The sequence below is a fragment of the Paenibacillus riograndensis SBR5 genome (genome assembly GCF_000981585.1).
Classification (GTDB): domain Bacteria; phylum Bacillota; class Bacilli; order Paenibacillales; family Paenibacillaceae; genus Paenibacillus_AQ; species Paenibacillus_AQ riograndensis.
The window spans coordinates 2,955,110-3,070,452 of record NZ_LN831776.1 but is presented as its reverse complement, the minus strand read 5'-3'; the positions used below and the strand labels follow the sequence as shown (position 1 = coordinate 3,070,452).

Below are 115,343 nucleotides of genomic sequence, written 5' to 3'. Positions count from 1 at the left end.
GACAAGCGAAGAATCCCATGCTGCGCCCTGCCACACAAATGTGGGGATCTGGCCCTGTGTCTGATAATATCCAAAGCTTCCGCCCCCCTCAAGGCTGGAGAGGGCAGGATAATGCTCCGCTGCACTGTGGGCCATTGTATTCAGGATGCCGCTCACGCCGAACAGATCCCACCAATCGCTTGGTGCCGCTATGGACACCACCCCGACGGCGATCCACAGGCAGAAAAACAGCACATTCCCCAAAACCCCCTTCAAACCGGGAAATACATCAAACAGTACAGTTAAGGAACCGAGCAGAAACAGGGATGGAAAAGTTACAAAGAAAAAGGGAGCCATGTAATCCGTTAACCGGAGCTGGGAACTTTCTCCCCGCAGCAGCTGCATGGCCATAAAGGCCACCAGCAAAACAGCTCCAATCACCAGCAGAACCACAAAATTTGCCGCTGCCTTGGCGGTGATGTACCTGATTTTCCGGACAGGGGCTGAGGCGATCAACGGCCCAAGCTTCAGGCGTGCATCTCCGGATATTTGGCTTCGGAGCATGAAAAAACCGAACAGCCAGAGCAGCATTGTGGTCAACATCGCCGCAAGTCCCCCCAGCCACGCCGAGTTATAGATGCCTCTAACCCCGCCGATATAAAAGATTTCATATCCGGCAGCGGCATCCGGCACGCAGGCATAACCGGCGAATACGCTGATCCCTATGACGAACAGGAAGGAATAGCTGCGCATCTGACTGACCAAATTGCTTTTGATTAAATAAAAGTAGGCAGAAAGGCTGCGCATCATGGCTGGACCCCTAACGAGGACACTGTATACAGGTACGCATCCTCCAGTGAAGCGGGCAGCAGAGTGGCATTTGCACTGGGACGCAGGTCGGAAACGATCCGGGTGTGGATGCCGTCGCTGCGCTGAATAGCGCTGCTGACCGTGTATTTAGCCTGCATTTCCGGCAGTGAGGCGGTAGGCAGGATACAGTTCCAGACCTTCTGCTCCACACTCTGGATCAGGTTCTCCGGTGCCGCATACTTGACCAGCCGGCCCTTCGCCATCAGCGCGATGGTGGGGGCGATGGATTCAATATCGGTCACGATATGCGTTGATAAAATAATGATCCTGTCCCCGGACAAGCTGGATAATAAATTGCGGAAACCGATTCTTTCTCCGGGGTCCAGCCCGACTGTGGGTTCGTCGACAATAAGCAGCGACGGATCATTAAGCAGGGATTGGGCAATGCCCACCCGCTGTCTCATGCCGCCCGAGAATCCGCCAAGCAGCCGCTTCCGGTCATTCGCGAGATTTAAAATTTCCAGCAGCTCATTGATCCGGGTCCGCGCAGACCGGGCGGACAGTCCTTTCATCGCCGCTATATATTCCAGGAATTCAAGCGGAGTCAGATTTGGATACACACCGAAGTCCTGCGGCAAATAGCCGAGTTCCTTCCGCAAAACCTGCGGTTGCCCGGCAATATCCACACCATTCCATGCAATCCTTCCTTGCGTTGGCTTCTCGATAGTCGCGAGCATCCGCATCAGCGTGGATTTCCCGGCACCATTGGGGCCGAGCAGACCGGTCACCCCTGGTTTGAGCTTCAAGGTGATGCCGCTGAGGGCATGCTTTGCACCATAGCTTTTCGATACCTGTTCAATTTGCAATTCCATGTCTATTCCTCCGTCACAACCAATTGCCGAACCATTCCCTGGCGGCGCAACGTTAGAATAGTCCCCGAAAGTAAAATCAAAGCAAACTCACGGTTAAAAGGAAACAGGAGGCAAGAAAAATTGCAAAATGAATGCTAAACTTAGAGGGAACTTATGCACTCAGGGGAGGAACACCGTTGCTGAACGACCATACGAATGCCGAGAAAATTTTGCTGGTTGACGATGAGAAGGGAATTTTGACTTTGCTGGAGATTACGTTGAAGAAGGAGCGCTACCACAACATCTCCAGCTGTACGACCGGGGAACAAGCGTTATTTTTCATAAAAAATCATACCTATGACCTGATCCTGCTGGATGTGATGCTGGGGGATGCCAACGGCTTTGAGCTGTGCCGCGAGATCCGCAAGCATACGGATACGCCTATATTTTTTATTACGTCGTGCGCAAGCGATTTCGATAAATTGACGGGGCTCGGGATTGGCGGGGACGATTATATCACGAAGCCTTTTAATCCGCTTGAGGTCATTGCCCGGATCAAAGCCTTGTTCAGAAGGCAGAGCCTCACCCAAGCCTCGTCTAGCGGAAATCCGGAAGGTGCAGGAAACAAGGAATATAATTATGGGCGTTTTATTCTAAGGCCTGCAGACGCCTCATTGATCGTGAATGGGGAAAGTGTGGAATGTACGGCCAAGGAATTGGAGCTGCTGAGCTTCTTTTGCCGGAATCCGAACCGGATCTATACAACTTCGCAAATCTATGAACTGGTGTGGGGCAGCCCGGGGTACGGATACGAGAAAACGGTCACCATCCATATTTCAAAAATCAGAAAAAAGCTGGACGACAATCCGAAAGCGCCTGAGCTGATCATTAACCTGAGAGGGATCGGCTACAAATTTGTGCCGCCAGTCAAGGAAGCCTGATGAAGACGGGACTAAGGTTCAGTGTCCATTTTGTCATCGGATTAATCGCCTGGATGCTGGGACTCGGCATCACCATGATGATTAGCGTGGAGGTGCTGTTTCCGCAGCTGGGCCTTCTGGAAGGTCAGGAGCATTATGATCTGTACATTCTGGCGGTATTCGGGCTTAATATTACGGCCTGCAGCGTGCTGTTCGGCTGGTATTTCGGGAGTCCGTTAAGATTCATGATGTCGTGGATCGCTTCCTTGTCGGGCAGGAATTTCGAACCTCCGCCTGCGCTTCAGGGCATCTTCAAGCGGAACGGGAAGCTCAAATTCAGATACCGGCTGTACGGCGAATTGATTGTGCACATCGAGTCGCTGTCCGCTGGCCTGAAGCAGGCCGAACTGGAACGCCGCAAGCTGGAAGACAACAAAAAGGATTGGGTGGCCGGCATCTCGCATGACCTTAAAACACCCCTAACGTACGTCACGGGATATTCAGCTCTGCTGCTGAACGAGGAGTACAGTTGGAATGCGGATGAACAGCGGACGTTCCTGCAAGAAATTCATGCCAAAGGAAGGCATATTGAGGAATTGATCAGCGACATTAACCTCTCTTTTCAAATGAATGAGGATCATGCTTCCCTGCCCATGCAGCTTGGCACGGTGGAGCTGATCGGATTCCTGCAGCGGCTGACGGCCGATGTCGGCAACGATCCGAGAGCGGTGTCCCACCTGTTGAGCCTGGATGCGGAGACCGGGCCGCTGGAGCTTGTTGCCGATGAGAAGCTGCTCTACCGGGCGCTGCAAAATGTGCTGATGAATGCGGTGCTTCACACTCCGGCAGGAACCGCCATTCATGTGACTGTCCGGCGGGAGGGGGATGAAAGTGTGAACATCACGGTTTCGGACAATGGTACCGGAATGGATGAAGATACGCTGAACAATCTGTTCCAAAAATATTACCGCGGAGCAAAAAACGGCTCCCCGAACCTCGGGACAGGACTCGGCATGGCCATTGTAAAAAGCCTGATCCTCGCGCACGGCGGCTTCCTGACCGTAGAAAGCGAAGTATCCAAAGGCACTGCCTTTCATATCTCTTTGCCTGTCCGGCAGCACAAGTAGAAACGGGTGCCGTCCTTATTAGGACGGCACCCGTTTCAGCGAGAAATAGAAGGATAATTTATAGCCTGAAACATTTAAATTCTTATATTTTGAAAAGTCTCCCTGAGCGTGAGCATTCAGGGAGACTGTGTGGAAAAAGCTGAGTGTATTGGACTAGAACAATAACTTGTCCGGATCAGAGCCAATCCGCTCACCGGCATCCAGGCCGCTGATGGCAGACAGTTCTTCCGCCGACAGCTCGAAATCGAAGATTTCGCTGTTTTCCTTAATTCTTGAGGCGGTTACAGATTTCGGGATGATCACAATCCCGTTCTGCAGCCCCCAACGTAAAATCACCTGGGAAACCGTCTTGCCGTGTTTGCCTGCAATCCCATGCAGCAGCTCGTTGTCCTGCAGTCTGCCCTTCATCAGCGGTGCCCAGGCTTCGATCTGAATCTGGCGGCTGGCGCAGTAGTCATGCAGCTCTTTCTGGATAAAACGCGGATGCAGCTCCACCTGATTCACGGCAGGCACAGTTTCGCTGTCCTTCCGCAATTCCTCCAGATGGTGAATCTGAAAATTGCTGACACCAATAGCGCGTACGCGTCCTTCAGCATAGAGCCGTTCCAGTGCGCGCCAGGTAGCTTTATATTTATCCATACCCGGCCAGTGGATGAGATAAAGGTCAATAACGTCCAGGCCCAGCTTCTTGCTGCTGGTTTCGAAGGCTCTCAGTGTCTCATCGTAGCCCTGATCCGAGTTCCATACCTTTGTTGTCACGAACAGGCTGTCCCTTGGTACGCCGCTGGCGGCAATCGAGCGTCCCACCTCTTCCTCGTTGCCATATACCGCTGCGGTATCAATACTCCGGTAACCCAGTTCCAGTGCAGTTGCTACGGCACGCGCTACCTCTTCCCCCTCGGCTTTGTAAGTGCCCAGTCCAAACCGGGGCATGGCTATTCCGTTATTCAGAATCGTTACATCTGCAATATGCTTCATTGTGCTCCATTCCCTCCTATGTATCTTCTGATGTTGAGAACTTTTCTATTATACCATGGGTCTCCGCGCAGCCCCAACTTTCAGGCGCACCCGGATAAACAAAGAAATCTGCAGATGGGCAGGGGCCGGAAAGGCAAACTATATGATTGCACTTTGTGCAGCAGAATTTCAATAAAAGCGCCTTAAATCCCCTTCTATTGTATTTCATACAATTGATTTCTGGGATTTCTGGTCCACACTGCTTTTCCCGCATTTTCTGATGCACAGAATACAGCAGATTCAATTTTTCGGCGGATATGGAGACAATCAACTGCAGAAAGTGCAATTGATCCATGCCGCCGCGCGGCCCCCTAGAGATAAACAAAATCACCCTGGCGGGTAAATAACAGCACGGGGCCTATGGCCGTTGGGATTCTCCACCGCTCCAAAATCAACGGGGGCATGCTGAAGACGGATCGCCATATTCCTTCGCGATCGATCCGCAGCCGTTACGGACAGAAAGCCCTTATTGAGAGAAGATTAGTCTATTTCGCAGGACAACGGACAGAGATGCCCTTATTTGTCCCTTTTCTCTTTATTCCAGGCTCCATCAACGATATAACGGCTCCTGAGTCCGTATCCGCTGAAAAAGTAAGGTTTTTGGCAAAATAAGGGCTCCTCGGTCCGCTTCAGTCTGCGGATGGAGCCCAATCCTTCTGCATCACTTATATCCTCTGAGGCTTCCAGGTTATCTCCCCCAAAGCATAGAAATTCTTATCTTGAACCAAAACGGCTGTGCCGTCCTCCACGGCCAGCAGTTTTGGTTCTAGCGTTACCTGGAGCCCCCCCGTGAATCCTACGACAACTCTTTAAGTGGAAAAAGGGACACTAATTTGCCGGAGTACCCTATCCTCGGGCAGATGAAGTGGAAAAAGGGACACTAATTCAGCCCATTTCGCCATTATTCAAGGAAAGTGGCCCAATTAGATTTACTTTTTCCACTTAACTCTCAGGATTTCTTGATTTTCGGAAAAATAAGCTCCCTTTTTCCAACTAGCACCTGCAAAGAAACCGGTAAGTAATAGCTATATAGAGTGAACTTAAGATATTTACACTAGGGACTTCGTCGGGACTACGGAGAAGGTTTAGACTTCCGGCCGCTGCCCATCTGCAGATTTCTTGATTGTTATCGCTGTTCGCGGTGGAAATCCGCAGACTGCCTATGCTGAAGATAGCGAGCTTTCCTACGGAAAGCTTTTAGGCGGACGCATTCACTCCTACAGTTCCAAACTTCCCCTCCATCCTTTTTCCCTTTTGTTAGTTTTTCAAGTTCACTCTATTGCTCGTTACAAATTCGTCCAAAGTATTTATTCTATAACTTTAAGCATATTTTTATCCACATCTGGAAGTAATCATAGTTTCCTATATAATTAAATAAGGGGTAAGCTTCGCTTCCCCCAAAACATATAAATTCTTATCTTTACAAAAAACCTCCGCTTCATCAGCGGAGGTCATGCTAAACCCTATTCCTTAGCAACCGGCCGTTTGACAAACGCCTCGGCCTTAGCCAGCACCTCGTCTTCCGTCGGGCCGCTGACATAACGGCCATTGATGTAGACAAACGGCCGTTTGCCGCAAGGTCCGCAATAGGAGATACAGCCGGTCTTAATCTCGGCGTCAGGCGCCATCTTGCGCAGCTTGGGGAGGATACTTTTCATCTTGATATGATTGCACTCGTCGCAAATGCGTATATCGTTAGCCATGGAGCAACCCTTCTTTATGTCCGTAAAATACGGGCGAACACTTAGTGATCGCCGTGATTTCCTTTAGACGGATTAGTAATGACAAAACCTTCTTCCGGGAAATACAAATAGTCAATTTTCACACCATCCAGCAGCGGCTGGTTAGGATCAAGAATGACATCAATCTCTTTATCAGTGGATACAACGATGTCATTTTCTTTGGGCGTGTCCAGGTCAAGGCCGTAGTGGGCATGATCGCCGTGGGCATGCGTAATGGCTACGCGCAGCTTCAGCTCGCTGTTGCCTTCAAGTTCCATCGTTTTCTTTATCACTTTAGCCGCATTGCGGGTAATTTTGACGTTCATCCTTATCCATCTCCCAGGCATCTATAGTTTAAATACTCAATAATTTATTTTAAGGAAATCAGGCTGTAAAAGCAACTATATTGCCGAAATACATCAGGCAGCAACCCGTAAAATTCGCGAAACATTCATCTTCCGGTCCGCAGGGCCGGGTATTTACGTTCCATCCGCGAGACGAACCAGCCCGTCAGCAGCATCGTCACTCCAATATCATCAATCGGCAGAAACGGCATGAAATCGGGGAGCACCCAGTATAAAATCACCGGAATGGTGAACAGGAGCTTGTCCGCCATGGCTACTTGCGGCGAGATGACAAACTGCCAGGAATTGCGGAAAATATGGGACCATTGCTTCAGCGACAGCAGTTTTTTCAGTTTCATAACGGTCCTCCTAAAAGTTTTGTGGAGCCACAAAAAAAGGATCCAGCCGCGAAGCGCATCTAGGAATGACTGCGGCCGTACCCTTTGCTGTTATATTACGCAAATTTGCAGGAATTGTTTCATTTTTATTTGAAATTTGAAAGGATCGCGGCCAAAATAAGACCGGTTTCCAGCGCCATATCCTCAAAATCAGCCAGCGGCAGCGGATTTTTGCCAACTCCCAGCTCCACAGTGAAGCCGGGCTTGCGGAAGCGCTGGATGAACCAGTCCTTGTACCCCGCATCGCTGCCGGTCAGCTCAACCGCCCGGTAGCCGCTCGCCGCCGCTAGCTGTGCTGCAAGTGCGCGGCTCTCCGGCGGCTCATACCCCCGGTAGTTCCAGTAAATCTCTCCTCCCTGGCTATGCAGCGATACAGCGGCATCGCCGGGGACCCTCTCTGCCAGCTGCGCCAGGGCAGCGGCTTCCGGCTCGCTAAGCGCAGCCGTCCCGCTGTAATCACGCGGCCCGGGTCCAGGCACTCCCCGCCGCGCCTGCTCCTCTTCCCAATGGGCCGGGAACTGGTCGCCCAGGTCCACCCCGCGGATGTTGGCCTTCCAGTGCCGGAAGCTGCGCCGTCCACCGTTCCATGCCATCAGCTCATCATAGTACGGGTCGCCGGGCAGTGTTCCTTCCTGCACCAGCTCCACCCCATCGGGATTGGCCATGGGCACAGCCCATACCGTCCAGTTGCTATACCATTTATTGGGGTTGTGACCGTTCCAGCCTTTACCCTCAGCATATGCTGCCGCATACTGCTCCACAAAAGACAGGAGGCAGGGCGAGGTCAGCCATTCATTCGCATGCAGCGCAGCATTGACATGAAGCTGGTGCGGCCCGCTGCCGATCCGCAGCAGATGCAGCGGCTTGCCCAGAACGCTTGAGCCAATGGTTTCATGCTGAAGGAAAGGATACTGGTCCAGCAGCCTGACAATATCCTCCTCCACCTCGGCAGGACCATATTCACCGCGCAAATGCACCACTTTGTGCGGTGCCGCCGGAGGAATAACCAGCATCTTGCCGGGTGTACACCCGTATGCCGAGCCAACGCCCGGATTCAGCTTTTCAAGCTCATTCACATCCACTCCGAACAAGGCGGCAATGCTCCAGGCATCGTCACCCGGCTGTACAGCATAACGTTTGCGCGGAGCGGAAGGCAGAAACAGAATCTGCCCCGGAACTAAATACGGCTGCCTCCCTGCCCACGGGTTTCCCTGTATCACATGCTCCGGTGTGAGTCCATGCCTCGCGGCTATCCGGCTAACCGTATCTCCCCTGCGGGCAATATATTGCTGCATATGCCTCATCCTCTCAGCCCTCTAGTTGGCGTCATCCAATGCCGTCAGCCGGAGCGTTCACGGGAGACATTCGGACACAGCCCTCTTTTCCATTGTATGCAGACCGTGCTGTCCACCATGAAAAAATTGATTAGGTCCACAACAAAGACCGGAACATTGCTGTCCCGGCCTCAAGTTTTGGTTCTAAAACTGCCCCTGAATCAGGGGTTTGTCCCTATTCAACTCACCGCTGCGGCGCTTACAGCGAAGAGACCTGCCACACAACGGGCGTGCGCTTAATCTGCTCCCCAAGCCAGTCACGGGCGATCCGCTGGAACATCTCGGCATCTCCGCTGCAGAAAAACTGGTGGATCGGGCTTTCGTCTCCGCTGGCAAGTTTGCCTTTGTCATAGAGAATCGTGCTGATTTCTCTGGCTGTCTCATCTGCTGAGCTGATGAGCTTCACCCCTGGCCCCATTACCTTGCCGATGGGCTCCACCAGGAACGGATAATGGGTACAGCCCAGGATCAGGGTGTCGATCGGCTCATACTTGATGCCATTCAGCGATTCCGCCACTGCGATATGGCTCTCCTCCGAGCGGAACATCCCTTGTTCCACAAAAGGAACAAGCGCCGGGCAGGCCTGGCTGACGACCTGGACGAATGGGGACAGCTGCTTCAGCGCAGCGGTGTAGGCACCGCTTTTGATGGTGCCGATGGTGCCGATGACGCCGACCTGACCGGTTTTGGTCGCACTTATGGCAGCACGTGCGCCCGGATGAATGACGCCGATGACGGGAATGGATACTTTGGCTGAGATATAGTCAAGTGCGGCCGCAGTTGCTGTGTTGCAGGCGATAACAATCATTTTGGGATTAAATTGAATTAAATAGTCCACAATCTGTTCGGTGAACATTTTCACTTCTTCTGTCGAACGGGGTCCGTACGGGGCCCTTGCGGTGTCACCGAAATAAATGATTTTCTCCCGTGGGAGCTGTCTCATCACTTCCTTGACAACCGTGAGTCCCCCCACACCTGAATCTAGTATTGCGATAGCTTGCTGCACGAACACACCGCTTCCTTTTACTTGTTTTGTGTAGCTTATGTAAGGCCAAAACAAAATGTACCTGGGCTTAAGCCCCAATTGCAGATGATACTCCAAAACCCTGGACAGTTCAAGAGCCGCCTTCCGCCAGAATGCGAAAAGCGGCTCTAGGCCGAAAATAATTCACCTTACCTCTCCGCCAAGGAGAAACGGGCTCGTCGTGCTCTGCTCTTGGCGGATTCACTTTATTTCCGCCAGCTTAAGCGATTCCACTGCCGGCTTTGCCGTTTGCCGTGTCCTCTTCTGCAACAGTGTCAGCACCTGTTACAGCACCGCTCCGGGCTTCCGCTTCATCCGGCACTGCTTCAGCAGCTTCTTCAACGGCGGTTTCAGCGGTTTCATTGGCTTCAGTGGCTTCAGCGGTATCACCTCCGGCAGCAATTCCGCTCACCTCAACCGCTTTTTTTTCATCAGTCCCGGTGTATTGTCTGCCCCATTCCTTGACTTCAATGACGACAGACTCAACCGCATCTTTGGCTTTGCTGTACAGCTCTGTGCCTTTGTCGCTTGCTGCTCCGGCAATCTCCTGCACTTTGTGGGCGGCTTCTGCGGTTCCTTCCGCAATGTCTTTGCGCAGCTCCTTGCCGGCTTTAGGGGCGAACAGCAGAGCCGTTACCGAACCCACCACACTGCCGGCCAGAATACCCCACAGCAAGCTTTTAGTGTCTTTTTTCATGTCTCATCTCTCCCTTGGATTCTCATTGAGCCTCTGCCCGGCCATCCGGGCGATCGCCTAGTTCTGCTATATCATAAGCAAAGAGAGTTTGTCCTGTGACTGCTATACGCTCAATTCCGGAGATTTGTCTTTCTTGCGGGGAGTAATGGCGTACCGGCAGCTCTGTCCGCCTTCAGCCATACATTCCGTGCGTGTAACCTTCGCCCCCAGCAGCTCCTCGAACAGCGCTTGTTCACACTGGCAGGCCTTACGGTATTGGGTCGCAACCTGGCGGATCGGACAGTTGTACTCCTGCATTACATAAGAGCCGTCCTCTTCCTGGTTCCACTCGGCCATATAGCCGCCCGCATTCTGGATGGAGGACAGCTCGGCGACACGCTCCTCCAGATTACGCTTCTCCATCATGGGTGCATATTGGGCCAGCATACGCTTCCTGCGGCCTTCAAACAGAACATTAACCGCCTCCTGTCCGCTGCCGTGGTCCAGCTCGCGCAGCAGCTCCAGCGCCAGATTATGATAGCTTTTGGGAAAATGGTCTTCAGCCCGCTCTGTCAGTGAATACACATGAAGCGGACGGCCCATAGCCTGGCGGACGACTTTGGTTTTGGCCAGCGCTTCCTGTTCCAGCTGAAGCACGTGACGCCGGACCCCCATTTCCGTGATCCCCAGCTCCTCTGCGAGCGCACCGATCGTCAGCGGCCCTTTCATCTTCAGGAGCGTCATAATCATCCGCCTTGTTGATCCGCTTTCCTGCCCCTTCTTCATCCTCAAGGACCTCCTTCCTTTCACGGCAGACGCTTGTGTTCACTCCTGTATCTGTCCTTTATATTCAGTAAATCCCGGCTGCAGCCTAAAAGTTACACTGAAGCTTGTGTGCCCAGCTCCTGATCCAGATAGCTCTGCACTGCAGCTGCGAATTGCTCCAGTGCTTCCGGCAGCTTCGCTGTAAGCGGGTGAAGCGATGTCCGGTCCCAGGCGTAGTAGTCCTGAACGAGAGGCTTCCGGAGTGCCACAAGCTGGATCAGCAAACCGTACAGGCTGCTGCCTTCAAAAACCTTTTCCTCATGGATGATAGAAATGATGTCCTCATAGCTTCCGGCATCCCGCATAATAAATCCGTCAATCAAGGAGCTGCCCACATCGGTAACGACTTCAATTGCCAAATGCAGGCATCTTTCCTGAACCAGTCCCGTGAATGTACCGCCATCCCACGAGGCAGCTGCAGCCCGGAGCCCTTTATTAATATCTGGAATCTGTCCCAGTATAATTTCGATCTGTTTCCGGTTGACATAGTACACAGTAGACCCTCCAAGTAAGGTAATATGGGGCAAGAGCAGTGACCGGTCCGGATTATTTTCCCCGTTTGCCACGGCGTTTCAGCCAGAACAGCATGATGATGCATGCGGCCAGAAATACGACTAAATAGGTTAACGCTTCCATCGGGTACTCAAGCTCTCGCATAACGTCCCACCTTCCGGTTGTTGATGGCGGTTAGCAGCCGCGCTCAGCGTGTATCTCTAGATTTCGTAATCTACAGCATATGAAACCTCTTTGACCTCATTGATGTGCGCGATAACTTTTTTATGCTCCGGGTGCACCTGATAGGCCTGTAAATCATCCAGCGAAGCGACCACCGTCACCAGCGCAATATCAAAAGAACGCTCCGAGCGAATGATATCGGCCCCCACCTCGATGGAGAGCAGCTGCGGAATCTTGCCTTCCATGTTCCGGAGCACCGCTACGGTTTCCTGTACTTTTTCCGGAGCCCGGTCCTTTAGTTTGAAGAATACAATGTGCTTAATCATCTATATCGCTCCCTGCGTCCTGAATTATAAAATTGATTACTAAAAATATATCATACCAGCATCACTTCTGAAAGAAACTTAAGCGCCGGCGGACCGCCAAGCATTTCATCTGGACGAAAGCATAACCGAAATGTTAAAGTCATATCAAGCCAAACCAGAACATTTAACAAATTATCAATTCAGTATATCGGAGGAATTATGCCTAATAACCAGCAAGAACCACATAAAATTCAGGCCTGGTCTCTGATCAACCGCAAATATCTTGGACAAGGCGTACGGGTCAAAAGATTCCGCCGGCCGAAGCGCAGCCAGATCCGCAACCGTGTGCTGCTAGCCGTCCTGATGGCCAAAGACATCAAGCTGTCACGGCTGGCCGAAGAACTCTCCGTCTCTTCACGCAGCGTCAGCGCGTGGGTATATGAAGGCCGGATTCCTTCCAGAACCAATCTGGACAAGGTCTGCCGCACCCTGGGGTACCCGTCCCATATCTTGTTCAATGAGGCTCTCCTGCGGCAAAGTCCGATTGTGTGCCAGCCTACACCTTCAAGATTCATGAAAAGAGCAAATGCCCGCTCCCCGCACAGCAATGTGATTCTTACAGGACTGTGCATGGTCTATGATTTCTCTGTCACGGATGTCAGCATCTGGATTGGGGTCCATCCCGGAACCTTCCGCAAATGGCTGCATCAATGCCACCTCCCGACGCTGGCGCTGCAGGAAAAGGCCGAGAATTTCTTCCATATTCCGCGCCATATTCTGTTCGCTGATTGTGAACTGCACTAGCCATGAAGCCGCAAGCTACATACAGCTACTTTAACTGCTTGTCATAACTACGCCAGGCCCTTCTTCCTTTTGGAGAGGGTTTTTTGGCCGTTCAGCATCCTCACCTTTGTTTTTTCCTCCCGGCCTATTTGTATTTTGTAAAAAAGGCCATACTAAACATTGAATCTAAAAACAATACAGGAGGTACGAGGGTGGAACTGAACGGGATATTAACTTCCGGCTTGACGGATACATGGGAGGCAGCAGAAGGTGTGGCCGGCCTTCGGACTTTGTTTGTCAACGTCGCCTTTGTAGGCCATTCGGCAACGGGCTATATTCTGGTCGATACCGGGCTTGGCAATTTCGCGGGGAGCATTTTGCAGACCAGCCGGGAGTGGTTTGGCAGACCGCCGGCGGCCATTGTGCTGACTCACGGCCATTTTGATCATGTCGGCAACCTGAAGGAGCTTATGGAGGAATGGCAGGAAGTTCCGGTATATGCACATCCTCTGGAGCTGCCTTATCTCACGGGCTTGCAGGATTACCCTCCGGCAGACCCCGCTGTAGGCGGGGGCCTCATGGCCACCGTGTCACCGCTGTATCCGCACAGGGGCCTCCATCTCGGGGAAGGTGTACATCCCCTTCCGGAGGATGGCAGTGTCCCTGGAGCAAAGGGATGGACCTGGGTGCATACCCCTGGGCACAGCCCGGGCCACATCTCTCTTTTCCGCCCTGCCGACAAGGTCCTCATCTCCGGGGATGCCGTGATTACCGTCAAGCAGGAGTCGGCTTTTGCAGTAATTACACAGCATAAGGAACTGCACGGACCTCCGGCCTATTTCACAACAGACTGGATAGAAGCAGAGAAGTCCGTACGCAAGCTTGCTTTACTGGACCCTCAGATGGTGATTCCCGGACACGGGCTGCCTATGGCTGCTCCAGAGCTGTCGGCGCAATTTGCCCATTTATGCAAAACGTTTAAGGAGCTGTCTGTCCCTTCCCAGGGAAAGTTCGTATAAGTCTTACCTATATAAACTGATCTTGTGATTTTTCTATTTGGGATTGGCCGTGACTCCAGAGAATGTTTGGACTTCCGGCCGCTGTTGTCTGCAGATTTCTTGAATGTATATCGCTGTTCGCGGTTGAAATCCGCAGACAAAGGCGGACGCTACCGCTCCTACAGTTCCAAACTTCTCCTCCGCCACTTTCCCCTAATTGTAATATTTCAAGTTCAATTTATATAGGCCTCTCTTCTCTTGCGGGCGAAGATCTCCCGGAGCAGATACTCATGTGTCCCGCCTCCGGGGCTCTGCAATGATTCCTGAAACGTTCCAGTCTCCACTACCTCTGCCGCAGAAAAATGCTCCCGCAGGTCAGCATCGCTGAAAAAGTGGGCGTACTTCCCTTCTTTGTATTCATATGTACCCGGCTCCAGCATTCTCCCATGGCCGTTGTTGGAATCCTCATCGGAGAAACTGGTGAAATACAGCAGGCCTCCGGGGCGGAGCTGTGCAAGACATGCCGCAATGAGCTGACGGCGTTCTCCGGCAAGAAATAAATGCAGCACATCATAGCAATAGACTGCATCTACAAGGATGTCCAATTGAGGCTCCAGTGCTGATCCTTCAATAAACCGGGTTTGGCTGTCCCGCCCGGCGGCAAGCTCCAGCGCTTCCCCGCTTAATTCGACGCCATAGGTTTCCAAATCGGAGGAGAACACCTTGGTGTTCCGGCCATAACCCGCTCCGGGAACGAGGACAGATTTCACTCCCTGCTCAAGGAACCATGCTTTTGCCCGCAAGGCTGACGGACTGGGCTGATCTCCCCAGATCATGCCTTCGCGGGCAAATCTTGTGCTCCAATATTGTGACATTTAATCGGCTCCTTTCTATACCCGGCTTTTCACTCTGTACCAATATTGATAAATCTCTTTAAAGCCCAGCTTGTCATATAGGGCGGAAGCCCCGCTGTTCGCCAGCACCACCTGAAGAAAGGAATGTGCCGCTCCCCGGTTTCTGGCCCAGTGCAGCAGGCTGAGCAGTATTTCCTCCGCCATCCCCTGCCGCCGGAACACCGCCGCAGTGCATATATCGTATAGACCTATGTATCCATGCTGAAGGACACCGAGTCCGCACGCAGCAGGAATTCCATCCTTCAGCAGAAGAGCGTACCCCTGCTTCAACATGGACGAAGCCAGCATTCTGCGCAGAGTGTCCTGATCCGCAACGGGCAGCCCTGACAACCCGGCGAATGCTTCCAGCCACGCTCCGGCCAGTTCTTCCTGGATTAGAACCTCGTAGCGTCCGGACGGAGCCGGCAGCTCCTGCAGATCCAGCGTCCGGACGGAGGAAGGTTCTACTTTCTCATAGCCCTGCCCGGCTAATCGCCCGTCGAGGTCTGCGGGCTGGGTAAATGGCGTGATTTTGAACACGGAACTCAACCCGGCAGCGGCATAATACTGCTCAGCAAGGCGGATTTTCTCCTGGACCTCAAGTTCGCCCTGTTGCCCTGTTGACCCATACAGCGGATTAACCGAATTTGCCCGTTTGGTATAACCTGACGAGGAGCGGAGTATCCAGCCCTCCAGCAGCACACTTTGCTCTGCAGGCCAGGTGTTCAGCGTGAGTTCTTCTATACCTTTATGCAAGGTTCGCCTTCCCTCCCTGTCATTTTTTATTGCGCATAGCATTCAGCAGCTTAACGCCATCCGCGCTCCCGGATGTGTAATGATCGTATTCAGGGGACTCCTTGCCATATATGGCGATTTTACCCTCAGAGTTATAATGAATTCCCCAACCGTACTTTTTGGGCAGCATGGAGGCGCGCAGGCAGGGGTGGCTTTTGGAGAACAGTGCTGTCCAGATTTCCTTCCTGCGTTCCGCTCTCTCCTGTTCAGAAATCCCCTTATGGCGCACATGCACCTCATACAGCAGCTCTTCATGGGTATAGGCATACGGCGCTCCTGAGAGCAGCTCATACTGAATGACATGGACCGGCGGATGCGGCCGGGCGGACACAGGAACAACACCAGTCTCGGCCGGACAATCGACAGCGACGCGGATGAACGTATCGGTATAGCTCATGTTCTGGCCTCCTTCATAGTTGGTCAAGATTGGTCATCATTGGTTACACTTGTCTACTATCATAATTCACCCCGCCTCATCAGGCAAAGCCTTATACGCCCGGTATAATGATAAACTCTGGTGTAATATACATCAAAACGGCTGTCCCTCTGCTTAAGCAGAGAAACAGCCGTTCTATGTGAAGCTGGTATGCAGCCGGACCGTTTACCAGCTTGATTTGGTGATGCCGGGAATCTGCCCTTTGAGCGCAAGCTCGCGGAACACGATTCGTGAGACATGAAACTTGCTTAAGTAGCCGCGCGGTCTGCCGGAAACGGCGCACCGGTTCTTTTGGCGGGTGGGCGATGAATCGCGCGGCAGCTTCTGGAGGGCCATATAGTCCCCCTTTGCCTTCAGCTCTCTGCGTTTGTCAGCGAATTCCGCCACCAGTTCCTGCCTCTTCAGTTCTTTGACGATCTTTGATTTTTTAGCCATGCTGCTGCTCCTTTCGTATATTGGGTAGGTTCCTATCGCTCTCTATTCATTCAAAGCAGTCTTCAGCGCTTCAAGATTCTGGCGCATAATGCCAAGGTAATCAAGATTGCTGCTGCGGTCCGCTTCGGTCAAGCCTTCGATGGGGTTCAGCACCGCTGACTTGGCGCCGATTTCCCCGGCAATGGTATCCGCGACACTGGATGATACCAGGGTTTCGAAAAAGATCGTCTTCACCTTATGCGCCTTCGCGAATTCCACAATTTTGGCCATTTGAGCGGCGGAAGGCTCCTGCTCCGGCGACAGTCCGGCGATCGGCACTTGAGTCAGGCCGTACTCTTTGGCCAGATAGCCAAATGCGGCATGCTGGGTAATAAAATCTTTACGCTTCGTATCTTTCAGACCAGCCTTGAAATCCTGGTCAAGCTGCTCCAGCTTGGCGATATAAGCATCGCTGTTAGTCTGGAAGGCAGCGGCATTCTCAGGAGAGGCAGCAGCCAAAGCGGCTTCGATCGTCCGAACCTCCTTGATGGCAAGAGAGGGGGCAAGCCAGACATGCGGATCCAGGCCGCCGTGGTCGTGGTCGTGGCCGTGATCATGACCTTCTTCGGCTGTCCCGTCTGCCTCATGATTATGCTCCGCTTCTTCGGCATGCTCGCCTGCCTCGTGATCATGATCCGCTTCGTCGGCATGATGCTCTTCTTCCTCTTCCACGCCTTCCATAATATCCAGCCCCTTACTGGCCTCTACGGCCACCAGTTGGGTCCCCTTGGCACTGTCGATCACCTGCTGCGCCCAGCCCTCCATACCTGCACCGTTATAGACGAGCACATCGGCGGCGGAAATCTCCGCCATATCCTGTGCCGTAGGCTCCCAGTCATGCGGCTCGATTCCGGCCGGAATCAGCGTTTCCACATCGGCCAGGTCGCCGACAATATTTTTGGTGAACTCGTACATAGGGTAAAAGCTGACCTTGATATCCAGCTTGTCTGTCTTGACTGCAGGCTCTGCGGCGGACGGATCTGCGGTTGCGGATGAAGCCGGGGCAGCTTCTTCCGCATTGCTTGCGGTGTTTTTGTTGCCGCAGCCGGAGGCCATCAGCATGGCGGCAAGGGAAAGGACGGCAAGGTGACGGATTTTAACATTCAGCATAGTTCGGTTCAAGCTCCTTTTTCTAATATGGATTTACGGACGCTGCGGCGTTTTTGGAAAGCCAGCAGCTTCTGTACAGCAATAGCGCACAGCAGAAAACACAATAAAATGAGGGCTATCGTGCCTCCGGGAGGCGTGTTGATATAGTAGGATGCGGTCAGGCCGCTGAAAACTCCCGTGAGGCCAACACCGATTGAAATCAGAATAGCGGCACTAAAGCCGGATGCAACCCTCAGGGCAATGGATGCCGGCAGGACCATCAGCGCCGACACCAGCAGAACGCCGACAACAGGCATCGCAGCCGCAACTGTCATACCCGTCAGCACCGCAAACGAAAAGGACAACAAGCCTGTACGGACACCGCCGATAGAGGCGGTCTCTTCATCAAAGGTCAGGCTGTACAGCGGGCGGCGCAGAAGGATGAAATATGACAGTCCAACGGCGGCAACTATGGCAATCAGCCCCAGCTGGGTATCGCTGACAGCAACGATGGAGCCGAACAGATAGGAGCTGAAGCTGCGGCTCAGATTCTGCTTCAGGCTCATCAGCACTACGGCCAGCGCCAGGCCGGAGGTCATAATGATCGCCACCGGCAGCTCGCTGTATGTACGGTAAGAACGGCGGAGCTGCTCGATGACCAGGCCGCCCGCTATGGCCACCGCAAATCCGCTGAGTGCCGGACTCAGCTGCAGCACCGAGCCGAGCGCCACTCCGGCCAGCGACACGTGGGACAAGGTATCGGCCATCAACACCTGCCTGCGCAGCATCAGATACACGCCCAGCAGCGGACCGATGATGCCGATCAGGCCCCCGGCCCAAAATGCGCGCTGCATGAATTCGTAACCAAGCATTTCCAGCCCTCCTGCTCTTCTCGTTCCAGGCTGATCACCGTGTCCAGATAGGGACGGGTCTCTTCCAGACCGTGTGTGACCATGATGACGGTCCGCCCGTGATTGCTGACATAATGCCGCATCAGCTTGTAAAATCCGCTCCGGCTCCCGATATCCATACCCGTTGCCGGCTCATCCAGCACCAGCACCTGCGGCTGCTGCGCCAGTGCCCGGGCGATGCAGATCCGCTGCTTCTGCCCGCCGGACAGCTCACCGATCCTGCGGTTGCGGTATTCCCACATGTCCACCTGCCGCAAGCTCCGCTCCACAAGCTCCTCCTGCTCCTTCGTGAAACGTCCAAACCACCCCAGCCGCGGGTAGCAGCCGGACCGGACCAGCTCGATCACCTTGCTCGGAAATCCGGCGTTAAAGGATGCCACCTGCTGCGGCACATAACCAATTGCCAGCTTTTCTCCCTCCGTAATCTCCTTGTTCAGCGTGACGGTTCCGCTCCAAGGCCGGAGCAGGCCCAGCAGAAGCTTGAGCAGGGTCGTTTTGGCTGCCCCGTTCGGGCCGGTGATCCCGATAAACTGCCCGGCTTCAATCTCAAGTGAGAGGTTGTCAATGACCGGCTCACTTCCATAACCGAACACCACATCCTTCATGGACGATAAAATCATGGCGTGTGCCCTCCTATTCTAGTTCTATCCTGTCCGGAACATCACCCAGGAGGTTTTCTTATATCTGTTTTCATCTTCAGTATTTTATTCGTAAACATTACGTATTAACTCTAATGATATTATCGTAATCATTACGATTTGTAAACACAAAACCAATAATTAATTGTAATTATTATTATTAAAAGCAGAATTCGTCTTAAAACAAACCCATGAACTGAACGAACCTGTGCGCTCATTAAAATTAGGATTGAATGACACACAGAATGTTGAACAACAAACTAGATGTCTCCAGTTTCACAAACTAAAGGGGGACCACCATTGTAACCTGCATACTTCTTCTACCCGGACTATTATCTCATTTGCCCGAGCACGGCCAAATCAAAAGCACTTTTACCTCTCATTCCATCCTCTTCCCCACACGTAACGAATTCAAAAGCACTTTTACCCTTCATTCCGCCCTTTTGCCCACATTCAGCCAAATCAAAAGCACTTTTACCTCTCATTCCACCCTTTTGCCCATCTATGCAGCCAAATCAAAAGCACTTTTACCTCTCATTCCGCCCTTTTTGCTCATATGCAGCCAAATCAAAAGCACTTTTACCTTTCATCCCACCTTTTTTCCCACACGCAGCCAAATCTTCAACAGTACTTTATTGTCCGCCCCCAGCACGTGAACGCGGCTAGTCTGATCCCGCACATGGCGCATACGTATCATCAAATATCCGGGTGACCCGCAAGGTCTGGTAACAATAGCGGGCTGTACAGCCAAAAAAGCCGGGATCACAAGACTCCTGATCCCGGCCCGAACCAAATCGGTCCTGCTCCGCCTTGCAATCAACCCCGTGATCCCGGTGTTGACCTGCGTTAGTCTCAAGCTTCTAACTCAGGAGAAGCCTCCAAAAACTCTTCCGCCGGCCAAGGGAGCGGGTTGTTGAAGCGGCTCCAATCCTGCTGCATCTCTTCTTCGTTCAGCAGGCATCTGTCCAGCCGGGCTTCAATGCCGGCCCGGTTGATGCCGACGCCGATGAATACGACCTCATTCATGCGGTCGCCCCAAGTCTCGTCCCATCTGGCCTTCATATCCGGCTCTGTGGCGAGCACCTCAAGCTGCTGTTCCTCAGGCAGTGATGCCAGCCAGTAGCCGGCAGGACCGAACTGGATGGACGGCCCCGCCTGGCTGAGGCTGGCGGCAAGGTCACCCTTCGCTGCCAGCCAGACCAGACCCTTGGCCCGTACCACTTCCTCCGGCCAATTGCTGAAGAAGAAGCTTAGCCGTTGCGGATGAAAGGGCACTTTCCGGCGGTAGACGAAAGAGCTGATGCCGTATTCTTCGGTCTCCGGTGTATGCTCCTCCTTGTTCAGCTCGGCAATCCAGCCGGAGGACATGCTTGTTCGTTCAAAATCGAACCGCCCTGTATTCAGGACCTCCTTGGGATCAACGATCCCCTTGACGGTCCGGATGATTTTGGCAGAGGGCTGCAGCTTGCGCAATACGGCTTCAAGCTTGTTCAGCTCCTGCTCCTCCACCAGGTCGCATTTATTCAACAGCAGCACATCGCAGGTTTCAATCTGATCAATCAGCAGGTCAACGATATCCCGGGAATCTCCTTCACCAGCAGTGGTGCCACGGTCAACCAGACTGTCGCCGGAGCCGAAGTCATGCCAGAAACGGTTGGCATCGACTACTGTAACCATGGTGTCGAGCCGGGCCAACGCGGTAAGATCGATATCCAGCTCAGGATTGGCATAGGTAAACGTCTGGGCGACCGGTACCGGCTCGCTGATGCCGGAGGACTCGATCAGAATATAATCGAACCGCCCTTCTGCCGCCAGCGTATGCACTTCACGCAGCAGGTCATCGCGCAGGGTGCAGCAAATGCAGCCGTTCGACATTTCAACCAGCTTCTCCTCTGTCCGGGAAAGCGTGTTGCCGGATTTCACCAGCCCCGCATCCACATTCACTTCGCTCATGTCATTGACAATCACGGCCACCTTCAGGCCGTCGCGGTTGTGCAGAATGTGATTGAGCAGTGTGGTTTTGCCGGAGCCCAGATATCCGCTGAGCACAGTAACAGGAATGGGTTTCATAGGTTCTCCTTCACTTCAGTTCTTATAGTTGGCATTGTAATTTCCGCCGGATCAACGGGTCTCACGGTGCAGCGTAACCCGTTTCAGGCGGGGACTGTATTTTTTCATCTCGAGGCGTCCCGGCTGGTTTTTCTTATTCTTGGTGGTGGTGTAATTGCGGTCGCCGGTTTCTGTACAGGCAAGGGTCACGATAACTCTCAAAAAGATCAGCTCCTTATTGTTTAATCGTAATTATTACGATTTACACATTCTACATGTTTTATCCGCCAGGTGTCAACCATAGATGCGTAAAATTACAACTCTCTTTAATTTGTGGTCTTTCCGGGAAAGCAAGTACGTATAGATAGATTATGAAAATATGATTCTTGCAATTGCAGGAACAAAAGCGGGAGGGAGAACAATGAAGATACCGGTAATTATCCTTGGAGGTTTTCTGGGGAGCGGGAAAACAACACTGCTGCTGTCGCTGCTCAAGGAGAGCAAGGCCAGGGGGCTTACTCCCGGCATTGTGATGAATGAACTCGGCAAAAAGGATGTGGATGGCTACATTCTGGAGGAACATGCCGGTGCAAATGTGGAAAAGCTGCTGGACGGCTGCGTCTGCTGCAGCCGCAAGGATGAACTGCCAAGGACTCTGGAGCTGCTGCTCGCCCGGCGGCCGGATGTCATCTATATTGAGCTTACCGGGGTTGCCGATCCCGAGGAAATCGCGAAATCCCTTCTGGTGCCTGCGCTGAGCGGGCGGCTCGTGCTGCACTATTCCATTACCGTGCTGGATGCGGAAAACGCGCTGGAATACGGCAGCCGCTTCTCCGCCGACAAGCAGCTCGTGCGGACGCTGCGCCGGCAGCTTTCCAGCGCCGATCTGATCATCGTTAACAAAAGCGATCTGGTCGAGCCGGAAACCTTATGGCGCATTGAAAAAATGGCCAGCCGCCACAATACGGACGCCGAGATCGTATTCACACATTACAGTAAAATCAACCTCGACCCGCTGCTGGCGGGAATTTCGCCCCAAGAGCAGCGCACTCCGGCTGCGCAGCGCGGCAGCCGGGAATTAAACGGTATGGCGCTTAAGCGAATCAACAGTGCGGCTGGCGGACACGGGGCAACCGCGGTGCAGGAGCCGGAATCCGCGCAGCAGACCTCTTATTCGCAGGTGGCGGCTGTAACGCTGACGTTTCCGCCGGGAGCGGCAGACGGAATACGGCAGGAGCTGCTGGAGGGCTTTTTCAGGGAGTGGGGGGACAGCCTGGTAAGGGCCAAGGGGCATGTCCGGCTTGCGGGGCGGGACGGGGTCCAGCTGGTGCAATATGCCGGAAACCGCTGCAACTGGGAGTTTTCACGGTATCCCGGCCAGCCGTATGTGGTGTTCATCGGACTCAATCTGGATGAGAAGCAGCTGACCGACCGCTGGTCCGCCTTGTTCTATCAGCCTTGACCCTCTTTTCACCGCTCAAAACACTGCCGCTGCTGATCCCTGCCGCTTTTCTGATTACCGCCTGCACCCTCTGGCTTCCCGGTCACCCGCAGGTGCTGAACAATGCCTTCACCGAGGCCTTTAAAACCGGCTTCATCGGCATTCTGCTGGAGGCTTTGCCGTTTGTGCTTCTAGGCGCATTGCTCTCTTCGCTGCTTCGCGTATTCGTGCCGGATGAGATGATCTCCCGCTGGATTCCGCGGCGGCCGCTCCCGGCCATCCTGTGCGGCTGTCTGCTCGGCATCCTCTTCCCCGTATGTGAATGCGGGATGATTCCGCTGGTCCGCCGCCTGATGCACAAAGGCATGCCGCTGTATGTGGCAATCGTCTTCATACTCTCCGGTCCGATTCTGAATCCGGTCGTGTACGGGGCCACACTGACGGCCTTCCGCGCCCATCCGGAGCTGGCGTATGCCCGGATGGGACTTGCTTTTATTGTAGCTGCAGCTATCGGGTTTATCGTCTATGCCACCGTCCGCAAAACACCGCTCCGGCTCTCCATCGCCCGGGAAAGCGGGGAACCCCATGAACAGAATACGCGCGGGGGCAAGCTGGCGGCCGTTTTCGTGCATACATCGGACGAGTTTTTTGAAATGGGCAAATACCTGATTATCGGCTGTCTGCTTACCTCAGGCATCCAGACCTTTATGGACCAGGGCAGTCTGGCCGCCATTGGCGGGAAGCCGCTCGGCTCCTACCTGTTCATGATGGGACTTTCCTATGTACTCTCGCTTTGCTCCACCTCGGATGCTTTTGTAGCTTCTACTTTTCTGCATACTTTTCCCAGCGGCTCCCTGCTCGCCTTCATGGTGCTCGGACCGATGCTTGATTTCAAAAACTCGCTGATGCTGCTTTCTCTCTTCAAGACCAGATTTGCGCTTTATTTGTTTTTTCTGATTATCTCCGCCGTATTTACCGGTTCCGTTCTAGCCTCATTATTGCTATAAAACGGTCATGACGTTCAGGAGGTTCCCCGTATGAATGATTCCCGGAGCATCCGGATTCACTATGGATTCAGGGCGCTGCTCCTGCTGCTCTTTGCGCTCTATATCGGGCACCTGGTCCAGCAGGATGCGCTGCATTATTATGTCGCCCCCAAGCTGGCCCGCTGGATTCGCCTCTGCCCGGTTCCGCTCTCGCTGATGGCGCTGAGTCTGGGAATTCAGGCTTTATTCGGCAAAAGCGCACGGCTCTGCGACTGCGAGCACCGCCTGCCGCGTTCCGGGCTGAACAGCGTTATGCTGTACGGCCTGTTTCTTTTCCCGCTGCTGCTCGGCTTCCTGCTCCCTGACCGTTCACTCGGCAGTGCGGCAGCCGCCAAAAAAGGCATCTCCCTATCCTACATTGCCGATGAAGCCGCTGAACATGTGAAGTTCAACGCCGCCAGCCCCTACCTTGAGGAGTTCGCTGAGCTGGCCGGGAAGCTGCATGCCCAGCCCGTCATCGAAGTGTATCCGGAGATTTTCTCCGAAACCTTGGGAGCCATCGACTTGTACAAACAGCAATTCGAGGGCAAATCCATTACGGTAACCGGCTTCCTGTACCGGGAGAGCGGAAAAAGCATTAAGCCTGTATATGCGGTTAGCCGCTTTCTGGTTCAATGCTGCACAGCGGACGCGACTCCGTTGGGCATTCTCCTGGACCCCCGAACGCAAATAAGCCTGCCCGCCGACACCTGGATTGAGGTGCGGGGCAAGCTTCAGCTGTCGTCTTATATGGGCAAACAAGTGATGGAAATTACGCCAGAAAGCATTAATCCTGTGCCACAGCCTTCCACCCCATACGTTTATACGAATGCCGACTCAGTGGCCGCCTGGGCTGAAATCCGGCAATCCGGGATCAAGGCTGAATAACCGCATCCAGCTCATTATCGTCATTGATAGACCGGTGGGGATTAATGACTTCCACCATCAGCCGCGCCGGAACACAGAGGATCTGCTGCTTGGGTCTGGAGATAAACCCCATATCGAGGGCAATCGGGAGCGGGGCATCCGAGTAGGTCATACGAATTCCGTAGTCATATACTTTTAGGATGTTGTGGCCAAATTTTGTCTGGATATCGATCGTTTGCTCTTCCTTGGTCAAGGATACCGTCTTGTACTCCTTGCCGTCCACTGTAATAACTGCTTGCAATTCACCTTGTGCATAATGTTCATTATGGTCCTTGTAAGCCTTGATTCCGTAAAGGGAACCTGCCACCAGCAGCACCACAAGAATAAGAATCATATCACCGCGTTTCATATTCCGATAATCCGCTGCCTTCCTACTGGCTGAATTGTATTCGTAAAAATTACGATTAATTCAACTATAGCCAGACCGCAGAGGTTTGTCAACGCCTGCGCATCCGCTTCAAGATGAGCCGGAACGCCAGTATGACCGCCGTGTAAATCAGGAGCACCACAATTAGTGTAAGCACCCGCTCTCTCGCTGAACCGTCGGCGAACAGCACCGGACCGAGGCCAAAAAATGTTATCAGCATAAACTGGGGGTTATTAACTATTAGGAGGAATTCGAAATAACAAGGTTTGAGCAGCAATATGCTGAATGGATGGAGGTAAATGTGGAGGCGGAAACAGTCCGGTTAGCCCGGCGGCTGCTAAGGCCGCTGACACCGCTTGAGCTGGCCCAGCATCTCAGAGTGAGTGACCGCCAAGCCAGGCGGATCCTCCACGATGGTGCTGGACCCCTCAGAGACTTCTGCTCTTCGCAGCATCTATGATTGCAGCTAATTATCATAATCCGTCTGTTTCTTATCTGAGGATATGGGCCGACCACTCTCTTAGCACCCGGTCCACCTCAGCTGGTGAAATCGGCTTGGAGATGAAGTCCTGCATGCCTGCTCTGAGACACAGCTCCTTGTCCTCCTTGCGCGCAAAAGCCGTTGCTGCAACAATAACAGGCGACAGCCCCATCTCGTGGCGTATTATACTTGTCGCTTCGATCCCGTCCATCTGCGGCATTTGGATATCCATGAACACCAGATCATATGGACGCGAGCGCACCATTTCTACGGCCATTTCCCCGTTTAAGGCCACATCAGCATAGTAGCCGCGCTTTTTGAGATACGCCTGAAGCAATTGGAGATTCACCGGATGATCTTCGGCAACCAGAATGGACAGCGGGCCGTATTCGCCTTCGGAAGACGTTCTGTCCGGCGCCTCTTTTCCATTTCCGTTCTCCATGCCGGCAATAGGAATTTGCTGATAGGCAGGTTCCGACAAAGGCAGAAAAACATGGATGGTGAAGAAAAACTCTGCCCCTTCCCCTTCATTGCTTTCCACACCAATCATCCCGCCCAGCAGTTCAACCAGCTTTTTGCTGATCGCCAGCCCCAGGCCCGTACCGCCATACTTGCGGTTAATTGAAGGATGCAGCTGGGAAAAGGACTGAAACAGCAGTCCCTGGCTTCCCTGGGGAATGCCGATTCCGGTATCTTTTACCGTAAATCTTATAACCAGATCTCCGGTCTCGTCGATCGATTGCAGCCCCGCTGTAACGTGAATTTCACCTTCCTCGGTGAATTTCACCGCATTGCCGATGAGATTCACCAGAATCTGCCGCAGGCGGATCTCATCCGTCACCACAAGCAGCGGCAGATCAGGGTCCAGCTTGCTATCCAGAAGCAGACCTTTCTCCAGCGCTTTCGGATAAAACAGCTCCATGACATTCCGGATCACCTGGGACAGGTCCACCGTCTGCAGCTCCAGCGTCATCATGCCGGCTTCAATCTTGCTGAAGTCCAGCACCTCGTTCAGAATATGCAGCAGGGACTCACTGCTTTTGTTGATGATTTCTGTGTAGTATTGCTGTTCTTCATCAAGCTCGGTTCCGGCCAAAAGATCCGCCATGCCCATAATCCCGTTCATCGGCGTGCGCAGCTCATGGCTCATAATTGCCAGGAATTCAGACTTGGCCCGGTCCGCCTGCTCCGCAGACTCTTTTGCCCGCACAATGGCCTTCTCTTCGGTAATGTCCCGGAAGACGACAACCGCCCCCTTCCGCTCACCATTATCAAATAATGGAGACATCCGGTATTTAACCAGAAAGCTGGAGCCGTCCTGTCTCCAGAATACGCCTTCCTTGTCCTCGGAAGAAAGCTGGCCCGACAAGGAATCCGGCTGCGCCCACCGCCCGCCGGCATACGGCTCGGCGTCCAGCCATCTTTGTTCCACGGTATGCAGCTTAATGTTCCCGGCCAGTTCACCGGGCTCATATCCCAGCATCGTCGATGCAGCCGGATTAATAAACATCGTTTCCCCCTGCAGATTCATGCCAAAGATGCCTTCTGAGACTGAATTCAGAATCAGGGCATGCTCATAACTGAGTTTCTCTATCTGCTGGAGATGACGTTTGTGTTCCGTAATGTTACTGGTAATACTGAATACACCGACGACTTGGCTGTTCACCATAATCGGCACATAGATCACGCTGACTTCAACGGAATAGCCCTCCCGGTGGATCAGCCTGCTTTCAAAGATCTGGGGGAGCCCCTTCGCAGCCAGCTCAAAACGCTGCTCAGCCATTCCCAGTTCATCCGGATCAATAATCTCAGTGTGGCTGGCATGCAGCAGGCTATCATACGAATAACCCGTTAATTGCTGCAGACTGGCATTCAGCGATTGGATATGCCCGTTCAAATCCATGGCGCTGATCGCCGAAGGATTATATTCGAACAGGGATTTATAGAGGTTCTCGCTCTCCAGCTGCTTCAACTCATATTGCTTGCGCTCAGAGATATTGCGGGTGACACAGACCATTTCCGCCGTTCCTCCCGGCCCTGAGCTGATATGGCGGAGCGTCGTTTCTGTCCAGAGGTAAGAGCCATCCTTGCACAAAAACCGGAACATAATCGGCTCCAGCTTTTTGCCCTCCATGGTTTCCTGCAAATACGCACGTACTTTATCCATATCCTCCGGATGAACATACCGCATGCCGCTTGAGCCTTCCATTTCTTCCGGGGTATAGCCGAGCATCGGCAGGCAGACCGGAGATGCATACAAGTAAGTAGCTTCGTTGTCTGTCGCATTCCGGGAGATAAAATCCAGGGAATTCTCCGAGATTAGCCGGTAATTCCGCTCGCTCTCGCGCAGCTGCTCCTCCATCCGGTAACGTTCGGTGATATCCTGCACTATGCCGTTGATTTGCAGGGTTTTTCCGGCTGTATCCAGCACTACTTCCCAATGGGTATAGATGAACTTGCGCTCACCTTTGTCATTTTCAATTCTGAATACCGATTGGCCGTTGACCCCGGACTTCAAGGTTTTGCTCAGTTCGGCCTGAAGCGGAGCCATATCCTCGGGAACCACGCGGGCCAGCAGCTGCACATAATCGATCTGGCTGTGGGTGGCCGTACCGCTGTCCTGACACAGATCAAAAATGGAGCGCAGCTGCTTCGAGACGGTCATTCGCTCATTCAGGGAATCCCATTCCCATGAACCGATGTTCCCCAATTCCTGCGCAGTTGCAAGTAAATTCTCATATTTCTTGCGTTCCGTAATGTCGCGGGCAATGGTCAGAACCTTCTCCACGCCGCCCTTGCTGTTACGCATAACCTGAAACGAATTTTCGAGCCAGAGATAATGTCCGTCTCTATGCCGGGCCCGCTGGGTAAAGACATCACTGTCGGAATACATCTTCCCGTGCTGTTTCATTTCTATCGCATCTTCTTCATGGTAGAAATCAGGCCTTTTCCTGCCGATTACCTCATCCATGGAGTAACCCAGCAGCTTCTCAACAGACGGAGATACATACCGTACTGTTCCGTCTGCATCGGCAAAGGAGATCATATCCGGCGTATTTTGCGTAATCAGATTATAGAGCAGACGGTCCTCTTCTATCTTGTTCTCGGCTAACTTGCGGCTGGTAATTTCCGTCATCTCGGCAATCAGATGAACAGGGGCGCCAGTAGCTTCATCGAATGTTAAAAAAATATGTAGTGCAATCCAGATGATACTGCCGTCCTTGCGCACGAATCGTTTCTCTTTATCTACAGCCGCTCCGGGGCTTTGCAGTAAATATTTCATAATAAGCTCATGATCGGCAGTAGGCTCATCCTCCGGCAATGCGATATCCAGGTAACGGAGCTTCATCATTTCCTCTTCCGTATAGCCGAACATGCTGCAAAGAGCAGGATTCGCCATAATCATGGTACCGTCTTTTGTGGAGACTACTGCGAACCCTATAGAGGACCGCAAATACAGATGCTTAAAGAGTGTCTCGGTCAAGTGATAGAGCCTCCTCTGTGAAAGTGGGGACTGAAACTAATCATAGTATACCTTTTTTTCGGAAAAGTTGCTTCTGATATGAAGGGACGGGGGGTGATTACGAATGGAATTTCTGGGGAAAATGTAAAAAGGGAGTAGACTGTTCAGTCATACTCCCCCGCTATTTTTCAGGCCTCGGCACTTAATCCAGTCTCCGGCGCGGAAGCAGACAGGCACAGATCAGGGCCAGGACCAGGGATAGCCCGGCAAGCAGCCATTTGTCGTTATCCCACTCGTGCTCCAGCAGGCCAAACAGATAGAAATGTCCGGTCATCCGGCCTTTAGTCATGAAGTCGAGCAGATACCAGGCGAAGCCTGCTATGTACCCGGCCGATACGTTGCCAACCAGCAGCGCAGCTGTCATCCCCGCAGTTCCGATTGCCACTGCGGTAAAGGTCACCCCGCCGGTCATGGGCCATAAGTTAAAGTCAGCACCACTCCAATTCAGCCAGGTAAAAAAAGCTGCGTTCACCAAAAAGACATAAAATGTAGTCAGCAGCCACCGGAAAAGAAAGATCGGAGGATGACGCACCTGCTTGGCGTAGAGCGGCTCACCGATCCCCCCGTTCTCCAGCAGAGCAAGATGAGGGTAAATAATCAGGCCCAGGAAGCTGATCAGCCTTTCTCCAAGCCGGGCAACCTCGTTCTGGCCCATCAGACCGGGATCCATGAAAAAAGGGATCACCGCGAGGAGGGCTGCCGACAGGCACCAGGAGTAGTGGACGGTCAGTTTGAGGTTATACCAGATCAACGGAGCAATCATTTGCCTTTTCATCAGGCAGCCTCCGTTGCGGTCTTGATTTTCTTTTTGGAGCGTTTCCTGCTAAGAGCTCCCGCTGAATCCAACCGGCTGCGGTGCCTCTCCCAGAGCCAGGCGGCACCTGCTGCCAGCGCTACAGCGAGTATAAGATAAAAGCTGCGGTTCAACGCAATTTCATCCGCCCAATCCTTGTATAAAACATAATCGTCTGGTGAATTAAAGCGGATCAGCAGCCGGTACAACCCGTAAGAACCCATAAGCGGCAGCACAGAAATAAACCACCAGATGACTTGAAGGGCAATAGGCACAATCCCCAGGCGGAACAACATGGAGCCAAACATGCCGAAGGCAACGGAAGCCCATATCGTCGGCAGAAGCCACCAGGCCGTATAGCCTAGAAAGATTGCAGCCGCCTCTCCAGTCTGTCCGTCCAATCCTAATATCTCTACTGTTTTCCAGCCGCCAACGACAGACAGAACGAGGAAGACAAGGGAAAGCATCACACCCAGTGCGATAAACTTCGAGAAGACATAAGCCCAGGGGGAAACCCGGCGGCTGTAGATTAGCTCGCTCATTCGGCTGGAACGGTCGCGCAGCAGCAGAAAGGCCGACAGAAATACCGGGAAGATACCTGCGGGCAGCGACAGATAATCACAGAAATACCTTGCCGCCCCGGGCAGAAGTTCTCCCGCCTCCACCTTGTCACGATAAAGATCAAGCGTCACTTTCTGCGCTTTTACAGCCTCATCATAGGACTCAATAGGAAATCCGAAATCTCCAACTCCCCGCTTGTACATGGTGTTGCCGCCCAACTGGGTATTCAATTCATCGGAAATCTTATATACATCATCGAGGGTATATTTGTCCGGGTCCTGCAGGATCACATCCAATTTAGCTATGGCGTCGGAAAGGACCCCCTTCTCTTCCCCGTCAAGTTTGTTTTCCACTAAAAAGCCGATTTTGTACTTGGTTGTTGTCCCGCTATTAAGATCCCAGCCTATCTCCGTCCGCATCCGTTTTGCCAGTTCAAAGGCATTCCCCGGCTGCTTCCAGCCGTACATCGGATGTTCTGCCGTTCCCATATTTTGCGGTGTACCAGCGGCGGGAGGTCCAAGCTCTCCCCAGGTTTCGCTGGTGGCATAAGAAGTGAAATAAAAAAAACAGGCCACGATGATAAATATATAAAAAACGAGGCTGCGCAGTGTCATGCGCATTTCTTTGCCTATGAGTGATATCATACGAAGGCTTCCTCCCTGCGCATCAGGTACAGGTAAGCATCCTCAATCGACGGCACGGCCTGCTGCGCTCCCGGATAAGGCTGCTCATCAGACAATACGCGGACACGCATGCCGGCCCCTTCCGGCACAGCAGACAGCACCGGGAACCTTTCGCTGTCCCGGCTCCACTCGGCACGGTCAAGCTCCGCCGTCCAGACGCGTCCGGCAGCGGCGGCCGTCAAGTCACCGATTCTGCCGTGATAGCGCAGGCTCCCTTTATGCAGCACTGTCATCTGTTCGCAGGTCGATTCCACATCCTCAACAACATGCGTGGACAACAGGACGATTCTGCCCTCGGCGAATTTGCTGAGCAGCCGCCGGAACCGTATCCGCTCCTCCGGATCAAGCCCGGCCGTCGGCTCATCAACAATCAGCAGCTTTGGCTCATGAATCATCGCCTGGGCAACGCCAAGCCGGCGCTTCATTCCGCCGGACAGCGCCTTTACCCTGGTACGGCGCTGTTCAGTCAGATTGACAAGCTCCAGCAAATGGTCTATTCTCCGCTTGCGCTCGGCACGGCCTTTCACACCGGACAAAAGAGCCAGATAATCCATCGCCTCCAGCACCGACATCCCCGGATAAAAAGCAAATTCCTGCGGCAAATATCCGACAATCCGTCTAATCTGAGACTTGTCCGTCAGAGAGATGCCGCCAATCTCCACTTGGCCGGAGGTCGGCTCAAGCAAGGTTGCAAGAAGACGCATCAGCGTGGTTTTTCCTGCTCCGTTCGGACCCAGCAGTCCATGTATCCCTTCACCTACCCGGAAGCTGACATTATTCAATGCCTGCTTGCCTCCGTAGGTTTTCGTCAAATGATCAATGATTAATTCCATTCCATTCTCTCCTTCACTTACTCCTGTCTTTCCCCTAATCCTCAATTTCTGTACTCCGGGACAGCTCCATGGATTCAACCGCTATGCCTGCGGCGATTAAGAGGAGTGACAGACACAGGCGCAGTCCTTGTTCGATCCCGCCGTGCCGGATAATTAGAGCCAAAACAACTGTACTGACGATAACATACGTAAACTTCACCATCTTCTGTCTGGCCAGTATTTTGCGGTTGCGGAGCACCTTTGCGGCTTCACGCTTGTCATATTCAAGCAGACGGGCTTTCCGGTACACTTCATCGAGAAATGCTTGCTCCTGTTCGCTGGATTTCACAATCCCACTCCTCTCCTTCATAAATCTGCCTGAGTTTCTTACGGGCACGGTGCAGCAGAACTCTAAAGCTCACCGTACTTCGCTGCATAATAGAAGATGCTTCCTCATAAGACAGCTGCGCAATATCCACAAGATAAACGGCCAGCCGGTAATCCGGCTTCAGCATCCGCATGCGGCGGTGCCATTCCCGGTCCTCCTCGCGCACGATGGCCAGCCGCGCGGGATCATCCAAAGCGTAAGGCGATATGTATCTTCCGCTCATTTGTCCATCATCCGGGTGATCTTCCGGAGACATCCGCCCGGATTCGTTCCGGCCCCCTGCTTCGCCCGGCAGGGTCCGCCTGCTTTTGCGCCAAGCGTCAATGCACTTATGCCGGAGGAGCGTATACAGATAGGTCTTAAATGATGCGCGAAAATCGTACTTTTCCGGATAGACAAGCAGATGAGCGAAGCAATCCTGTGCCAGGTCTTCAGCCAGATGATAATCCCCGGTCAGATGGTGCGCAAAATGCACGGCAGGCTGGCGGTATTTCCGGACCAGCCATTCAAATGCCTCCCGCTCTCCCTGCCTGAAACGGAGCAGCATTGCCGCTTCCTCATCCGGCGGGCCCTTGTCTTTGCTGTTAGGTCTGGGGCTACTGCTGTCCGTACCCACGTTCCTGTCCGTCACAGACTCCCTCCTCTCCCATGTCATACTCCTTATTCGTTGAACGCCCCACAAAAGTTACAGTAGACCGCCGCCCAAAAAAACCAAGTAGAAACGGCTACGCCGTCCTTATTAGGACGGCACCCGTTTCAGCGAGAAATAGAAGGAACATTTATAGCGTGAAACATATAAATTCTATATTTGAACAAAAACGGCTGTACCGTCCTCCACGGGACAGCGCAGCCGTCTTGGTTCTAGCGTTACCTGGAGAACGACTCCCATGAATCCTACGGCAACTCTTTAAGTGGAAAAAGGTACACTAATTTGCCGAAGTACCCTACCCTTAGATGGCGTAAAGTAAGTTGTGTACCAAGATTTGGAGCCTAGCAGGCAACAAAAAAGTAGGGTATTCTCGGGATTGCGAAACCACCAAGAAAGGAACCCTACTCGATGACTATTGTACCCGAAAATATGCTGAATAATCTATTTGAAAATCTTGTCACTACGTTTGTCAAAGACCACCTGGAATCCATCATGAGGGCTGAGATTCAGTACTTCATGGAGAATGAGCAAGTGGGTGTACGTAACAGCCGCAATGGATATTACAAGCGGGATCTGCATACCAAATACGGTCATTTGGAGGATCTGGAGGTGCCTAGAGACCGTAAAGGGTACTACCAGACCCAAGTGTTCGAGCCCTACCAACGCAGAGACGGCTGGCTGGAAGAGGCGGTCATCCAGATGTACAAAAGCGGCATGGGTACACGGGACGTGGCCCGTTTCATTGAAAGTATGTTCGGCAGTCATTATTCCGCAGCGACCGTGAGCAACATTACGGCTACGGTGCTGGAGGATATTCAGAACTGGCAGTCCCGTCCGCTCGCCAAACGCTACGCTGTGATTTACCTGGACGGGCTGTACGTGAAGCTCAGACGCGGGACCGTCAGTGGGGAAGTCATCTATTTTGCGATGGGCATCGACGAAGAGGGACATCGTCAAATCCTTGGGTTCTACGTCGGTGGTCAAGAGAGTTCAAACGGCTGGCGGGAGGTCCTCAAAGATCTGTACAACCGCGGAGCGCAGGAAGTGCTTCTGGGTGTATTTGACGGACTCCCGGGCCTGGATGCCGCCTTTAAAGAAATGTACCCCAAAGCGGATGTGCAGCATTGCGTGGTGCACAAGGTACGGGCCACGTTTCCCAAAATCCGGGTCGAACACAAGACTGACGTCATTGAAGCCCTGAAGACGGTATACACCGCGCCGGATGAGGAGGTAGCCCGGGCCGCATTCGATACCGTGAAAGCCAAGTGGAGCAAGCTGTACCCGAAGGAAATAGCCTCATGGGAAGAACAGTTGTCCACGCTGCTGACATTCTACAAGTACCCTGTGGAAATCCACAAAGCGATCTACACGTCGAACCCGATCGAGCGAATGAACAAGGAAATTCGGAAGCGACTCAAGCCCATGAACAGTCTCACGAACATGGATGCAGCTGAGAAAATCGTATATTTGGAAGCAACGGCCTACAATGAACGGTTTGCGGACCGAGTGGTGCCTGGGTTTGGGATGGATACGGTGAAAAAGGAACTCAGCAAGTTATTTGACGAACGCTATTCGATGGCCGAACCACAGGCCGCAGAGTAGAGCGTTTGCAGGGTTGTGGGTGCGGGGGTACCCCCGCACCCACAACCCCCCTACACCCTAAAAAGATACAATCCAAAGAGATACTCTACTCTTACACAAACTTCTTGACACTACCTACCCTTAGGCAGATGAAGTGGAAAAAGGGACACTAATTCAGCCCATTTCGCCATTGGACCGGAAAAGTGGCCCATTAGGTTTACTTTTTCCACTTCAATCTCAGGATTTCTTAATTTCCGGAAAAATAAGTTCCCTTTTTCCAACTATATAAATTGAACTTGTGATTTTTCTATTTGGGATTGGTCGAGGCTCCAGAGAATGTTTGGACTTCCGGTCGCTGTTGTCTGCAGATTTCTTGATTGTATACCACTGTTCGCGGTTGAAATCCGCAGACAAAGGCGGACGCTACCGCTCCTACAGTTCCAAACTTCTCCTCCGCCACTTTTCCCTTATTTGTAATATTTTCAAGTTCAATTTATATAGCACCTGCGAAGAAGCCGGTAAAAACGGATCGCCCTATTCCTTCGCGATCGATCCGCAGCCCGTTACGGACAGGAGAGCCGTTATGGATAGAAGATTCGGCTATTCCGCAGGACTACGGACTCAGATGCCCTTATTTCTCCCTTTCCCTTTTATTCCAGGCTCATTCGAACGTGATAACGGCTCCTGAGTCCGTAACTGTAAATAAAGTAAGATTTTTGGCAAAATAAGGGTTACTCGGTCCGCTTCAGTCCGCGGATAAAGCCCTATCCTCCTGCATCGCATATATTCCTGTGAGGCTTCCATGATATCCACATTTTTTAACACTGTATTACAGTTAAATAAGGGGGAAGTCAGTTCCCCCAAAACATATTATCATTCGAAAAAGGCCTCGATTCCTCAAGGCCCTTTCCGGATTATTCGTGTCCTGCTGCCGGCTCTCCGGTCCCGGATTTCTTGCGGACCACAAGCTCAAATACAGTCAGTCCGTTCCGGTTATCCAGCTTCAGCTTCCCTCTATGCAGCTCCAGGATTTGCTTGGAGATTGCCAGTCCCAGCCCGGTGCCCCCATCTCCCGGCCGGGCCGCATCCCCGCGCACAAAGGGATCAAAAATCACTTCCTTCAATTCATCGGATATTCCGCCCCCGTTATCCTGAACTCTAATCCTCACGTCCTCAGCCAATTCCTCCAGAGCGATCAGAACCACCGTCCCCCCGCTGTTATGCTGTACTGCGTTGGACAGCAGATTGGCTATGGCTCTGCGCATAAGGCCCGGGTCATAATCCGCCATAACCTCTCCCGAAGGTATATCCAGTTCCATGACCATTCCTTTGTCCTCCATGGCATCGTAATAATCGGCGGCAATTTCTCTCAGCAATTCAGCCAAATCTCCCCGCTCAACCGATATAGGATGGTCCGGACGCTCCAGCTTGGACAGTCTGAACAGATCATCGATCAGTGCAGTGACCACGGTAGCTTTGTTATAGATGAGCTGCAGGTACCGTTCCTTTTTCTCCTCACTATCCACGAGCCCCAGCTGCAGTGCCTTGGCATAGCCTTGGATCGTTGTAACCGGTGTTTTTAGATCGTGGGACAGATCAGCGAGCATCCGCTGCTTGCTATCCTGCAGTCTGCGGTTCTCCCGCTCGGCCTGTTCCAGCGACTCTGCCATCTCATTAAAACGGTGCTGAATCACCGAGAACTCATAGTCTGCTGTAATAGAGAGACGCTCTTTATACTCTCCTTTGCCCATTCGCTCTATAGCCTCCGCAATCTGCTCCAGCGGCCTGGTAATGCGTTTGACCATCAACTGGCTGAATATATAAATACTCATGCCAAACAGCCCCAGCACCAGCAGCAAAGTGGGCAGTCTAAGTTCTATGGTTTGAGTATTGATATCGAGAGCGATCATCAGAAAAACCACAACAACCAGCCCCAGCGTAAGGGCAAAATAAATATAGGATCGGATCAGCTTGGAGAAAAGCTTCGTTTTTTTCAGCGGAAATCATCCTTTTTGGCAAACTTATAACCCAGTCCCCGGATCGTCCGGATATACTCAGGCTGCTTCGGGGTTTCCTCCACCTTGTCCCGCAATCTGGAGATATGCACCATAATGGTATTGGCATCCTCATAATAATGCTCTGACCAGACCTGCTCGAACAATTGCTTTTTGGTAAAAATGCGCCCAGGCGCATTCATCAGCGTGGACAGCAGCTTATATTCGATTGCGGTTAATGGAATCTCCCGCCCGGCCTTATACAACATGCAGTCTGTATGGTCAAGCATCAGCTCCCCGATACTGGTATGACCCAGGGTATCCTGGACGGGTTCTGCCGGTTCATTGAAATCATAAGTACGCCTTAGCATGGCATGAATCCGGGCCACAACCTCCAGCGGATTAAACGGTTTGGAGATGAAATCGTCGGCGCCCAGGCGCAGGCCCAGAATTTTGTCACTGTCCTGATTTTTGGCAGACAGCAGAATTACCGGCAGCTTGTATTCCGCGCGGAGCAGCTGCAGCAATTGAACACCGTTAAGCTCAGGCATCATAATATCAAGCACGGCCAGATCAATGGATTCCTGCTGAATGCATGTCCATGCCTGAGCACCATTATAAGCTTCTAAGATACGCAGTCCTTCCTTCTCCAGAAAAAGTTTCAAAAGCTCTATAATTTCCCGGTTGTCGTCGACGAGCAGTACCGTTCGCTGCACATCCAAGCCTCCTCATTCATTCCCGCTTTCATGTTCATTAGTCTATCATATTCCGGGCCTATTTTAAGCGATTTAAGGTTATTGTAAGATTGGCGACATAGCTGTGAAAGAATTCTCCCTTATGCTAAACACAGAAGATTTACACAGCACTAGTTTTGGAGGTTCTGATGATGAAGTTGAAATCTGTATTTATCATTTCTGTTATTCTCTGGATGGGTACCTTCGGAATCGTCCCTGCTGCTCAAGCAGCCGGCACGGATGATGCCATTACGCAGGAACGGCTTGAGGAAACCCTGACTCCACTCCTTAATAAAATCATGGAGGCAGATCACATTCCGGGCACGGCTGTTGTCGTAACAGAGGGGGACCGCATTGTATTCAGCAAGGGATACGGCTATGCCGATATCGGGAAACAGCTTCCTGTCGATCCCGGACATACCGTAATGCGGGTCGGATCGCTTACCAAGTCCATGACTGCAACAGCGGTCATGCAATTGCAGGAGCAAGGCAAGGTAGCGATGGACCAGGATATTAACACTTATTTGCCAGGCTTCAAGGTTCCCCTATTCCACGGCCATCCCATTACCCTGCACCATCTGCTGACGCATACGGCCGGATTGGATGAAGGTGTCTACAACCTGTCGGCGCAGTCAGCGGACAAGGCTTTGTCAGCAGAGACTTTTCTGCGGCAGTATCTGGACACGCAGCCCCCCGTCCGTGAGCCGGGGACAGAATATGCTTACAGCAATCCCGGAGCGGGCCTTGCCGGCTTCCTCGTTGAACAAGTAACGGGAAGCACGCTTGAGGCTTACATGCAGCACAATCTGTTCGGGCCCCTGCAAATGCCGAGTGCCAGCCTGGCTCATCAGGAAAGCGACCCGGACATGGCTAAATCCTATCAATATCAGGAGGGAAGCTTCCAGGAAATCCCCTACTCTTACCCGAATCTGCCAGGGGCAGGCGCCCTCAGTGTGATACCTGATGAATTGGCTCACTACATGATCGCTTTGTTGAATGAAGGCAGCTATCAGGGACAGCATATCCTTAAACAATCTACCGTAGAAGAAATGCAGGCCCGGCAGTTTACAGAGCATCCGGATGTGGAAGGCGTAGGTTATGGCTTGTTCCGGAATCGTACGGACAACGGGATTCTCACCCTGTCCCACACCGGAGACATCGACGGCTTCGCTGCCAAAATGCAGCTGATTCCTGAGCATAAGCTTGGCATATTAGTTGTGAGCAATGCAGAGTCACCCGGAAAACCGCTGCGCGATCAAGTGACAGATGCTATTGTGCGCCTCCTGCCTGAACCACTGATTCAGGACCCGTCAGTAGCTCCCCCTTCCTCTCCCGACTTGGAGCAATATGTGCGTACCTATACCATGGGTCTGGGGCCGCAGCATGGCTGGGGCAAATGGTTCAGATGGCTGGGCGGGAAAAACTTTGATGTGAAAAATGCAGGGGAAACGCTGCGGATTACAGGGGTCTTTCCGGAGGGAACGGGATCGAAGGAGTCCAAAACCTATATTCCTGTCCGGGAAGGGTTATTCCGGGACAAAGAGAGCGGGGAGTTCATCTCGTTCCACCAGCAAGAGGGCGTCTGGAAGCTAACCTTTATCCAAGGGGTTACTATAGAGGAAAAACCTCCGTTTTTACAGCAGCCTTCTACTCTTCTGGCCATCTATGCCGGTATTGGATTGGCGTGGCCCGTTATCGTTCTCACTGTGCTGATTCGAAGCTTGCTGAAATTAATCCGGCGCAAAAAGCAGCAGAAGCTCGGACATGCGGCATTGATTGCCGTCATTTTTTCCATTTACCTGATCGGCCAACTCCTGTATGGCAACTCGCAGGTTCTCTTCGGCTATCCGGCATGGTACGCCTGGGGCTTCTCATCTCTGCCTCTGCTCGCTGCCGCTGCGGCAATCCACCTGGGCATTAAGACAGTAAGGCAGCAGCAGAATACGGATGAAAAGCGGATGGTCCGGTACGGACGCTACCTGCTGGTAGTCATGAGTTTGGGCTATACTTTCTTCTTGTTCTATTGGAATATGCTCTCTGTTCACTTCTCTTGAACATTCAGAGCTAAAAGAGCCGCTTCACGATTCTTCCGCTAGGGATGCGGACAGGAAATCTGCTATTGCCAAATAGCGCCTTCTCTGTCCGCTTCATGCTGCTGATGGACGGGGGGTGCTACCGCAACCGCATGATTCTTCTAATGCTTCCAGCTCCCCATGAATCCTAAGGCAACTCTTTAGTGGAAAAAGGTTAACTAATTTGTCCATAGCATCCTGCCCACGACAGATGAGGTGGAAAAAGGGACACTAATTCAGCTCTTTTCGCCATTGTTCAAGAAAAGTGGACCAATTTATACGAAAATCACTTTGTCGCTTCACAGCTCGAAAGTGATTTTTGCTTTAAAGATCCCCTATATCGGAACTTCATTTTTTTATAAAGTGGATATCATGTGGTAGGCGTCAGTTCCACTTGGTAGCCTAGCTTTTGAAGTTTTTTAATCAGGTAATTTGCGGTCTGCTCGGGGGTGTTCAGATATTCCGTCCCCAGCTCGGTATAGGGGACTTTATCCCGAAGCATCACATACATGATTCGGATCATTGCATGGGCTAAAGCGACGATGGCTTTCTGTTTTCCTGCCCGTTTCACGATCCGACTGTACATAGCGGAAAGCCGATTATTCTTGGACTTGCTCGCTGCCCAAGCGCACTGGACGAGTACGGCTTTCAGACCTCGGTTCCCGCGTTGGTTCTTTTTACTTTTTTTTTACCGGCGCTCTCATGGTTGGCTGGACACACCCCGACCCAAGAGGCCAGATGAGCTTCACTTGGAAAAGGAGACACGTCGGTACCCAGTTCCGCCACGATGCTCGCCGCGGCATCCGTGCTCACGCCTGGAATGGTATCCAGCAGTTCAATTTCCTTCATGTATGGTTGCACCAGTTCCTCAATTTCAGCTTCCAACGTCTGCATTTCACTCTCCAGATACTGCAAATGATCCCAATGACGCCGGATCATCTTCCGGTGATGCAGACGTAGTCGGCCGTTCATCGCTTCGACCAGTGAAGGCACCTTCATCTTCAGCCGGGTATGCACCAGCTTGCGGACCTCATGCACCTCCAGCACTTCGCCATTCACAATCGAGTCCAGTAGCGCACGACCGGAAACGCCAAAAAGATCGGAGACATACGTGGTCAGTTTAATGTTGGCATCTTGTAGAATTTTGTGAATCCGGTTCTTTTCTTGCGTCGCGTTTTGCTTAAGCTTGCGCAGATACCGGGTAAGGTCACGCAAATCGCGGATGGGCTCGTCCGGGACAAAGCTTCCCTCAATCAAGCCGCAGCGGTGGAGCTTGGCGATCCACTCGGCATCCTTGACGTCGGTCTTCTTCCCGGGCATATTGCGGATGCGTTGCGGGTTGGCCAGCGTGATCGTACAGGTGCTTTCTAGAATGTTCCACACGGGTTTCCAAAAGACCCCTGTACTTTCCATGGCAATCTCGGTACATCCCTGCTGCTCCAGCCACTCCTGTAATCTCAAAAGCTCGCGGGTCGTGGTTCCAAACGTCTCGATCACGGACTTGGGTTTCTTCTCCAGGGGGCCACTCAGTAGACAAACCACCACCGTCTCCTGATGAATATCCAACCCAGCACAACGTTCACGAATGGCATCCATATTCCCTACCTCCAAGCCAAAAGTATGCGTGGATCATGCAACCTTAAGAGATAAAATTTTATACACGTGCTCGTGGCAACACTCGGCGATCCTCGTCGTTGCAGTTGGTCAGATTAAGTTTCGGGATGTTTCACCAATATTGAATCGACCTCTGATCCACAGCACGATTTTACCAAATATACACTCTGACTTCACCTGATTTTCATGACCGACGGTGGCCGCCAGGCCATGGGTGATTAAGTTTACTTTTTCCACTTAACTCTCAGGATTTCTTAATTTTCGGAAAAATAAGTTCCCTTTTTCCAACTAGCACCTGCGAAGAAGCCGGTAAGCAAGTGCTAGTTGGAATTAGGATATCTAGACCAACGAATCCTCTTTAAGCATATTTTTATCCACATGCGGAAGTAATCATAGTTTCCTAAACAACAAAAAACCGTTCCCCTGGTTAATGGATGGTACTCCATTTCACCAAGGGAACGGTTTTTTGTGTGATGCGGTCAAGAGGACTCGAACCTCCACGATATTGCTACCACTGGCACCTGAAGCCAGCGCGTCTGCCAATTCCGCCATGACCGCATATTATGTATTTAGCGTTTTGATCGCTGTAAGTAAGACTATACTCTCTTTTCGAATAAAAGGCAAGAGATTTTAATTGCAGCATACACAAAAAAACAAATCCCTTTAAAATAAAAAAGTAAAACATGCATTTCACCTTTCATTACAAGAAAAACATCTTGATTAAATTAATTATATAAGGTAATTTGTAGTAAATACACAATAATGAAAGGCAGGACTCCTATGGATGCCATTGATTACAAAATCATCAGGGCAGTAATGGACAATGGAAGGATCACCTGGGCTGAGCTGGCCGGACTGCTGGGCCTCTCCTCACCGGCGGCGGCGGACAGGGTGCGGAAGCTGGAGGAACAAGGAATGATTAAAGGGTACACGGCGCTGATCGATGCCGAATCCGCCGGATACGGGCTGGGAGCGCTGATTGCGGTCTCGCTGGAGCGTCCGGTGCACCGGCAGGCTTTTTTGGAGCTGGTGCAGAAGCTGCCGGAGATTCAGGAATGCCATCATACAGCCGGGGATGACGATTATGTGCTTAAGGTGCGCTGCCGGGGGACACGTGATCTCGACCGGATCATCAGCGGGGAGCTGAAAAGCCTGCCCGGCATTGTCCGCACCCGTACTACCATTATCTTGGGAACGGTCAAAGAAACTCCGAATGCCCCGCTGCCCCCTTCGGAACATGCTCCATGATCTTCTGGGCTCCCCTTCTCAGCGGCATCGGCTTTGGCTTCGTCGTAGCCGCTCCTGTCGGTCCCATGTCGCTGCTCTGCATGAACCGGACCCTGCAGCAGGGCTTCCGTGCAGGCTTAGCCACCGGCTTCGGCATTGCTCTGGCCGATGCCGGATATGCTCTCGTTACTGTCACCAGCTTCAGAGTTGTGAATGATTTCACTTCCGCCTATGCCCTGCCGCTCCGGCTGTCCGGCAGCCTGCTGCTTGGGCTTTTGGGTGCAAAAAGCCTGCTGCGGGGTGAGTCCGGTTCCAAGCCCGACTCACCCCGCAGCAGCGGCATCCCCTACTGTTTATTGTCATCTTTTCTGCTGACCTTGGCGAATCCGGCCACCCTTCTGAGCTTTGCGGCGCTTTCGGCTTCACTTGGGACTGCAGCCGGGAGCTCCTGGTTTCTGCCTGCGGGGATCGCGGCCGGCTCTGGCTGCTGGTGGCTGCTGTTCGTCTCCATACTCAAATGGATCAGCGGCAAACTTCCTGCGTCCTTCACCCAGCTGGCTGAACCTCTCTTCAGCGGTTATTCTGATCCTGTTCAGCTTGTACGGCATCCTCACTGCGCTTAACGGGATGGATGGTACGAGATGAAACCGGACACAGAACATTTCCAGCCAGCCGCATCAACACAAACAACACTGTCTCTGGGCTTATGCGCCAAGCTTATGCTTATAGAGGTGGGCATAGCTGTTGCCTCACCAATCCGCAGGTTATAGGCTGAGACAATTACCTTTATTCGTATTATATATTTCACTTATAAGCGCACACCATGATACAACAGTAGTAATTCCTGCTTCACCCGAAAGGAGCATACTAATGAACCAGCAGTGGAATACCGGGACCTATGATAAGGATATGGCTTTTGTTTCCCGTTTTGGAGAGTCGCTGATTGAACTGCTGCAGCCTCAGCCCGGTGAAAGGGTTATCGATTGGGGCTGCGGCACCGGTGATTTGGCTGCGGCAATTGCCGGACATGGCGCCTCTGTCACCGGAATCGATGCATCGCCGGAGATGATCGCCGCCGCCCGCAGCAAACATCCGCAGCTGGAATTCGTGCTCGCCGATGGCCAGGCCTACCGCTCGGAGCCTGCTGCGGATGCCATATTCAGCAATGCCGCACTCCATTGGCTGCTGGATGCAGAGGGAGCTGTATCCAGCATGGCCGCCAGCCTGCGTCCCGGAGGCCGCCTCATCGCCGAATTCGGCGGGCAGGGCAACATCGCCTCTGTGGCAGCCGGGCTGCCGCGGGCCTTCGAGGCTATCGGGTGCAGCGGCAAGCTGAAGCTGCCCTGGTATTTCCCCAGCATCGGAGAATACGCTGCCTTGCTGGAGCAGAACGGCTTCACCGTCGGGCTGGCCCTGTGCTTCGACCGCCCTACTCCGCTTCAAGGCGGAGCGCAAGGTTTGGTGCGCTGGCTGAATACCTTCGCAGATGGAATTCTAAGCGTATTGTCCCCTGGGCAGCGTACTGAAGTTCTCACTTATCTCGAACAGGAGCTGAAGCCGCAATTATTCCAGGGCGATCAATGGGTCATGGACTACAGGCGAATCCGTGTAGCCGCCAGAAAAAATTTCTGATTCACATTTTCAGGCGGAGGCGGCTCTGCCGGCCTTATTTGGGGTCGCCTACAAACCGGCTGCTGCCCGCACCAAGCCCTGCCACGAATAACAAAACGCTCGCCACAGCCAGTAAGGCCAGCGGCACGTTCCAGCTATGATTCACGTCATGCAGCAGCCCAAACAGTGCCGGCCCCATTGCCGCCAGCAGATACCCGACAGATTGGGCCATGCCCGACAGCTCGCTGGCCTCCTGTGTGCTGCGGGTCCTCAGACTGAAAAACATCATCGCAAGTCCAAAGGCAAAGCCCCCGGCGATTCCGATCCCAATAGCCCAAACAGCCATCCAGGCAGTGCTGCCCAGCCAGACACCGAGAATACCAATCATAAAAAGAATGGATGTTATGACCACCAGGCTGCGCTGGTTTTTCATCCGGCCCGCCCAGAGCGGCACGAAAAAGGTAAACGGCAGCTGGGCCAGCTGCATGAGGGACAGAATCCAGCCTGCATGGCTGGAGGACATCCCCCGCTCACTCAAAATCACGGAAAACCAGGCGATCAGCACGTAATACAGCAGCGATTGCAGACCCATGAACAGGGTAACCTGCCACGCGAGCGGGGACCGCCAGATCCGGATGGAGGATTGTTTGTGATCTGCAGTATTTCCCTTCGTCATATTCCGCATCTGGGGAATCCAGAATATTGTTGCTAACGAGGCCACGGCAAACCACAGCGCCAATGTGCCCCGCCAGCCGAATCCGGCATGCTGCGCCAGTGGAACGCTGATGCCTGAGGCGGCAGCTGCACAGATATTCATGGAAACGGTATACACGCCGGTCATCAGTCCAATACGCTCTGGAAACTTCCCCTTGATTAATCCCGGCAGCAGCACATTGCAGACCGCGATGGACAACCCGATCATCGCGGTGCCTGCGAACAGCATAACCGTGCCCGAACCCGAACGGATCAGAATGCCCATGGAAAGGGCTAGCAGAGCCAGCATCAGAACATTGGCGGTGCCAAACCGGCGGGCAAGCTGCGGCGCAAAAGGCGACAACAGGGCAAATGCCAGCAGCGGCAATGTCGTAATCGCTCCCGCCAGCGTGTTGGACAACCCCAAATCATCGCGGATCATGCCCAGCAAAGGCCCAACGGATGTAAAGGGGGCACGGAGAGCTGCTGCAACAAAAATAATGCCCACCACCAGCAGAAAGCGGTTTGCTCCGGTGTCCGGCCGGGTCTTGTCCAATTCTAGCGTAACAGCGGTTTGTTGTTTGGATTTCATGATGTCCTCCCGGTTGCAGCACATTTTCTGAACAACATCACAGGCTTGTCCGAGGGAATGCGCTATTCTATGTAATAATCACATTGTTCCATTATATTCTTTTACCGCTAACCATGCATAGGTTTTTGGCATATCGGCCGCTCCATGCAGTAAAAAAAGCCAGTTCCTGGAACTGGCTTAAGAAACCTATTAAGAAGCATTGCAATTATACCCAGAGAGATTTGGTAATGATTACGAGCAGGATGAACAGAACCAGAATGGCACCTGTAGACGTAAAAGCGCCGCCGTACCCTCCAACATTTTCGCCCATGATTACTCCTCCTTCTTCCTGGAATACATTTAAATTATGTAGAAAGAGTTGATTAGGATTGGGTAACGCGGTAAAAAACGCCGGCACTGTCCATTATAATTATCTTTTCCGTTGACAAATCACTCCAGCCTCTTTAGTATCCTTAACATGAGGTTCTTACTGAGAATGACTCTCAATAGAGATATAATATACAGAAATGAGTGAGCAAGAGATGCTGCGTCGTTTTTTTTCCTATTACCGTCCTTACAAAAAATTGTTTGTTCTCGACTTCACCTGTGCGGTGGGAGCCGGCCTGCTGGAGCTGGCCTTTCCAGTGGCGGTTAATAAATTCATCGATGACCTGCTGCCGGGTCAGAACTGGCCGCTGATTCTGATCGCCTGCATAGCGCTGATGGCCATTTACGCCTTGAATACCGCGATGCAATATATCGTCACCTACTGGGGCCATATGCTGGGAATCAACATCGAAACGGATATGCGCAAAAAGATGTTCGATCATATCCAGAAGTTATCCTTCCGTTTTTTTGACAACAATAAAACCGGGCATCTGATCGGCCGGATCACAAATGACCTGAACGATATCGGCGAGGTGGCGCATCATGGGCCGGAGGATGTGTTCATCGCCGTAATGACGCTTGTAGGCGCATTTGTCCTGATGGCCGATATTAATCTCAAGCTGGCGGTTATCACCTTTATTGTAGTTCCGCTCATGGCCTGGATCATCATCCACTTCGGCCGCAACATGACCAGCACCTATCATCAGCTTTTCGGCAATGTGGGCAGCTTCAATGCCCGGATCGAGGATAATGTCGGAGGCATCCGTGTGGTTCAGTCTTTTGCCAATGAAGAACATGAGAAGCGGCTTTTTGCCGCCGACAACCAGATGTTCCGCTCCACCAAGCTGATGGCATACAAGCTGATGGCCAAAAGCTCGTCGGTCAGCTATATGATGACCCGTCTGATTACGATCGTTGTGATGATCTGCGGTGCCTGGTTCTTCATTCAGGGAGAGCTGGAGATCGGTGAATTCGTGGCTTTTATTCTGCTGTCCAATATCTTTTTCCGCCCGATTGACAAAATCAACGCCGTTATCGAGAGCTATCCGAAGGGCATTGCCGGGTTCAAACGCTACCTTGAGGTCATCGATACAGAGCCTGACATCGCTGACAAGCCCGGGGCTGTGGATACCGGTCCGCTGCGAGGGGATATCGTTTTTGACCAGGTCAGCTTTGGTTATGATCCGGGCCGGCCGGTACTGGATGGCATCAGCCTGAGGGTGAACGCCGGGGAAACCATTGCTTTTGTAGGTCCTTCAGGGGCCGGAAAAACGACCATTTGCAGCCTGCTGCCCCGCTTCTATGATGTCACCGGCGGCTCTATCTCCATTGATGGAACCGACATCCGCGACATGAAGCTGAACGCGCTGCGGAAGCAAATCGGGATTGTGCAGCAGGATGTCTTCCTCTTCTCCGGCACCATCCGCGAGAACATTGCCTACGGCAAGCTGGATGCCGGACTGCCGGAAATCTGGGAGGCGGCCAGACGCGCCCATCTGGAGGAGCTGATTAACGGCCTCCCGGCCGGAATGGATACCGTGATCGGGGAACGCGGCGTGAAGCTCTCCGGCGGACAAAAGCAGCGGCTGGCCATCGCCCGGATGTTCCTGAAGAATCCGCCGATTCTGATTCTGGATGAAGCGACCTCGGCACTGGACACCGAGACGGAAGCGGCAATCCAGCAGTCGCTGGCGGATCTGTCGGTAGGACGGACGACACTTGTTATCGCCCACCGTCTCACCACGATCAAAAATGCCGACCGGATCATCGTCGTCAACGAAGACGGCATCTCCGAGGAGGGCCGCCACGAGGAGCTGGTCAACGCCGGAGGCGCCTACAGCCGCCTGTATCAGGCGCAGTATCATGCGTAGACGGCTTGGCTCAGCACTGCGATGATTAGAATAGTAGCATAAACAAGTTGAAACGGTACCGTTCTTTCACAGGACGGTACTGTTTTACGAGAAATATAAGATAATGTATTGCGTAAAGCCTATAAATTATATTTGAACAAAAGGTTTCACAGTTTGAATGATAAGACTTAATTCACCTGAAGCCCCGGATGATCCCATCTTCGCGAGACCACATACAGCCCGTAGCCAAGCACATTTGTTAACAGGAAAAGCAGCACCCACGCCACATTGCCGCGGCGCTCATAATAGGCGTTCATACTGGCCCATACGGTAAAGAGCAGAGCGTATCCCCCAAGCAGGAATAAGCCCAGACTGTAAAAGAAAGTGTAGTTAAAATAAGTCATTGCCACATGAACAACAAACGGATACTGCGTCTGGTCAAGATCAAAATCTGCAGGGTTATATCCTACTTCGCTGAACGCATTGGTTTTGACCAAAAATCCCTCTTGCTCAGGTGGGGGAGCATCCTCAAAGGCATTCACAAATCTTAGCATTCCTTCGGCAAGCGGGTTCTCGGCATACATGAACAGGTTCACTCTATGATCCACGCCTCTATAATCCACGCTCCCGTAAGTCGGCTCAACGCTCACCCCTTTGACGCCCCAGGTACGGTCCACCCAGTTCTGCAATTTCTGCTGCAGAGGCTCAGACAATGGCTCAGTTCCACGGACATTGGCTTCCCCCTGTACCATAGCATAGGCCTCTTTAGGATACTTGGACACAGCCCATTCATTCCATACTCCGATGATCAGCCCGAGTACAACGGCACTTAGTAAAAGCAGGGATAAGGCGCCTTTAAGGACAATGCCTGCAAAAGTTCTTTTAATGTTGTAGATGCGCACCAGTTCTTTCTTCACTTCACCCAGTTCTCCAAACCGTGCAAGCGCTTCGGTCACTGCCTCCTCCTCCGGCAAGCCCTGATGCATCTGTTCAAGTACAGATGAGGTAAGATTGGCTGTCATTTCCTCGCGGAAATCATTCACCTGTTCGCTTGGCTCCTTCATATGCCGGCACAGATTCTCTACATATGCTGCAATGCGCCCGGCAGATTTACCGTTCAGCTTATAATCAGTCATGATCTATTCCCTCCCCATTAATGAATCCATAAAATTCCGGAAGATCGTCCAGCCTTGCCTGCTTCCGCGCAGCCGTTCTTCACCCGCAGCAAGCAGACGATAATATTTTCTTCTGCCGCCGCCACTCGCTTCGTGTTCCCCGCCCCAAAAAGCTTCCACGACTCCCTGCTTCTCCAGCCGCTTCAGCGCCATATACAAGGTAGCCTCTTTGAGGTCAAAAGCTCCGCTGCTGATGTCGCGGACTTTTTTGGCAATCTCATACCCGTACATCGGTTTCTCTTTTACAATGCTGATCAAAATAATATCGATGTAGCCCTTGAGCAGCTCTTTTTCAAATTCCAATCCCGTCCCTCCCTAAGTACCTCGCGTTATTAAGTACATCGTAATATAATATTCTACGTAGCGCAAGTATGGATGCCAAGTGGAAACGATACCGTCCTTTTTAAGAATGGTATCGTTTCAGCGAGAAATATAAGGAACATTTATTGCGTGAAGCATTAAATTCTTTTATCAAGTAGAAACGGCTACGCCGTCCTTATAATGACGGTACCCGTTTCAGCGAGAAATAGAAGGACAATTTATAGCGTGAAGCATATAAATTCTTATATTTTAAAATCAGAACCACCCGTCCAACGGGTGGTTTGCTCTTGGGGTATAACCCCTTGTTGCCAAACTGCGCCTAAAGACGCTAGCCTGACAATAAATCGTTCAGGCTCAGTGTTGTTGTCCCTTTCACTTACCAGTTAAACTGGTTTACTTCTTCTTGCTACTGTTTCTACTGAACGGGTCTTCGTATTCTTTCACACTCAATTTATCAATCGCTTGGTCATGTGCTTCTTGTTCACGTATATATTTTGCTACTGTGGCTTCATTTAGGCCTACCGTGCTGACGTAGTATCCCTCCGCCCAAAATTTGCGATTGCCATACTTATACTTTAAGCTGGCATGCTTCTCAAATATCATCAGGGAGCTCTTCCCCTTCAGATAGCCCATAAACGAGGATACTGAGATTTTGGGTGGGATCACTACGAGCATATGTACATGATCTGGCATCATGTGACCTTCGATAATATCRACTCCCTTGTATTTACATAAACGTTTGAAGATTTCGATCAAGTCTTTTCTCACTTGATTATAGATCTCTTTCCGTCTATACTTCGGGGTGAATACAATGTGGTATTTGCACATCCACTTTGTGTGAGCCAAACTGTAGCTCTTGTTTGCCATCTAAGACCATTCCTTTCCAATTGAGCCTGAACATCTCAATTTTATCGGAATGGTCTTGGTGGTCAAACCCTACATCCCTCCACCCGCATAGCGGGTGGTTTTTTGTTTCGCGCGTTTCACGCACTCAACTGGCTAAAGCCTAAAAAAAAGCCGGAGATCTGTGATCCCCGGCCTCTGTGACCCGCGTGCTATCCTTACACCCGGCTCCGTCTGCGGTATTCTGAGGGGCTGACGCCCATGGCTTTGGTGAAGACTCTGCTCAGATAAAAGCCGTTCTCATAGCCGCAGCGCTCGGCAATCTGTGCAAGGGTGAGCGTGCTTTCGGCCAGCAGGCTGCGCGCTTTTTTGAGCCGGATTGCTCTGAGATAATCGGAAGGCGTCACCTGAAAAGCCTCGCGGAACCGTCTGGTAAGCTGCACCGGACTTAATGCCAGCCGGCGGGCCAGCTCCTGAAGGCTGACCGCCTTCCCGGCCTGTTCTTCCAGCAGCCCTGCTGCTTCCGCCATTAAAGCATCCTCGGTGAATGTCCGCTCCTTCAGCCGGCTCTGTCTGCGCTCCCATTGAAACAGCTGCCAAAGATCCAGAAGAAGATGATTCTTCCAGAGCCCGGAAGGCAAGTCATTCTCCTCGCCCGCCTGACGCAAACAAGCATAGGTCGAAGCGAGCCGCTTGGTATCGTTGAAGAACGATCTGCCGGCAGGCGGAAGAAGCTCTGCCGCCTCCTCTCTGCTGGCGCTGAACTGCAAATAGTGAAAGGTCAGCGGAGTGATGGCCGCCCGGCGGAAGGGAACCCCCGGCGGACACAGCACCACATCGGCAAAGCCCGCTTCTCCCGAATCGGCCCCGATTTCATAACGGAATATGCCTTCTTCCACAGCAAAAGCCACCCAAGTATCGTAGAGATCTTCTGCCAGGTCGAAAGCTCTTTTCTGCCGCCAGTAAATATGGTTCAAAAGCTCCATGAAACATCCATCCCCAGTGAAATAAAGTATATGTTAGATGATAATATAGTGCATTTAAAAAGTAAATTGCAGCGTCTATGATGAAATTATAGATATGAATTAATCATTCAGGTTCATCTAAATGAGGTTACGGGAGTGAATAGCTATGAAGCAGGAGCTAGTGAACAATGACATTACTGTAATCGGCGGCGGGCTGGCGGGAGTGTGTGCGGCCATTGCTGCGGCCAGACTGGGGCAAAAGGTGGCGCTGGTGCAGAACCGTCCCGTCCTCGGCGGCAACTCCAGCAGCGAGGTGCGCGTCTGGGTCTGCGGGGCAACCGCGCATGGAACGAACCGTTATGCCCGGGAAACAGGCATTATGGGCGAGCTGTTCCTGGAGAACCAGTACCGCAACCCCGAGGGCAATCCTTATCTTTGGGATCTGGTGGTTCTGGAGGCTGTAAAAGCCGAGGCGAATATTACCCTTTATCTAAATACCGATGTCCACGAGGTACAGGCTGAAGGCCCGGACGATGACCGGACGATCACTGCCGTGGTAGGCTGGATGATGGCCTCGGAGCGGCGGATCACATTCAAGAGCAGCATGTACCTGGACTGCACTGGCGATGGCCTGATCGGCTTCCTGGCCGGGGCCAAATTCTCTCTGGGGCGGGAAGCCCGCAGTGAATACAACGAAGAGTGGGCTCCGGAGGCAGCTGACGGCATCACACTAGGCAGCACTATTCTGTTTTATACCAAAGATGCGGGGGTACCGGTGAACTTTGTCCCGCCTTCTTTTGCCAAGGATATTTCGGAAACGACGATTCCGCTCCGGCGGGTGATCCGAAGCGGCGATTCCGGCTGCCACTACTGGTGGATTGAATGGGGCGGCGAGCATGACACGGTGCATGATAATGAAATGATCCGCGATGAGCTGTGGTCGGTCATTTACGGCATTTGGGACTATATCAAAAACTCCGGCAAATTCGGCGCCGAAAACATGACGCTGGAATGGGTCGGCGCGCTGCCCGGCAAACGGGAATACCGGCGGTTCATCGGCGACTACGTGCTGAACCAGAATGACATTATCGCCCAGCGCGAGTTCGCGGACGCAGTGGCTTTTGGCGGCTGGTCGATCGATCTCCATCCCCCGCAGGGGATGTACGCCGAAGCCAGCGGCTCGAAGCATATGCATGCGGACGGGGTGTATCACATCCCCTTCCGCTCCCTGTATTCCGCCAATGTGCGGAATATGCTGATGGCCGGGCGCGATATCAGCGCCTCCCATGTCGCCTTCGGCACGACGCGGGTGATGGCGACCTGCGCCGTCATCGGCGAAGCCGCCGGCACCGGGGCGGCGCTCAGCAGCCGCCTGGGCATTACGCCGCGCGGGCTGCACGCGCGGCACCTTACGGAGCTGCGGCAGACGCTGCTGCGGCAGGACGCTTCAATCATCGGCTTGCGCAGCACCGATGAAGCGGATCTTGCACGCCGGGCGCGGGTCAGCGCCTCCAGCGTGCAGTCCGCACTTGAACTGGCACAGCCGGGCGAAGCCTACCGGCTGCGGCAGGACGTGGCCGTGCTGTTCCCGGCGGACCCGGGAATCAGCGGCTTTGAGCTGCTGCTGGACGCGGAGCAGGCAGCGGAAGTGACGGCCGAGCTGTGGGACACCGGCCGCGGGGAGAATTACGTGCCGCATACTTTGCAGGCACGGGCAGCCGCACATGCCGAAGCCGGGCAGCGGCAGTGGGTGGCCTTTGATCTGCAGTGGCAGCCGGAGCAGCCGCAGAACGCCTTTGTAATCATCAAGGCGAATCCTGCGGTCAGCCTTCATCATTCGCTGGAGCCGCACAGCGGGGTGCTGGTCTTCTTCAAGGATGAGCAGCCGCAGGTTTCCAGGGATCTGGAGGACCACTCCACGGATCAGCTCGTCGTCCTCTGGAAGATGAAGGGCCAGGCCCGCCGGCCGTTCTGCTTCCGTTTGAGTTCGCCCACCGCAGCGTTCGCGGCGGACAAAGCGGTGAACGGTTACCACCGCCCGTACGGCGGACCGCAGCAGTGGATGTCGGAGCCGATGGAGGACGGCAAACCGGAGTGGCTGCAGCTCGATTGGGATTCGGAGCAGACGCTTGGCGAGATTCATCTGACCTTCAACGATGATGTCAATGAGGACCTGGTGAATCTGCACCATCACCGCACGCCGTTTGCCATCATCCCCGAGCTGGTCCGCGATTACCGGGTGGAAGCCTTTGGCGCTGGCGGAGAGTGGACGGAAATTGCCGCCGGAACCGGCAACCGCAGGCGCAAAGTCATTCACCGGCTGCCGGAGCCTGTACAGGCGCGGAGCCTCCGGGTTGTGATTGAATCCACGAACGGAAGCCCCCACGCGGAGCTGATCGAGATCCGGGCATATGGGGGCGCGCCGCAATAAGCGGCCCGCCATATTGCCCGCAATGCAAAAGGGACAGTCCAGGAGCCTCGAATGGCTGCTTGGACTGTCCCTTGTTTGTGGAGCCGGATCAGTGTGAGCACCAGGTGCAGACACTCTGCGGACGGAGGCGCTATTGTGGCCAAAAGCGCACGCTGCCGCTTAGGGGACGACCCCTTTGCCGCTTATCTTCATCTTCTGCTGCCCGATTACTCCAGAACCTCCCCATTGCTTGCGATGACCTTCTTATACCAGGAAAAGCTCTTCTTGCGGGAGCGTGCAAGGGTCCCTTGCCCGTCATTGTCTTTGTCCACGTAGATGAAGCCGTAGCGCTTCTTCATTTCGCCGGTCCCTGCACTCACAAGATCGATGCAGCCCCATGGCGTATAGCCGATCAGTTCAACGCCATCAGCCACAGCTTCCTTCATTTCCGCAATATGCCGTCTGAGATAATCGATCCGGTAATCATCGTTAATAGAACCATCTGCTTCTACCGTATCCACTGCGCCAAGACCGTTCTCAACCACCATGAGCGGAATTTCATACCGGTTGTAAATATTGTTCAAGGACCATCTGAGGCCCTTCGGGTCAATCTGCCACTCCCAGGCGCTGGCTTCCAGATAGGGATTCTTCAAGCCCATGGACAAATTCCCGCCCACCTTCTCCCGGTCCGGATCAGCACTCACACAAGTAGAGGAATAGTAGCTGCAGCTGTAGAAATCCACACGGCCCTCCCGCAGAATCTCGTCATCGCCCTCTTCTATGACCAGCTCAATGCCTTTTTCCTTAAAATAACGTTTGGCGAATCCCGGATAAGCCCCCCGCACCTGAACATCGGAGCACAGGAAGTTGGTCAGGTTATCCTTTTGCTGGGCGAGTGTGACATCCTCGGGGCTGCAGGTCAGCGGGTAGGAGCACATATAAGCGATCATACAACCGATTTTAAAATCTTTATTGATGCTATGCCCAAGCTTCACTGCCCGCGCACTTGCGATGAACTGGTGGTGCAGGGCCTGATACCGCAGCTGCTCATTGTCCCCCGCCGTATTGCCAAACTCCGCACTGCCCTCCGGCAGGATCGCCCCCGCCATGAAGGACCCGAAAGGCATCGTAAGAATATTGATCTCGTTGAAGGTCAGCCAATATTTGACCACATCCTTATACCGGTTAAAAATCACATCGCAATAGTTTACATAAAAGTCCACCACCCGGCGGTCGGACCAGCCATTGTATTGCTGTGCCAGACGGAAAGGAGCTTCGTAGTGCGAAATGGTTACGAGCGGCTCGATATTATGCTTCTTCAGCTCGGCAAACACACGGTCATAGAACCTCAAGCCTTCTTCATTAGGCTGCGCATCGTCCCCGTTCGGAAAGATTCTGGACCAGGCTATGGACATCCGGAAGACCTTGAAGCCCATCTCGGCAAATAATTGAATGTCCTCCTTATAGTGATGATAAAAGTCAATGGCTTCGTGGCTCGGGTAGTTCATCCCCTGCTCCAGTACCGGTGTAATTCTCCGTGGAGTGGTATGCGTTCCCGCCGTTATTACATCCGCAGTGCTAAGACCTTTGCCGCCTTCCTTATAGCCGCCTTCGAATTGGTTTGCAGCCGTTGCCCCTCCCCATAAAAATCCTTGCGGGAAATTCTTCGTCAGCTCATTCATTGATTATTCCTCCTTAATATTGGGTTGACTAGATCATTACGGTCAGCAAGTCTTCCTTGTACCCGATGTTTTTCTTGCCGGTTTCAATGACATCCAGATAGTTGCCGGAATTCGAGACGATTACAGGTGTCGTTAAGATATAGCCTGCCGCCCTGATCGCTTCCATATCAAATTCCATCAGCAGATCGCCTTTTTTGACCGTATCCCCTTGCTTGACTTTTGGCGTAAAATGTTTGCCCTTTAATTTGACGGTATCCTTACCGACGTGGATCAGAATGTCCACACCATGCTCACTGGTGATCCCGATGGCATGGCCGGAAGCAAACAGCGAGGTCAACACCCCGTCTACCGGCGAATACACTTTGCCCTCCGCAGGTTCAATGGCGATGCCTTTGCCTAATGCGCCTGTAGAGAAGGCTTCATCCTTCACATCGGACAATGCAATCACTTCGCCCTTCAGCGGACTGCTAACCGTTTCCTGCTTGATTAATGGGTCTCCAGAACGGGGTTCCTTGTTGTCCTGCTTCACTTCGTCATCCTTAAAGCCGCCAAAGTACATCAGCAGGAAGCCCAACACGAAGCTGACCGAAATCCCGATTACTGCACCCATAAAACCTCTATCCATTCCTTCCGGACTGATGTAGCTTGGAATTCCGAATATGCCCAATCCGCCCATGATATAGCCTTTGGTTCCCATGATTCCAATAATCCCTCCACCGACTCCGCCAGCTATGCAGCTCAGAATAAAGGGTTTCTTGCGCGGGAGGGTAATCCCATAGATGGCGGGCTCTGTAACCCCGAAGATTCCAGAGATCACGGCCGGTACAGAAAGCGATTTCAATTTTATGTTTTTCGTCCGCAGCAGAATCGCCAGTACGACACCCGTCTGGGCAAAGGAAGCCCCGAATACCCCCGCCAGAATCGTATCATAGCCAAACACGGTCATGTTGTTGATGGCAATCGGCACAAATCCCCAGTGCAAGCCGAAAATAACAAATACCTGCCAAAACCCGCCAAGCAGAACTCCGGCAATCACCGGACTCAGGTTATATATAAACAGCGTGCCTGCACCCAGGAGCTGACCTGCCCAGGTGGCAACAGGTCCAATAAAAATCAGGGCAAGCGGGACAATGACGAGCAGTGTGCAGAAGGGAACCAGGAAGGTCCGCACTACGCTGGGAATGATCTTTTTAAAGAAGCCTTCGATCTTGCCCCCGACATATGTGGAGAGAATAATCGGAATGACGCTCGACGCATAGCTCATCAGAATGACCGGGATGCCGAGAAAGGTCAGATATACCGGCGATTCGATCACGGTACCGCTGAATAAGGTATATAGCGGTTTACCGGAAGCGGTAATGCTGGAAAAGGTAGGGTAGACCAGCGTGGCCCCGATCGCCATCCCGATGAAAATATGGGTGTTGAACTTTTTAGCCGACGTGTATCCGAGGAATATCGGGAAGAAGTAGAATAAGCAATCCCCGATCGCATTCAAAATCTGATAGGTGCCGGATGTGTTTGTGAGTACGCCAAGGGAGAGGAACAGTGCGGCAAAGCCCTTGATCATCCCGGTTGCGCTGAGTACACCGAGCGTTGGTGTGAACACGCCGGAAATCATATCAATGAACTTATTGAACAGGCCGACTTTTTCATCTGACGCCTCGGCAGACGCCGCTTGAAATCCCCCGATTGCCGCAACATCCTCATATACTTCAGGCACATGGTTGCCGATAACAACCTGATACTGCCCCCCGCTCTGCACTACGGTCACAACACCATCCATATTCTTCAGGATCTCCGTGTTGGCTTTGCTCTCATCATTTAATTTAAACCGCAAACGGGTGATGCAGTGTGTCAGACTATTCACGTTCTCTTTGCCGCCGACGTTACTAATAATGTCTTTTGCCAGCTTTTCGTATTTCATGTTGACCGCTCCTTTATATTGTGGCGTGAAACATATAAATCCTTATATTTTAAAAAAGACGGGACCTAATAAACAGCAGTACTCAGCCTGCTATCTATTTTGGTCTCGCCTGCTTTACCAGTAACAATCCAAAATTTCTATTCGGTTTGTCTTTCCGTTACGCGATGGACATGAATGGTTAAATACAGCTTTTCCTCATCCGACAATCCGGTGTTCAGATACTTTTCAATTTTCAGCATGCAGCTATAAGCCTTTTTGTATTTTGCCTTGACCTGCCTCAGCAGGAAGTCATCCTCCAGCTCCATCTTTTTCTTCTGATGTATCCGCTGGAAGAAAAATCTCAGATGGGTAATGAACCTTTCAAAGCTGATCGATTGTTCATCCAGGTTGTTATTATAGGTGTATTTGATGATGTTAAGAATGTCCTGGATTTTTTGGGTCTGCCCGGCGACATCGGATGTCCTGCTGTTCGAGCTGCTGAGCTGGGCATTGATTAAATGAAGGGCGATATTGCCCGCTTCATCTTCCGGAAGCTTTTTGCCGGCAGAGTCTTCAATGAACTCCAGGGCTTTCAGTCCAACTGCGAACTCCTTGGGATAGATCTTTTTAATTTCCCATAGTAAGGGATTAGGGTTGCGGATGCCGTCATCATGCATTTTGAAGGTATTGAAGATATGGTCTGTGAGGGTGACATAGATATAATCACTCAACGGAACCCCCAGCATATTTTTGCCGTACTCAATGATGTCATAGCACAGTGATACATATTCGGAAGGCACATCCTCCAGCAGCAGCTTGAATTTCTCCGAGGCTTCCTTTTGCTTAAGGATAAATACCTTTTCAATCAGCTCTTTCTCCACCTCATCCCCCATATTCTTTTTGAAACCAATGCCCCGCCCCATAACAACAAGCTCCTGCCTTTGCGAATCTTTGGCGACAATTGCGTTGTTGTTAAAGATTTTCTGGATGATCATAGAGCTACCTCCCTTTATCCCGACTGGACGAAAATGTTCAGATCCATGATGTTAAGTGTTACCCATTGGACTTGAATATCATCATCACCCACTCCATTTCGTGATAGCTGCGGGCGTGCAAAGGACAGGTCGGAGACAAAAAAGGCAAAACCCAAAACATGTCTCTACATGTCCTGGGTTTTGCCTTTTCAGTAACAATCCCAAAGCCAGGATAACACTAATTTCACCGTTTGGCAAGAAAAAAGTATGCGCTTTCTTTTTGCCGGAAAACAGGACAGCCGTGCCTGTCCTTTGAACAAATTTATATATTTCACGCTTTATATTATCCTTCTATTTCTCGCTGAAACACCCCGTCCTTTAAAAGGACGGCGTAGCCGTTTCCACTTGCTACTTCTTCGCGACATGCACCTTCAGCAGCTTGCCCTTCACTGTGGTGTCCTTCATCGCCTGCAGCACCTGCGCGCCTTTGCCGTTCAGGATATCGACATAAGTAACATTGTCCTGGATCGTGATGATCCCGATGTCGTCAGCGGTGATCCCTTCCAGCTTCGCAATGGTGCCGACGAAATCGACGGCTCTCAGCTTCTTTTTTTTGCCCCCGTTAAAATACAGCTTCACGATGTCCTCGTTCATGACCTCAGTCTTGCCCTTCTTGCGGACCTGCTGCTTGCCCAGCTTTGCTTCAAACGCAGGCTTGGCATCGGCCACAGCATCCTCCGAAGGAGCTTTCATCACCGGGAGGCTGAATCCGATATAGCGCTCAATTTCCCCGACCCACTTGTGTTCGTCCGGTGTGGCGAAGGTGATGGCTTTGCCGCTTTTGCCTGCGCGTGCGGTGCGTCCGGTACGGTGCACGTAGCTCTCTTTTTCCATCGGAATATCGTAATTGATCACATGGGTGATGTTCTCAATATCAATCCCGCGAGCGGCTACATCGGTGGCGATCAGATAGCGGAACCGGCCTCTTTTAAAAGCGTTCATGACCTCAAACCGCTCGTCCTGCATCATCCCGCCGTGGATTTTATCCACCGGATACTCCAGGTCCGCCATACTGCGGAACAGCTCGTTCACCTGCTCCTGCGTCCGGCAAAAAATAATGCAGCTGTCCGGATTCTCCACTGCCAGCACGTCAAGCAGCAGCCCAAACTTCGCGGCTTGTCTGACTTCAATCAGGGCATGCTCAATTGCCGCCGTCGTAATGCCGCTGGCTTCGATCTCAATGTCCACCGGTCCACGCATATACTTCAGGCACAGGCTCTTCACGGCATCCGGCAGCGTCGCGGAGAACAGCATCGTCATGCGCTCACGGGGCAGCTTCTCGATAATCTGTTCAATCTGCTCGATAAATCCCATGCTCAGCATCTCATCCGCTTCATCAATCACCAGATATCTAATCCGGCTGAGCGGCAGCGTGCCGCGCCCGATATGGTCGAACACACGTCCCGGTGTGCCTACGACGATATGCGTTTTTTGGGCAAGCTCGGTTTTTTGCGGGGCAAACGGCTGCTTGCCGAATAACGCAACTGCCTTAATCCGCTTGAAGCGCCCGATGTTCGTGATGTCTTCCTTAACCTGTGCAGCCAGCTCGCGGGTTGGTGTCAGCACCAACGCTTGCGGCTTGTTCTCCGCCCAGTCTGCCAGTTCACAGAGCGGGATGGCGAACGATGCGGTTTTGCCGCTGCCGGTCTGTGACTTGACGATGAGATCCTGGCCCTTCAGTGCCGCAGGAATGACCATGCTCTGCACCTCTGTAGGCTCCAGATAATTCAGTACATCCAGCGCGCGGATAATCTCTTCATTTAACCCGTAATCTCTAAATACACTCATGTAGTTATCTACCTCTTCTATGCCGATTGTTCCGGTTCAAGCGGGATTTCCCTGCTTCCGGCTTCCTTGATTCCATTCCTTATAAAACTGCTCCAAAAAGCTCTCCATGAACGCGTGCCGCTCCTCCGCCAGCTTGCGCCCATAGGGGGTATTCATCAAGTCCTTTAATTTCAGCAGCTTCTCGTAAAAATGATTGACCGCCGTTCCCTTGGAATAGTCGCGGTACTCCTTCTGCAAGGATTCGTCACGCGGCGCAATTTCCGGATCATAGACCGGACGTCCCTTGGCCCCCGAAAAAACCATCACCCGCGTAATCCCGATCGCCCCCAGCGCATCCAGCCGGTCCGCATCCTGCACCACTTGACCTTCAAGAGTAGTCATAGGCTTGCCGCCTCCGCCGCTAAAAGACATCGTTTCAATGATCTGCAGAATATGCCGGATCTGCCCTTCATCACCCAGATGCCCGGCCAGCCAGCTATGTACTTTTTGCAGCCCTGCTTCCTTGGAGGGATTCAGCTTCTCGTCGGCCACATCATGCAGCAGTGCGGCTAAGGTGCAGACAAACACATCCGCCTGTTCCATCTCTGCGATCAGACCCGCCATATTGCGCACACGGTCCGTATGGAACCAGTCATGGCCGGTGGTGTCCTGCCCCAGTTGCTCTTGGGCGAATTGTTCGGCAGCGGCAATGATTTGGGTATCGTTCATAGTAAAATACTCCCTTTGTTTATGGATCGAATCTGCGGTCTGGCCTTGCATGACTTCGCCCGATCCGCTATAATGTGCTGTAATTCAGCCTAGAAAGGATCTGATGCTCATGAACAGCATAACTATCATACTGAATCGGCAGCATCACCACAAGCAGCGTTAGCACTCCTGACATTTTCCAGGGAGGGCTGACGCATTTTGCGTTTGGCCTCCCTGCCGCATATTTGCGCGCGGGACCAAGAGGTCCGGCGCATTTTTTATTTGTACAGAGCCAAGCAGAAACGGATACCGTCCTTAAAAGGACGGTATCCGTTTCAGCGAGAAATATAAGGATAAAGTATTGTGTGAAACTTATACTTTCTTATATTTTAAAAAAAAGGAAACGGGGTTAATGATTATGCAGAACGTCAAAGGAACCTATGATTATTTCGGCCGGGAGCAGGCCATCCGCCAGAAGGTCCGCTCTACGCTGAGCGAACTGTTTGAACTCTATGACTTTGAATCCATGGATACCACCCTGCTGAATGAGCTGGAGCTGCTGACCTCCAAATATGCGGGAGGCGATGAGATTTTGCGCGAGATGTATCAGCTTACCGATCAGGGCGGCCGACAGCTTGGACTGCGCTACGATCTGACGATTCCTTTTGCCAAAGTGATCGCCCTGAATCCGGGCATTGAATTTCCTTACAAGCGCTATGAGATCGGCAAGGTATTCCGCGATGGACCGGTCAAAAAAGGCCGCCTGCGCGAATTCCTGCAATGCGACGCCGATGTGGTGGGGATTGCCGGGCCGCAGGGAGAAGCCGAGCTGATGCAGCTTGCGGCGGAAGCCTTCCGCAGACTGGAGATTGCCGTCACCCTGAAATGGAACAACCGGCGGTTTCTCGGGGAAATTCTGACGGCGGTTGGCGTGCCTGCGGGGGAGCATCTCTCAGTGATGCTGACGCTCGACAAGCTGGCCAAAATCGGCAGCCGCGGCGTGCTCGCGGAGCTTGAAGGGAAAGGCGTGGCTCCGGCTGCTGTAAGTGCGCTCGCGGAGCTGCTGGACATGGATGCTCCATCTTTTGAAGAGCTGGCGGAGAACTATGGACTGGGCGGGGAACCGGGTGCTCTGGAGGTGCTGGCTCTGCAGCGGCTGATCGCGGCGGTTGGACTCGCGGAGACCTGCGTCTTCGATCCTTTTCTGTCACGGGGCCTGTCCTTCTACACAGGGACGGTATACGAGATCTTCGATGCTTCCGGTGCCTACACTTCCAGCCTTGGCGGCGGAGGCCGATATGACTCGATCATCGGAAAGCTGGTGGGGCGCGAGGACATCGAATATCCCACGGTGGGCATTTCCTTCGGCATGGAGTCGATTATGGCTCTGCTTGGCGAACGGGCTGTCCGTGTGGAAACATCAGGGGTGCTGGTCATACCCGTCGGAGAGTGTATGCCGCAGGCCTTGACAGCAGCCGCTGCCATCCGTGCTGCCGGCATCCGTACTGCTGTGGATACCGGGAAACGCAAGCTGAAGAAAACGCTGGCCGCAGCGAACACGAAAGGTATCCGCTACGTCATTCTAGTCGGGGAGAGCGAAGCGGCCGAAGGCAAGCTCCGGCTCAAGGATATGTCGCAGCAAAGCGAGGAGCTGCTTACGGTGGAAGAAGCTATTGCAAAGCTTGCCAGGTAACTCAATCTATATCATTGCACTTTGCGCGGCACCCAAAACCCCAATATATACTATCTGACATGCTAAACAAGCCGCACCGGAACAAACATCCGATGCGGCCTTTGCAGCCGTCTATTTCTTGCCATAGACGATTTTTTTGATGCTGTCGCAGGAGAGGCAGAATTGTTCTGCCAGATGCTCAATGCCGAGCCCAGCCCTATACTGCTTACGAATCTCATTATTCCTGTGGGTCAGATAGGCTCTGCCGCCGGAGTTCTCGCCCCATTTGGCCTTTATCCCTTCCGGCTTTGGCACGTAGAGCATCCCGCCATGTATATATTTCTGGACTTCCTTCAGCAAATCTTCCGGCAATACTATATCCGCGTTAACATATTTCATCGCAGCTCCGCTCCTTAAAATTAATAAACTTTTTAAGGTGGCAAAGTCTACAGGATGAACAACGTTACTCTTGCAGGCTATTATAGCGGTGTTATGCTTCCCGCTCTATGCAAACAACCGCCATTGTTGTTCATCCATAGACCTTGCATAGAGCGGAACCCTAATCTTCTCATACTCATACTCATCCTCATCCTCCCTTCTATATCCGGTGGGTATGAAACATACCTTTTCCTTATTGTACCATTGATAGGGAGATGCAAACACTCCCCGTCAGCAGCCTCTGGCCGCACGCCCCTGCGATAACCGTTCCCGGTATTCTTTGGGGCTTTGGCCGCTGTATTTTTTGAAAGCGGTGCTGAAGCCGCTGAAGCCGGAATATCCGGCAAGCCTGGCAATATCGCCCACTTTGAGCCCGTTATCCTGCAGCAGCTGTTCTGCCTTGGTCATCCGCAGCTTGGTAATGTAGTCGCTGAAGGTTATGCCGACATGCTGCTTGAACTGTCTTGGCAAATCGGCCTCATTCAAGTAAAACATCTCTGCCAGGGAGGATATCTCCAGCCTGCAGCAGAAATTCTCCCCGGCATATTTCCGGACGGCCTCAATAAGGTGCCAGCCGTCTGAGAAGCGGACCTTCTTCACTTCTTCCATCACAAGCTGCGCCAGCTCATCCAGTAACCTCCGTACCTCATCGTGCGAGCGGGCATTGACAATGGGCATCCGGGAGTTCCAGATGTACCTCTGCAATGAGGAACTGCCCAGCTCAAACTTTTTGGCAATGGAGGCAAGCAGCAATACCAGCCTGAGGGCCAGAAAAGTAACAACAGGTGTATCTCTTTCGTTGTTCATCAGGCTGTCCAGCTGCTGGCGGAAGCCGTGCATGTCGGGATTTTCGATTGCCCGCTTCAGCTTTCGTTCAATCTCCGGAGTAAAGGCCGGGGCCAATTCCAGGTCACGGTAACGCACGTCCCCTTCCTTACCGCTGCCGCTCCGGGTCCAGGGCAACATGCAGGAGGCATAGCTGTTCTTCAGCCGTTTCAGTCCCTTCACTTCCCCGCCAATCCCGCTCACACATTCCATCTTCAGTTCACTGGCAACGCTGTGATTCAGCTGCTCCATGAACCGCCGGGTCTTCCGGACATGCTCCGCTCCCGGTTTCAGGATCACAAGAAAATACATCATTGCCGAATCTGCAACGCTGCCAAACGGATAAATTCCTTTATAATCAGAGGACGTTTCCCGGCAGAGCTTCTGAAAAGCCAGATTCAGCAGGTTCCGGCGTTCCCGGCGGTCTGCCGATATCTCTGATGTCATTCTCATCTCTGCCGCTGCACACTGCAGCCTCAGATCATCTGCCGCCAGCGGGGCCAGCCCTAGCTGCTGCAGACGCTCCCTAATCACTGTGAGATTAGGCCAATCGTCCCGAACCATTTGCAGCAAAAAGCTCTCCTGCAGCAACTGTACTTGGTCATTCTTACGCAAATTTCCGTGATCCGGGACACGTTGATTCTGCGCCTTCGACCCGAATTCCCGGCCCGGATTGCCCGGCAGCTCATGCAGCTCTTCATATACATATGCCTCCGGCCTCGGCAAATAATCCCTCATTTTGATCCACACCCCTTGGTAACATTATGGACCAAAAATCCGGGTCGTAATGCTGCTGCCGGATTGCCAAAAAAAGAACCCCGCCGGCAACCGGCGGGGCCAAATACTATATTAAAGGGGGGTATAGATTTAATATACCCCTGCAAGCTTAAATCCTAATGAAAACTGGCTAAAGATTGCATTAACTGCATTATATTTTGAATTGTTCCACCAGCCGCTGCATTTCTTTGGCGCTTTGTGTATTCTCATCAGCCATTTTTGCTTCGTGGAAGGTTTTTTCTACGATATCCGCAGTTTTCACAGCAATGTCCTGCACCCCGACCGCACCTTCATTGACGGTAGTTGCAACCTCGTTGACGGCAATAGCAATGCTGGACACTGTCTCGCTCAGATGGTCGGCAGCTTCCTCGAACTGGCTCATCAGCCCATTAATCGCTGTGGCGTCACTGTTGTACTGCTCGCTGACCTCCGCTAGACGCTCATAATCTCCCAGCACATTCTGATCAATAAAGTCCAGGATTGCCTCGGAATTCCCTTTCATCTGTTCCACGGAAGAGTAAACATTTTTGACAACGTCCTGAATGCCGGCTGCCGTTTCAGAGGATTTCTCTGCCAGCTTGCGGATTTCCCCCGCCACCACGGCAAATCCCCGGCCCGCTTCTCCGGCCCGCGCCGCCTCTATCGCCGCATTCAGCGCCAGCAGGTTGGTCTGGCTGGTGATGGAAAGGATCGTATCGGCGAGGACGTTGATTTCATGAATGGAGTCTGACTGCTCAATCGCTTTTTGCATTTCCACTTTTACCGAATCATAGATTTCCCGGGTATTGCTGATGGACTCGGTGGCATCATGCTGCAGCGCCAGAGCCCGTTCGGTGATCTGTACAGATACACCAGCACCTTCCTTAACACGTCCGGAGATCACCCGGACATTGTTCTCAACCTCATGAATCGCCGCTGTCATCTCCTGGGTAGAGGCCGCCGTCTCCTCCATACCTGCCGACAGCTGCTCTGTAGTCGCCGAGTTGTCATGGGCATTCTCCCGCACGTCAATGGACAGCTTCTCCAGCGTCTCCGCATTGTCCAGCACCTTGGTGGAGATCGTAACCAGACTGCCGGCCATTTCCCGCAGCACAGCCCGTGTATGGAACATCGCTTTGGCGATCGTACCGGTCTCATCTTTATTTTTGGTCAGGTACTCATATTGTGTATCATATTTGAGATCCAGTTCTGCCGTACGGTTAATTAGCTCTGTCAGCTTAATGATCGGCGAAGAAATCCGTGTAGCCACAGAGATGCCTACCAGCAAGGTCAGCAGCAGGCTCCCGAGTCCCAGCAGAATAATAAAGTTCGTCATGTTGTTGACCGGCTTCATCACCTCATCAATATCACCGGTGAGCACCAGTGTCCATTTCGTTTCCGGCAAAACGGTGAACGCTGCTTTTTTCTCCGCGCCGTTGAAGGTATATTCTACATTCCCGTCAGCTACTGTCTCACCAGCCTTCACCCGTTCCACAACTGCTTTCATCTGTGCGTTCTCCAGCGGTGATCCGATCTTGGCTTCATCGGGATGGTACAAAATATTGCCTGTCTCATCCACAAGATAGGCATAGGAGGAAGGCGCATTCGCCACCTTGGCATCGGCCAAATATTTAATAATGCTGTTCGCGTTGACGGCTGAACCCACGAAACCGATCATTTTGCCGCCGCTCATCACCGGATGTATAAAAGCGAGGACATACGCGCCTGTAGATTTGGACTTCAGCGTTTCACTGACGACCGGCCCGGCGGTTTTGAGCACATTTTTCGTATAATTTCTTTCGCTGAAATCCGCTCCTATGAGCTTGGTATCGCTGTCCGCAATCCCTATTCCTTTCATATCGGCCACAAATATATGCTCCAGATTGCCCGCATTCTTCACCATCTGCTGAAACTTGGCATTCACCTCGGCCCGAAGCGGGTCCCCGCTGGCAAGACCTCCGCTTGCGGAATTCAGCAGCAGCTCGGCAATTTCCGATTCACCCGCAACAAGCTCCATGCTGCGCTTTTCTTTGTCTATCATCGCTTCGATGGTCTGTGCTTTGTTTGTATTCACCTGTGCCATGGAGGTTTCGGTCAGATTGAGAATGGTCCGTGTGGATTTGCTGTACGTAAAAGCCCCCATTAATACTGTAGAAATCAGTGTAACGACGATCATCAATACCGATAGCTTCATCCGAATCTTCATCTTCTTCTACATCCTTCCGTCCTGATTTCCTAGGTAATTCTGTTCTCATCTTTAAGCAGTAACATTTATTACAATAATTATCGGATTTAAGCCTTGAATAGTGAATATTACATGGAGAAAATTAGGATATATTATCGCATTTTGTCGAAATCTAGGTCTATAGTTTTAAGTTTTTAGCAGGATAAGCAAACCCTAAACTGGCACCTCGCCTAGAATATCTCCCGGCGCAGGTGCTTGTTTCATTGCTAAGCTATGGGCAACATTGACCACAGGAAGCCAAGAAAAAAACGGCTGTGTCATCCCCCCACGGGACAGTACAGCCGTCTTGGATCTAGGTTATCTGGAGAACGGCTCCTCTTAAATCCTACTGTAACGATTTAAGTGGAAAAACTGGCGTATGAAAACAACATTAGGCTTACGGCCGCAGGGATTCCCCACAGCTCCAGAAGGAAAGGGGCATGCTGAAGGGACCGTTGTGCTTCCTTCACGATCGATCCGCAGCCGTTGCGGACAGGAGAGCCTTTATTCTTGCCGATTCAGACGGTTCAGAAGGTTATGCGGACTGAGATGCCCTATTTGTCCCTTTCCCCTCTGTTCCAGGCTCCATCGAACGTTATAACGGCTCCTGAGTCCGTAACTGCTAAAAAAGCAAGATTTTTGGCAAAATAAGGGCTCCTCTGTCCGCATTTCCTATACAATTGCTTACCCGTATAAATCTTAAAAACAAGACCGCAGCACCCGGCTGCGGTCTTGTTTAAGATATAATTTATATGTTTCACACCATAAATGTCCCTTCTATTTCCCGCTGATTGCGAAGGATTATACTTCCTGCGGGAACAGGGCATCTAGTGCCGGGCAAGGAAGCTTGTCAAGGAAATCGGAAAGCGGTGCAGGCATATTGCTGTAAAGGTCTTTTAACGAGGTGCCTTTATAGATATTGCCGATAATGACCGGGTGGCACAGCTCAGAGATCAGAATATCCCCATTGCCGTGCAGGTGAAGCTGCTTCTTGCCTTCAATGCAGTGCGGGAAATATACCCCGGGCTGCTCCTGAAAGCCCAGTTGCTCCATAAAACGGTCCATGCAGGTGAAATAGAGGGTCGTATCCTCTTTTTTACGGGCAATCAGCTCGTTTACGGCGTTCTTCAGTTGTTCGCGGGCCGCAATCGCCTTCCAGCCGGTATGACCCATAATAATGCTGTTCTGGATTTCGTGGGTTCTAACCCCCATCGCATAGACATGGTCGCTGATCTCCTGCATCTTATCCTGTGTCTCATTGAACAGCAGCGTTTCCAGGACTACATCCACACTGGTTTTGGCGAACATCGTGATGTTCTCTCTGATTTTGTCATAGATGCTGGTATGGATATTATAATAACGTGAAAACGCCTCGGCGGTTGTAAAGTTGAAGGAAATATGGATCGTGGTCAGCCCGGCCTTCTCCAGCTGTTCAATCCGCTCTGCGTTCAGAAGGCTTCCATTGGAATTCAACTGGGTCTGAATGCCCCGGGAGGTGCAGTAGCTGACAATTTCCACACAATCTTCGAATTTGAGGGTGACTTCTCCTCCAGAGAGACGAACCCGCTTAAGATTCGGCAGCTCCTCCAGAATGCGGACCACTTCTTTGCCTTTGATGCTCTGTCCGTCATTTCTGTTATATGCGCAGCAGTAATCGCAGCGGAAATTGCAGTTCGAGGTTACCCCGACCTCCAGCCCCTCCAGCTCATAAGTCAGCGGTTTATCCAGCTCCAGTGATTTATATTTCATGCTCATGCTCTGTATTCCTCCTGAAAGTAAGATGTCTCCCGCTAAGGTCAACCCTACAAATTATACAGGTTCGCCGCATAAGTTAATGTGACATTTGTTGTTAATATAGAACCGGAACATCAGCAGGCGCAGTCTGCTACGTCATCTTCTTCAGCAAATTAAACGGGTTATGCCAGCATGATCTTTAGATTTTCTATTTCTCTATGATAAAAATCAACTGTCTTGCCTTCTGTGATGTTCCAGTCACTTTCCAATAGAGCAATGATTTCCTGGAGCATCTCAATGGATTTATCATATTTTCCCTGAATTTTGTAGATATGCGAGATGGCTTCGAATGAATCTGTATATTTGGGATTTGGCTGAAGCTCGTGGCCTTTGGCGTAATATTCTATAGCTTCGTCGTATCTGCAAAGTTTAGCCATACAGTCTCCTCTGGAGGAGACCGCAAGCCAATCCTCAGGGTACAGTTCAGTCATTTGCTCCCAGAGTGCCAAGGCCTGAGTTAAGTCACCTTCTTCCTTGCATATCAGACCTCCATATTTTTGATATAAATGACCGGGATGGATTTGGTTTAATTGTTCCAGAACTGCTTTTGCTTCAATACATCTGCCGTCTGCAATCAGGTAGTTCAAAAGCCAAACATAAGCCTGCCAGTACTCGGGGTGATTCAGCACGAAATTTTGATAATACTCTATGAGCTTATGGCGGTTGGAATAGTTCCAGTCAAAAATGACGCCATGCTCTGCATCCCGCAAAGCGTTATGATTACTTTTGCTGTCTGGAGCTAATATCAATGCCTCTTTGGCATAACGGGCGGCCCATTCACGGTGCTCATCTGAGCGATGAATGTGCAACTGAGCCAGCAGCGTAAGGCATGGCGATTTTTGGCTGTCATCATTCATTTTCTCTATAAGAAATTGCTCAGCATAGTTAAAATCATCTTCTGATATAAATTGTTCATTGCTAATCATATTTCCGATCCGTTCCAGCTGTACATCGTCGGTTAATGCAAAAAGCTCATCAATTGTAACGCCTAAAATCACAGATAAATCAGGAAGAATTTGAATATCGGGCATAGTTACGTTGTTTTCCCACTTGGATACTGCTTGGGACGACATATTCAGTTTTACTGCGAGTTGTTCCTGAGTCATTCCTTTTTGCAAACGCAGTGTTTTTATTTTCTTTCCGATCTCAATATTCAATTAGCTAACCTCCAATTAATCTCATTGCGACTATATAGAATGAACTTAAGATATTTACATTAGGGACTTCGTCGGGACTACGGAGAATGTTTGGACTTCCGGCCGCTGTTGTCTACAGATTTCTTCAATTTATACCGCTGTTCGCGGTTGAAATCCGCAGACAAAGGCGGACGCATTCGCTCCTCCAGTTCCAAACTTCCCCTCCATCCCTTTTCCCTTTTGTTAATTTTTCAAGTTCACTCTATATAGTCAATTGAATTATAACTTTTTGTTGAAAATATCCTCAATGACCGCTTGGTTACACAAATTCGCTTATCAGTTACATAATTAGCGGCCTATACGAATGAGGGGATAAACAAAAGGCTGCCGGCAACGGCAGCCTTTTGGCTCGCTAAAAGCTATATTAATAACCGACCCGCTTACTTAACCCGGCGAGTTCTACCATTCTACCGATTTGCCCATTTCACTCCACACTGGCTGTCCGATCAGACCGAGGCGCCAGATGGCGATGCCCTTGAGGCCATAACGTTTGGCCAGGCCGATCTTGGCATTGACCGAGGTCTCATTCTCGCTGTATACCGAAATGCCCAGGATCAGCTTGTCCTTGCTGACCTGCTGGAGGGCCAGACGGATGGATTCATCCACCTTGTTCATCGGCTCCGGTCCGGTCTCACCTTCATAGGCGTAAGCCATAATCACCAGGTCGTCGGCAATCGTGGCCAGCGTCTTGTAATCATAACCTTTATAGGAGCTGTTGAGCGGATGCAGAATGACCGTAAGCTTGAGGTTCGCGGCCTTGGCTTTGGCGGACAGATTCTTGACAAAAGTGTTGTACTGACTCTGCACAACCGCCTTGTCCCCGGTCATGCCGAGCCCCTCCAGATCAAGGGCAATCCCCCGGAATCCTTTCTGTGTTGCCGTATCTACGATACCGGCAATCGTCTGCTGCTGAAGCTGCAGATTCTCCACATTCTTGGTCAGCTCCAATTCCTTGTCCCCTGAGTATACCATCAGATAAGGAGCGGTCCCCCCGGCTGCGGCATTCTGGACGATTGATTCCGGTGTGACATCACCGGCGGCCTGCGGCCATCTGAACTCTGTCCCCGAGGTCGTGTATTGGCCGCTGCGGTCAATCCGGCTCCAGCCAAAGGCAACAGCGTCAAAATCCGGGATCAGGGAAACCTCACTGTACGCACCCTGCGCGTAGAACCCAAGGGTATATAAATCTTTTTTCGGTGAGGTGATGGACACCGTCTTTGTGGCCTGATTCCAGGCTACGCCTGCACCGAACTGCTGTCCAAAAAAACTGAGCGGAATCATCGTGGTGCCGCGGATGTTCTGCGGTGCCACGGCCAGCTTCACGGCCGAGCCGTTCACCGATGCACTTTTGCTGCCCAAGGTCAGTATTACTTTTTGGGTGCCTGAAGCCTCTTTATGGGTTGCTGTAATTTGCTTAGCCGCCTGATTCCATTCCACCTTGACACCCAGTGCCTCGGAGATTGCCCGGAAAGGCACCATCGTAGTCCCGCTCATCACCGCCGGTTCTACCGGAAAAGGAAGCGGATATCCATCGAGTACGATACTGACACCGCCTGCAGCCGCCTTAACACCTTCTGCCGGAAGTGACGTAAAACCTGCTGCTGTAACTGCTGCGCACAATACTATTTTGGCCAACCATTTCATTGCCGGATTCCCCATTCTAAGTAGGATATGAATTCGAATCTCTCAACCGCATGCACTCCTACCATTCTACCAAACCAGGTATTTTTAGCAAATTAATAGATTGTAACTATTGCCTTTCTGGTTAGCCTTCTTATTTTACATAAGGTGCAGCAGCCCGGGCGAAACGCTCCAGCGCTTCGGTCAGAGTTGAACGCGGACAAGCGAGATTAATCCGCAGATGGCCCTGGCCTTCCGTACCAAAAATGGAGCCTTCGTTAAACGCCACTTTGGCCTCGCGGTACATCAGCTTTTTCAGACCCTCGGGATCAAGTCCGAGTTCGCGGCAATTCACCCACAGCAGGTAAGTAGCCTCCGGCCTCATTGGCTTCACTTGCGGCAGATGCTCTGCAAGGTAGCTTATGGCATACTCCGCATTACTGCTGATATGCTGAATAAGCTGGTCCAGCCATTCCCCGCCTTCATTGTATGCCGCTTCCACTGCCTCCGGGGCAAAAAAAGCGGACATATGCAGGCTGAGCGCCTTCAGCTTGTATTCAAATTTCCGTCTCAATTCAGGATTGGAGGTGACGATATACGAGGTCTGCAGGCCGGGCAGATTAAATGTCTTCGTTGCGGCGAGTGTGGTCAGCGTAATATCCGACAGCTCCTTCGATAAAGAAGCGAATGGAATATGCTTATGGCCCGGCAACGCCAGATCGCAATGAATTTCATCTGAAATGACTGTCACGCCGTACCGCAGGCACAGTTCTCCAAGGCGCAGCAGCTCCGCCCGTTCCCACACTCTGCCCCCCGGGTTATGCGGACTGCACAGCAGCAGCAGCCTGGCGCCGCCGCTCATCAGCTCTTCGAGCTGTTCATAATCCATAACATAATGGCCGTCTTCGAGTTTCAGCGGATTGATAGCTACCTTCCGGTCATTCATCCGGATCACATCATAAAAAGGATAATACACCGGCGACTGCAGAATCACCTGATCGCCCGGGTTGCTGAACAGCTCTACCGAAAGGCTAAGCGATGTAACGATGCCGGGGGAATCTGTAATCCATTCCTTTTGAATCTCCCAGTCATGGCGTCTGCTGTACCAGCCGGCAATCGCTGATTTGTAGGAATCACTTGTCACGCTATAGCCGTATATCCCCTCCTGCACGCGGCGCAGAATCGCGTCCTTCACGGCAGGCGGGCTTTCAAAGTCCATATCGGCTACCCAGAGCGGAAGAATGTCTTTGTCTCCGAACAGCTTCTCAGACTGGTCCCATTTGTAGGAGCGGGTATTGCGGCGGTCAATGATACGGTTAAAATCATACTTCAACTAGAATCCCCATCCTTTCTGCTTGTTCATTTATTGTAACATGGGGAGACACTTCCGGCACCTGCTTCAGACTTATAGAGTTCAGATTTCTATAACCTTAGCTTCCGATACGCAGCCGTTCCAGGGACTGGCTCAGCCGGACCTCCTCCAGCGGCTTCAGGACATAGTCTGCAACGGCGTGATCAAACGCCCACAGTGCATGCTGCTTACTCTCCGTGACAACTACAATCTGAATGTGCGGGATTTTTTGCTTCACCAGCTCAGCCACAAGAACACCCTGCAGACCCGGCCCCTGAAGATCCATGAAGAGCACCTCCGGCTGAAGCTGAAGAATTTTGTCCACCGCTTCCTGCGGCTGGGCTGACATACCGATTACATTGACTTGTCCCGAACGCTGAAGCATAAGAGCAAGCTTATACAGATCCTTCCGGTTCATATCCAGCAAAAACGCCTGTATCATACCTTCCCTCCTCCCGCCGCCTGGAGTTGTCCAGACCCTGCTCAGTTATAAAAAGAGCTGCCCCCGCGTTTGGCGCAAACGTCTGAGGACAGCCAGGGTTATTTTATTGTTCTGCCGCTGTCAAATCCTTATAAGCCATCTGAACCTGGCTATTTCAGTGCTGCCGGCAGCAGGCTGCGCAGATCTTCCATATTGATGATCAGATGGATGTTGTTCATGGTCCGCAGCGAACCGGAGATGATTCCGGCCAGTTGGCCGTGCGCGTCTATCAGCGGTCCGCCGGACATGCCGCTCGCCACCTGGGCGGAAGCCAGAATCCGGCTTCTGCCGTTAATCTCCGCATCGGGCGAATTGACTATGCCCTCCGTGATGATATTTGTATTCTTCAAAGGATATCCCAGGGCGAATACGGCCTCTCCATGCCTGACGGCATCCTTGCGCATACTCAGGTACGCAAAGCCATTGCCCTTCGCTTTCATAGCTGCCGGAACCGGCAGTGCAAGCACTGCCACATCCTTAAGCTCATCGAACGTGGTGACTTTGATCGGACTGATCACTGTCCCGTCCGCCATGATCCCTTCCATCCGTTCCGCACCTTTGACCACATGGTACGCGGTTGCCGCTGTTCCGCCGGAGGACAGGATGATCCCTGTCCCTGTGGAACTTGCCGTACCGTCGCTTTTCAGCACCCGCAGGTAGAACATTGCATTCTCTGCAAGCTGGTACGTCTGCTCGGCGTTGTTCACCACCGGTGTGTCGGCGCTGGAGGTGCCGGTATAGAAGAGAACCGCGGCCAAGACAGAGCAGGCCAGGCACACGGCCAGCCAGTTTCTTTTCATCTCCCATGTCCTCCGCTTCAGATTATTTCACTGCAGACATAATGTCCTTGTACGCCCAGTGCGATGCCGGCAGATCCTTGAATCTCACTGTGGTCACATTCAGCTGCTTCGTGCCGGCAATCCGGTTGATGAGCACAACAGCCTGTGCCCGTGTAATCGGAGCCCCCGGCTTGAAGGTACCATCCGGGAACCCCTGCACATACCCGGCTTTGGACAGTGCATTGACATATTTCTCCGACCAGTGGCCTTTGATGTCCGATTGCTTCGTAACACCGGCTGCTGTAACATCCAGATTCAACACGGCGGTCATGATTTTGGAGAACTCGGCTCTCGTCAGGCCTTTCGTTCCCCCGAACCCTCCGTCCGGATACCCTTCAATAATCCCTGCCGAAGCAAAGAATGCGGTCAGCGCCTGATGCTCAGCCGTTACATCGTTGAACAGGTTCCCTACATTGACTTCTTCCATATCGAGCAGCGGTGCCAGTGCGGCAATCGTTTCGTATCTCGAAATCGCCGTATTTGGCCGGAACAATCCGTTTGCAGGTGCTGTCATGTACTTCACTTCGCCGGCATTGCTCTTCAGGCTGTATTTCGCATTTTCAACCCTATATTCAATCGTGATTACTGTGTCATCTTTGTCCGTAATCATCTTGATCGTCATATTGCCCGTGATCAGAATCTCACCGGTATATTTTTTGCTGTCCACAGTCGGCGTGCTGCCGTCCGTGGTGTAATAGATCGTCTGCCCTTCCGGTGCGGTCAGCTTCAGCTTGCTGTTTCTGGCTACTTTAACCGGCGTTTTGCTATCCCCTTTGGTAAGAGTGGTGCCTGCGATTGCAGAGATGGCCGGTTCTTTGACCGGTGGCACAACGGCCGCTGGAGCGCCGCCACCGCCGCCACCTCCACCGCCGCCTCCCCCGCTGAATTGCTGGGTCCAGGTTCCCGACAGAATCCCGCTGTACTCTTTATTGTCTGCTATCGTTATAGCGTTAATTGCAGTTGTGCTCTTCAGCACGATCGGGCCGCTGTATAACTGGGAGCCTTCCGTAGGCGTACTGCCATCCAGTGTATAATAAATGCTGCCTCCCGGCTCTGTGGTTCCGAGAACAACGGACACTTCAGTGCTGAAGACCGGATCGCCGGACACTACAGTAGGTGCCGCCGCAGGAGCCGGGAATTTCAGGGCCGGTTCATTGACCGTGATGCTCCGGCTCTTCCCGTTCACCGCTGCTGTCAGCACCGCACTGCCGCCCGTTTGCAGCTTGCCGGAGGCCCCGCTAAGGGCTGCTTGGGCAGGATCGGCACTCCAGGTCAATGCTCCGCCGCTGCTCAGCGTAAAGTTCAAGCCTACACGGTTGACCAGGTCCTGCGGATTCAAGACAACTGCCGCTGAACCGAGTACCCCTTCGTCCTTGCCGTCAAACGCACGAAGTACGGGGTAGAAACCTTCATGTGCGGTCCAATGGGCCGCATCGAGCACTCCTGGAAGCGACGGCTTCACAAGCTCGGAGCCAAGCAGACCTTCGCTGGCCGCGTCTCCGGCTTTGCTCTTGCCACCGCCGTCATAATAGGCGATATTCCGCTTCAGCATTTGCCGGTCGAAGGCGGAACTGCTGATTATGGCTCCGCTCTCCTTCTGCCCCGCTATACCTCCGAAGAAAGCCTGCTGCGGGAGAATTTCCCCCTTCACCGCTGCTGTAATTTCCCCCGTATTCAATGAAGATACGATGGACCCGCCTGTATGGTGACCGGCAATCCCGCCGGCCCACGCCTTTTCGGTTCCGGCAGCCTTGATCCGGCCTGCTGCATAAGTGTTCGTTACTTCACCAGCGTTCAGGCCACTGATGCCTCCGGCTGCGGTCTGAGCCGCTGCAGCGCTGACAGCGGCATAAGACATGGAATCCGCAAGGGTCCCCCCGGCTGCATTCCGTCCGGTGATTCCGCCTGCTGCGGCTCCACTGGTGGCGACACTGCCTGAAGAAGAAGCTTGAGTCACGCTTCCTTCATTAATAGCGGTTATGCCTCCGGCGTATCCTTTGCCCGCAATGTCCAGACTCATCGCCCGGATTCCCGACAAGGTTCCCTGATTCAGGCCGGCTGCGCCCCCGGCAGCTTCACTGCCCTGCACGCTTCCGCTGACACTTGCTTCAGAGATCGCTGCTCCACTGTGGTTGATGCCCGCGATAATCCCGGCATTGGCGCCCCCTGCAATCCGGGCATCCGCAAAGTTCACATGGGCAATGTGTCCATAGTTCTCTGAGACAAAACCACTATATTTACGCTCTGCCGTTCCCAGCCGCAGCCCGTAAAGGGTATGTCCTTGTCCATCCAATACTCCGCTGAAGCTGTCAAAGGAGGTCCAAAGGCTGCCGCCTAAATCCATATCCGCTGCAAGCAGCAGCTTGTCCAGCTTCAGACCTTCCGCAGCTGTTCTATTGTACAAACGGTAATATGCTGGTCCAGTTTCGTTGTAGAGCAGCACGGCTCCTCTTAATTGCAGAGGTGTGCTCAAGGTTACCGTGCCATCAACTGCGTTGTCCATGAACGAAGTATCATAATCGATATTCCATTCTCCGGAAGCCAGCGGGTCTACGGCGTTCACTGCCGCCACTGCCGGCTCAGCGCCGGCGTTGCGTCCGACGGCAGTCAGTTTATCACTCGCCCCTGGAGTGAAGGTAGCGCTAATAATTTTGCCATCGCGGAAATTGTATCCGGCCAGCCGTCCTGCATAGACCGTCGAGCCCGTCACATTGACGGAAATTTCCGGCACATTGGCGTAAACCCCGGACAAAGTGCCATCATTGTAGCCCGCAAAACCTCCGGTGTAAGAACGGGTGGAGGACTTCACGCCTACAGTTGAAATCTTCGGCTGCAGCGCATAGGAATCACTGATCACGGCGTTTCGCTCGACCGTACCGGCAAAACCGCCGCTGCGTGTGTCGAAAGCTGTATTGCTGATGGTGCCGGAAGCGTAGGCATCCTTGATAGTGAAGTGGTCCACTGAACCGGCGAAACCTCCGGTGTAGGAGCCCAGTTTGCCGCTTACCGTCAAATCACCAGTAGCATAGGAACGTTCAATCTTTCCTTCGCGGGTATCCGTATCTCCCAGGAGACCGGCAAAACCGCCCGCATAAATCGTATTGTCCTGATTCGTGTCCGTAATCCGCAACGGAATATCCGCATGGGAGTGGGTGATGGTCAGGTAATCCCCGAGACCTACCAGACCGCCGGCACGGGTTGCCGGAACCGATTCACCCAGGGTCAGCGCTGTACCCACCAGGATGGCTTCGCCATCACCGGCAGAGCTCTCGCTGTAATGAATCTGGCCGCCTTCTCCCCGGCCGACAACACCGCCAACATTATATACTCTGCTGTTGTCCACATTCAGACTGTTCTGTGCAGAGTTGTCCACGAGAATACCGCTGCTGTAGCCCGCAATTCCCCCGGCATTCACGGTGTTGCCGCCAGTGACATTCAAGTCGGCCGCTGCTTCCGAGCGGTAGAGGGAAGCATTCGTATTTTTCCCCACAATTCCGCCGGCATAAAGATCCGCTGTATTGCCAGCGCCTGTTACATGGATGGAACCGGAATGCGCTTTTGCCAGATAAATGCCTCTGTATAACGGATAAGGTTTGCCAAAATCAAAGCCTTCGTTCAAGTTATCTGCCGACAGGCTTCCGGCAATTCCGCCTGCGGCGGTTTCACCGCTTTTCGCGGCAACCACAAGCTTTGGCGCTGCATTCACATGGTACAGCAGTGTGTTCACCGCTTCTCCTACGATTCCGCCCGCCATATTGGCTTCTCCTGCGGATTGCACGGACCCGCTGAACAACAGACCGTTCATAGCCGCATCTGAGGCCCTGCCTGCGATCCCGCCGATCTTGGCCTGCAGGCTGCCTTCTGCAGCCGACAATCCAATGCCTGCAGCTTCGGCTTGATCGATATCATAGATATTGCTGGCCGAAGCCGCCTTGGCGAGCGGCATGCTGCCGGCTGCGCCGTCTTTAACGCCCACTACACCACCGACTGTGCCATTGCCGGTCAGTTGAACTCCGGTGCCCGGACCTTTCAGTGTAACATCCGCCAGCACAGCCCGTGCCTCGGCATGGCCGATCACTCCGCCCAGCACTGAATCCAGGCCAGACGCTTCAAGCCGGCCATCCGTAAACGTGAGGGACAGCTGCTTGGCGCTGCCGGAAACATAACGTCCAATCAGTCCGCCTGTAATACTGTCCGCACCGGTTGAAGTGATCCGGTATTTCGAACTCACCTCTTCATTCATTCCTGTGACATTGCCGGATTGCCGGCCGACAATCCCGCCAATGACCGCTTGATCGGCGGAACTGCCGATGCTGCCGTCTATGGCAGTCAGAAGATAAGTCGATGCCGCAAGGGCTTTGGTGCTGTCACTATCCGCTGTATAGACCAGCTCCGAGGTGTTGTCACCAATGATCCCTCCGGCGATCCCGCCGGTGTATACAGTTTCGATTCTGCTGCCGCCATCCAGCGTCAGATGCAGCGCGGAAACAGAACCCGTATTCTCGCCGATGATACTCCCCACCGTACCGCCGCTGATCTTGCTGCCGTTCAGCAGCTTAAGGTCAATGTTCGATACCGTCCCCAGGTTCCTGCCGGCGACAGCCCCAGCAAATTGGCTGCCCGCGATGGTTAATGGCTCCAGATTGATATTCTTTACGGTGCCTCCGGCGCCAATGACGCCGAACAGCCCGGAATGGCTGAATACCGCCGACCGCATAGTCAGACCGTCAATCAGATGGCCGCCGCCGTCAAGCGTTCCTTGGAAGGCATGTTCTTCTTCATCGCCGATAGGTGTCCACTGCTTCGATTGAATATGGATCGGATTCATCACGGTAATGGTTCTGTCGGCAAAATCAAACTTATCCACACCGGCGATCGTACCGTTCACAATCGCGGCCAGACCGGCAAGCTCCGCTTCGCTCGAAATCTGGAACCGGATGGCATCCTTGTCTTTCATATACCAGTTGATATTGGAATTCACGCCGCCTCCGGCATCTCCGCCGGTGTTGGCTTCACGGTTGACTTCAGGATATTTATATTCCGCATTCAGTGAACCGTATTTCCAGGCTCTGCTGAAATCCCAGCCGGACAGGCCCGGGAAGACCTCTCTGTCCCGCAGCGTTTCCGAAAGAATCGTGGTCAGGCGGACATGGACATCCAGCCAGCGGTGCTTGCCTTCAGCAAAGTCCGGAAGGTCTTTGTTAATATTCCGGGCTTCATCTTTTATATAGTAGGATTTGTACAGCAGCTCTTTGCTGGCATTGTCATACCGTCCGGCAAAGCCGCCTGCATAAGAATTATTATCAAGTTTTGCGGTTACTTCAGCCGCCGAATAGGCATTGGTAACCTTACCGTTGGTGATTCGGCCGATAAAGCCGCCGGCATAGGATTGCTCCCCAAGGGCGTTTACGCTTTTCGCTACATAAGAATTCTTGATGCTGCCTCCTGTGTGCTCTCCTACCAGACCTCCGACTACGGTATACTTCCCGTTTGCGGTCACTTTGGAGGAAGAGTAGGACTGTTCTACCGAGCCTGCACTGTTTCTGCCGATCAAGCCGCCAAGGAACACGGATTGGCTGGCTGATCCGGCAGCTTTACCCGTAATATCAATGTCTACATACGACCCGATCACCTGTCCGGCATTTTCACCGGCCAGTCCGCCGGCAAGGGTTCCGGCGCCTTCTATGGTCATATTAGCATTGGAATACGTGTAATATAGCGTTCCGGCAGCGGTATTGCGTCCGGCTAAGCCGCCAAAGATGGCGTTGTCGCCTTTTGAGCTTACCGGGAGTTTATCTGTAATACTGTTGTTGGCAATCAGACTGCGGTTTTCACCCACCATGCCGCCGATCACAGACGATGGGGAAACGGCATTAATGCTGCCCAGAATACGGCTGTTCTGAATCGTGCTGACAGCAGTGCCGGGATTCGGAACCGGATCTCCGGCTTGGGCAGCATTCAGTCCGACGATCCCGCCGATGACAGAGTTTGCTGCTGTGGCATTGGTTTTTAGACTAAGTGCGGTTATATAGTTGTTCGCAATAACAGCAGTATTCGTTCCCAGATGATAACCGGCGATACCCCCTGTCTTCACGTTCGGGCCGTTCAAGGTCAGGTTCAGCGTTTTGCCGGCCAGACGTTCCAGACGGGATTGATCGTTATAGCCGACCAGGCCGCCGATATAGGCATCGGCTCCTTCTGTGCCTGAGCTTATCAGCAGATTTTCCACGTTCAGCGCTGACGTGTCGCCGCTAATGGTGCTGTTCTCCAGAGCTCCGGCCAATCCTCCGGCTTTCGCTCCGGCTCCTTTAACCGTGAAGGTGAGATAATCCGGCGCGATAGCGGATGCCAAAGGTTTGATAATATCGGTGGCTTTGGCAAAACCTGCAATGCCGCCTGCCTTGACGTCCTTTCCGGTGATATTCACCAGGGTATTCTCACCTGCGAGCATAACCGGAGCTGTAATGACAGCACGATGGCCTTCGATGCCTTCCGAGCGTCCAACAATCCCCCCCGCTTCTGTCCGCAGGCCGTTTGCTGCAATCACAACAGTGCGGGCGGTTGCATCGGTTAGCGTGCCGGTATTGTAGCCGGCGATTCCGCCCACTGCATTGTCCGGTCCCGGCGAACTGATGCCGATGTTCTCAGCCAGCACATACGGGCTGGTTCCGTGGTTCTCGCCGAACATCCCTCCGGCAACCCCCTGCGAAGCCTCTGCCCGGATTTCAATCCGGTTCGTATGCAGATACAGTGCGGAAGCCCGGTTGCTGCCGACTGCGCCGCCGAAGCTCACTTGATCCGCCTTCATTTCTACTAGAATATCGCTGGCTTCCACGGCTTGCGCTTTTGTACCGATGGAAGCTTCTGTATTCAGTTTTCCAGCAACTCCGCCGAACGTATAGCCGCTGCGGCCGGTTGCGGTAATGAACCCGATTTTGGCCGCTTTGCTGCCGGTCAGGACGAGTGCCTGGTCATTTATGCCGACGATTCCGCCAGCTGTAATATTGTCCCGGCCATCTGCAGCCGGTGCAGCTGCCGCCGCCTCCATACGAAGGCTGTTATAGTCCGTGCCGCTGGCATCCCCGGCTGATACGCCGGTGATTGTCCCTTGTGCGCTTCCGGCAATACCGCCGAGGACACCGCCTTCGGAAGTAGCCTTCAGTGTAATATGCTTCACTGTGGAATTGCTGATGGTGCCGTCCAGATAACCGGCAATCCCGCCAATGGTTCCATCGGAAGTGATGGCATTGTAATCGTCAGCCGCTTTACCTGCCTGAGAGGCTGCGATCTCGCCGCCGGTTTCATAGCCGGCAATCCCCCCGGTGTAGACATTGGCTGTACCGGTGACATTTAAGGTCCCCGCAAAAGAAGCATGGGTGAAATGTCCTCCGGCATCGTACCCGGCGAATCCTCCGGTATAGACACCCGCCCCGCCGGATACTGTAATGGCGGCTGTATTCTGATACGCCGCAGACGCCGGATTATTCAGCACGAGGCCTTTTGCGGCATATCCGATATAGCCGCCTGTATAAATATGTTGTGAACCCGTTGCTGTAACAGGGCTGGTGTTGTTGTAGCCTGCGGTCCAGGTTAACGGGCTGTCCGCATATCCGGCGATTGCGCCGGTGTATACGTTCGTGCCGCCGTTATTCGTTACCGGAGCCGAATGGTCAAAAGCCATGGTGATGTCCGGATTCTGCACGGCCCCCACTCCGCCGATCAATCCGCCGGCGTAGGAGCCTGCGGCTGCCGGAGCATCGATATTGACCGCTCCACTGCTGATCGTAGCATTGGAATATACGATCGTTCCATCGGTTTTACCGATAATGCCGCCGGCATATACGATGTCCCCGCCGGTAGCTGCTACCTCAGCACTATTGCTGATGATCGTATCTTCGTCATTCATGATCAGAGAGCCTGAAGTATGGCCGGCAATCCCTCCGGCATAGCTCGTCCCTCCCTGCCCGTTAGCCAGAATTGCTCCTGAGTTTGATACTTTTTTGATCTTCAGACTGCCGGGACCGCTATATCCAACGATTCCCCCTGCAGCCGAAGCACCGTTAGCCGTGATGGAAGCTTCGTTGACGGAATTGGAAATGGAACCTGTCCCCATACCCACGATACCGCCGGTAAAGGCTTCGAACGGTGAACTGATCGTCTCAATCCGCATTTTATTGGTAATATCGTATACCGTGCTGTTGCCAGTCATTTTGCCGACTGCTGCACCTGCATAGACATCATAAGTAACGCTTGTTACGCTGATCGAACCGCTGGAATCGAACTCAAAGCCGCCCACAGTTCCGCCGTCCATGTTGCCGACAAGCCCTTGATAAGACAGACTCGGGTCAACGTTCATGCCCGAGAGGGTAAGAATCTCCCCGCCCTTAGAGATCAGCGTCCCGCGAAAAGGATGCTCTCCTGTCCCGATCGGCACCCAAAGATAGGCGGACAGATCCAGACTCTTATCGATTTCGAGGATCTTATTCCGGAAGCCGTCAATGCTGCCGTCCGGGTCTTCATTGACCAGCTTGGCAACCCCGGCCAGCTCGGCGGCCGAGTTGATTTTATACGTAGTATAGGCAGAATTGTACCATGCCGTTTCGGCCGAGCCCGTCCAGGTCTGCCCATCCGCCTTGGCCAGCAAACCGCCGGTAACCGCAGCAATTGTCAGGACTGCCAGCGCAATGGCCAGCCCGATCAATGATTTGTGCTTCCTTGCCATCATGACACCACCTTAAATGTAATAGGATTCTATCAGAGCATTTCATGGCGTAAAGCTTGCCCACACCCATCCTCCAGGGATGGTGTGGGCGCTGCTCTTCGTATTACCTGCCGATGATGAATTGATCCAGTCTGTTGGCCATGGCGGCCGCTTCCGCACGGGTCAATACTCCCGCCGGATTGATCTTGCCGTTTACGCCACGGATAATCCCGTATTTGATGCTGAGCGCAATCGGGGATTTTGCCCAGGCCGGAATTTCACCCTTGTCGGCAAAAGCATTGAGGATTTGGGCTGCCTCTGCGTCACCCATGCTCTCACCGCCGCTGCTTACCACATTCAGCAGTCTTCCTACCATCGTCATGGCTTCCATCCGGGTCAGTGTAGATTTCGGTGCGTATGTGCCTTCGCTCAGTCCGGTAACAATCCCCAGATCTGCTGCAATCGAGACACTGCGGAAATACCAGCTGCTCTCGGCCACATCCTTGAAGCCCTGCTTGGCTGCCGTGTTATTCATCAGCCCTGCCACGCGCAGCAGGATAGTCGGAAGCTCGGCTCTGGTAATCTTCGCTTGCGGAGCAAAGGTGTCTGCCGAGGTACCTAATACAAACAGCTTGCCAGAAGCACTGCTGATGTCTGGTCCTGCCCAGAAGCCTTTGGCGATATCCTTGAACGCTTTGGCATTGTTGATAAAGAACAGGCTGCCTTCTCCCGTCAGCTGCACATCCACAGCAGTTCCGCTGCTGTCGGGTTTCCAAGGGATGGTGGTCCACTGGCCGGCTGCATTTTTCAGTACCACTGCGGTGATATCCTTCGCGGCGATACCTGCCGGAATGGCAATCCTGCCGGCAGGGGCAGGTGTCCACTGGCCTGCTGCCAGATTCACGCTGACGGTGACGCCTTGGCCTCCGCCCAGCACGGTGAATTTCTGGGCTGCAGCAGCAGCGTTCATGGCCTCCTTGTCAGCGGCAGAATTCCTTCCGATGCTGATCTTGAGCGGTTCGGAGAGACCCTTCAGATTCTCCGAAGCCAGCGTCAGCTGTCCAAGCGGAACCTCGATGATCAGCTTCTTCTTGGCTGAAACCGCCTGCTGCACAACCTTCTGATCCACAGTAATGCTGAAGCCAGCAGCTGCGGCTGCCTTCGAGCTGATCACAATGTCTCCACTGCTGCCAGCTGCAACATCACCGTCTTTAATATGAAGAACTGCGGTTGTTCCTTCCCAAGCCGCTTCAATGGCTTTGCCGCCGACGGTGAATACCGGTGCGGTTTCTGGAACCGGCTGGTCTGCCGCTAATCCGCCGCCTGCACCGCCACCGCCGCCACCGCCGGAGCTGCTGCTCCAGATGACTGCAGGTACTGCGGCCGCTGCCATAGCTTTCTTGGCCAGTGAAGTCCGCTTAGCCACAACGATGACATCCCCCAGATTGGCAGGAATCACACCATCCGCCGGAAGCAACGCCCAACTGCTGAGATCCGTGTCGAATTCCGGCAGAACAGCACTTCCGTTAGAGTAGATCTTATAGGCCAGTTGTTGACCGGTCATATCTCCGGCACTGGATACAATCACCTTGGTGTGTGTGGTGTCGCCGCCGATGGCCTGAGCCGAGGCTGTCAGCGTTCCAAGCGCTGTAGGCTTAGGAACTTCTACAGAAGCAACAGCGTAGCCTTTCAGCACAACGCCTTCGGCAATCTTGTATTCCGCTTCAATCAGACTGGCTCCGGTAGCCAATGCGCTCACCGTCGTTACATTCTCCTTAGAAGTAGTCACTTCAACCGAATCGCCTGTCGGTACAGTGTAGGCGAGACGCCCAAGCTCGCTGTCCTTCACAGGCACCTGCTCAAACTTCAATTTTCCGTTTCCGTCCTTCCCTCTGGCGACCTTCAGGAAAGCTTTCAGCGTACTTGTCTCCCCTGGCTGCAGGGAAGGGACTTTCTCAAGAATCAAGGCCGCAGGCACATCATAGCTGTCGTTGGTAATATCGACGACCGCTGAATTCCCGTTGCCCGCCCCATCGGTGGCGGTGAACTTAAGCGCCACTGTCGGATCACCCGAAGGGATTGGAACTTCACTGTTAAAGGTTCCGTCTTCGGCTACAGGGACTACCGTGTCACCTACTTTGAGAATGGTATCCTTCGTCGTTGTGCCGGAGACCTTTATTTTTCCTCCTGCGGTTCTTGCACCCGTTGCAGGTGAGTCAATGTAGAGCACAGGAGCCAGTGTATCCACTGTCAGGTACAGCATCGTGACGGAAATGTCCTTGGTCACGGTATTGGTTGCCCGCAGCTCAATAGCGTAAGGCCCGTCTGTCTTGAACTGGCTGAAATCAAGCTTGCCCTGGCTTGCGTTTCCGCTGTCAGTCAGGTTCACCTTGCCGATGGATTGCTCGGCATAAAACGCTTCAACCGATACATTCTTCTGATCCGAGCTGAGGGTGATGCTCTGCCCGGTTTGATTGGTAAGCAGATTGAAATAGTTGCCGGTATTCTCTACCTTGCCGGAACCGCCTACCGTCAGCACAGGTTTCACCGGCTTCGGAAGCAGCTTTTTAGAACTGCTGACCCGTTCTGCATAGTGGTAATTCTGGTTCTGGTCGTCAGCCGCAGTCGGAACCGTCGCGGCGGATACCCCTATCTCATATTCATAACCGACTTCGAGTCCGACATATTTGACATCCTTCAGATCCATCACGGTGCCTTCCAGGCTGCCGAGATTGACTTCGTCAGAGGTGGAGGTTGCCGACCAGCCGCCGATCAGAATGCCTTCATATTTACCGCTGGATGCATTCCAATACGGAGCAAGCTCCGATTCCGTAAACAGAATCTCCCCGAAGTTCGAGTAGTCGGACATCACGCCCCCCTGCTCGCGCTGTGCATCGATAACATAGCTGTGCTCATACTTTGCGTGGCTTGACGGTTTGGTGCCAGGCTTGAAGGACAAAGCGAATAATCCGTTTCCTGCCGGCTCAACCCTAACATCACTGACGTTCTGCGGTGCCATTGGATCAATGAGTTCAAATTTCTGCGCTGAAGTCCTTGTTGCAAAGGTAGCCGTGGACTTGAGCTCGGCCCGCAAATAATAATTGCCTTGTCTAAGCAGTCCGCGGATGTCCTCCTGCTTGCCCATAAGCGTTGCGCGGGTTACATCAATGCTGGTGCTGCCGCTTGTAATGCCTCCGCTCACGCCGCCGTTCTGGCCAACCGGAACATCCTTGGCAATCAGAAGTCCGGGATCTCCTGTTTCCAGCACTTTGGTCCCGTCGGCAAGTAAGGTTTCGTTCTTGGTTACGGCATCCTCAGCCAGATACAGATTGACTGTATCGCCTTCCAACGCGTTAGCCACTTTCCAGGAAGCATTGAATTTGTTCACATCCGTGCTGTCCTTCGCCAGGTTGATCTCATTCAGCTGCGGAGCCGTTGGCACGTTGAGCAGCTTGGTTTTCACTCCGGAAACCGCAGTCAAGGTCCAATTGCCCCCGCTTTTTGCTTTATCCGCCGGAACGATGATATACGCTTTGCGGATATCCACCTTGTCAGGATTTTGATCAGCCGGAATATACTGCTGGAATGCATTTGCCGTCGGATCTGTATTCGTATTGTCGAATTTAACCGGGAACACCTTGCCGCCGGCATCCTTCAGTGTGAATTCAGGCATCTCCTTCGCATCATATTCCATCTCAATCAGCGCATTGCCGGTCACGCCGCCCATAGGTATTTCATGGACTCTGCCGCCGTTCTTGACGGTGATGCCGCCAACGCTGATGTTCACTGAGCCATTCTCAATATATTCAACGCCTTCTTTAACCTCTCTGTAGATGATCTCCTGATTTTCCTGTTCTGCAGCCGCTTCTGAAGTAGCGAGCGTCTCTATCCCTTGTCCAATGACCATCAGACGCGGTCCAAGCTCAGGATCATCTACAACGAGTTGTATCAGACCGTCAGGCAATTGGTCGGTGGAGGTGCCAAATTCAACCCCGCCGCCCCAATAATACGTAACGCCGAGCGAGATCAGCAGAACGCCGATACTGCCCCAAACCTTATCATTGTTAACGCCGAGGAATACGCTGGACAACGGCAGGCCGCCGACAACAGGCACATTGCTCGGAATTTGCAGTCTGGATCCGATATACCCTTCGAAATCCGTACGGTTCTTCTCCAGATTCTGTCCGACAAAAATGCCGGCCTTCCCGATAATAATATCCCAGCCGCCGATATCCATCTCGGACTCCACCCGCACGAACCACGGGGTGACCCACTGCGCTTCAAGCAGCGCCTTGGTGAGCATTGGCAGCTTGTCATCATCCTCTGCATCCGCCTTAGCGGAATAATCCAGCTTGCCTTCTACCTTAAGTCCCGTCCGTTTGACGGTCAGATCCACATCGCCGAAAAAATACGCCGGAGCCATGCCGAATCTCACACTCACGCCTGCTTCAACGGTAAGCGGGAAGGGATCGTCCTTCGTGCCGCCTGCAATGGTGTCTGCAAGTTCACGAACCGCCCCGCGAATGCCTGTGAGGTACGTTGCGCCGGTGATCAGAATCCCCGGATCAGGCAATCCTGCACCAAATGCGATGACATCCGGCAGGATGCGGCCGTCCTTCACCTTTTTCAGGGACAGCTCGATGGACACCTCAAGCATATTTTTCAGCTGGGCATCGAATGCGAGGCCGTACTGATTCTCTATGCCGTCAATATCCTGGACATAGTGGGTTACCGTGACTTCACCGCTCGGCTTCTTCGGCTTGTCCCCTTTTTTCTGCGGAGCGCTCTCCTTCTTCGGCCCGAACAGCCCCAATTCTTCACCGAGGTCAAATTTCAGCGCGGCATCAATGCCGACAAACCCTTTTTCATTAAAGACAACATTCTTGATTTCCGTGTTGACGATCTTCATCGACAGGCTGCCTCCGAAGGAGATCCCGCCTTCCCGCAGAATGAAATCGTTAAAGGAAAGCCCAAATCCGTCAATCGAGAAGCTCGGTGCACCGAACAAGGACTGCTTGTTGAAATACACATCCTCGATCATTACCTGACGCAGCGGGTTCAACCGGTCACCCACTCCGCCAACCGCCCATTTCAGGCTTCCGTTCTCAGTGTCATCTTCAGGGTTCGTGTTCTCCTGTGCCTCTGCCCCTTCTTCTCCCTCTTCTTCGTCATCCCCGCCTGAGTCGGCAGAGGGAAGATTATAGTTATCTCCGCCCAGCGACTTGTTGAAGCCGTTGAAGAAATCCAGCGTCCACTCCCCTTTATGGAAAATAAATCCGCTGCTCGCCACACTAAGCGTTCCGTCTCCTTTTACGAACAGCGTATCCAGGAAAGGCATATCCTCCGGCTGCGTAACTCCGAAGATGTCCAGCTTGCCCCGGACAAAAGCCAAATCCTTGCCGGTATAGGCTACGGAATCGTTGATGATGGCCGGTTCGGTTTTGGTATCGACCACAACCTGCTCGTCTACGCCCGAGCCTACCTGCTTAATCATCCCGCGGATAACCAGCACGACTTCACGGTCAATTTCCTCATCCTCTGCCTCCTGCTCGAAGGCTTCCAGCTCCGCTTCGGAATCGAACAGCCGGTAATTGTAGAGCGGAGTTTCTTCCAGCGCTTCATCATCCGTAAACTCGCCAAGCTCGAATTCCGGATCAACCGCTTTGCTGGCAATCCCGAACAGGGCTTTGGTTTTTTTATATTCGGTAACGGCATTATAGAGGAATGCGCCGTCTTCAAACGGCTCCCCGGGGAACAGACTGTTCAGGTCATCCAGCAAATCCCCGCTGACCGAAGATCCGTTCGCAATGCCGCTGACATCCACAAGCTGCTTGTAGATAACCATGATCCCGGCTTCTCTGATCCGCGACTCATTATTATCGGATACAAGCACTGTCTGCCCGGTAGTGATATCGTACATGGCAGCAACTTCCTCATCGCCGCCTGCGTCTCCCTTGTAGTCAATCTCCACCTGGTATTCTCCAAGCGGCAGCTCAGGTCCGAGACCTGCTTCAACTATCTTGCCGGCATCATCAACACGGTCGCCGCCGCGGTAAGTGATCCGCATGTCCCCGGACATTCCGTCATCCGTCGGCTGCATCACAACCGCATCCTGCACATTAACTTTATAACGCTCACCGGTTACTGTTTCCTTGAGGTACAAGTCAAAGTTCGGTGCTGTAGTTTCATTGCCGGTATTGTAGGCTTCGATATTGGACAGATTGACGGTCAGATATTTCACATCACTGCTGTACAGCTCTTTCGGCGAAACTCCATAGACATAGGTAGGCGTCGCTTCACCAACCGGAGGCAGCAGAATGAAATTCGATTTATTGGACTCATATTGCGCTTTGATGCTCTCATCCTCGACACCCTCCACCTTCGCCCGGGTCTCCGGGCTGCGTGCCGTGATCATATATTCCTTGGTTGTCGGCCAAGGACGGCCTTTCGCCATTACCCTGAAGGAGGCGGTGATGGTGTCGCCCGGCTTGTACTTCGGTTGAATCCCCTGCGCCGCTTCCTCGGGGGTCGCTGATTTGCGGAACTCCAGCGTCCTTCTGGATGAGGTTTCCGGAACCGGTTTGCCGCTCGCATCTCTGACCACTTCGCCTGCGGCATCGAGCTTCACCAGGCTCAGTCCGCTTTCCAGCGTCAGCTCGACCTCAATTTTGGAGTGTTCCATATCATAGGATGCCAGGTTCTCCACTTCCGCGTAGATGGTGAACATGCCATCATCCACATAGCCACTGTTGTCCTCAAGCGTTGCCAATTGCTGCACCTGATCCACATAACGGATCGAAAAAACTTTGTCCGGTGCAATAATCTCACCCAGCCCGTACACGGTTTCGAAGCTTTGTGAAGCTCCGGCGGCAATTTTGTCCGGATTCCAGTAGAAAGCGACTGCAGAATCGGCGCTGCCGTAATCATTGGTATCCCGGGTGAAGTCCAGAGCCGGATTTACCTTGTAATCCCACTTGGTATTGGCGAGCCCGTTCCAGTGCCCGACAATCATCTCGTCCACGATATTGATATTCTGCTCGGCAAAATTATTGAAGCCGTAGGCGACAACATTCGTCGCCTGCGGATTGGTTGAATCCTGCTTGTCACGCATGACCCAGTAAGCAGGCAGCTTGTACAGCGCGCTGTCCTCTTTGGGAATGCCGGCATCCTTTTCAGGATCATGGGTCAGCTTTCTCTCTACCATCAGCGGAGCTTTGGAAGCCGTTCCGATCTGGAAAAGCGGAGCATCATTGCCGCCAACCATCGTATCCAGCATAATCCGGCTGCCCACCGCTACTTGGGCGCCGCTTTTGTTGTTGACTTCGTAGCGGATATTGACGTTTCCTGAATTAACGGCATCCTTGGCATCGGTGTAGAGCATCAGGATTTGCTTGATCTCCACACCTTTGATCTTCCAGAGCATTTCCAGCTGCTGGGTTCCGTTGTCATTCCGCACAATCTTGGGCGCGGTAGTCTCGGAGTACAGATCATTGCCGAATTTATACTTATTGCCATAGATATAATCTGTGCCGTCAATCCGGAACGTCGTAAACGACGTTTCCGGATCATCCCCCTTGTACAGCAGATTAGTATCCTGGTCTTTTTTGCGGATGGGCTGGCCTTCGACGGTACGGATTCCGTAGCGGCCGGTGCTGTTATCCACGGTAACTTTAATAAAATCATTTTGAATCGTAGTCGTATTAGCAGCGGCCGCTGCTTCCGCCAGAGCATGCAAGCTCTCGGAGGCCGACAGAAATACCATAATCAATGAGAGCATTACCGCACACGTTCTTTTAAGCAGCTTCACTCCTAGTCCCCCCAGTTCATTGTTCATTATTTCGTGCTGCCTACGAAGAAGGTCGCATACTCGCGGTCACGCTCCTGCGTTCTCACAATAATCGTGTACCAGCCCGCTTTCGGGAAAGTCACTTTATACTGGCCGCTGACCAGCTGCTGGTAAGTGATTTTGGCGGCAATGGACTTCATTTGTCCTTCGCGGTAAAGTCCCGGCTGATAGAGAATATCGAAGGTACCTGCCTCGTTGACTTTATCTGCTCCCGCCACTTTCATCACGTTGTATCCGGTGACCTTGAAGGTAATCGTATTGCTCTCAAACAGGGCCGACTCTCCGGAAGAAGCCGAAATCAGCACATTGTCTCCGAAAATAAGCAGTCCGCCATCCTTCACAACAACCACATCCTGATAGGCAACATTGGTATTGCCCACCTCATCTGTGGCCGTATAGGTCACGCGCTGGCGTCCGGGCTTCTTGAGATCCAGCCCGCTGACAGCGACTTTAATGCTGCCCGGGGCCGACACATTATCGGATACCGTGTAACCGCCGAGATCGGTGCCAAATACAAAATCCTTCTTGTTCTGGACAATCCCGACCACTTCCTGCTTCAGTGAAAGCTCCGGAGCCTTGTTATCCAGCCCGGTAATAGTTACCGGGATCTTGTTGGCATTTCCGAGCGCATCTGAAAGGGTGGCTACCGCCGGGCCATTGCTCTCGAACAACCGTGTGTAAGTGAATGTTCCGTCTGCCCCGCTGATCTTGTTGCTGTAGGTTCCACCGTTTGGCATAGGCTTCAGCCCGGAGAACACCATATTTGGCGCGGCGGTTTTGCCGGTAATCGTTACCTTCACCTTGCCCTGCGCATATTTTTTGCCGCCTATTGTAACAATCTTATCGGCTGCCAGCGCTTTGCCGTCTTCATCGACGAAGGTATACGCAATATTCTCTACCTCCGGCGGGGCAGTGACGATATGGGTCACATTTTCTTTTATAACGGTTGTGTTGCCATACTGGTCTGAAACGGTAAAGGAAACCACACCATTCTGCGTCATGGACACGGCTTTATCCTGGCTGGTGACAAAGATCTGCTTGGACGAATCGTCCGCCTTCTGCACTTCAAGCGTTACCCCTGAAGAGAGGACCACGTTGCCGTTGCTGTCCAGAAGCGTGCCGAATCTCTTGCTTCCGTCGGTGCCAAACTGATAGGAACGCACCACTTTTACCTTAGGCGCTTCCTTGTCGATGATGTTCACCACAGCCTCTGCTGAGCCGGTATTTCCGGCCGCATCCTTGAATTCGAACGTAAACGTCCCGTTGCCCGTAAAGGTATGCGTCATCTTGCCGTTATTGTTAGTGACGATAATATCTTCCGAAGGCTGGTCCAGAATCGCTGTAACATTGTTATTGGTTGGCAGAGATTGAGAATACTTCACAGTCGCTCTCGGAATCGTCCCATCCACATTTTTCACTACTACATAAAGGGTATCTGTGCGTTTGGCATCATTCAGATCAAACAGCTCAAAGCTGTAAAATCCGTTCTCCTTAACGTTAAAAGAATTACCGGTCCGTACCAGTATGGACGGATTGGATTTGGACAGCATCACCTTGATGCCGGCCGGCAAGCTGATATCGACGTTCACACCAGCGGCCGCATTGACCGGCCCGTTGCTGCTCAGGGTGGCCAGTGCGTATACCGGAGCTTCATCCGGCAGCTTTCCGCTGACATCCACCTTGAGCGGATCACTGATTTTGCCGCCCGGTGTTCTGTATTTCACCATTACATTCAGCTCCGAAGGGTCGCCCGACGGCGCCTTCAAGGAGACAAAATTGGTATACGGACGCCAGTTCACCCAGGTCAGGCCATTGTCGGAAGAGACCGAATATTCATACCCCGTCTTGTCTTCCGTCTCCAGACTCAGCTTCACAATCGCCGTGTATCCGTCCTCTGTATCCCCTGACAGAAAGACCAGTGCGGATTTCGCTTCAGCGGGCGGCGCCTCTTTGGAAACGGCAGATATCTTGAAGCTTCCCTCAGGACTGCTGACAATTCCGTTGCCGGCACCGTCTACTGCGTAGACATACAATCTGTAATCTGCAACTTCGCCTGGGGCGAGCTCTTTGGATGCCGTAAGCTTGGCACCATCCAGCAAGACATTCCCGCTGTCAGGAAGCTTGCTCCAATTAGGCGAGCTGCTGTCCGGTGCAGCTGCACCATCCTTGAGCCATTGATACTTGCCGGTTAGTCCCTTTTTGCTGTACAGATCCTCCACCGATACTTTTACTTCTACAGACGGAAGCGGATAAGACACACCATTGCTGTCAAAACCGACCATTGGCGGCGTATTGTCGAAATAATAGGCTTTGGTATAGTAATAGGATTTATCGCCTTGCTTCACGATCATATGAATATACTGCGTGCCGTTCAGATTCGTATTGGCCGGAATCAGATAGCTCAGCATCGCTGGATCTTCCGGCGCTTTCAGCAGCTTGGCTGCGTCTTTCCCGGGCGCAGCTGTTGGCGTGGCTTGCGGATCAGCATCCGCCTCCGGCTTCGGCGCAGCCGTTCCAGAAGGTGCTGCGCTTGCTTCCGCCGATGGAGCACCTGTAGCAGCCGGAGCATCCGTTGCAGTTGAAGCAGGTGCTGCGGTTGAAGCAGCTGTTGCCGCCGGCGTTTCCGTTGCCGGGGCCGCTGTTTCCTCAAGCACCACAGCAGCCGCTTCTTGAAATGAACTTGCCCCCAAGCGGAGCGGGCCTGACGCGAGCAGCTTCGCCATAGCGAAAGGCCCGGCCGCCACGCTTGCTCCCGTTCCACTCAACGCATCTGGAGCGGAAGTTGGTGCCGGCATCCCCGATGGCTGCGGCGTGACTGCCCCGCCGCCTGCACCCGTACTTTCACTTGGCGTTGGCTGCGGCGCAGCCGACCCGCCGCCGGAACCCGCGCTCCCGCCCGGTGCGGCCGTTGGCTGAGGCGTGGCTGTGCCAACCGCAGAGCCTGTATTTTCAGCTGGAGCTGGGCTAGGAGTCTGAGTTGGAGTCGGAGCAAGCAGAGCTTCCCGTGATTCCAATGGCTCAATTGATGACAGCTCCGTAAACGCTGAATCTCCCGGATGATTTGAATTGCCATCGATCGCATAACCTACGAAATCCGGTTTAATCCCGCCAATCCGGAAAGTGACATCATGACTTTGCTCATAATCCGGGTTGGATGCAGGAGTGAACTCTGCCGGAATACTGTCCTGTGAATTGACTGTAATCAGGTTTTTGGTAGCTGTGTCCACAATCTCATTGCCCGCTTTATCAACAGCCTTTAAATACAGCCAATAGTTCCCGTCCTCCGACACATCCTCATACGTGGATTGGGTGACGGTGGAGCCCGAATATGCAGCGGCCTTCCACTCATTTTCTACCGGTTGGTTGCCTTCCTTCACCCACTGATATTTCACATTTCCGACCCCGCTGTGCGGGTCCTGCACCACGGCGGATACCGTCACATTGTTGGTGTTGTTAGTAGAACTGCCGTCATCTTTAGTTATAGCAGGTGCCTGGTTATCCAGCTTCAGAATGCCTACTTCATGCGTCCAGTTGGAATCATCCTGCTTGAACAGATCCAGCGGCCAGGTGTTCAGATCGCCATACTGGCCAACGGCTTCAAGCGCTTTGTTATCGGCATAGAAAATTTTATCGTCTTCGGAACCCGGGGCTTCCGCAATCCAGGCATCATATTGCGCCTGATTAGCTGCCTTATATTTTTTCATCAGTTCATACTGCATCAGCTCACGGGCAGTATCCCAGGTCATGTCTGCGGTCCAGGTATGCAGATACCATTCTCCGCTCATTTCCGGGGTGAACGCTTCCGCCGGAGGCGTCAGCAGATTGGTTTTGTTGTTAGCCACCGAGAGCTTAATATTCTGGAACGCGCCTGGATACAGCTCCTCGGACGGCTGTTTCGCAGCCAGGGAATAACGCTTAAGGGCTGCGTAATGGTCCTCAGCTTTGGAAGCGAACGGGTCTTCGCTGCTGCGGCTCCACAGATAATACACCAGACCTACCGACGGCGAGGTTTCACCGGTCATATTGGACGGGCGGTAGATGCCCCGGCTCGGTCTTTCTTGATTCTTATCCTCAGGAATCGGATCAAGATTAGGCACTCTTACCGCCGGATCGTTAGCGTCGATCGTCACTTTACCTTTTTTCTGGTAGGTAGTATTGCTGCCGCCCCCTGCTTCATAACGGTAGCCAATAACCGGCTTCGTGTTATCAATCGAGAGATTGGCGTTGTCAATTTTGGAATATACTTTGGAGATATCTCCTGGTTCTTCCGTTAACGAGTGATTGCCGTCATAGTTGGCCGGCTGGACCAGCAGGTTCCCCGCGTAGTCCTGAATGACATTGATATCACTGCTGTCGCCCTTGCTGTCATTCGAAAGTGCGATCACCTTCAGCAGCGGGGCTTCGACGTCTGTACCCCCAGGCACGGTCATGCTGAATTTCCAGTTTTTCGTATTGGAGCCGCCGGTATAATAAGCCTTCATTCCATTGTTGAAATAGAGGAAGGTCTTCTTAACATCCCAGCCCTGCTTCACAATGGCTTCTTCAGTCATCTGTACCGTGAAGTCGATGACATCTCCTTTGTTCAAAGTGCTTCCGGTCAGAATCTCCGGCTGAATCCCGTTTCCGACCTTCGTATATTTCGGACGCACCGCATCGACAATGACACGGTAGCCGCCATGGTTGTAATCGAAGGGATTCACGTTTTTCCCCTGCACTTGCACGTTGCTGCCTGAGCTCCCTACATTCGGGAAGCTGATCGTCGCCAGGTTGCCAGCCGCATCCGCGAGTCCGGCATCCTTGAACTTCTCTTCCAGCGTCCGGTCGATCAGCGCGCCTCCGGCAGTCGTTCCCGTGATCTTCGGCTCGAGCGGAAGATTGCCGCTGGAGTGATACAGCTTGCCTACATATTGAAAAGCGATTTTGTCGTAGTATTCTTTGAGGTTATTTTTGTTATAGGTTGTGTTCTCCAAATACTGCTGCTCCCCGGCAGCGGGAAGACCTGTCTCCGGTTCACTTACGAATAACGGCTGTTTGAAGAACGGTTCCGACAGCAAGGGAGTTAGCAGATTCGTCGGACTCACCGGCTCGCTGAAGTTGTAGGAGAGCGTGATATTCTCTTCCTTTTTAACAAAAAGCTCCTTCTGCTTAATCGTCTCGTTCATTCTCTCCACGCCATTGCCTGTGAAGGTGTAGCTGTTCAGAACAGGGCGCTGGAGGTCTTGGAATTTGAGGTAGAAGCCGCGGACGCCTGCCGCTTCGCCATCATCGTCGCCTTCACCGTACACCATTACTTCAATTATGGAATTCGGCTTAATAATAGCGGAGGCAGATTTGTTATATACATTGCCTCCATTGGCCGAGTAGGGAAGAATGTTAACTCCATCTACCCATACCCCGATATGGGATACCCGAGTCCAGCCAAATCCGCTATGGTATCTCAGGACATTGAATCCAGTGAGCATCTCAGCATGGCCGCTTTTTGCCATCTCACGCAGGATCGGGTTATCAGCTACATTGACCTGGAAACGAACGGTCGCCTCGTTATCATCTACACCGGCAAAAATATCACCTTTGGCCCAGTCATAACGTGCGTCCTTGTCTGTTTCAGTCTGCGTAAACCCTTCAACCTGGTTATTGTAAAAGTTAACGAATGTATTCTCCGCAGGGTAGGACAGATTCCCGACATGTGCCCCGCTCTTAAACACCACTTCGATATCCTTACCCGCAGCAGCCGCCTGGCCGCTCCAGGAACCGGGTATCAGCGACAGCAGCATACTGAGGATCAAACTTAACGCGGTGTATTTCTTCGCTCTCCTGCTCATTAGCAATGTGATGCTCCCCCTTATTCGTTCATCATTTTTCGCCCGCCGCCTGACATCGAATTGCATATTCCTGCATCTCCTCTATGTCCCGCGCACTCTCTCCTTTCGGCTCCCATTCCGGCGGACAAAAAACACTAGATTCAAACTGCCTATTTTTTCATATCTGCAATCCATACTAACAGGCCGCTCTAAACAAACTCTTAACAAATCTCGACAAAATCCGTTTCAAAAGCCCTAAAAAAGGGGTAATGTGCTTGCTTACGAAAAAAAACCTGATTTTTTTAAAAAAATTGATCTGAAAAACAAAAAAGCAGCGTCCGCAGACGCCGCAAATTTACTTTTAAATTATCTTTTTCCAGCCGCAAAAGAACTTTGACCGCCCTGTGAAACTTATAAATGTTAGCGATAGTCTCAGCAGAGGGCCATTATGACTCTTGAATTATTATCTCTTCTTCCTTAATCAAATCAAGTGGTGCATCATTCTCATCGTTGTAAAAGTCATCCCAAAAATATTCTCTGGCCAATGAAATTGGAATGAACATAAATATATCGTCATTTTCTTTATATGGAATCCAGCGCGATGGCATTTTGTTCGAAGTAACCTCAAATAATTTAGAAGGATAAGGTAGTATGATACCATCATCTCCTCTGAGTCTATAAATGACAAAGTCACCAATAGTACTACTGAAATTAGACACTTTGCTATTATAAACCTCGATTGACAAAACCGGGTATTCTTTACCTAAAGTCAAATTAGTAAAATGTCCTTGCTGAACTGGTTTCTGTATACTTCTACACATGATTCCTTTTATCACCTGTCTACTTATTAAATTTTACTTTTCATTTCAAAAGTTGATGCTTCCCCCAATCACTACTGAAGATGCGCGGAGAAAACTTAAAAGGCTTTATCAGACCAGTCAGGATTAACATTCCTTCTCACGCTTATCCTGGTTTTGGACCAGCTACCAATCCAAGTGGAAAAAGTAAACTTAAATCCCTCCATCCCGCTTCCCCACCAATGTTAAGTGGAAAAAGGACAACTAATTTGCCCCATTCGCATGCTTACCCATGAATTTGTTCATTTTAAGTTTACTTTTTCCCACTATTCCCTCTTCAAGAGGCTTTTTGGCTTCATTTAAGTATACTAATTCCACTTCAACTTCCCCAGCTCTCCCACTAAAGGAAACCTCAGTTCTAATAAAATAATTATTCTTTCAAAAAAAAAGCAGCACCTCCAGGCGCCGCTCCAATTCCGCTCTTCTAAGAACTTCTCTCTACCTACAGCTCCCCTTACTTCCCCACCGGAGCCCGCCCAATAGCCGCGCCCACCTGCTTAAGAATCTCAGACATCGAAGCCGGGTCATTCACATCATAATCGTCGATGTTCAGGCGCAGCACCGGGCAGGCGTTGAATTCACCAATCCACTGCGAATAACGGCCGTGCATGTGTTCCCAGTAGGAGACATCGGTCTGGATTTCCATTTCGCGTCCGCGTTCATTGATGCGGGTCAGGATCGAGGGCAGGCTGCCTTCGATATAGATCAGCACATCGGGATGCGGGAAATACGGCGTCATCACCATGGCTTCATACAGGCTGGTATAGGTGTCATAGTCGGTTTTCGACATGGTCCCCTGATCGGCATGCATTTTGGCAAAAATACCAGTGTCCTCATAGATCGAACGGTCCTGCACAAAGCCGCCGCCCAGCTCAAACATCTTTTTCTGCTCCTTGAAGCGTTCGGCCAGGAAATAGATTTGCAGATGGAAACTCCACCGCTCAAAATCATGATAAAACTTCTCCAGGTACGGGTTATGATCCACCTGCTCCAGCGAAGTCTGGAAGTTCAGCTGTTCCGCCAGGGCGGCAGTCAGCGTCGATTTACCGACACCCACCGTACCGGCTACTGTGATAATGGCATTATCCGGAATGTTGTATGCGTTCATTTCATTAGCTCCTTTAGCTGTGAGGCGACTCTGGTGAAGTCTTCCTTGTTCTCTACAAAATCAACCTGATTCCCATCGATGGTGACGATGACCGTGGACGGTTCGGTAAGAGCAAGTGAAGCCATAGCTGCATCATAATCCTCGATTAACTGCTGCAAATAGGCGGGGGCGATGTCCTCCTCGAATTGGCGTCCGCGCTTCGCGATACGTGCCAGCAGGGTGTCCAGATCTGCACGGATGTAGAGAATAATATCCGGCTTCGGCAGATCATCAGTCAGCACATGATAGATCTCCCGGTATTTTTCCCGCTTCGTTCCCTTTAGAGTACGCTCGCCAAAGATCAGATTCTTATAAATATGATAATCCGATATCACCGGTTTACCTTTATTTATGTACTGGTTCACGGTATCTTCAAGCTGCTTGTAGCGGTTGCACAGAAAAAACATCTCAAGCTGAAAGCTCCAGTCGTCCATATTCTGATAGAACTTGTCCAGGAACGGGTTCTCCTCAACAATTTCTTTAATGACCGGCAGCTGCAATTCTCCGGCCAGCATGGTTGCCAATGTGGTTTTACCGGCCCCGATCGGGCCTTCCACAGCGATAAAAGGTGCATGTTTCATTAACGCTGATTTCCTCCTCAAATATGGACATTGCCGGTGAAGCTCACTACAATTTGATCTAAAAACAGACTAAACTATTGTATCACAGGAGAGCTGTGTATGAGTGTTTTAATTGTGGAGAAACCTTTCGGGGTTTAGAAGCGTCTACATGTAATATAATGGGTAATCCGTTATTGCAGATTATAACAATCATCGAAATGAGAGGGAACACTTATGAAAAAATGGACACTCTTCTGCATTACTCTTCTGGGGGTAAGCCTCGTTTCCGGCACAGCTGCCTCCGCTGATACAGACACAACATCCGCCTCCAGCATTAAGTCCTTCGGGACAGACTGGCTGACCAAAACCGACGGCAGCTTCTGGATCTGGGATTACAACCAATCTGTCCCCACACAAATTCCCGGGCTGACCGGTGCCAGCGCTTCCTATAACGGCGGCCTGGCTGTAATGGAGGATCACACGATCAAGCAATGGAGTAACGATTATTATAATCCGGTTATAACCGTTAAGCCGGTCAGCGGATTAAGCTCTATCCAGGATGTGCTCGACTGGAATGGCACGCTTGTCGCAGATGCCGCCGGGGCGGTGTATACGAAGGTCAGAGCGGACGATTCTCAGCCTCAAAGTGAAGTAACCTACACCCCGGTGGCAGGCATAGACAATGTGGCGGACATTGAAATATATACGGAGGAATATTCGGATTCAATGAGGTACCGGCATTTGTTTCTGAAAAAAGACGGAACCGTCTGGAGAGACAACGGGGAGCTGCAGGAGTTCGAGCCTATTCAGAACCTGCATGATATTGTGCAAATTGCGGAGAACTATGCCTTGCAAAAAGACGGGACAGTCTGGACCTGGCCTGCCGCCTTTGCAGAAAAGAATCCTCCGGCAAGCGCTTCGGCTGCCTCCAAATTTGCCGCATTAACCAATATCCAAACCCTTAAACACGAGCAGAGGTCCACGCTCGCCATCGACAAGCAGTCCCGCCTGTGGTTCTGGGGCGGTACGGTAACCGGTTATTCAGACGGCTGGACGTATGCGGATCACCCCGATCCCGTTCTTATAACCAGCATCCGGAACGTCAAGGATGCTTTTGTTGTCGAGCATTCGCTAATCGTCCAGACGCTTGACAACAAGGTCTATTCAACATCCGTCGCCCGGGATGCCATGCCGGCAAATCCAAGCTTTGTGCTGCTCGCCTCGGATATTAATAATATCAAGAACGGCGGAAGGCATATGATTATGCAGAAGAAGGATGGCAGCCTATGGGGCTGGGGTGTGAACAAAAATTCGGAGCTTGGATATGGGGATTATGAATTCATGCATGATACCCCTGTCCCTGTGCAGAAACCAATCGCTGTATCTCTGAATGGGGAAAATGTACCCCTTACCGCCGGAGTGATTACCCGGAACGGCCAAAATTTCGTCCCGCTCCGCTCGCTGTTCGACAAGCTTGGGGCCGAAATCGGCTTTGATGGCACAAGCAAGCTGGCGACCGTGACGCGCACCAACCCAAGCCTTCCGGCACTTAAAATCAGTGTCAACGCCAAAAATGGCCAGACCACATTAAATGGCCAGGCCGTAACGCTCGAGAACAAGCCTTTTACCGTAAACGGAACCCTGTACCTGCCGCTGCGCTTCATCAGCGAGAAGCTGGGGGCAACGGTGGAATGGCTGCCGAAGGAAGAGCGGATCTCTATAACCATGAAATAAGCAGCACACAAAAAGCGAACCTGGTTCCCGCTTGTCGGGGACAGGTTCGCTTTTTGTAATAATGCTTGCAGGTTCAGGTTCATGCGTCTCTGTATCCGAGACTCTCTCTAAACCGGCTGGCTTTCGGTTTTATTTAAGATAAACGGTTGCTAAAGTCCTGATATTCAAACTCCCGGATCACCTTAAGGCCCTCTTCATCGTTATACGAAGCGATGGCCGGCAGGTTCACGCCGTTGAACATATGGTTCTTGACCATGGAATAATGCGCCATGTCGAGGAACACCAGCTTGTCGCCGTATTTGAGCGGCTCCTTGAAGGAATAATCCCCGATGACATCGCCCGCCAGGCAGGTCATGCCGCCGAGTCTATACGTATACGGGTATTCCCCCGGCTCTCCTGCGCCTATAATACCCGGACGGTATGGCATTGCCAGCACATCCGGCATATGGCATTCTGCCGAAGTGTCCAGGATGGCGATATCCATCCCATTGTGCATGGTGTCCAGCACGGTTGCTACCAGATACCCGGTGTTCAGCGCAACCGCCTCACCAGGCTCCAGGTAGATCTGCACATTATAGGTTTCTTTCATATGGAGAATGCACCGGATCAGCGTCTCCAGGTCATAATCCGGACGGGTAATATGATGTCCTCCGCCGAAGTTAAGCCATTTCATGCCATGCAGATATTGTCCGAACTTCTCCTCAACCACCTTGAGCGTACGCTCCAGTGTGTCGGAGTTCTGCTCGCACATGGTATGGAAATGCAGGCCGTCAATGCCGTCCAGCTCTTCCGGCCGGAAATTCGGCAGCGTGACACCCATGCGGGAGTAGTTGTAGCAAGGATCGTACAGCGGCACTTCAATCTCGGAGTACTCCGGATTGACGCGGATGCCGCAGCTGATCGCTTTGGGCGCACTCTGAACCCGGTTCTTGAACCGGGCCCATTGGTCGAATGAATTGAATACAATATGATCCGTATAGCTGAGCAGTTCATCGAACTCGCGGTCCATGTAAGCAGGTGCATAGACATGCACCTCTTTGCCCATTTCTTCATACCCGAGTCTGGCTTCGAACAAGGAGCTGGAGGTCACTCCGTGCAGGTATTTGCCGACCAGCGGATACAGCGCGTGCATCGAAAATCCTTTTTGCGCCAAAAGAATCTTGGCCCCGGTCTTCTCCTGCACATAGTTCAAGGTTTCCAGGTTCTTCTTCAGCAGCCGTTCGTCAACCAGATAGGCAGGCGACGGAAGCGTGCTGATGTCAATATCTATATCCTTCATTGCCTTACGCCTAATCCAGCAGCGTTGGCGAGAAATCTTCTTGCCAAGGCAGGCCGTGTTTGTTCAGTGCATCCATGAATGGGTCCGGATCGAATTCCTCCACGTTATATACGCCCGGTTTCTTCCAGATGCCTTTTATAATGAGCATGGCTCCGATCATTGCAGGTACGCCGGTGGTGTAGGAAATGGCCTGGGAGCCAACTTCTCTGTAGCATTCCTCATGATCGCAGACATTGTATACGTAATAAGTTTTTGGCTGGCCGTCTTTGGTGCCCTGGATAATGCAGCCAATGTTGGTTTTGCCTTTGGTTCTTGGTCCGAGAGAAGCCGGGTCAGGCAGAATTGCCTTCAGGAACTGCAAAGGAATAATCTCTTTGCCTTCATACACAATCGGCTCGATGGAGGTCATGCCTACATTTTCGAGCACCTTCAAGTGAGTCAGGTAGTTCTGCGAGAAGGTCATCCAGAAGCGGATTTTCTTCACGCCCGGGATGTTAACAGCCAGGGATTCCAGCTCTTCATGGTACAGCAGGTAAATATCCTTCGGACCGATCTCCGGGAGATCGTAGACTTTCTTTTCGGACAGCGGCGGCGTTTCGATCCATTCGCCGTTCTCGAAGTAACGTCCGTTGGCGGTGATTTCACGAATATTGATTTCAGGATTGAAATTGGTGGCAAACGGATAACCGTGGTCGCCCGCATTGGCGTCAACAATATCAATGGTGTGGATTTCGTCAAAATAGTGCTTTTGCGCATACGCTGTGAACACGCCGGTTACGCCCGGGTCAAAGCCGCTGCCGAGCAGCGCGGTAATTCCGGCCTTTTCGAATCTTTCTTTATACGCCCACTGCCAGGAATATTCGAATTTCGCTGTATCCTGCGGTTCGTAGTTGGCGGTATCGACATAGTGCACTCCCGTTGCCAGGCAGGCATCCATAATGGTCAGGTCCTGATATGGGAGAGCGACATTAATCACGACATCCGGCTGGAAGCTCTTGATCAGTTCGATTACCTCATCCGTGTTATCTGCATCAAGCTGCGCCGTAGAAATCTTCGTCTGGCCTCCGGCCAATTTATCTTTCAGAGCTTCACATTTCGCGAGGGTTCTGCTCGCTATGCAGATCTCTTCAAATACATCCGGGTTCTGGCAGCATTTATGAACAACAACGCTTGCTACACCGCCAGCGCCAATAATTAACGCTTTTCCCAAAATTGATTACCTCCTAAAAGTTTTGTCAGCATTGCTTCATAAGAATAGCTTCGTACAAAGCTTGCTTCGGAAGCATTTGGCTATTCCATTTGAAAAATCAACAAGGCTGATTATACAGAATGCACAGCAATAAATCAATAAAAAACGACAAAAATTGATGCCAAGACTGTAAAATCTTCTGTTTTTCCTGTTAATACTCCGGAACGCATGGAAATACACTGAAATGCTCCGTTTTCCTGCGAATTGATCTTCAAACCCCAGCGTGTGTCAAAGCACGATAAAAAATGGAACTTGACGGACCAGGACAACTAGACTATTGTATCACAGCAGCTGTCTAGTTCATAATACATTTTCATCATCCCGTACCTGACCCGTCTGATCTTGCCTGCCTATCCTGTCTGTTGCACGGCGCAATATATTCTTTTACCCGTTTTCCTTCCTATAATAACTGTCATGCTGCTAATAACTGTCATGCTGCCGCCGGCCGCTGTTTCACCAGAATCTTCCGGTCATTGTTTATTATATGTAGTCTTGTTAATCCAATACCCGTCATCAAAACGGTGAACGTCCCAAACCAATGCGCAAAACAAATAATAGCCCGCTGCCGCCGGAATAGGATGAGCTTGGTCATTTAATAAAAGGCACTTTTTCTTTTAGCCAAACCAAACATCCGCGCCGTTCTTCACTGGACAACGCAGCCGTTGTGGATCTAAGTATAGCGTTGCTTAGGGCCTTCATATGGTCCTTGCAGCAATGCCAAGTGGAAAAAGGTTAACTAATTTGCTAGAGCATCCTGTGTTCGACAGATGAAGTGGAAAAAGGGACACTAATTCAGCTCCTTTCGCTCCTACCGAAGGAATATGGCCCAATTAAGTTTCCTTTTTACACCTAAATCTCAGAATTTTTGAATTTTCGGAAAAATAAGCTCCATTTTTCCAACTAGCGTCCTGCGAAGAAGCGGGTGAGCAAGCGCTAGTTGGAATGAGAAGATCCACAAGCGGAAGTAATCATATTTTCCTATACAACAAAAAAAAAGGCCATTCCTTCCGTTCCTGGACAACGGGGAATAGCCTTGAAAAATCACCTGGATGATAAACGCCTAAATTTGCAGAATAGTCTCTTTGCCGTCTGTACCGCCGCTCATGGTGCAATTGCCCAGAACCAGCCAGCAGTTAACGTCGTCCACTCCTTGTACTGTGCCCTCAATAAGATAGCGCGGGTACAGATAGCTGTGATCCACTTGGGAACGGACCGGCTCATATGCTGTCACCGCATAACCTCCGTCCGATAAGGCAATATGAATGCCATGGATCGAAAAAAACATAATGGCACCAGCCACCCGCCTGCCTTCAGGATACCTCTGCCTGACCCGGTTCCATTCCTCCTGGTAAGGTGCCATGGCCTTGGCCCAAACCGCCTCAAATTCCGCAGATTCGATCGGGATATCTCCCTCCATCCACTCAACGGACTGGTCCGTTAAGTAAAAATCCGGGCTGCCGGACACACGGCAGGCCCCTTCTTGCCGGGCAACAATCTGCCGGTAAGCAGTCTGCTGCCCGTCAATTTCGAAATACCAAATCTCATCATCAATAACAGATTTTAAATATTGGATGGTTTTCCTCTCCTTGCTATTGCCCAAATCCTACCCGTGGACGCTCACGCTCTTTCGTCTCCACAGCCACAGCGCGGATCGAGGTAATGGGAATGTACAGCACCTGATATTCGGTACGATATTTGACAAACCGCTCGTCGATTTCCTCCAGAACACCGCCTCTTACACTTGAACCATCCAGAAAATTCATACTGACCTCTTGGCCTTTTAAAGCTTCCAGCATTTAGAATCCGCTCCTCTGCTTACAGTTTGGTAATGACCTTGTCAATAATGCCGTATTCCAGCGCCTCCTGGGCCGACATAAAATAATCCCGGTCCATATCCTTCGCCACCTTCTCCGCCGGCTGTCCCGTGCGTTCTGCGCTGATCTGCACCACCTTTTCCCTAATCTGCAGGATACGGCGTGCGCTGATGGCAATGTCGCTGGCCTGGCCCTGAGCTCCGCCATGCGGCTGATGGATCATAATCTCGCTGTTCGGCAGTGCGTACCGTTTGCCGGTTGCTCCGGCCAGCAGCAGAAGGGAAGCAAAGGAAGCCGCAAAGCCGGTGCAAATTGTACTGACCTGCGGTTTGATTACCTGCATCGTATCATAAATGCCGAAGCCTGCGGTAGTCGAACCTCCCGGGCTGTTGATATACATCTGGATATCCTTATCCGGCTCGTCTGCCGCCAGGAACAGCAGCTGGGCGATGATGCTGTTTGCGAGCTGGTCGTCGATGGCCGCACCTACGAACACAATCCGGTCCTTCAGCAGCCGGGAATAAATATCGTAGGAACGCTCCCCCCTGCTTGTTTGTTCAATGACATAAGGAATTACGCTCATGTTCATGCCTCCTTGAGTAGCTTTGGTTGATACCCTGTAAACGGATGGGGCCCTGCAAAGGATACGCCAGAGTTCCCCGCAAAATAACTGTGAAGACAGCGTATCTTTTACATTGTGCAGATCGTTTATATAATAGAGGCAACAGAAAACCCAGGATGAGCAAAAAGGAGATGATCGCAGGTGTCGATCCTTGAACCATACAGCACCGCCGTATTAATGGATGAACAAAGTTACCCGCCGCTTCGCGAGGCTCTGTTCAGGTATTGCCTGTCGCTGACCCGCTCCCGGGTTGAAGCCGAGGACTTAGCCCAGGACACCTGGACCAAAACGCTTGCTTATAAAAAATTCGCAGACAGCCCGAATCCCGAAGCACTGCTGCTGCGGATTGCCAAAAACACCTGGATTGATGCCATGCGGCGTAAAACCTCGCTTGGACGTGTGCTGGAACACACGCAAGCTGTGGCGGCGCTCGCTCAAGGCCAGATGTCCGGTCAAGCACCGGAGAGCGGACGGTCTGAGATCGAGATGGCTTTTCAGGCGCTGATCCGTCATTTATCCCCGCTGCAAAGAACGGTTTTCGTAATGCGCGATGTGCTTGATTACCCGGCAGGTGAAACGGCAGAAATGCTTGGCACCACCGAAGGAGCCGTCAAGGCGGCGCTGCACCGGGCGCGTCAGGCACTCGGGGCGGTCCGCAAAGAACTCGCGGAGGATGACGGCCCTGCGCAGCCGCAGGACCTGGATTTCCGGATTTTGCTCCAGGCGCTGGCGGAATCCTATGAAAAAGGCCAGCTTCCCGTCATGCTGGAGCTGCTCCGCCGGGAGACAGCGGCGGAGATGACGATGGCGGTCAGCAGCGGCACTGTGCAGATGCTGGGTTTTGGCGGGGGAAGTTCCGGCACCAGCATGATGGCTGGCGGGATGGCGGGCCTGCGGATGGCAGCGTAATATGCGGAAAATGGTTATTTTTGATATGACTGTACTTTCTGCAATAGAATGCTTAAGTTCTGAATAGATGGATCATTTATAGCGTGACTCTGTTTAAGAAGGAGTGTATAACGTGAGGAATATACTTGTACTCGGGGGAACCCGTTTTTTTGGCAAACGGTTGGTGGAACGCCTGTTTCAGGATGCCGACACCCAAGTCACGATTCTTACAAGAGGAATCACAAAGGACGGCTTTGGCAGCCGTGTGAACCGGCTGAACGTGGACCGCACGGATGCCAAGGCACTTGCTGAAGCAGTGAGAGATACGGTGTGGGATGTGGTCTATGACAACATCTGTTTTTCTCCCGATGAGGCGGCTGCGGCCAGCCGTATATTTGCGGAGACCGCCAAGCGTTACATCCTCACCTCCAGCCTGTCGGTGTATGACCCCGGACCCGGAATTCTCCGCGAAGCGGATTTTGATCCGCTGTCCTTTCCGCTGCGGCTTGGCGCTAAGGAAGATTTCAACTACCAGGAAGGCAAAAGACTGGCGGAAACGGTACTCTTGACGCAAGCTGCTTTTCCGGCCGCTGCGGTCCGGTTTCCGATTGTGCTCGGTACGGATGATTATACGAAGCGGCTGCATTTTCATATTGAGCATGTGCTGGAAGGAAAAGCTATCGGCGTACCGAATCCGGGGGCGCTTATTTCGTTCATCCGTTCCGATGAGGCGGCGGATTTCCTGTACGGGCTGGGCTTCTCCCAGCTTGCAGGGCCTGTGAATGCCTGCTCGGACGGGACGCTTGCAATCGGGGATATCCTTAACATCATCGGGCAGAAGACAGGACGGGAGGCGGTGGTTCTAAGCGAAACAGCTGACCAGGATATGTCGCCGTTTGGAATCGAAGAATCCTGGTACATGGATACAGCAAAAGCCCGCGGGGCGGGCTTTCAGTTTCTGAAGCTGGCGGAGTGGTTCCCGGAGCTGATCGGGGAACTGGCAACGGAGCTGAATGCTTCACTCCGCAAGCGCGAGTAGCGGACCTGTCTCCTCACTCTCAGCTCTGGTTTCTTCCATAATAAGCAGTTGACCGGCCGGGGCATCCGCTCCGGTCTCTTCGGCGATTTGGAACACATTAATTTCCCGGAACAGCTGCTGCGAAATTTCATTGATCTCCACAGCCTGCCGGGCAATATCACTGATCGCCTGATCCTGCTGGGTGCTGGAAGCGTTGACCTCTTCCACGCCCGCTGCCGTCTGCTCGGCTACAGCCGCTACAGAATGCACAGATTCGGCCAGCCGGGAATTGATGTGCCGGGTCTGCTCCACCTTCTGGTGAATTTGCCCGATCTGGCGGCTGATCCCGGTAATGGATTCGTCAATGGCTTCGAAGGAAGCAAGCGTCTCCACCACCTGGTGGTCCTGCGCCTCCAGGTTTTTTTTGGTCCCCAGCATATATTTCTGGAAACCCGCCATGCTGTCCTGCAGCTCACTGATGATCTTACTGATATGTATAGAGGAATCGTTCGTCTGCACAGATAAATGCCGGACCTCGTCCGCGATGACGGCAAAGCCTTTGCCCGAAGCTCCTGCCCTTGCTGCTTCAATGGCGGCGTTCAGGGATAGAATATTTGTCTGCTTGGAAATTTCCGTAATGGAATTAGTGATGCGCGAAATATCGCCGGACTGCTGAACAAGCGTTTCCAGCGCCTCATATACCTTCGTGATGGAATCCCGGGAATGCCGGGAAATCTCCCGGAGTGCGGTAACCGTATCTGCGCCTTTGCGTGTATTCCGATTGGCCGTTTCACTCGTTGAGAGCATCATATCCGTATAATCGGTAATCTCCTGAACCCCGCGTTCCAGTTCCTGCAGCAGCACCGTACTCTGTTCTGACTGCACCGCCTGCTGCTCCGCCCCCGCGGAAATCTCCTGGATGGTGCGAAGAATATCCTGATTGGTATGGGCGGTAATAGTGGAGGATTGCTGAAATGAGTGCGAATAATCCGCCAGGGAAGAGGCCGCATTTAAGGTCTGCCGCAGCATGTCGCGCACCCGGCGCACCATATGATCGAAATGGTGGCTCAGCCGGCCAAGCTCATCGTTATAGGGGGAGTTGATCTGCTGCCGCAAATCTCCTTCGGCAATCTCCCGCAGGGCTGCCTGCAGCTTACCGACCGGCGACACAAAAGAGCGGATCAGCAGCCAGCCGAGCAGCAGCATGAACAGGAATACTCCCCCTGCCGCATAGATGACAACTGAAACGGTCTGGTCCAGCAAAAGAAAAGAATAACTCTGCGCCCGCTCGGCATTATCCGCCGCTGCCGCATACAGCTTGCCGTTCGTCTCCAGCATAGACTGGCTCAGTGCCAATGCCTTCGTATGTAATTCATCCGTCCGTTCCAGTACCGTCAATGGATCAAGGCTGTCGTCTTCCAGGGTCTGAACCAGTTGATCCATGGTCCCGTTATATTCTCCAGTCTGGGTCCGCAGCAGTTCAAGGATTGTGAGTGCAGGGGTTGCGGCCTCAAAATGTATTTTGGCCATTTCCCGGGCAAGCTCCTGCTGCTTGTCCTCAAGCGGGGCTGCCAGCTCCGGATCATTGGCTTCAGCAAGCGCCGTTTCAGCACGGTTCAGTTCCTGCAGCAGCTTAGTAACCGTTGAGACAGTGATCCTGTTTTCCATCTCCGTTTTTTGCTTTTCCATAGAAAGCTCCACTTGTCCGATCTTATTTCCTTGGTACACAGCCACGCCCAGAAAAATAAGCGCAATGACCAGAAAGCTTAAAATCAGCTTCCATTTCATAGAAAAGTGCAGCGGGTTTCCCTTCAAGCGAATCATCCCTTCATATCAAGCTTCAACATACAATAGGTATATTTTACTAACACACTCATTGTAGAAGCTGGATATTAAATGCCCTCTTCACTTTTGTATGCGGACCGTAAAGAATCTGTTGCGAAAATGTTAACACGAAAGAGGCCTCCCGGCTATCTGACCGCAATCCGGTTCAGGAAACGGTTCATAAGCAGCGGCAGTGAAATAAGGATCGGCGGGTCGTCCAGTCTTGGGGGACGCAGCGTTACCTGCTGATGCGGGACCAGCGAGCCCGGGCCGACGTGGATCGGAGCCCTCGACCGGGTACGCAATGTGGAATGGGGAAGCATGAAATCCAGCGTCCGCGTTCCCCAGGAAATGGAGGTGGCAAGCAGGTAATAAGTCCCGGGCGCCACATGATCGAAGTGAAAATGCCCCAGGGAGGACAGCAGGGTGCCGTACAGGGGCAGCCCCTCGGGGATGGGTTTGGCGAAGAGCCCAATTAGAATAACCCCGTCAAAAGGAACCTCAGCGGAAATCGTTCCGTGTACGGACGAAGGCAGCCTGCTGATGGGATAAGAAGACCGCCAGTCCTGCAGCTTCCTCAGCGAGCTCATCTGATCTCCGGCATACTGGACCGAATTGCGGAACTCTGCCGGAGACATCCCGACCCTGGCGGCGAAACGGGACGTGAAGGTCCCGAGGCTCTGCTGCCCGATCTCCAGCGAAATATCGCGGACGGTAAGTCCTGTGCGCAGCAGCAGGTCCTTCGCCCGCTGCAGGCGGTGGGAAGAAACATAATACAGCGGGGAAAGTCCGGTCCGTTCTTTGAAGATGCGGGCAAAATGATAAGGACTGTAGCCGGCGTAGCGGGCCAGGCGCTCCAGCGGAAGATGATCATACATATGCTGGTGAATATAAGCGATAACGCCGTCAATCTCTGCAAACCGTTCTGTCACTGTAAGGTCCACCCTTCGTCGGGGATTGATCTTAAGAACGTAAGTTCGCATAAATAATATCACAAATTCTAAATAATTGGAACCAGAAAATTGAAACCGCTGCAGTGCAGCATACATCCAAAAAAACACCGCTGACCGGAATCAGCGGCGTGCTTAATATATCCAGTGCAGGAGCCGGCTCTTTCCCTTAGAGCTGGCCCAAAATTTGAATCCCCTTCACGATTTGTTCATCTGAAGGCGTAGAGAAATTCAGTCTGATTGCGTTGCAGGGCTCACCCGGATCAACAAGGAACGCTGTTCCCGGAACGACAGCAACCCCGTGTGCCGCTGCCTTTTTACAATAATCCAGCATCGTTATACTCTGAGGCAGCTCGCACCATAGAAACAATCCCCCATCGGGCCGGGTAAATGCCATTGAACCATCTGTATATTGCTTGATGCTGTCCGTCATCAGGGTGCATTTTCGGAGATAGACCTCCCGGATCTGCCGGACGTGGCCTGCGTAATCGTATTCCTTCATGAACTTGTACGCCAGAATTTGCGGAAGCATTGCCGTATGCACATCCTCCCCCTGCTTGGCAACCACCATCTTTTGAATGATTTCATCCGGGGCGAGAACAAAACCCACGCGAAGGCCGGCGGACAAAATTTTGGAGAACGATCCCACATAGATCACCAAGCCTTCATCATCCAGCGATTTGATCGTCGGCACGTCTTCCCCGCCAAAGCGCAGCTCTCCGTAAGGATTGTCTTCAAGAATGACAACACCATGCTTTTTAGCCAGCGTATAAACCGCTTTCCGTTTCTCCAGGCTTGTTGTGATTCCCGTCGGATTCTGGAAGCTTGGAATCAAATACAGCAGCTTTACATTGGGCTCTGTCTTCAGGGCATGCTCCAGCCTGTCAAGACTGATTCCGTCCGGTTCCATCGGAACGCCAACCAGCCTTGCGCCGGAAGAGCGGAATGAATTGAGCGAGCCAATAAAGCTGGGACTCTCACAAATAATCGTGTCGCCTTCATTGCAGAATACTTTGCAAGCCAGCTCAATCCCCTGTTGGGCACCGGATACGATGAACAGGCTGTCTGCATCTTTTCCCGTATTAAATCCTGATCTTAAATGATCAGTCAGCGCCTGACGGAGGGGGGAATATCCCTCTGTTATCCCGTACTGGAGCGCCGTCACCGGGTCTTGTTCCAGAATGTCTCTCGTAAACGACCGGATAGCTTCGATCGGAAAGGTCTCCGGGGCCGGATTGCCTGCAGAAAACGGGATGACATCCTGGCCCGATGTCGCTTTCAAAATTTCTCTGATAATGGACGGCTGCAGTGCCGCGATACGGTTGGAAAAAGAGTAATTCATGTATGTACCTCCTCTGGAGCTTGAATAAACTTTTGGTATCAGTATAACTTACTTGGCATACTTAATCCTACCTTAAAGTCGATCCAGCCCTAAGAATGAGGACAGAAATCCTTGACTGGTTCATTTTCCGCAAGGACGGATTCGCTATAGGTCTTTAGCTGCTTACCCTTTCGTCTGTGACAGCTGGATGGCCCGCTTGCACACTTTCCTGAAACTCCCTCCGGTAGAACCACCCGATCAAAACAGCAATTGTCGTCATAGCCGCAGCCAGCAGATACACTTGTACCATTCCAAAGCGGTCTGCATACCATCCCAAGAACAACAATGATAAGCCAAAGGCAAGGTTCGTGAGCACATCAATGCCTGCCATCACTTTTGGGAGCTGAGCAGCCGGAGCGCTTGTCTGCAGCAGGGTACGGCGAATAATTCCAGCCATTTGCACCGGTAAACCTGAGACGGCAAAAAGAACAAGCGCAGCAGCCGGGATCGTATTAAGAGCAAATACTACTGTAATCAGCACATACACAAACAATGCTCCAAGCATGTACAAAAAGCTGTTCTTTTGCAGCCGTTTAACCAACCCGACAACAAGCACCCCGCCTAGAATCGTACCGGAAAAGAATGAGGCATTCATGAACCCCCACCAGCTTGCATCCTTATGCAGCACCTGAGTCACATACGCCAGAATAAATACACCAAGCCAGGAAGTTCCTCCAATGGTATCTATGCTGTCCACGATCATCAGAGAACGAATGCGGCGGTTATGCCAAATAATCCTCCACCCTTCCCCAAGTTCTTTCCAATACCCTCCTTTGGATTCGGCTGCTGCCGGACGGGCAGCGGATGCAGGAGATTCAGAGCCTGATTTCTGATGATCCAGCGGATCACGAATGAATGAGGTGACGGTTGCAGCCACCAAATAACAGCAGGATGCGATCAGGAGCGTATTCAATGTACCGAGCCAGGCTACAATAATCCCGCTGAGCGCCCAGCCTGCACATTTAACGACTTGATCACTGACTGCCGTCAAGCCATTGGCGCGCATGAGCCCCTCACCGGCGGCTAAGCGGGGGATCAGCGCATTCCGCGCCGGATTGGTCCAGCCATCCAGAAACGACATGCCAAACACCAGCATAAAAATAAAAAGAAACGACCTTTGCTCAGGCACGGCCCGTAAATAAAGCAGCAGCAGCGTAAAAATGATAAACTGCCCAAGCTGGGAGAACAGCAAAATCCGCGTGAGCCTGAACCGGCCGAGAATGATAGGTGCAACCAGCCCGCTAACCACTTGGGCAGACAAACGGAACAACGGAATTAAAGTGGTCTGCATTAGAGAGTTGCTGGAGCTGAACACCAATACCGTTATACTCAAAATGTAGATAATATCTGCGATATTAGAGATCGTCTGAGACCCCCACAAATAATAAAAAGACCGCTTAATCAAAAAATCTCTCCTCTCTTTTCCATCGTGATTTTCGCATTCCTTAACCAAACTTACCTTTTAATGTTCTAACTGCCGCATATGTAAGTTTAATACATTCTGCATAAACCCTTAAATTCCCTTCTTTTGTTTATAAAGGAAATTCAATTGCCAATGACATTACCGAAGCAGCACCTGCGAAGGCTCTCCTCTGAAGGAAAAGCCAAAAACAAAGAGCAGCGGCTCTCCAGTAAAGGGAGAATCACTGCTCTTAAGAATCCGATAGGATATGAAGTACCCAGTATATGAATTAATTTCGCTCTTCTTACGGGTTTACAGCTTTGTAGGCAGCCTCGTATTCGGATATGATACGTTTACGCGTTCTCCACCGTGCCTTCTTCCATGTACATGGTTTCCCACAGATGCCCGTCGATATCCTGGAAGCTCCAGCTGTACATGAATCCGTGGTCGACCGGATCATTATATTTCTTGCCGCCTGCGGCCAGCGCCTTGTGCACCAGCTCGTCCACCTCTGCTCTGCTGGAAGCGGAGAAGGCCATGATGACTTCAGTGTGGCTGGAGGTGTCGGCGATTTCCTTGGAGACAAACGTCTTAAAGAACTCTTTGGTCAGCAGCATGGCAAACGTGTTGTCGTTGATGATCAAACATGTGGCGTTCTCATCGGTATACTGCAGATTGAATTCGAAACCAAGTGCGGTAAAAAAGTTAATCGAAGCCTGCAGATCATTTACCGGCAAATTGACAAAAAGCTGGCCTGCTTTGAATCCCATTCTCTGATCACCTCTGCATTTATTTGAGTGTTTACCGCCCGATTATAGCATGAAGCAGCAGCAGGAGTTTCTTCCCGATTGCTGTACTTCTTGAAATTGACTAGGGTGAGGAGTAACCTAAAGGTGAAGCAGCACAGGCAGCGCCGGTTTTTCCTTCCTGCTTTATCAAGAGAATTACAATCCGCTTGAGCATTATCCAATCTCTTTTAACATGAAGCCTGTATGCTGAGGGTAACTACGATCAAGAGGGGTGAAATGAATGCCGAACATTTGGATGCATCTGGAATATGGGCAGCAGCTGGCGGACGAATTCAGCCGTGATTTCCCTTTTCTGGCGGAGAGGAAAAACCGTCCTGAGCTGTACCACCTGGGCTGCCAGGGACCGGATTTCCTGCTGTACCACAGCTTTCTGCCCTGGAAAAAGGATACCCGGGCCATTCGCCTCGGTGACCTTATGCACACGGAAAACTGCGGGCCTGTACTGGTTGATTTCTGGCAGCGGGCCTTGGCCCTTCCCTTCCATGAGCTGAAGGACGCGCAGCAATATTTTCTGGGCTTTCTTACCCACCATCTGCTGGACCGCAACCTTCATCCCTATATCAATTGGAAAGCGGGCTACAAGCACCGAAATCACCAGCGTTTTGAGATTGTCCTTGACACTTTGTTCATGAAGCGGCGGAAACAGCTGGATACCTGGCGGCATGCAGCCTGGAAAAAAATCAATGTGGGCTCCCGCCTGCCCTTCCCGATCCACACGATTCTCCGCGAAACAGCGTCAGACTGGTATCCCGAGTCCCGGCGCCTCCCGTCTGAAATCTGGCATGAGGCATACCTCGACATGATTTTGGCGCATAAATGGTTATTCGATCCCAAGGGGTGGAAGAAATCGCTGCTCAGGGGCAAGGCCCGCCGCTTGTTTTCACAGCAGCTGTCCCCTGCCGAAGAGAAGCTCGATTACCTCAACGAAAAACACGGCGAATGGCGGCATTCGGCGCTCTACTCCGAGGTGCGGACGGAAAGTGTCTGGGACCTGTGGGAGGAAGCGCTTGCGGAAGGCCGGACAGTGCTGCGTGCTCTGGCTTCGTGGCTGAACAGTACGGTGCCGGCCGAAGCTGCCCGCGCGCTGGAGCATTTCAAGCAGGTGCTGGGCGACCGTTCCTACGATACAGGCAAAGAGTGCAGCAGCAAGCTTAAGAATCTGTATGCCGAGCCGATTTGGGAGGCAGGTATCATCTCGTAAAGACGTAAGTGTATGGCATAAACCATCCATATAGGACATACGCTGGACAGATCTCCGCTGGGAGGTCTGTTTTTTTCATGCTGCAGCCGCGCAACACCTGCCGCTTCCGCAGCGGCAGGTGTCAAGAAGCCCTCTCTGTGCAAAGCTTATTTATCTCCGGGCAGCACTGAGTCCGTGGAGAGCCATTCAGCGGTTACACCTCTGCTGCCTCATGTGCCGGAATATGCGGCGGAGCTGGCGGGACCGGCGGATCTCCGTCCTGCAGCGCGTCCTGCTTCCCCTTCTCCACATCGAGCTTCAGCACAATCATAATCCCCAGTCCGAAGAACAGCAGCAGGGAGAGAATGCCAAGTCTTGGATTCCCGGTGAGCTGCCCCACCAGCCCAAAGACAAACGGGCCGAAGATCGAAGAAAATTTGCTGGTAATGTTCACAAAGCCAAAAAACTCACCGGTGCGCTTCAGCGGCATCAGATCACTAAGCAGGGAACGGGAAATCGACTGGCTTCCCCCCTGAACCAGGCCCACCATAACCGCCAGGATATAAAAATGCACAGCCCGGGTCATGCCGAAGCCGAGGATTACAATCAGCACATAGATGAAAAGCGAGACCAGAAGCATCCGTTTGGCACCTAGCCGTTCTGCGGTTTTGCCGAGCAGGATCGTGCTTGGAAAACCGACAAACTGCGTGATCAAGAGCGCCAGAATCAGGTCGCTTGAGCCGATCCCCAGCGTCGTTCCATAAATCGTAGCCATTAGAATAATCGTGTTAATCCCGTCATTGTAGAACCAGAAAGCAGCGATCAGCCGGACCAGTTGCGGATAACGCTTGATGTCACGGGTTGAACCACCGATTCTCCGGGCGGCTGCCCGAACGTATCCGCCAGCACTTAAGCCGGCGGTCTGCCGGGGAAGATTAGGCACACGGCGGATAGCCGGAATGGAGAAAATCAGCCACCACAATCCGACACTTACAAAGGAGAGCCGTGTTCCTGCAGGCGTATCCTTCATGCCCAGCAGCTGCGGCTGTTGAATCATCAGCAGATTGACCGCCAGCAGCACCCCGCCGCCCACATAACCAAGAGCATAACCTTTAGCGGAGACATCATCTCTTTTCCCGGAGGGCACCAGGTCTGGCAGCATCGAGTCATAAAAGGTCAGACTGCCGGCAAATCCAAGCGTAGAGAGTACCAGCAGCGCGG

The 115,343-nt window shown here is 52.3% G+C and carries 90 protein-coding genes, 1 tRNA gene and 1 pseudogene (2 of these 92 running past the window's edge); 20 read left to right on the top strand and 72 right to left on the bottom strand.

All coding sequences use genetic code 11. The features are described from left to right. Together PRIO_RS12445 and PRIO_RS12440 are read right to left on the bottom strand one after the other, a co-directional pair. Window positions 1-789, bottom strand: partial view of a hypothetical protein gene (locus PRIO_RS12445; protein WP_052741444.1) — the 5' portion only. It extends 807 nt beyond the left edge of the window; only the first 789 of its 1,596 coding nucleotides appear in the window; its start codon is at window positions 787-789; its stop codon lies beyond the left edge, outside the window. Continuing rightward, entirely contained in the window at window positions 786-1,661 is an 876-nt protein-coding gene (locus PRIO_RS12440; RefSeq protein WP_046502609.1) for an ABC transporter ATP-binding protein, read from the bottom strand. Before PRIO_RS12440 ends, PRIO_RS12445 begins: the two co-directional genes overlap by 4 nt. Window positions 1,662-1,792: 131 nt before the next feature. Between PRIO_RS12440 and PRIO_RS12435 the strand changes: the two genes are divergently transcribed. Then, on the top strand, window positions 1,793-2,581 hold the full coding sequence (locus PRIO_RS12435) for a response regulator transcription factor (RefSeq protein WP_081487145.1): 789 nt from the start codon (window positions 1,793-1,795) through the stop codon (window positions 2,579-2,581). Further along, a complete protein-coding gene (locus PRIO_RS12430) occupies window positions 2,581-3,687 on the top strand; it encodes a sensor histidine kinase (protein WP_020427496.1) in 1,107 nt (368 codons plus the stop codon). Before PRIO_RS12435 ends, PRIO_RS12430 begins: the two co-directional genes overlap by 1 nt. Before the next feature lie 153 nt (window positions 3,688-3,840). Here PRIO_RS12430 and PRIO_RS12425 read toward each other — a convergent pair whose 3' ends face one another. The 11 genes from PRIO_RS12425 to PRIO_RS12370 all read right to left on the bottom strand — a co-directional run bounded on the left by PRIO_RS12425 (window position 3,841) and on the right by PRIO_RS12370 (window position 12,027). Then, window positions 3,841-4,665 carry an aldo/keto reductase gene (locus PRIO_RS12425; protein ID WP_020427497.1) on the bottom strand — a complete coding sequence of 275 codons (825 nt, stop codon included), beginning with the start codon at window positions 4,663-4,665 and terminating at the stop codon, window positions 3,841-3,843. Window positions 4,666-4,681: 16 nt separating this feature from the next. Next, entirely contained in the window at window positions 4,682-4,999 is a 318-nt protein-coding gene (locus PRIO_RS12420) for a hypothetical protein (protein ID WP_046502602.1), read from the bottom strand. Window positions 5,000-6,167: 1,168 nt separating this feature from the next. Beyond that, window positions 6,168-6,407 (bottom strand): YuzB family protein, encoded by a 240-nt coding sequence (locus PRIO_RS12410; RefSeq protein ID WP_020426769.1) that lies wholly within the window; start codon window positions 6,405-6,407, stop codon window positions 6,168-6,170. Between the two features lie 41 nt (window positions 6,408-6,448). Beyond that, window positions 6,449-6,751, bottom strand: coding sequence for a HesB/IscA family protein (locus tag PRIO_RS12405; protein WP_020426768.1), 303 nt, complete (start codon window positions 6,749-6,751; stop codon window positions 6,449-6,451). Window positions 6,752-6,876: 125 nt separating this feature from the next. Further along, entirely contained in the window at window positions 6,877-7,128 is a 252-nt protein-coding gene (locus PRIO_RS12400) for a hypothetical protein (RefSeq protein WP_046502589.1), read from the bottom strand. Window positions 7,129-7,253: 125 nt separating this feature from the next. Continuing rightward, window positions 7,254-8,462 carry a M14 family metallopeptidase gene (locus tag PRIO_RS12395; protein ID WP_046502585.1) on the bottom strand — a complete coding sequence of 403 codons (1,209 nt, stop codon included), beginning with the start codon at window positions 8,460-8,462 and terminating at the stop codon, window positions 7,254-7,256. A gap of 238 nt (window positions 8,463-8,700) precedes the next feature. After that, window positions 8,701-9,507 carry a glutamate racemase gene (gene racE / locus PRIO_RS12390; protein ID WP_020428150.1) on the bottom strand — a complete coding sequence of 269 codons (807 nt, stop codon included), beginning with the start codon at window positions 9,505-9,507 and terminating at the stop codon, window positions 8,701-8,703. A gap of 238 nt (window positions 9,508-9,745) precedes the next feature. After that, window positions 9,746-10,222, bottom strand: coding sequence for a YtxH domain-containing protein (locus PRIO_RS33845; RefSeq protein ID WP_020428151.1), 477 nt, complete (start codon window positions 10,220-10,222; stop codon window positions 9,746-9,748). Window positions 10,223-10,324: 102 nt separating this feature from the next. After that, window positions 10,325-10,987: a helix-turn-helix transcriptional regulator gene (locus PRIO_RS12380; protein WP_020428152.1), complete on the bottom strand. Its 663-nt coding sequence runs from the start codon at window positions 10,985-10,987 to the stop codon at window positions 10,325-10,327. Between the two features lie 92 nt (window positions 10,988-11,079). Further along, entirely contained in the window at window positions 11,080-11,520 is a 441-nt protein-coding gene (locus PRIO_RS12375; protein ID WP_020428153.1) for a DUF86 domain-containing protein, read from the bottom strand. Window positions 11,521-11,739: 219 nt separating this feature from the next. Continuing rightward, window positions 11,740-12,027 carry a Dabb family protein gene (locus tag PRIO_RS12370; protein ID WP_020428155.1) on the bottom strand — a complete coding sequence of 96 codons (288 nt, stop codon included), beginning with the start codon at window positions 12,025-12,027 and terminating at the stop codon, window positions 11,740-11,742. 198 nt (window positions 12,028-12,225) lie between these two features. On the opposite strand from PRIO_RS12370, the gene PRIO_RS12365 reads away from it, so the two are divergent. Next, the gene (locus tag PRIO_RS12365) at window positions 12,226-12,810 is read left to right on the top strand and encodes a helix-turn-helix domain-containing protein (RefSeq protein WP_020428156.1); all 585 of its coding nucleotides are present in this window, start codon (window positions 12,226-12,228) and stop codon (window positions 12,808-12,810) included. Between the two features lie 191 nt (window positions 12,811-13,001). Next, window positions 13,002-13,808 (top strand): MBL fold metallo-hydrolase, encoded by an 807-nt coding sequence (locus PRIO_RS12360; protein WP_046502580.1) that lies wholly within the window; start codon window positions 13,002-13,004, stop codon window positions 13,806-13,808. A gap of 212 nt (window positions 13,809-14,020) precedes the next feature. On the opposite strand, the gene PRIO_RS12355 is transcribed toward PRIO_RS12360, so the two are convergent. From PRIO_RS12355 to rpmG, 9 genes are all read right to left on the bottom strand, one after another. Continuing rightward, entirely contained in the window at window positions 14,021-14,662 is a 642-nt protein-coding gene (locus tag PRIO_RS12355; RefSeq protein WP_020428158.1) for a class I SAM-dependent methyltransferase, read from the bottom strand. Window positions 14,663-14,677: 15 nt separating this feature from the next. Continuing rightward, window positions 14,678-15,436: a GNAT family N-acetyltransferase gene (locus PRIO_RS12350; RefSeq protein ID WP_020428159.1), complete on the bottom strand. Its 759-nt coding sequence runs from the start codon at window positions 15,434-15,436 to the stop codon at window positions 14,678-14,680. Between the two features lie 19 nt (window positions 15,437-15,455). Next, complete coding sequence (locus tag PRIO_RS12345; RefSeq protein WP_020428160.1) at window positions 15,456-15,872, bottom strand: DUF6157 family protein; 417 nt, start codon at window positions 15,870-15,872, stop codon at window positions 15,456-15,458. A 204-nt stretch (window positions 15,873-16,076) separates the two neighbouring features. Further along, window positions 16,077-16,346 (bottom strand): 30S ribosomal protein S14, encoded by a 270-nt coding sequence (gene rpsN, locus PRIO_RS12340; protein ID WP_046502571.1) that lies wholly within the window; start codon window positions 16,344-16,346, stop codon window positions 16,077-16,079. 42 nt (window positions 16,347-16,388) lie between these two features. Further along, entirely contained in the window at window positions 16,389-17,495 is a 1,107-nt protein-coding gene (locus tag PRIO_RS12335) for a metal ABC transporter substrate-binding protein (RefSeq protein WP_020428163.1), read from the bottom strand. An 8-nt stretch (window positions 17,496-17,503) separates the two neighbouring features. Next, window positions 17,504-18,352 carry a metal ABC transporter permease gene (locus tag PRIO_RS12330; RefSeq protein WP_039787902.1) on the bottom strand — a complete coding sequence of 283 codons (849 nt, stop codon included), beginning with the start codon at window positions 18,350-18,352 and terminating at the stop codon, window positions 17,504-17,506. Beyond that, window positions 18,298-19,005: a metal ABC transporter ATP-binding protein gene (locus PRIO_RS12325; RefSeq protein ID WP_020428165.1), complete on the bottom strand. Its 708-nt coding sequence runs from the start codon at window positions 19,003-19,005 to the stop codon at window positions 18,298-18,300. The genes PRIO_RS12330 and PRIO_RS12325 overlap by 55 nt, the downstream gene beginning before the upstream one ends. A gap of 870 nt (window positions 19,006-19,875) precedes the next feature. Next, a complete protein-coding gene (locus PRIO_RS12315) occupies window positions 19,876-21,093 on the bottom strand; it encodes a GTP-binding protein (protein WP_020428167.1) in 1,218 nt (405 codons plus the stop codon). Between the two features lie 51 nt (window positions 21,094-21,144). Beyond that, on the bottom strand, window positions 21,145-21,294 hold the full coding sequence (rpmG, locus tag PRIO_RS12310) for a 50S ribosomal protein L33 (RefSeq protein ID WP_020428168.1): 150 nt from the start codon (window positions 21,292-21,294) through the stop codon (window positions 21,145-21,147). Window positions 21,295-21,493: 199 nt separating this feature from the next. Here rpmG and PRIO_RS12305 point away from each other — a divergent pair, with 199 nt between their 5' ends. Genes PRIO_RS12305 through PRIO_RS12295 form a run of 3 tightly spaced genes read left to right on the top strand, consistent with a single transcriptional unit; the run spans window position 21,494 to window position 24,426 of the window. Next, on the top strand, window positions 21,494-22,534 hold the full coding sequence (locus PRIO_RS12305; RefSeq protein WP_046502565.1) for a CobW family GTP-binding protein: 1,041 nt from the start codon (window positions 21,494-21,496) through the stop codon (window positions 22,532-22,534). Beyond that, window positions 22,531-23,520: a permease gene (locus PRIO_RS12300; protein ID WP_046502562.1), complete on the top strand. Its 990-nt coding sequence runs from the start codon at window positions 22,531-22,533 to the stop codon at window positions 23,518-23,520. Before PRIO_RS12305 ends, PRIO_RS12300 begins: the two co-directional genes overlap by 4 nt. A 30-nt stretch (window positions 23,521-23,550) precedes the next feature. Beyond that, window positions 23,551-24,426, top strand: a complete 876-nt coding sequence (locus PRIO_RS12295) for a TIGR03943 family putative permease subunit (RefSeq protein WP_020428172.1) — start codon at window positions 23,551-23,553, stop codon at window positions 24,424-24,426. On the opposite strand, the gene PRIO_RS12290 is transcribed toward PRIO_RS12295, so the two are convergent. Both PRIO_RS12290 and PRIO_RS36020 read right to left on the bottom strand, forming a co-directional pair. Next, window positions 24,413-24,799, bottom strand: coding sequence for a NusG domain II-containing protein (locus PRIO_RS12290; protein ID WP_231869872.1), 387 nt, complete (start codon window positions 24,797-24,799; stop codon window positions 24,413-24,415). The genes PRIO_RS12295 and PRIO_RS12290 overlap by 14 nt on opposite strands. 103 nt (window positions 24,800-24,902) lie before the next feature. After that, window positions 24,903-25,052 (bottom strand): DUF6954 family protein, encoded by a 150-nt coding sequence (locus tag PRIO_RS36020; protein ID WP_167345616.1) that lies wholly within the window; start codon window positions 25,050-25,052, stop codon window positions 24,903-24,905. 81 nt (window positions 25,053-25,133) lie between these two features. Between PRIO_RS36020 and PRIO_RS36720 the strand changes: the two are divergent. Next, window positions 25,134-25,244 (top strand): annotated as a pseudogene (locus PRIO_RS36720) (transcriptional regulator); the annotation flags it as partial. A 79-nt stretch (window positions 25,245-25,323) separates the two neighbouring features. Here PRIO_RS36720 and PRIO_RS12285 read toward each other — a convergent pair. The 6 genes from PRIO_RS12285 to PRIO_RS12260 all read right to left on the bottom strand — a co-directional run bounded on the left by PRIO_RS12285 (window position 25,324) and on the right by PRIO_RS12260 (window position 32,704). Continuing rightward, on the bottom strand, window positions 25,324-28,797 hold the full coding sequence (locus PRIO_RS12285) for a PAS domain-containing hybrid sensor histidine kinase/response regulator (protein WP_046502559.1): 3,474 nt from the start codon (window positions 28,795-28,797) through the stop codon (window positions 25,324-25,326). Window positions 28,798-28,978: 181 nt separating this feature from the next. After that, complete coding sequence (locus PRIO_RS12280; protein ID WP_020428175.1) at window positions 28,979-29,611, bottom strand: hypothetical protein; 633 nt, start codon at window positions 29,609-29,611, stop codon at window positions 28,979-28,981. Then, window positions 29,611-30,834: an ABC transporter permease gene (locus PRIO_RS12275; protein WP_020428176.1), complete on the bottom strand. Its 1,224-nt coding sequence runs from the start codon at window positions 30,832-30,834 to the stop codon at window positions 29,611-29,613. Before PRIO_RS12275 ends, PRIO_RS12280 begins: the two co-directional genes overlap by 1 nt. Beyond that, window positions 30,831-31,706 carry an ABC transporter ATP-binding protein gene (locus PRIO_RS12270; RefSeq protein ID WP_020428177.1) on the bottom strand — a complete coding sequence of 292 codons (876 nt, stop codon included), beginning with the start codon at window positions 31,704-31,706 and terminating at the stop codon, window positions 30,831-30,833. The genes PRIO_RS12275 and PRIO_RS12270 overlap by 4 nt, the downstream gene beginning before the upstream one ends. A 34-nt stretch (window positions 31,707-31,740) precedes the next feature. Beyond that, a complete protein-coding gene (locus tag PRIO_RS12265; RefSeq protein ID WP_020428178.1) occupies window positions 31,741-32,034 on the bottom strand; it encodes a hypothetical protein in 294 nt (97 codons plus the stop codon). Next, the gene (locus PRIO_RS12260) at window positions 31,997-32,704 is read right to left on the bottom strand and encodes an RNA polymerase sigma factor (RefSeq protein ID WP_020428179.1); all 708 of its coding nucleotides are present in this window, start codon (window positions 32,702-32,704) and stop codon (window positions 31,997-31,999) included. Before PRIO_RS12260 ends, PRIO_RS12265 begins: the two co-directional genes overlap by 38 nt. Before the next feature lie 426 nt (window positions 32,705-33,130). Here PRIO_RS12260 and PRIO_RS12255 point away from each other — a divergent pair, with 426 nt between their 5' ends. Continuing rightward, window positions 33,131-34,324 (top strand): IS256 family transposase, encoded by a 1,194-nt coding sequence (locus tag PRIO_RS12255; protein WP_020426247.1) that lies wholly within the window; start codon window positions 33,131-33,133, stop codon window positions 34,322-34,324. 893 nt (window positions 34,325-35,217) lie between these two features. Here the strand turns inward: PRIO_RS12255 and PRIO_RS12250 are convergent. Further along, window positions 35,218-36,225, bottom strand: coding sequence for a HAMP domain-containing sensor histidine kinase (locus tag PRIO_RS12250; protein WP_231869871.1), 1,008 nt, complete (start codon window positions 36,223-36,225; stop codon window positions 35,218-35,220). A 71-nt stretch (window positions 36,226-36,296) separates the two neighbouring features. Beyond that, a complete protein-coding gene (locus tag PRIO_RS12245; protein WP_020428070.1) occupies window positions 36,297-37,013 on the bottom strand; it encodes a response regulator transcription factor in 717 nt (238 codons plus the stop codon). Between the two features lie 167 nt (window positions 37,014-37,180). Between PRIO_RS12245 and PRIO_RS12240 the strand changes: the two genes are divergently transcribed. Next, window positions 37,181-39,085 carry a serine hydrolase domain-containing protein gene (locus PRIO_RS12240; RefSeq protein WP_039787801.1) on the top strand — a complete coding sequence of 635 codons (1,905 nt, stop codon included), beginning with the start codon at window positions 37,181-37,183 and terminating at the stop codon, window positions 39,083-39,085. Window positions 39,086-39,473: 388 nt separating this feature from the next. Here the strand turns inward: PRIO_RS12240 and PRIO_RS36715 are convergent, their stop codons facing one another. The 3 genes from PRIO_RS36715 to PRIO_RS12225 all read right to left on the bottom strand — a co-directional run bounded on the left by PRIO_RS36715 (window position 39,474) and on the right by PRIO_RS12225 (window position 41,275). Further along, the gene (locus PRIO_RS36715) at window positions 39,474-39,689 is read right to left on the bottom strand and encodes a hypothetical protein (protein ID WP_231869745.1); all 216 of its coding nucleotides are present in this window, start codon (window positions 39,687-39,689) and stop codon (window positions 39,474-39,476) included. Between the two features lie 62 nt (window positions 39,690-39,751). Beyond that, a complete protein-coding gene (locus PRIO_RS12230; protein WP_046502546.1) occupies window positions 39,752-40,699 on the bottom strand; it encodes an IS110 family RNA-guided transposase in 948 nt (315 codons plus the stop codon). A gap of 492 nt (window positions 40,700-41,191) precedes the next feature. Further along, window positions 41,192-41,275, bottom strand: a tRNA-Leu gene (locus PRIO_RS12225). 222 nt (window positions 41,276-41,497) lie between these two features. Between PRIO_RS12225 and PRIO_RS12220 the strand changes: the two genes are divergently transcribed. The 3 genes from PRIO_RS12220 to PRIO_RS12210 all read left to right on the top strand — a co-directional run bounded on the left by PRIO_RS12220 (window position 41,498) and on the right by PRIO_RS12210 (window position 43,576). Beyond that, entirely contained in the window at window positions 41,498-41,965 is a 468-nt protein-coding gene (locus PRIO_RS12220) for an Lrp/AsnC family transcriptional regulator (RefSeq protein WP_020426716.1), read from the top strand. Beyond that, entirely contained in the window at window positions 41,962-42,567 is a 606-nt protein-coding gene (locus PRIO_RS12215; RefSeq protein WP_052741443.1) for a LysE family translocator, read from the top strand. Before PRIO_RS12220 ends, PRIO_RS12215 begins: the two co-directional genes overlap by 4 nt. A gap of 247 nt (window positions 42,568-42,814) precedes the next feature. Beyond that, the gene (locus PRIO_RS12210; RefSeq protein WP_046502542.1) at window positions 42,815-43,576 is read left to right on the top strand and encodes a class I SAM-dependent methyltransferase; all 762 of its coding nucleotides are present in this window, start codon (window positions 42,815-42,817) and stop codon (window positions 43,574-43,576) included. Between the two features lie 34 nt (window positions 43,577-43,610). Here the strand turns inward: PRIO_RS12210 and PRIO_RS12205 are convergent, their stop codons facing one another. Beyond that, window positions 43,611-44,840, bottom strand: coding sequence for a CynX/NimT family MFS transporter (locus tag PRIO_RS12205; RefSeq protein ID WP_046502539.1), 1,230 nt, complete (start codon window positions 44,838-44,840; stop codon window positions 43,611-43,613). 205 nt (window positions 44,841-45,045) lie between these two features. Further along, window positions 45,046-45,150, bottom strand: coding sequence for a hypothetical protein (locus PRIO_RS36380; RefSeq protein WP_020426712.1), 105 nt, complete (start codon window positions 45,148-45,150; stop codon window positions 45,046-45,048). Between the two features lie 211 nt (window positions 45,151-45,361). Here PRIO_RS36380 and PRIO_RS12200 point away from each other — a divergent pair, with 211 nt between their 5' ends. Then, complete coding sequence (locus tag PRIO_RS12200) at window positions 45,362-47,077, top strand: ABC transporter ATP-binding protein (protein WP_039786189.1); 1,716 nt, start codon at window positions 45,362-45,364, stop codon at window positions 47,075-47,077. Between the two features lie 167 nt (window positions 47,078-47,244). Here the strand turns inward: PRIO_RS12200 and PRIO_RS12195 are convergent, their stop codons facing one another. The 4 genes from PRIO_RS12195 to PRIO_RS12180 all read right to left on the bottom strand — a co-directional run bounded on the left by PRIO_RS12195 (window position 47,245) and on the right by PRIO_RS12180 (window position 50,381). Next, complete coding sequence (locus PRIO_RS12195) at window positions 47,245-48,192, bottom strand: permease prefix domain 1-containing protein (protein WP_020426710.1); 948 nt, start codon at window positions 48,190-48,192, stop codon at window positions 47,245-47,247. A 3-nt stretch (window positions 48,193-48,195) separates the two neighbouring features. Beyond that, window positions 48,196-48,534, bottom strand: a complete 339-nt coding sequence (locus PRIO_RS12190) for a PadR family transcriptional regulator (RefSeq protein WP_020426709.1) — start codon at window positions 48,532-48,534, stop codon at window positions 48,196-48,198. Between the two features lie 411 nt (window positions 48,535-48,945). Then, the gene (gene tnpA, locus PRIO_RS12185) at window positions 48,946-49,419 is read right to left on the bottom strand and encodes an IS200/IS605 family transposase (protein ID WP_046502536.1); all 474 of its coding nucleotides are present in this window, start codon (window positions 49,417-49,419) and stop codon (window positions 48,946-48,948) included. Between the two features lie 194 nt (window positions 49,420-49,613). After that, the gene (locus PRIO_RS12180; RefSeq protein ID WP_020428448.1) at window positions 49,614-50,381 is read right to left on the bottom strand and encodes an AraC family transcriptional regulator; all 768 of its coding nucleotides are present in this window, start codon (window positions 50,379-50,381) and stop codon (window positions 49,614-49,616) included. A gap of 145 nt (window positions 50,382-50,526) precedes the next feature. Between PRIO_RS12180 and PRIO_RS12175 the strand changes: the two genes are divergently transcribed. Then, complete coding sequence (locus tag PRIO_RS12175; protein WP_046502532.1) at window positions 50,527-52,791, top strand: FAD-dependent oxidoreductase; 2,265 nt, start codon at window positions 50,527-50,529, stop codon at window positions 52,789-52,791. Between the two features lie 206 nt (window positions 52,792-52,997). Here PRIO_RS12175 and PRIO_RS12170 read toward each other — a convergent pair whose 3' ends face one another. The 5 genes from PRIO_RS12170 to PRIO_RS12150 form a co-directional block, all read right to left on the bottom strand. Then, window positions 52,998-54,452, bottom strand: coding sequence for a 6-phospho-beta-glucosidase (locus PRIO_RS12170; protein ID WP_020428450.1), 1,455 nt, complete (start codon window positions 54,450-54,452; stop codon window positions 52,998-53,000). A gap of 28 nt (window positions 54,453-54,480) precedes the next feature. Further along, window positions 54,481-56,376 carry a beta-glucoside-specific PTS transporter subunit IIABC gene (locus PRIO_RS12165; protein ID WP_020428451.1) on the bottom strand — a complete coding sequence of 632 codons (1,896 nt, stop codon included), beginning with the start codon at window positions 56,374-56,376 and terminating at the stop codon, window positions 54,481-54,483. A gap of 137 nt (window positions 56,377-56,513) precedes the next feature. Next, the gene (licT, locus tag PRIO_RS12160; protein ID WP_020428452.1) at window positions 56,514-57,350 is read right to left on the bottom strand and encodes a BglG family transcription antiterminator LicT; all 837 of its coding nucleotides are present in this window, start codon (window positions 57,348-57,350) and stop codon (window positions 56,514-56,516) included. A 387-nt stretch (window positions 57,351-57,737) separates the two neighbouring features. Continuing rightward, window positions 57,738-59,177, bottom strand: a complete 1,440-nt coding sequence (locus PRIO_RS12155) for a DEAD/DEAH box helicase (RefSeq protein ID WP_020428453.1) — start codon at window positions 59,175-59,177, stop codon at window positions 57,738-57,740. A 36-nt stretch (window positions 59,178-59,213) separates the two neighbouring features. Then, a complete protein-coding gene (locus PRIO_RS12150; protein ID WP_046502528.1) occupies window positions 59,214-59,885 on the bottom strand; it encodes an HD domain-containing protein in 672 nt (223 codons plus the stop codon). Between the two features lie 391 nt (window positions 59,886-60,276). Here PRIO_RS12150 and PRIO_RS12145 point away from each other — a divergent pair, with 391 nt between their 5' ends. Beyond that, on the top strand, window positions 60,277-61,557 hold the full coding sequence (locus PRIO_RS12145) for a histidine--tRNA ligase (protein ID WP_331709835.1): 1,281 nt from the start codon (window positions 60,277-60,279) through the stop codon (window positions 61,555-61,557). A 111-nt stretch (window positions 61,558-61,668) separates the two neighbouring features. Here the strand turns inward: PRIO_RS12145 and PRIO_RS12140 are convergent, their stop codons facing one another. The 15 genes from PRIO_RS12140 to PRIO_RS12065 form a co-directional block, all read right to left on the bottom strand. Then, window positions 61,669-61,935, bottom strand: a complete 267-nt coding sequence (locus PRIO_RS12140; RefSeq protein WP_020428459.1) for a CD3324 family protein — start codon at window positions 61,933-61,935, stop codon at window positions 61,669-61,671. A 270-nt stretch (window positions 61,936-62,205) separates the two neighbouring features. After that, window positions 62,206-63,537 carry a helix-turn-helix transcriptional regulator gene (locus PRIO_RS12135; RefSeq protein ID WP_020428460.1) on the bottom strand — a complete coding sequence of 444 codons (1,332 nt, stop codon included), beginning with the start codon at window positions 63,535-63,537 and terminating at the stop codon, window positions 62,206-62,208. A 190-nt stretch (window positions 63,538-63,727) separates the two neighbouring features. Next, window positions 63,728-65,761 (bottom strand): methyl-accepting chemotaxis protein, encoded by a 2,034-nt coding sequence (locus tag PRIO_RS12130; protein WP_020428461.1) that lies wholly within the window; start codon window positions 65,759-65,761, stop codon window positions 63,728-63,730. 819 nt (window positions 65,762-66,580) lie between these two features. Then, window positions 66,581-67,534, bottom strand: coding sequence for a radical SAM protein (locus PRIO_RS12120; RefSeq protein WP_020428463.1), 954 nt, complete (start codon window positions 67,532-67,534; stop codon window positions 66,581-66,583). Window positions 67,535-67,695: 161 nt separating this feature from the next. After that, window positions 67,696-68,730, bottom strand: coding sequence for a helix-turn-helix domain-containing protein (locus tag PRIO_RS12115; RefSeq protein WP_046502517.1), 1,035 nt, complete (start codon window positions 68,728-68,730; stop codon window positions 67,696-67,698). 438 nt (window positions 68,731-69,168) lie between these two features. Next, the gene (locus tag PRIO_RS12110; protein WP_020432318.1) at window positions 69,169-70,413 is read right to left on the bottom strand and encodes a stalk domain-containing protein; all 1,245 of its coding nucleotides are present in this window, start codon (window positions 70,411-70,413) and stop codon (window positions 69,169-69,171) included. Between the two features lie 130 nt (window positions 70,414-70,543). Next, window positions 70,544-71,722 carry a MalY/PatB family protein gene (locus tag PRIO_RS12105; protein ID WP_046502512.1) on the bottom strand — a complete coding sequence of 393 codons (1,179 nt, stop codon included), beginning with the start codon at window positions 71,720-71,722 and terminating at the stop codon, window positions 70,544-70,546. A 97-nt stretch (window positions 71,723-71,819) separates the two neighbouring features. Beyond that, the gene (locus PRIO_RS12100; protein ID WP_020432316.1) at window positions 71,820-72,182 is read right to left on the bottom strand and encodes a LytR/AlgR family response regulator transcription factor; all 363 of its coding nucleotides are present in this window, start codon (window positions 72,180-72,182) and stop codon (window positions 71,820-71,822) included. 149 nt (window positions 72,183-72,331) lie between these two features. Continuing rightward, window positions 72,332-73,021 carry a S1 family peptidase gene (locus PRIO_RS12095; RefSeq protein WP_020432315.1) on the bottom strand — a complete coding sequence of 230 codons (690 nt, stop codon included), beginning with the start codon at window positions 73,019-73,021 and terminating at the stop codon, window positions 72,332-72,334. Between the two features lie 22 nt (window positions 73,022-73,043). Beyond that, window positions 73,044-81,785: a chitobiase/beta-hexosaminidase C-terminal domain-containing protein gene (locus PRIO_RS12090; protein ID WP_144412102.1), complete on the bottom strand. Its 8,742-nt coding sequence runs from the start codon at window positions 81,783-81,785 to the stop codon at window positions 73,044-73,046. Window positions 81,786-81,885: 100 nt separating this feature from the next. After that, on the bottom strand, window positions 81,886-89,568 hold the full coding sequence (locus tag PRIO_RS12085) for an S-layer homology domain-containing protein (RefSeq protein WP_046502502.1): 7,683 nt from the start codon (window positions 89,566-89,568) through the stop codon (window positions 81,886-81,888). Between the two features lie 26 nt (window positions 89,569-89,594). Then, window positions 89,595-95,429, bottom strand: coding sequence for a hypothetical protein (locus PRIO_RS12080; RefSeq protein WP_046502499.1), 5,835 nt, complete (start codon window positions 95,427-95,429; stop codon window positions 89,595-89,597). A gap of 425 nt (window positions 95,430-95,854) precedes the next feature. Beyond that, complete coding sequence (locus PRIO_RS12075; protein WP_231869870.1) at window positions 95,855-96,244, bottom strand: hypothetical protein; 390 nt, start codon at window positions 96,242-96,244, stop codon at window positions 95,855-95,857. A gap of 475 nt (window positions 96,245-96,719) precedes the next feature. After that, on the bottom strand, window positions 96,720-97,373 hold the full coding sequence (locus PRIO_RS12070; RefSeq protein ID WP_020433599.1) for a deoxynucleoside kinase: 654 nt from the start codon (window positions 97,371-97,373) through the stop codon (window positions 96,720-96,722). Next, window positions 97,370-97,993, bottom strand: coding sequence for a deoxynucleoside kinase (locus PRIO_RS12065; RefSeq protein WP_020433601.1), 624 nt, complete (start codon window positions 97,991-97,993; stop codon window positions 97,370-97,372). Before PRIO_RS12065 ends, PRIO_RS12070 begins: the two co-directional genes overlap by 4 nt. Before the next feature lie 213 nt (window positions 97,994-98,206). Between PRIO_RS12065 and PRIO_RS12060 the strand changes: the two genes are divergently transcribed. Continuing rightward, window positions 98,207-99,706, top strand: coding sequence for a stalk domain-containing protein (locus PRIO_RS12060; protein ID WP_046502493.1), 1,500 nt, complete (start codon window positions 98,207-98,209; stop codon window positions 99,704-99,706). Window positions 99,707-99,839: 133 nt separating this feature from the next. Here PRIO_RS12060 and nspC read toward each other — a convergent pair whose 3' ends face one another. From nspC to clpP, 5 genes are all read right to left on the bottom strand, one after another. Beyond that, window positions 99,840-100,976, bottom strand: a complete 1,137-nt coding sequence (gene nspC / locus PRIO_RS12055) for a carboxynorspermidine decarboxylase (RefSeq protein ID WP_407944493.1) — start codon at window positions 100,974-100,976, stop codon at window positions 99,840-99,842. A 19-nt stretch (window positions 100,977-100,995) separates the two neighbouring features. Then, complete coding sequence (locus PRIO_RS12050; protein ID WP_020433605.1) at window positions 100,996-102,195, bottom strand: saccharopine dehydrogenase family protein; 1,200 nt, start codon at window positions 102,193-102,195, stop codon at window positions 100,996-100,998. A 1,099-nt stretch (window positions 102,196-103,294) separates the two neighbouring features. After that, window positions 103,295-103,834 carry a hypothetical protein gene (locus PRIO_RS12045; RefSeq protein ID WP_020433606.1) on the bottom strand — a complete coding sequence of 180 codons (540 nt, stop codon included), beginning with the start codon at window positions 103,832-103,834 and terminating at the stop codon, window positions 103,295-103,297. Further along, the gene (locus PRIO_RS12040) at window positions 103,824-104,030 is read right to left on the bottom strand and encodes a hypothetical protein (RefSeq protein ID WP_020433612.1); all 207 of its coding nucleotides are present in this window, start codon (window positions 104,028-104,030) and stop codon (window positions 103,824-103,826) included. The genes PRIO_RS12045 and PRIO_RS12040 overlap by 11 nt, the downstream gene beginning before the upstream one ends. A 19-nt stretch (window positions 104,031-104,049) precedes the next feature. Further along, a complete protein-coding gene (clpP, locus tag PRIO_RS12035) occupies window positions 104,050-104,637 on the bottom strand; it encodes an ATP-dependent Clp endopeptidase proteolytic subunit ClpP (protein WP_282705084.1) in 588 nt (195 codons plus the stop codon). A 174-nt stretch (window positions 104,638-104,811) separates the two neighbouring features. On the opposite strand from clpP, the gene PRIO_RS12030 reads away from it, so the two are divergent. Continuing rightward, complete coding sequence (locus tag PRIO_RS12030) at window positions 104,812-105,579, top strand: RNA polymerase sigma factor (RefSeq protein WP_020433614.1); 768 nt, start codon at window positions 104,812-104,814, stop codon at window positions 105,577-105,579. 112 nt (window positions 105,580-105,691) lie between these two features. Beyond that, the gene (locus tag PRIO_RS12025; protein WP_020433615.1) at window positions 105,692-106,597 is read left to right on the top strand and encodes an NAD-dependent epimerase/dehydratase family protein; all 906 of its coding nucleotides are present in this window, start codon (window positions 105,692-105,694) and stop codon (window positions 106,595-106,597) included. On the opposite strand, the gene PRIO_RS12020 is transcribed toward PRIO_RS12025, so the two are convergent. The 5 genes from PRIO_RS12020 to PRIO_RS12000 form a co-directional block, all read right to left on the bottom strand. Then, the gene (locus PRIO_RS12020) at window positions 106,577-108,364 is read right to left on the bottom strand and encodes a methyl-accepting chemotaxis protein (protein WP_167345614.1); all 1,788 of its coding nucleotides are present in this window, start codon (window positions 108,362-108,364) and stop codon (window positions 106,577-106,579) included. The genes PRIO_RS12025 and PRIO_RS12020 overlap by 21 nt on opposite strands. Before the next feature lie 182 nt (window positions 108,365-108,546). Continuing rightward, entirely contained in the window at window positions 108,547-109,278 is a 732-nt protein-coding gene (locus PRIO_RS12015; RefSeq protein WP_046506787.1) for a helix-turn-helix transcriptional regulator, read from the bottom strand. 241 nt (window positions 109,279-109,519) lie between these two features. Continuing rightward, window positions 109,520-110,692 (bottom strand): aminotransferase-like domain-containing protein, encoded by a 1,173-nt coding sequence (locus PRIO_RS12010; RefSeq protein WP_020433623.1) that lies wholly within the window; start codon window positions 110,690-110,692, stop codon window positions 109,520-109,522. Window positions 110,693-110,846: 154 nt separating this feature from the next. After that, window positions 110,847-112,136: an MFS transporter gene (locus tag PRIO_RS12005; protein WP_020433628.1), complete on the bottom strand. Its 1,290-nt coding sequence runs from the start codon at window positions 112,134-112,136 to the stop codon at window positions 110,847-110,849. 350 nt (window positions 112,137-112,486) lie between these two features. Continuing rightward, the gene (locus PRIO_RS12000) at window positions 112,487-112,903 is read right to left on the bottom strand and encodes a VOC family protein (RefSeq protein WP_020433630.1); all 417 of its coding nucleotides are present in this window, start codon (window positions 112,901-112,903) and stop codon (window positions 112,487-112,489) included. 259 nt (window positions 112,904-113,162) lie between these two features. Here PRIO_RS12000 and PRIO_RS11995 point away from each other — a divergent pair, with 259 nt between their 5' ends. Beyond that, window positions 113,163-114,143: a zinc dependent phospholipase C family protein gene (locus PRIO_RS11995; protein WP_020433631.1), complete on the top strand. Its 981-nt coding sequence runs from the start codon at window positions 113,163-113,165 to the stop codon at window positions 114,141-114,143. 193 nt (window positions 114,144-114,336) lie between these two features. Here the strand turns inward: PRIO_RS11995 and PRIO_RS11990 are convergent, their stop codons facing one another. Then, a protein-coding gene (locus tag PRIO_RS11990; protein WP_020433635.1) for an MFS transporter crosses the window boundary here: on the bottom strand, window positions 114,337-115,343 show its 3' portion. 319 nt of this gene lie beyond the right edge of the window; the window shows 1,007 of its 1,326 coding nt (coding positions 320-1,326); its start codon lies off the right edge, out of view; it ends in the stop codon at window positions 114,337-114,339.

Excerpts from the sequence above, each read along its gene's own strand:
- PRIO_RS12440 (WP_046502609.1), bottom strand. The coding sequence starts at position 1,661 with ATGGAATTGCAAATTGAACAGGTATCGAAAAGCTATGGTGCAAAGCAT.
- PRIO_RS12435 (WP_081487145.1), top strand. The coding sequence starts at position 1,793 with ATGCTAAACTTAGAGGGAACTTATGCACTCAGGGGAGGAACACCGTTG.
- PRIO_RS12430 (WP_020427496.1), top strand. The coding sequence starts at position 2,581 with ATGAAGACGGGACTAAGGTTCAGTGTCCATTTTGTCATCGGATTAATC.
- PRIO_RS12425 (WP_020427497.1), bottom strand. The coding sequence starts at position 4,665 with ATGAAGCATATTGCAGATGTAACGATTCTGAATAACGGAATAGCCATG.
- PRIO_RS12420 (WP_046502602.1), bottom strand. The coding sequence starts at position 4,999 with ATGGATCAATTGCACTTTCTGCAGTTGATTGTCTCCATATCCGCCGAA.
- PRIO_RS12410 (WP_020426769.1), bottom strand. The coding sequence starts at position 6,407 with ATGGCTAACGATATACGCATTTGCGACGAGTGCAATCATATCAAGATG.
- PRIO_RS12405 (WP_020426768.1), bottom strand. The coding sequence starts at position 6,751 with ATGAACGTCAAAATTACCCGCAATGCGGCTAAAGTGATAAAGAAAACG.
- PRIO_RS12400 (WP_046502589.1), bottom strand. The coding sequence starts at position 7,128 with ATGAAACTGAAAAAACTGCTGTCGCTGAAGCAATGGTCCCATATTTTC.
- PRIO_RS12395 (WP_046502585.1), bottom strand. The coding sequence starts at position 8,462 with ATGCAGCAATATATTGCCCGCAGGGGAGATACGGTTAGCCGGATAGCC.
- PRIO_RS33845 (WP_020428151.1), bottom strand. The coding sequence starts at position 10,222 with ATGAAAAAAGACACTAAAAGCTTGCTGTGGGGTATTCTGGCCGGCAGT.
- PRIO_RS12380 (WP_020428152.1), bottom strand. The coding sequence starts at position 10,987 with ATGAAGAAGGGGCAGGAAAGCGGATCAACAAGGCGGATGATTATGACG.
- PRIO_RS12370 (WP_020428155.1), bottom strand. The coding sequence starts at position 12,027 with ATGATTAAGCACATTGTATTCTTCAAACTAAAGGACCGGGCTCCGGAA.
- PRIO_RS12365 (WP_020428156.1), top strand. The coding sequence starts at position 12,226 with ATGCCTAATAACCAGCAAGAACCACATAAAATTCAGGCCTGGTCTCTG.
- PRIO_RS12355 (WP_020428158.1), bottom strand. The coding sequence starts at position 14,662 with ATGTCACAATATTGGAGCACAAGATTTGCCCGCGAAGGCATGATCTGG.
- PRIO_RS12345 (WP_020428160.1), bottom strand. The coding sequence starts at position 15,872 with ATGAGCTATACCGATACGTTCATCCGCGTCGCTGTCGATTGTCCGGCC.
- rpsN (WP_046502571.1), bottom strand. The coding sequence starts at position 16,346 with ATGGCTAAAAAATCAAAGATCGTCAAAGAACTGAAGAGGCAGGAACTG.
- PRIO_RS12335 (WP_020428163.1), bottom strand. The coding sequence starts at position 17,495 with ATGCTGAATGTTAAAATCCGTCACCTTGCCGTCCTTTCCCTTGCCGCC.
- PRIO_RS12325 (WP_020428165.1), bottom strand. The coding sequence starts at position 19,005 with ATGATTTTATCGTCCATGAAGGATGTGGTGTTCGGTTATGGAAGTGAG.
- PRIO_RS12315 (WP_020428167.1), bottom strand. The coding sequence starts at position 21,093 with ATGAAACCCATTCCTGTTACTGTGCTCAGCGGATATCTGGGCTCCGGC.
- PRIO_RS12305 (WP_046502565.1), top strand. The coding sequence starts at position 21,494 with ATGAAGATACCGGTAATTATCCTTGGAGGTTTTCTGGGGAGCGGGAAA.
- PRIO_RS12295 (WP_020428172.1), top strand. The coding sequence starts at position 23,551 with ATGAATGATTCCCGGAGCATCCGGATTCACTATGGATTCAGGGCGCTG.
- PRIO_RS12290 (WP_231869872.1), bottom strand. The coding sequence starts at position 24,799 with ATGATTCTTATTCTTGTGGTGCTGCTGGTGGCAGGTTCCCTTTACGGA.
- PRIO_RS36020 (WP_167345616.1), bottom strand. The coding sequence starts at position 25,052 with ATGCTGATAACATTTTTTGGCCTCGGTCCGGTGCTGTTCGCCGACGGT.
- PRIO_RS12280 (WP_020428175.1), bottom strand. The coding sequence starts at position 29,611 with ATGAAAAGGCAAATGATTGCTCCGTTGATCTGGTATAACCTCAAACTG.
- PRIO_RS12275 (WP_020428176.1), bottom strand. The coding sequence starts at position 30,834 with ATGATATCACTCATAGGCAAAGAAATGCGCATGACACTGCGCAGCCTC.
- PRIO_RS12270 (WP_020428177.1), bottom strand. The coding sequence starts at position 31,706 with ATGGAATTAATCATTGATCATTTGACGAAAACCTACGGAGGCAAGCAG.
- PRIO_RS12255 (WP_020426247.1), top strand. The coding sequence starts at position 33,131 with ATGACTATTGTACCCGAAAATATGCTGAATAATCTATTTGAAAATCTT.
- PRIO_RS12240 (WP_039787801.1), top strand. The coding sequence starts at position 37,181 with ATGATGAAGTTGAAATCTGTATTTATCATTTCTGTTATTCTCTGGATG.
- PRIO_RS36715 (WP_231869745.1), bottom strand. The coding sequence starts at position 39,689 with ATGTACAGTCGGATCGTGAAACGGGCAGGAAAACAGAAAGCCATCGTC.
- PRIO_RS12230 (WP_046502546.1), bottom strand. The coding sequence starts at position 40,699 with ATGGATGCCATTCGTGAACGTTGTGCTGGGTTGGATATTCATCAGGAG.
- PRIO_RS12220 (WP_020426716.1), top strand. The coding sequence starts at position 41,498 with ATGGATGCCATTGATTACAAAATCATCAGGGCAGTAATGGACAATGGA.
- PRIO_RS12215 (WP_052741443.1), top strand. The coding sequence starts at position 41,962 with ATGATCTTCTGGGCTCCCCTTCTCAGCGGCATCGGCTTTGGCTTCGTC.
- PRIO_RS12210 (WP_046502542.1), top strand. The coding sequence starts at position 42,815 with ATGAACCAGCAGTGGAATACCGGGACCTATGATAAGGATATGGCTTTT.
- PRIO_RS12205 (WP_046502539.1), bottom strand. The coding sequence starts at position 44,840 with ATGAAATCCAAACAACAAACCGCTGTTACGCTAGAATTGGACAAGACC.
- PRIO_RS36380 (WP_020426712.1), bottom strand. The coding sequence starts at position 45,150 with ATGGGCGAAAATGTTGGAGGGTACGGCGGCGCTTTTACGTCTACAGGT.
- PRIO_RS12200 (WP_039786189.1), top strand. The coding sequence starts at position 45,362 with ATGCTGCGTCGTTTTTTTTCCTATTACCGTCCTTACAAAAAATTGTTT.
- PRIO_RS12195 (WP_020426710.1), bottom strand. The coding sequence starts at position 48,192 with ATGACTGATTATAAGCTGAACGGTAAATCTGCCGGGCGCATTGCAGCA.
- PRIO_RS12180 (WP_020428448.1), bottom strand. The coding sequence starts at position 50,381 with ATGGAGCTTTTGAACCATATTTACTGGCGGCAGAAAAGAGCTTTCGAC.
- PRIO_RS12175 (WP_046502532.1), top strand. The coding sequence starts at position 50,527 with ATGAAGCAGGAGCTAGTGAACAATGACATTACTGTAATCGGCGGCGGG.
- PRIO_RS12170 (WP_020428450.1), bottom strand. The coding sequence starts at position 54,452 with ATGAATGAGCTGACGAAGAATTTCCCGCAAGGATTTTTATGGGGAGGG.
- PRIO_RS12165 (WP_020428451.1), bottom strand. The coding sequence starts at position 56,376 with ATGAAATACGAAAAGCTGGCAAAAGACATTATTAGTAACGTCGGCGGC.
- licT (WP_020428452.1), bottom strand. The coding sequence starts at position 57,350 with ATGATCATCCAGAAAATCTTTAACAACAACGCAATTGTCGCCAAAGAT.
- PRIO_RS12155 (WP_020428453.1), bottom strand. The coding sequence starts at position 59,177 with ATGAGTGTATTTAGAGATTACGGGTTAAATGAAGAGATTATCCGCGCG.
- PRIO_RS12150 (WP_046502528.1), bottom strand. The coding sequence starts at position 59,885 with ATGAACGATACCCAAATCATTGCCGCTGCCGAACAATTCGCCCAAGAG.
- PRIO_RS12145 (WP_331709835.1), top strand. The coding sequence starts at position 60,277 with ATGATTATGCAGAACGTCAAAGGAACCTATGATTATTTCGGCCGGGAG.
- PRIO_RS12140 (WP_020428459.1), bottom strand. The coding sequence starts at position 61,935 with ATGAAATATGTTAACGCGGATATAGTATTGCCGGAAGATTTGCTGAAG.
- PRIO_RS12135 (WP_020428460.1), bottom strand. The coding sequence starts at position 63,537 with ATGAGGGATTATTTGCCGAGGCCGGAGGCATATGTATATGAAGAGCTG.
- PRIO_RS12130 (WP_020428461.1), bottom strand. The coding sequence starts at position 65,761 with ATGAAGATTCGGATGAAGCTATCGGTATTGATGATCGTCGTTACACTG.
- PRIO_RS12120 (WP_020428463.1), bottom strand. The coding sequence starts at position 67,534 with ATGAGCATGAAATATAAATCACTGGAGCTGGATAAACCGCTGACTTAT.
- PRIO_RS12110 (WP_020432318.1), bottom strand. The coding sequence starts at position 70,413 with ATGAAATGGTTGGCCAAAATAGTATTGTGCGCAGCAGTTACAGCAGCA.
- PRIO_RS12100 (WP_020432316.1), bottom strand. The coding sequence starts at position 72,182 with ATGATACAGGCGTTTTTGCTGGATATGAACCGGAAGGATCTGTATAAG.
- PRIO_RS12095 (WP_020432315.1), bottom strand. The coding sequence starts at position 73,021 with ATGAAAAGAAACTGGCTGGCCGTGTGCCTGGCCTGCTCTGTCTTGGCC.
- PRIO_RS12090 (WP_144412102.1), bottom strand. The coding sequence starts at position 81,785 with ATGATGGCAAGGAAGCACAAATCATTGATCGGGCTGGCCATTGCGCTG.
- PRIO_RS12080 (WP_046502499.1), bottom strand. The coding sequence starts at position 95,429 with ATGAGCAGGAGAGCGAAGAAATACACCGCGTTAAGTTTGATCCTCAGT.
- PRIO_RS12070 (WP_020433599.1), bottom strand. The coding sequence starts at position 97,373 with ATGAACGCATACAACATTCCGGATAATGCCATTATCACAGTAGCCGGT.
- PRIO_RS12065 (WP_020433601.1), bottom strand. The coding sequence starts at position 97,993 with ATGAAACATGCACCTTTTATCGCTGTGGAAGGCCCGATCGGGGCCGGT.
- PRIO_RS12060 (WP_046502493.1), top strand. The coding sequence starts at position 98,207 with ATGAAAAAATGGACACTCTTCTGCATTACTCTTCTGGGGGTAAGCCTC.
- PRIO_RS12040 (WP_020433612.1), bottom strand. The coding sequence starts at position 104,030 with ATGCTGGAAGCTTTAAAAGGCCAAGAGGTCAGTATGAATTTTCTGGAT.
- clpP (WP_282705084.1), bottom strand. The coding sequence starts at position 104,637 with ATGAACATGAGCGTAATTCCTTATGTCATTGAACAAACAAGCAGGGGG.
- PRIO_RS12020 (WP_167345614.1), bottom strand. The coding sequence starts at position 108,364 with ATGAAATGGAAGCTGATTTTAAGCTTTCTGGTCATTGCGCTTATTTTT.
- PRIO_RS12015 (WP_046506787.1), bottom strand. The coding sequence starts at position 109,278 with ATGTATGATCATCTTCCGCTGGAGCGCCTGGCCCGCTACGCCGGCTAC.
- PRIO_RS12010 (WP_020433623.1), bottom strand. The coding sequence starts at position 110,692 with ATGAATTACTCTTTTTCCAACCGTATCGCGGCACTGCAGCCGTCCATT.
- PRIO_RS12000 (WP_020433630.1), bottom strand. The coding sequence starts at position 112,903 with ATGGGATTCAAAGCAGGCCAGCTTTTTGTCAATTTGCCGGTAAATGAT.
- PRIO_RS11995 (WP_020433631.1), top strand. The coding sequence starts at position 113,163 with ATGCCGAACATTTGGATGCATCTGGAATATGGGCAGCAGCTGGCGGAC.